Source organism: Hymenobacter sp. HD11105 (assembly GCF_054051685.1).
On the sequence record NZ_JBSWBR010000007.1, the window covers coordinates 1 to 115,343 of the forward strand.

Annotated in this window: 102 protein-coding genes; 65 read left to right on the forward strand and 37 right to left on the reverse strand. The window is 53.7% G+C overall.

Annotation, left to right across the window (positions count from 1 at the left end):
* The 3 genes from ACW9KT_RS17835 to icd form a co-directional block, all read left to right on the forward strand.
* Positions 1-283: hypothetical protein (locus tag ACW9KT_RS17835; RefSeq protein ID WP_457082882.1), on the forward strand; the 283-nt coding region annotated here is incomplete at its 5' end.
* A gap of 256 nt (positions 284-539) precedes the next feature.
* A complete protein-coding gene (locus tag ACW9KT_RS17840) occupies positions 540-3,515 on the forward strand; it encodes a M16 family metallopeptidase (protein WP_457082884.1) in 2,976 nt (991 codons plus the stop codon).
* 160 nt (positions 3,516-3,675) lie between these two features.
* Complete coding sequence (gene icd / locus ACW9KT_RS17845; protein WP_457082886.1) at positions 3,676-4,941, forward strand: NADP-dependent isocitrate dehydrogenase; 1,266 nt, start codon at positions 3,676-3,678, stop codon at positions 4,939-4,941.
* Between the two features lie 344 nt (positions 4,942-5,285).
* Here icd and ACW9KT_RS17850 read toward each other — a convergent pair whose 3' ends face one another.
* Positions 5,286-6,116, reverse strand: a complete 831-nt coding sequence (locus ACW9KT_RS17850; protein WP_457082888.1) for a phosphatase PAP2 family protein — start codon at positions 6,114-6,116, stop codon at positions 5,286-5,288.
* Positions 6,117-6,350: 234 nt separating this feature from the next.
* Between ACW9KT_RS17850 and ACW9KT_RS17855 the strand changes: the two genes are divergently transcribed.
* Both ACW9KT_RS17855 and ACW9KT_RS17860 read left to right on the forward strand, forming a co-directional pair.
* Entirely contained in the window at positions 6,351-7,631 is a 1,281-nt protein-coding gene (locus tag ACW9KT_RS17855) for a PQQ-dependent sugar dehydrogenase (RefSeq protein WP_457082890.1), read from the forward strand.
* A gap of 7 nt (positions 7,632-7,638) precedes the next feature.
* Positions 7,639-8,112, forward strand: a complete 474-nt coding sequence (locus ACW9KT_RS17860) for a c-type cytochrome (RefSeq protein WP_457082892.1) — start codon at positions 7,639-7,641, stop codon at positions 8,110-8,112.
* 102 nt (positions 8,113-8,214) lie between these two features.
* Here the strand turns inward: ACW9KT_RS17860 and ACW9KT_RS17865 are convergent, their stop codons facing one another.
* Both ACW9KT_RS17865 and ACW9KT_RS17870 read right to left on the reverse strand, forming a co-directional pair.
* Positions 8,215-9,291 carry a chemotaxis protein CheB gene (locus ACW9KT_RS17865; RefSeq protein WP_457082894.1) on the reverse strand — a complete coding sequence of 359 codons (1,077 nt, stop codon included), beginning with the start codon at positions 9,289-9,291 and terminating at the stop codon, positions 8,215-8,217.
* A 184-nt stretch (positions 9,292-9,475) separates the two neighbouring features.
* The gene (locus tag ACW9KT_RS17870) at positions 9,476-10,003 is read right to left on the reverse strand and encodes a DinB family protein (protein ID WP_457082896.1); all 528 of its coding nucleotides are present in this window, start codon (positions 10,001-10,003) and stop codon (positions 9,476-9,478) included.
* Between the two features lie 65 nt (positions 10,004-10,068).
* On the opposite strand from ACW9KT_RS17870, the gene ACW9KT_RS17875 reads away from it, so the two are divergent.
* Both ACW9KT_RS17875 and ACW9KT_RS17880 read left to right on the forward strand, forming a co-directional pair.
* Positions 10,069-11,265 (forward strand): pyridoxal phosphate-dependent aminotransferase, encoded by a 1,197-nt coding sequence (locus tag ACW9KT_RS17875; RefSeq protein ID WP_457082898.1) that lies wholly within the window; start codon positions 10,069-10,071, stop codon positions 11,263-11,265.
* Positions 11,266-11,326: 61 nt separating this feature from the next.
* Entirely contained in the window at positions 11,327-11,623 is a 297-nt protein-coding gene (locus ACW9KT_RS17880; RefSeq protein WP_457082900.1) for a DUF3817 domain-containing protein, read from the forward strand.
* Between the two features lie 448 nt (positions 11,624-12,071).
* On the opposite strand, the gene ACW9KT_RS17885 is transcribed toward ACW9KT_RS17880, so the two are convergent.
* The 3 genes from ACW9KT_RS17885 to ACW9KT_RS17895 all read right to left on the reverse strand — a co-directional run bounded on the left by ACW9KT_RS17885 (position 12,072) and on the right by ACW9KT_RS17895 (position 14,473).
* Positions 12,072-13,115: an NAD(P)-dependent alcohol dehydrogenase gene (locus ACW9KT_RS17885; RefSeq protein WP_457082902.1), complete on the reverse strand. Its 1,044-nt coding sequence runs from the start codon at positions 13,113-13,115 to the stop codon at positions 12,072-12,074.
* A gap of 142 nt (positions 13,116-13,257) precedes the next feature.
* Positions 13,258-13,914: a DUF1990 domain-containing protein gene (locus ACW9KT_RS17890; protein ID WP_457082904.1), complete on the reverse strand. Its 657-nt coding sequence runs from the start codon at positions 13,912-13,914 to the stop codon at positions 13,258-13,260.
* A complete protein-coding gene (locus tag ACW9KT_RS17895) occupies positions 13,904-14,473 on the reverse strand; it encodes a DUF1990 family protein (protein WP_457082906.1) in 570 nt (189 codons plus the stop codon). The genes ACW9KT_RS17890 and ACW9KT_RS17895 overlap by 11 nt, the downstream gene beginning before the upstream one ends.
* A gap of 75 nt (positions 14,474-14,548) precedes the next feature.
* On the opposite strand from ACW9KT_RS17895, the gene nfi reads away from it, so the two are divergent.
* Positions 14,549-15,325, forward strand: a complete 777-nt coding sequence (nfi, locus tag ACW9KT_RS17900) for a deoxyribonuclease V (RefSeq protein WP_457082908.1) — start codon at positions 14,549-14,551, stop codon at positions 15,323-15,325.
* A gap of 137 nt (positions 15,326-15,462) precedes the next feature.
* Here nfi and ACW9KT_RS17905 read toward each other — a convergent pair whose 3' ends face one another.
* The gene (locus ACW9KT_RS17905) at positions 15,463-16,386 is read right to left on the reverse strand and encodes a glutamate--tRNA ligase family protein (RefSeq protein WP_457082910.1); all 924 of its coding nucleotides are present in this window, start codon (positions 16,384-16,386) and stop codon (positions 15,463-15,465) included.
* A gap of 200 nt (positions 16,387-16,586) precedes the next feature.
* On the opposite strand from ACW9KT_RS17905, the gene ACW9KT_RS17910 reads away from it, so the two are divergent.
* The 9 genes from ACW9KT_RS17910 (at position 16,587) to ACW9KT_RS17950 (ending at position 28,951) form a co-directional block, all read left to right on the forward strand.
* The gene (locus tag ACW9KT_RS17910; RefSeq protein ID WP_457082912.1) at positions 16,587-17,642 is read left to right on the forward strand and encodes an MBL fold metallo-hydrolase; all 1,056 of its coding nucleotides are present in this window, start codon (positions 16,587-16,589) and stop codon (positions 17,640-17,642) included.
* 89 nt (positions 17,643-17,731) lie between these two features.
* On the forward strand, positions 17,732-19,246 hold the full coding sequence (locus tag ACW9KT_RS17915; protein WP_457082914.1) for an OmpA family protein: 1,515 nt from the start codon (positions 17,732-17,734) through the stop codon (positions 19,244-19,246).
* Between the two features lie 444 nt (positions 19,247-19,690).
* Positions 19,691-20,938: an efflux RND transporter periplasmic adaptor subunit gene (locus ACW9KT_RS17920; protein ID WP_457082916.1), complete on the forward strand. Its 1,248-nt coding sequence runs from the start codon at positions 19,691-19,693 to the stop codon at positions 20,936-20,938.
* A gap of 6 nt (positions 20,939-20,944) precedes the next feature.
* Positions 20,945-22,429, forward strand: coding sequence for a TolC family protein (locus tag ACW9KT_RS17925; RefSeq protein WP_457082918.1), 1,485 nt, complete (start codon positions 20,945-20,947; stop codon positions 22,427-22,429).
* Positions 22,430-22,530: 101 nt separating this feature from the next.
* The gene (locus tag ACW9KT_RS17930) at positions 22,531-23,199 is read left to right on the forward strand and encodes an ABC transporter ATP-binding protein (RefSeq protein ID WP_457083167.1); all 669 of its coding nucleotides are present in this window, start codon (positions 22,531-22,533) and stop codon (positions 23,197-23,199) included.
* Between the two features lie 150 nt (positions 23,200-23,349).
* The gene (locus ACW9KT_RS17935; RefSeq protein WP_457082920.1) at positions 23,350-24,597 is read left to right on the forward strand and encodes an ABC transporter permease; all 1,248 of its coding nucleotides are present in this window, start codon (positions 23,350-23,352) and stop codon (positions 24,595-24,597) included.
* Between the two features lie 26 nt (positions 24,598-24,623).
* A complete protein-coding gene (locus tag ACW9KT_RS17940; RefSeq protein ID WP_457082922.1) occupies positions 24,624-25,820 on the forward strand; it encodes an ABC transporter permease in 1,197 nt (398 codons plus the stop codon).
* A gap of 104 nt (positions 25,821-25,924) precedes the next feature.
* Positions 25,925-27,307, forward strand: coding sequence for a sigma-54-dependent transcriptional regulator (locus ACW9KT_RS17945; protein WP_457082924.1), 1,383 nt, complete (start codon positions 25,925-25,927; stop codon positions 27,305-27,307).
* Positions 27,308-27,652: 345 nt separating this feature from the next.
* Positions 27,653-28,951, forward strand: a complete 1,299-nt coding sequence (locus tag ACW9KT_RS17950; protein WP_457082926.1) for a sensor histidine kinase — start codon at positions 27,653-27,655, stop codon at positions 28,949-28,951.
* Between the two features lie 27 nt (positions 28,952-28,978).
* Here ACW9KT_RS17950 and ACW9KT_RS17955 read toward each other — a convergent pair whose 3' ends face one another.
* Positions 28,979-31,945, reverse strand: coding sequence for a glycosyltransferase family 117 protein (locus ACW9KT_RS17955; protein WP_457082928.1), 2,967 nt, complete (start codon positions 31,943-31,945; stop codon positions 28,979-28,981).
* Positions 31,946-32,097: 152 nt separating this feature from the next.
* On the opposite strand from ACW9KT_RS17955, the gene ACW9KT_RS17960 reads away from it, so the two are divergent.
* From ACW9KT_RS17960 to ACW9KT_RS17970, 3 genes are all read left to right on the forward strand, one after another.
* Complete coding sequence (locus ACW9KT_RS17960; protein ID WP_457082930.1) at positions 32,098-34,542, forward strand: prolyl oligopeptidase family serine peptidase; 2,445 nt, start codon at positions 32,098-32,100, stop codon at positions 34,540-34,542.
* Positions 34,543-34,989: 447 nt separating this feature from the next.
* Positions 34,990-36,303 carry an LVIVD repeat-containing protein gene (locus tag ACW9KT_RS17965; protein WP_457082932.1) on the forward strand — a complete coding sequence of 438 codons (1,314 nt, stop codon included), beginning with the start codon at positions 34,990-34,992 and terminating at the stop codon, positions 36,301-36,303.
* A complete protein-coding gene (locus ACW9KT_RS17970) occupies positions 36,303-37,037 on the forward strand; it encodes a hypothetical protein (RefSeq protein WP_457082934.1) in 735 nt (244 codons plus the stop codon). Before ACW9KT_RS17965 ends, ACW9KT_RS17970 begins: the two co-directional genes overlap by 1 nt.
* Here ACW9KT_RS17970 and ACW9KT_RS17975 read toward each other — a convergent pair.
* From ACW9KT_RS17975 to ACW9KT_RS17985, 3 genes are all read right to left on the reverse strand, one after another.
* Complete coding sequence (locus ACW9KT_RS17975) at positions 37,000-37,731, reverse strand: DUF72 domain-containing protein (RefSeq protein ID WP_457082936.1); 732 nt, start codon at positions 37,729-37,731, stop codon at positions 37,000-37,002. The genes ACW9KT_RS17970 and ACW9KT_RS17975 overlap by 38 nt on opposite strands.
* 181 nt (positions 37,732-37,912) lie before the next feature.
* Positions 37,913-38,413, reverse strand: coding sequence for a DUF2243 domain-containing protein (locus tag ACW9KT_RS17980; RefSeq protein WP_457082938.1), 501 nt, complete (start codon positions 38,411-38,413; stop codon positions 37,913-37,915).
* Positions 38,406-38,678 carry a hypothetical protein gene (locus tag ACW9KT_RS17985; protein ID WP_457082940.1) on the reverse strand — a complete coding sequence of 91 codons (273 nt, stop codon included), beginning with the start codon at positions 38,676-38,678 and terminating at the stop codon, positions 38,406-38,408. Before ACW9KT_RS17985 ends, ACW9KT_RS17980 begins: the two co-directional genes overlap by 8 nt.
* Positions 38,679-38,772: 94 nt before the next feature.
* On the opposite strand from ACW9KT_RS17985, the gene ACW9KT_RS17990 reads away from it, so the two are divergent.
* The 4 genes from ACW9KT_RS17990 (at position 38,773) to ACW9KT_RS18005 (ending at position 43,524) form a co-directional block, all read left to right on the forward strand.
* Complete coding sequence (locus ACW9KT_RS17990) at positions 38,773-39,543, forward strand: PPK2 family polyphosphate kinase (RefSeq protein WP_457082942.1); 771 nt, start codon at positions 38,773-38,775, stop codon at positions 39,541-39,543.
* 156 nt (positions 39,544-39,699) lie between these two features.
* Positions 39,700-40,662, forward strand: coding sequence for a 1-phosphofructokinase family hexose kinase (locus ACW9KT_RS17995; RefSeq protein WP_457082944.1), 963 nt, complete (start codon positions 39,700-39,702; stop codon positions 40,660-40,662).
* A 26-nt stretch (positions 40,663-40,688) separates the two neighbouring features.
* Positions 40,689-41,090, forward strand: coding sequence for an NUDIX hydrolase (locus ACW9KT_RS18000; protein ID WP_457082946.1), 402 nt, complete (start codon positions 40,689-40,691; stop codon positions 41,088-41,090).
* 307 nt (positions 41,091-41,397) lie between these two features.
* Positions 41,398-43,524 (forward strand): prolyl oligopeptidase family serine peptidase, encoded by a 2,127-nt coding sequence (locus ACW9KT_RS18005; RefSeq protein WP_457082948.1) that lies wholly within the window; start codon positions 41,398-41,400, stop codon positions 43,522-43,524.
* A 73-nt stretch (positions 43,525-43,597) separates the two neighbouring features.
* Here the strand turns inward: ACW9KT_RS18005 and ACW9KT_RS18010 are convergent, their stop codons facing one another.
* The 7 genes from ACW9KT_RS18010 to ACW9KT_RS18040 form a co-directional block, all read right to left on the reverse strand.
* The gene (locus ACW9KT_RS18010) at positions 43,598-44,098 is read right to left on the reverse strand and encodes an ExbD/TolR family protein (protein WP_457082950.1); all 501 of its coding nucleotides are present in this window, start codon (positions 44,096-44,098) and stop codon (positions 43,598-43,600) included.
* Between the two features lie 133 nt (positions 44,099-44,231).
* A complete protein-coding gene (locus tag ACW9KT_RS18015; protein ID WP_457082952.1) occupies positions 44,232-46,637 on the reverse strand; it encodes a hypothetical protein in 2,406 nt (801 codons plus the stop codon).
* A gap of 63 nt (positions 46,638-46,700) precedes the next feature.
* Positions 46,701-47,846 carry a DUF4249 family protein gene (locus ACW9KT_RS18020; protein WP_457082954.1) on the reverse strand — a complete coding sequence of 382 codons (1,146 nt, stop codon included), beginning with the start codon at positions 47,844-47,846 and terminating at the stop codon, positions 46,701-46,703.
* A complete protein-coding gene (locus ACW9KT_RS18025; RefSeq protein WP_457082956.1) occupies positions 47,847-50,624 on the reverse strand; it encodes a carboxypeptidase-like regulatory domain-containing protein in 2,778 nt (925 codons plus the stop codon). It lies immediately after the preceding gene.
* 69 nt (positions 50,625-50,693) lie between these two features.
* A complete protein-coding gene (locus ACW9KT_RS18030; RefSeq protein WP_457082958.1) occupies positions 50,694-51,404 on the reverse strand; it encodes a hypothetical protein in 711 nt (236 codons plus the stop codon).
* A 345-nt stretch (positions 51,405-51,749) separates the two neighbouring features.
* Positions 51,750-53,483: a tetratricopeptide repeat protein gene (locus ACW9KT_RS18035; protein ID WP_457082960.1), complete on the reverse strand. Its 1,734-nt coding sequence runs from the start codon at positions 53,481-53,483 to the stop codon at positions 51,750-51,752.
* A gap of 358 nt (positions 53,484-53,841) precedes the next feature.
* The gene (locus ACW9KT_RS18040; protein WP_457083177.1) at positions 53,842-54,009 is read right to left on the reverse strand and encodes a hypothetical protein; all 168 of its coding nucleotides are present in this window, start codon (positions 54,007-54,009) and stop codon (positions 53,842-53,844) included.
* On the opposite strand from ACW9KT_RS18040, the gene ACW9KT_RS18045 reads away from it, so the two are divergent.
* From ACW9KT_RS18045 to ACW9KT_RS18060, 4 genes are all read left to right on the forward strand, one after another.
* The gene (locus ACW9KT_RS18045; protein WP_457083169.1) at positions 53,962-54,696 is read left to right on the forward strand and encodes a DUF3891 family protein; all 735 of its coding nucleotides are present in this window, start codon (positions 53,962-53,964) and stop codon (positions 54,694-54,696) included. The genes ACW9KT_RS18040 and ACW9KT_RS18045 overlap by 48 nt on opposite strands.
* 317 nt (positions 54,697-55,013) lie before the next feature.
* Entirely contained in the window at positions 55,014-55,805 is a 792-nt protein-coding gene (locus ACW9KT_RS18050) for an SDR family NAD(P)-dependent oxidoreductase (protein ID WP_457082962.1), read from the forward strand.
* Positions 55,806-55,909: 104 nt separating this feature from the next.
* Positions 55,910-56,509 carry a hypothetical protein gene (locus ACW9KT_RS18055; protein ID WP_457082964.1) on the forward strand — a complete coding sequence of 200 codons (600 nt, stop codon included), beginning with the start codon at positions 55,910-55,912 and terminating at the stop codon, positions 56,507-56,509.
* A 146-nt stretch (positions 56,510-56,655) separates the two neighbouring features.
* Complete coding sequence (locus ACW9KT_RS18060; protein WP_457082966.1) at positions 56,656-57,705, forward strand: DUF2268 domain-containing putative Zn-dependent protease; 1,050 nt, start codon at positions 56,656-56,658, stop codon at positions 57,703-57,705.
* 17 nt (positions 57,706-57,722) lie between these two features.
* Here the strand turns inward: ACW9KT_RS18060 and ACW9KT_RS18065 are convergent, their stop codons facing one another.
* On the reverse strand, positions 57,723-58,493 hold the full coding sequence (locus ACW9KT_RS18065; RefSeq protein WP_457082968.1) for a DUF72 domain-containing protein: 771 nt from the start codon (positions 58,491-58,493) through the stop codon (positions 57,723-57,725).
* 411 nt (positions 58,494-58,904) lie between these two features.
* Here ACW9KT_RS18065 and ACW9KT_RS18070 point away from each other — a divergent pair, with 411 nt between their 5' ends.
* The 3 genes from ACW9KT_RS18070 to ACW9KT_RS18080 are packed head-to-tail and all read left to right on the forward strand — an operon-like array spanning position 58,905 to position 62,793.
* Entirely contained in the window at positions 58,905-59,549 is a 645-nt protein-coding gene (locus ACW9KT_RS18070) for a (2Fe-2S)-binding protein (protein ID WP_457082970.1), read from the forward strand.
* A 10-nt stretch (positions 59,550-59,559) separates the two neighbouring features.
* Entirely contained in the window at positions 59,560-60,540 is a 981-nt protein-coding gene (locus ACW9KT_RS18075) for an FAD binding domain-containing protein (protein ID WP_457082971.1), read from the forward strand.
* Between the two features lie 12 nt (positions 60,541-60,552).
* On the forward strand, positions 60,553-62,793 hold the full coding sequence (locus tag ACW9KT_RS18080) for a xanthine dehydrogenase family protein molybdopterin-binding subunit (protein WP_457082973.1): 2,241 nt from the start codon (positions 60,553-60,555) through the stop codon (positions 62,791-62,793).
* A 70-nt stretch (positions 62,794-62,863) separates the two neighbouring features.
* Here ACW9KT_RS18080 and ACW9KT_RS18085 read toward each other — a convergent pair whose 3' ends face one another.
* From ACW9KT_RS18085 to ACW9KT_RS18100, 4 genes are all read right to left on the reverse strand, one after another.
* Entirely contained in the window at positions 62,864-62,998 is a 135-nt protein-coding gene (locus tag ACW9KT_RS18085) for a hypothetical protein (protein ID WP_457082975.1), read from the reverse strand.
* 190 nt (positions 62,999-63,188) lie between these two features.
* Positions 63,189-63,563 carry a hypothetical protein gene (locus ACW9KT_RS18090; protein WP_457082977.1) on the reverse strand — a complete coding sequence of 125 codons (375 nt, stop codon included), beginning with the start codon at positions 63,561-63,563 and terminating at the stop codon, positions 63,189-63,191.
* A gap of 168 nt (positions 63,564-63,731) precedes the next feature.
* Positions 63,732-64,166, reverse strand: coding sequence for a carboxymuconolactone decarboxylase family protein (locus ACW9KT_RS18095; RefSeq protein WP_457082979.1), 435 nt, complete (start codon positions 64,164-64,166; stop codon positions 63,732-63,734).
* 92 nt (positions 64,167-64,258) lie between these two features.
* Entirely contained in the window at positions 64,259-64,834 is a 576-nt protein-coding gene (locus tag ACW9KT_RS18100) for a Crp/Fnr family transcriptional regulator (protein WP_457082980.1), read from the reverse strand.
* 367 nt (positions 64,835-65,201) lie between these two features.
* Between ACW9KT_RS18100 and ACW9KT_RS18105 the strand changes: the two genes are divergently transcribed.
* The 3 genes from ACW9KT_RS18105 (at position 65,202) to ACW9KT_RS18115 (ending at position 67,955) form a co-directional block, all read left to right on the forward strand.
* A complete protein-coding gene (locus ACW9KT_RS18105; RefSeq protein ID WP_457082982.1) occupies positions 65,202-65,777 on the forward strand; it encodes a hypothetical protein in 576 nt (191 codons plus the stop codon).
* Between the two features lie 342 nt (positions 65,778-66,119).
* Positions 66,120-67,043, forward strand: coding sequence for a DUF808 domain-containing protein (locus ACW9KT_RS18110; protein ID WP_457082984.1), 924 nt, complete (start codon positions 66,120-66,122; stop codon positions 67,041-67,043).
* 189 nt (positions 67,044-67,232) lie between these two features.
* Complete coding sequence (locus ACW9KT_RS18115; RefSeq protein WP_457082986.1) at positions 67,233-67,955, forward strand: NADPH-dependent F420 reductase; 723 nt, start codon at positions 67,233-67,235, stop codon at positions 67,953-67,955.
* 675 nt (positions 67,956-68,630) lie between these two features.
* Here ACW9KT_RS18115 and ACW9KT_RS18120 read toward each other — a convergent pair.
* The gene (locus ACW9KT_RS18120; RefSeq protein ID WP_457082988.1) at positions 68,631-69,347 is read right to left on the reverse strand and encodes a hypothetical protein; all 717 of its coding nucleotides are present in this window, start codon (positions 69,345-69,347) and stop codon (positions 68,631-68,633) included.
* 178 nt (positions 69,348-69,525) lie between these two features.
* Between ACW9KT_RS18120 and clpB the strand changes: the two genes are divergently transcribed.
* Positions 69,526-72,141: an ATP-dependent chaperone ClpB gene (gene clpB, locus ACW9KT_RS18125; RefSeq protein ID WP_457082990.1), complete on the forward strand. Its 2,616-nt coding sequence runs from the start codon at positions 69,526-69,528 to the stop codon at positions 72,139-72,141.
* Between the two features lie 50 nt (positions 72,142-72,191).
* Here the strand turns inward: clpB and ACW9KT_RS18130 are convergent, their stop codons facing one another.
* The 5 genes from ACW9KT_RS18130 to ACW9KT_RS18150 form a co-directional block, all read right to left on the reverse strand.
* Positions 72,192-72,497, reverse strand: a complete 306-nt coding sequence (locus ACW9KT_RS18130) for a hypothetical protein (protein ID WP_457082992.1) — start codon at positions 72,495-72,497, stop codon at positions 72,192-72,194.
* A gap of 385 nt (positions 72,498-72,882) precedes the next feature.
* Entirely contained in the window at positions 72,883-73,395 is a 513-nt protein-coding gene (locus ACW9KT_RS18135; RefSeq protein WP_457082994.1) for a hypothetical protein, read from the reverse strand.
* Positions 73,396-73,671: 276 nt separating this feature from the next.
* Positions 73,672-74,010 carry a DoxX family protein gene (locus ACW9KT_RS18140; RefSeq protein WP_457082996.1) on the reverse strand — a complete coding sequence of 113 codons (339 nt, stop codon included), beginning with the start codon at positions 74,008-74,010 and terminating at the stop codon, positions 73,672-73,674.
* Between the two features lie 5 nt (positions 74,011-74,015).
* Complete coding sequence (locus ACW9KT_RS18145) at positions 74,016-74,366, reverse strand: DoxX family protein (protein ID WP_457082998.1); 351 nt, start codon at positions 74,364-74,366, stop codon at positions 74,016-74,018.
* A gap of 332 nt (positions 74,367-74,698) precedes the next feature.
* The gene (locus tag ACW9KT_RS18150) at positions 74,699-75,157 is read right to left on the reverse strand and encodes a hypothetical protein (protein ID WP_457083000.1); all 459 of its coding nucleotides are present in this window, start codon (positions 75,155-75,157) and stop codon (positions 74,699-74,701) included.
* A gap of 336 nt (positions 75,158-75,493) precedes the next feature.
* Here ACW9KT_RS18150 and ACW9KT_RS18155 point away from each other — a divergent pair, with 336 nt between their 5' ends.
* The gene (locus ACW9KT_RS18155) at positions 75,494-76,510 is read left to right on the forward strand and encodes a hypothetical protein (RefSeq protein ID WP_457083002.1); all 1,017 of its coding nucleotides are present in this window, start codon (positions 75,494-75,496) and stop codon (positions 76,508-76,510) included.
* Positions 76,511-76,611: 101 nt separating this feature from the next.
* Here ACW9KT_RS18155 and ACW9KT_RS18160 read toward each other — a convergent pair whose 3' ends face one another.
* Positions 76,612-77,190, reverse strand: coding sequence for a hypothetical protein (locus ACW9KT_RS18160; protein WP_457083004.1), 579 nt, complete (start codon positions 77,188-77,190; stop codon positions 76,612-76,614).
* Positions 77,191-77,339: 149 nt separating this feature from the next.
* Here ACW9KT_RS18160 and ACW9KT_RS18165 point away from each other — a divergent pair, with 149 nt between their 5' ends.
* From ACW9KT_RS18165 to ACW9KT_RS18180, 4 genes are all read left to right on the forward strand, one after another.
* A complete protein-coding gene (locus ACW9KT_RS18165; protein WP_457083006.1) occupies positions 77,340-77,933 on the forward strand; it encodes a HupE/UreJ family protein in 594 nt (197 codons plus the stop codon).
* Between the two features lie 190 nt (positions 77,934-78,123).
* Positions 78,124-80,502 carry a M1 family metallopeptidase gene (locus ACW9KT_RS18170; protein WP_457083008.1) on the forward strand — a complete coding sequence of 793 codons (2,379 nt, stop codon included), beginning with the start codon at positions 78,124-78,126 and terminating at the stop codon, positions 80,500-80,502.
* 466 nt (positions 80,503-80,968) lie between these two features.
* Entirely contained in the window at positions 80,969-81,205 is a 237-nt protein-coding gene (locus ACW9KT_RS18175) for a hypothetical protein (RefSeq protein ID WP_457083010.1), read from the forward strand.
* Between the two features lie 115 nt (positions 81,206-81,320).
* Positions 81,321-81,695 (forward strand): PH domain-containing protein, encoded by a 375-nt coding sequence (locus ACW9KT_RS18180; RefSeq protein ID WP_457083012.1) that lies wholly within the window; start codon positions 81,321-81,323, stop codon positions 81,693-81,695.
* Between the two features lie 77 nt (positions 81,696-81,772).
* Here ACW9KT_RS18180 and ACW9KT_RS18185 read toward each other — a convergent pair whose 3' ends face one another.
* Together ACW9KT_RS18185 and ACW9KT_RS18190 are read right to left on the reverse strand one after the other, a co-directional pair.
* A complete protein-coding gene (locus ACW9KT_RS18185) occupies positions 81,773-83,152 on the reverse strand; it encodes an NAD(P)/FAD-dependent oxidoreductase (RefSeq protein WP_457083014.1) in 1,380 nt (459 codons plus the stop codon).
* A gap of 226 nt (positions 83,153-83,378) precedes the next feature.
* Positions 83,379-84,065, reverse strand: a complete 687-nt coding sequence (locus tag ACW9KT_RS18190; RefSeq protein WP_457083016.1) for a carboxypeptidase-like regulatory domain-containing protein — start codon at positions 84,063-84,065, stop codon at positions 83,379-83,381.
* A 113-nt stretch (positions 84,066-84,178) separates the two neighbouring features.
* Here ACW9KT_RS18190 and ACW9KT_RS18195 point away from each other — a divergent pair, with 113 nt between their 5' ends.
* The 21 genes from ACW9KT_RS18195 to ACW9KT_RS18295 all read left to right on the forward strand — a co-directional run bounded on the left by ACW9KT_RS18195 (position 84,179) and on the right by ACW9KT_RS18295 (position 104,873).
* Positions 84,179-84,574, forward strand: a complete 396-nt coding sequence (locus ACW9KT_RS18195) for an ArsR/SmtB family transcription factor (RefSeq protein WP_457083018.1) — start codon at positions 84,179-84,181, stop codon at positions 84,572-84,574.
* A gap of 43 nt (positions 84,575-84,617) precedes the next feature.
* Positions 84,618-84,914 carry a (2Fe-2S) ferredoxin domain-containing protein gene (locus tag ACW9KT_RS18200; RefSeq protein WP_457083020.1) on the forward strand — a complete coding sequence of 99 codons (297 nt, stop codon included), beginning with the start codon at positions 84,618-84,620 and terminating at the stop codon, positions 84,912-84,914.
* A gap of 2 nt (positions 84,915-84,916) precedes the next feature.
* Entirely contained in the window at positions 84,917-85,639 is a 723-nt protein-coding gene (locus ACW9KT_RS18205) for a YjjG family noncanonical pyrimidine nucleotidase (protein ID WP_457083022.1), read from the forward strand.
* 39 nt (positions 85,640-85,678) lie between these two features.
* Entirely contained in the window at positions 85,679-86,227 is a 549-nt protein-coding gene (locus ACW9KT_RS18210) for a hypothetical protein (protein ID WP_457083024.1), read from the forward strand.
* A gap of 147 nt (positions 86,228-86,374) precedes the next feature.
* On the forward strand, positions 86,375-88,045 hold the full coding sequence (pruA, locus tag ACW9KT_RS18215; protein WP_457083026.1) for an L-glutamate gamma-semialdehyde dehydrogenase: 1,671 nt from the start codon (positions 86,375-86,377) through the stop codon (positions 88,043-88,045).
* A 243-nt stretch (positions 88,046-88,288) separates the two neighbouring features.
* A complete protein-coding gene (locus ACW9KT_RS18220) occupies positions 88,289-88,681 on the forward strand; it encodes an NADH-quinone oxidoreductase subunit A (RefSeq protein ID WP_457083028.1) in 393 nt (130 codons plus the stop codon).
* A 71-nt stretch (positions 88,682-88,752) separates the two neighbouring features.
* Entirely contained in the window at positions 88,753-89,310 is a 558-nt protein-coding gene (locus ACW9KT_RS18225; protein ID WP_457083030.1) for an NADH-quinone oxidoreductase subunit B, read from the forward strand.
* Positions 89,311-89,376: 66 nt separating this feature from the next.
* A complete protein-coding gene (locus tag ACW9KT_RS18230; RefSeq protein ID WP_457083032.1) occupies positions 89,377-89,943 on the forward strand; it encodes an NADH-quinone oxidoreductase subunit C in 567 nt (188 codons plus the stop codon).
* Between the two features lie 18 nt (positions 89,944-89,961).
* A complete protein-coding gene (locus tag ACW9KT_RS18235) occupies positions 89,962-91,224 on the forward strand; it encodes an NADH-quinone oxidoreductase subunit D (protein ID WP_457083034.1) in 1,263 nt (420 codons plus the stop codon).
* 22 nt (positions 91,225-91,246) lie between these two features.
* On the forward strand, positions 91,247-91,804 hold the full coding sequence (locus tag ACW9KT_RS18240; RefSeq protein ID WP_457083036.1) for an NADH-quinone oxidoreductase subunit NuoE family protein: 558 nt from the start codon (positions 91,247-91,249) through the stop codon (positions 91,802-91,804).
* Positions 91,805-91,877: 73 nt separating this feature from the next.
* Positions 91,878-93,218 (forward strand): NADH-quinone oxidoreductase subunit NuoF, encoded by a 1,341-nt coding sequence (gene nuoF / locus ACW9KT_RS18245; protein ID WP_457083038.1) that lies wholly within the window; start codon positions 91,878-91,880, stop codon positions 93,216-93,218.
* A 115-nt stretch (positions 93,219-93,333) separates the two neighbouring features.
* A complete protein-coding gene (locus ACW9KT_RS18250; RefSeq protein ID WP_457083040.1) occupies positions 93,334-94,335 on the forward strand; it encodes a 2Fe-2S iron-sulfur cluster-binding protein in 1,002 nt (333 codons plus the stop codon).
* 80 nt (positions 94,336-94,415) lie between these two features.
* The gene (gene nuoH / locus ACW9KT_RS18255) at positions 94,416-95,516 is read left to right on the forward strand and encodes an NADH-quinone oxidoreductase subunit NuoH (protein ID WP_457083042.1); all 1,101 of its coding nucleotides are present in this window, start codon (positions 94,416-94,418) and stop codon (positions 95,514-95,516) included.
* Positions 95,517-95,582: 66 nt separating this feature from the next.
* Positions 95,583-96,161: a NuoI/complex I 23 kDa subunit family protein gene (locus tag ACW9KT_RS18260; RefSeq protein WP_457083043.1), complete on the forward strand. Its 579-nt coding sequence runs from the start codon at positions 95,583-95,585 to the stop codon at positions 96,159-96,161.
* A gap of 442 nt (positions 96,162-96,603) precedes the next feature.
* Positions 96,604-97,383 (forward strand): WecB/TagA/CpsF family glycosyltransferase, encoded by a 780-nt coding sequence (locus ACW9KT_RS18265; protein WP_457083045.1) that lies wholly within the window; start codon positions 96,604-96,606, stop codon positions 97,381-97,383.
* The gene (locus ACW9KT_RS18270) at positions 97,380-98,357 is read left to right on the forward strand and encodes an NAD-dependent epimerase/dehydratase family protein (RefSeq protein ID WP_457083047.1); all 978 of its coding nucleotides are present in this window, start codon (positions 97,380-97,382) and stop codon (positions 98,355-98,357) included. The genes ACW9KT_RS18265 and ACW9KT_RS18270 overlap by 4 nt, the downstream gene beginning before the upstream one ends.
* Positions 98,358-98,551: 194 nt before the next feature.
* Positions 98,552-99,061, forward strand: a complete 510-nt coding sequence (locus ACW9KT_RS18275) for an NADH-quinone oxidoreductase subunit J family protein (protein ID WP_457083049.1) — start codon at positions 98,552-98,554, stop codon at positions 99,059-99,061.
* Positions 99,062-99,385: 324 nt separating this feature from the next.
* Positions 99,386-100,063, forward strand: coding sequence for a TetR/AcrR family transcriptional regulator (locus ACW9KT_RS18280; RefSeq protein ID WP_457083051.1), 678 nt, complete (start codon positions 99,386-99,388; stop codon positions 100,061-100,063).
* Positions 100,064-100,085: 22 nt separating this feature from the next.
* Positions 100,086-101,819 carry an ATP-binding cassette domain-containing protein gene (locus ACW9KT_RS18285; RefSeq protein ID WP_457083053.1) on the forward strand — a complete coding sequence of 578 codons (1,734 nt, stop codon included), beginning with the start codon at positions 100,086-100,088 and terminating at the stop codon, positions 101,817-101,819.
* A gap of 122 nt (positions 101,820-101,941) precedes the next feature.
* A complete protein-coding gene (locus ACW9KT_RS18290) occupies positions 101,942-103,339 on the forward strand; it encodes an HlyD family secretion protein (protein WP_457083054.1) in 1,398 nt (465 codons plus the stop codon).
* Between the two features lie 70 nt (positions 103,340-103,409).
* A complete protein-coding gene (locus ACW9KT_RS18295) occupies positions 103,410-104,873 on the forward strand; it encodes a TolC family protein (protein ID WP_457083056.1) in 1,464 nt (487 codons plus the stop codon).
* A gap of 81 nt (positions 104,874-104,954) precedes the next feature.
* Here ACW9KT_RS18295 and ACW9KT_RS18300 read toward each other — a convergent pair whose 3' ends face one another.
* Positions 104,955-105,350: a hypothetical protein gene (locus ACW9KT_RS18300; RefSeq protein WP_457083058.1), complete on the reverse strand. Its 396-nt coding sequence runs from the start codon at positions 105,348-105,350 to the stop codon at positions 104,955-104,957.
* Between the two features lie 79 nt (positions 105,351-105,429).
* Positions 105,430-106,035 (reverse strand): RNA polymerase sigma factor, encoded by a 606-nt coding sequence (locus ACW9KT_RS18305; protein ID WP_457083060.1) that lies wholly within the window; start codon positions 106,033-106,035, stop codon positions 105,430-105,432.
* Positions 106,036-106,300: 265 nt separating this feature from the next.
* Here ACW9KT_RS18305 and nuoK point away from each other — a divergent pair, with 265 nt between their 5' ends.
* From nuoK to ACW9KT_RS18325, 4 genes are all read left to right on the forward strand, one after another.
* Positions 106,301-106,633: an NADH-quinone oxidoreductase subunit NuoK gene (gene nuoK, locus ACW9KT_RS18310; protein WP_084444120.1), complete on the forward strand. Its 333-nt coding sequence runs from the start codon at positions 106,301-106,303 to the stop codon at positions 106,631-106,633.
* 142 nt (positions 106,634-106,775) lie between these two features.
* Positions 106,776-108,728 carry an NADH-quinone oxidoreductase subunit L gene (nuoL, locus tag ACW9KT_RS18315; RefSeq protein ID WP_457083062.1) on the forward strand — a complete coding sequence of 651 codons (1,953 nt, stop codon included), beginning with the start codon at positions 106,776-106,778 and terminating at the stop codon, positions 108,726-108,728.
* Positions 108,729-108,755: 27 nt separating this feature from the next.
* Positions 108,756-110,222 carry a complex I subunit 4 family protein gene (locus ACW9KT_RS18320; RefSeq protein WP_457083064.1) on the forward strand — a complete coding sequence of 489 codons (1,467 nt, stop codon included), beginning with the start codon at positions 108,756-108,758 and terminating at the stop codon, positions 110,220-110,222.
* Positions 110,223-110,395: 173 nt separating this feature from the next.
* Entirely contained in the window at positions 110,396-111,799 is a 1,404-nt protein-coding gene (locus ACW9KT_RS18325; protein WP_457083066.1) for an NADH-quinone oxidoreductase subunit N, read from the forward strand.
* A gap of 132 nt (positions 111,800-111,931) precedes the next feature.
* Here the strand turns inward: ACW9KT_RS18325 and ACW9KT_RS18330 are convergent, their stop codons facing one another.
* The 3 genes from ACW9KT_RS18330 to ACW9KT_RS18340 form a co-directional block, all read right to left on the reverse strand.
* The gene (locus ACW9KT_RS18330) at positions 111,932-112,579 is read right to left on the reverse strand and encodes a hypothetical protein (protein ID WP_457083068.1); all 648 of its coding nucleotides are present in this window, start codon (positions 112,577-112,579) and stop codon (positions 111,932-111,934) included.
* A 180-nt stretch (positions 112,580-112,759) separates the two neighbouring features.
* Positions 112,760-114,163 carry an OmpA family protein gene (locus ACW9KT_RS18335; RefSeq protein ID WP_457083070.1) on the reverse strand — a complete coding sequence of 468 codons (1,404 nt, stop codon included), beginning with the start codon at positions 114,161-114,163 and terminating at the stop codon, positions 112,760-112,762.
* Between the two features lie 263 nt (positions 114,164-114,426).
* Complete coding sequence (locus tag ACW9KT_RS18340) at positions 114,427-115,224, reverse strand: 3'-5' exonuclease (RefSeq protein ID WP_457083072.1); 798 nt, start codon at positions 115,222-115,224, stop codon at positions 114,427-114,429.
* Between the last annotated feature and the right edge of the window lie 119 nt (positions 115,225-115,343).

Here is a 115,343-nt window from a genome sequence, read left to right on the forward strand (position 1 = left end):
TCTGGAGTGGATTCTCGCCCACGACTCCAGTCCCAAGATTACTTATTACGGGGATCCTACTCTCCTCTACTGTGGCGGTTTGCTGCTGGCGCCGGAGCAAAAGGCCCGCCTACAGTACATCTGGAAAGATAACCAATCTGAAGCCCGCTACTTTCTGACAAATTACCGGCCGCCTCATTATTCGCATTCGTCCCCTGACAGCTTGGAGTTGTGGCGCGAGGTGCACACAATCGAGGCCGATGGCCTTCCCATCCTCTCCATCTATAGGCAAAAGAAACGTTAGAAAAAGCCCCCCAGACTAGTTCTGGGGGGCTTTTTCTAACCTGTAATCATTCCCGCAAGGCGCCAACTAAAACGCTAACGTTCCCTAGGCTCTAGCCTGCTAAGCGATGCGGCAAATCAAGGACGGATGCAGGCGCCGGCTGCCGGGTTTGGTACAGCATAATCTTACCTAAATGCTGTATCGTTTTTAATTCCAGCCCTGACCAAGTATCTTTGATTTCTTATTGCTCTGCCCTGTTTTCTGCCCCGGAAATTCTGTGAAAAAACCCTTTCTGCTCCTATTTCCGGCCATCGCTGCGCTTGGCTTGGCCACTCAATGCCAATCGACTAAAACGGCCGCACCTGGCAGCAGCAGCACGGGGGCCTCGGCCCAAACTACTGCCCCAGCCACCAAAGAGTACAAATACGAAACCGTAGAAGGCGACCCGCTCAAGGCGCGTATTTACACTCTTGATAACGGTCTGACAGTCTATTTGTCGGATTATGACGATGCCCCGCGCATTCAGACTTACCTAGCCGTGCGGGCAGGGTCCAAAAACGACCCGAGCACTGCCACCGGCCTGGCCCACTACCTCGAACACATGGTGTTCAAAGGCACCTCGCGCCTGGGCACCCAAAACTGGGAAGCGGAGAAGACGGAACTAGCTAAGATTGAGGCCCTCTACGAGCAGTACCGCAGCACTCGCGACGTAGCTCAGCGCAAGAAGCTCTATCATCAAATCGACTCTATATCGGGGGTGGCGGCCAAGTATGCCGTGGCTAACGAGTACGACAAGGTCATGGGCGCCATCGGCTCCAAGGGCTCCAATGCTTATACCTCGGTGGAGCAGACGGTGTATCAGGAGGATATCCCGAGCAACCAGTTGGAGAAGTGGGCCGCTATTCAGGCCGAGCGCTTAGGTGAGATGGTGCCACGCCTGTTTCACACGGAATTGGAGGCCGTGTATGAGGAGAAGAACCGTACTCTGGACAATGATTTCAGCAAGGAGTTTCAGGCCCTGAACGCCAGCCTCTACCAAAAGCACCAGTACGGCACTCAGACCACCATCGGTACCATTGAGCACTTGCAAAACCCCTCTATCACGGAGATTAAGGCCTACTTTGACAAGTACTACGTGCCGAACAACGTAGCCTTGGCCCTAAGCGGCGACCTGGATTACGACCAGACCATCCGCATCATTGACCAGTACTTCGGCAAGCTACCCCGCAAGGCCGAGCCAACGTTTACCGTTGCGCAGGAAGCCCCGATTACGGCGCCCATTGTGAAGGAAATAGTAGGCCCCGACGCTGAGAACGTCATGCTGGGCTTCCGTTTTCCGGGTACTACTACGCCGGACGCGGTAGTGCTGCGCATGATTGATAAGATCCTAACCAACGGGCAAGCCGGCCTGATTGACTTGAATCTGAACCAGCAGCAGAAGGTATTGCAGGCGGCTTCGTTCACGGATATCAACAACGATTACTCTTCCCACATCCTTTACGCGACGCCTCGCCAGGGTCAGAGCCTGAACCAGGTGCGCGATTTGCTGCTAGCTCAGTTGGATAAGGTGAAGAAGGGCGACTTCCCAGAGTGGCTGATTCCGGCCATTATCAACAACGAAAAGCTCCAGCGCACCAAGAGCTACGAAAGCAACGAGTCGCGTGCCGGTGCTTTTGTGGCCGCTTTCGTGGCGCGCATGCCTTGGCAGGATTACCTAAAGCAATACGACGAGTTCGCTGCCGTAACGAAGGAGGATGTGATGCGCGTGGCCAATCAGTACTATGGTCCTGGCTACGCTCTCATCTACAAGCGTACGGGCAGAGACACGAGCACGCCCAAAGTGGTAAAGCCCGCTATTACGCCAGTGCCAGTGAACCGGGAGGTAGCCTCGACTTTCTACAAGGAAGTAGTAGACAAGCCGACTCCGGAGTTGCAGCCTGTATTCGTTGATTTCAAGAAAGATATCCAAGAACTGAAGCTGGCTTCGGGCGTGCCGGTGTTTTACACCAAAAACACGGAGAACGAGCTATTTAATCTGTATTATATCCTCGACCTTGGCACCAATAACGACCCGAAGCTGGGTCTGGCGGCCGACTATCTGCAATACCTCGGCACCGATAAATACTCGGCAGCGCAACTGCAGCAAGAGTTCTATAAGTTGGGCTGCTCGTTCAGTGTGAGTAGTGGCCAAGACCGCGTATACGTGAGCCTGGCGGGTCTCGACACCAACTTTGAGCCAGCCTTACAGCTATTCGAAAGCCTGCTGGCTAACCCTAAGCCGGATGCCAAAGCGCTCAACGACATGGCAGCCGGTGTACTCAAAGCCCGCAAGGATGCCAAGCTGAACAAGCAGGTAATTCTGAGCCAGGCGATGGTGAACTACGCCAAATACGGCCCTAAGAACCCCTTTACCAGCCAGCTTTCTGAGAAGGAGCTAAAGGCGCTGAAGCCTCAGGATCTGACGGCTCTGACCAAGAAGCTGACGTCGTACCAGCACCGCGCGCTGTACTACGGGCCACGGCCAGCCGACGGGTTGGTAGCAGTGCTGAACACGGCCCACAAAACGCCCCCCACGCTCACGCCCGTGCCCGCCAACAAGGATTTCGCCGAGCAGCCTATGAAGGACCGCAAGGTGTACTGGGTGGACTACAACATGGTGCAGGCCGAAATCCTATTCCTGACTAAGGGCGACGTGTACGACAAAACCTTAGTGCCCACGGTGAGCTTGTACAACGAGTACTTCGGCGGTGGCATGGGCAGCATCGTATTTCAGGAATTGCGCGAATCTAAGGCACTGGCTTACTCGGCTTCCTCGCGCTACTCCAACGCCGACAAGCAGGGCCGCTCCAACTACGTGATGAGCTACATCGGTACCCAGAGCGACAAGTTGCCCGAGGCTATGACCGGCATGGCCACCTTACTTAACGATATGCCCGTAGCCGAAGCTAACCTGCAAATCGCCAAGAACTCTATCCGCAACAGCATTGCCACTGAGCGCATCACCAAGTCGGACATCCTCTTCAGCTACGAGCGCGCCAAGCGCCTCGGCCTCGACTACGACCTGCGCCGCGACGTGTACGAGCAGACGTACAACATGAGCTTCGATAACCTTAAAAAATTCCAGGAAGCTAAAGTGAAGAATCAGGCCCAAACTATTCTAGTTATTGGCTCGAAAGACCGCCTTAACTTCAAAGAGCTGGCTAAGTATGGCAAAGTGGAGCAGCTTACCCTAAAAGAGATATTTGGGTATTAAGTAAAGCTCAGTAGTTGGTGCTTCGTTGTCTGGCAAGAATCTGAGAGCAAGCATTACCAACAAAGCTTTACTAGCCAAGAACCAAAATTGCCCCCAGCACCAAGAAATTAACTCCAATCTCCACTAATAACTGTCAACTAACCACTGACAACTCTTAACAATGGCAGAACAGAAGATCACCATCAAAAACGGCAAGCTGAATGTACCTGACAAGCCTACCATTCCCTTCATCGAGGGTGATGGTACGGGGCCAGACATTTGGGCTGCTTCCCGGAGAGTGCTTGATGCGGCCGTGGAGAAGGCCTACGGTGGCAAGCGCCAATTGATGTGGAAAGAGGTGATGGCCGGCGAAAAGTCATTTAAGCAAACCGGCAACTGGCTGCCCAACGAGACCCTCGACGCTTTTCGTGAATATCTGGTAGGTATAAAAGGCCCCCTGACCACCCCCGTGGGTGGGGGCATTCGTTCCCTGAATGTGGCTTTGCGCCAAGAGTTGGACCTGTACGCGTGCGTGCGTCCCGTTCGCTGGTTTGATGGTGTGCCCTCGCCCGTGAAGCAGCCTGAGCTGACCGACATGGTTATCTTCCGCGAAAACACCGAGGATATCTACGCCGGCATCGAATACATGAACGGCACGCCCCAGGCCCAGAAGATGTTGGAGTTTCTGCAAGACGAGATGGGCGTAAAGAAGATTCGCTTTCCCGAAACGTCGTCGTTTGGCATCAAGCCGGTGTCGAAAGAAGGCACGGAGCGACTGGTACGCGCGGCTATTCAGTACGCCATCGAGCACAAGAAGCCTTCTGTGACCATCGTGCACAAGGGCAACATCATGAAGTTCACCGAAGGCGCGTTCAAGACTTGGGGTTATGAGCTAGCCGAGCGCGAGTTCAGCGACAAAGTGTATACCTGGGCCCAGTACGACCGCGTGGCGGCTAAGCAGGGCCAGGAAGTAGCCAACGCCCAGCAGAAAGCCGCTCTCGACGGTGGCAAAATCCTGATTAAGGATAGCATTGCCGACGCCTTCCTCCAACAGATCCTGCTCCGCCCGGCCGACTACTCGGTGGTAGCTACCCTGAACCTGAATGGTGACTATATCTCCGACGCGCTGGCCGCCATCGTGGGCGGTATCGGCATCGCGCCGGGGGCCAATATCAATTACCTCACCGGCCACGCCATCTTCGAAGCGACCCACGGTACGGCCCCAAAGTACGCCGGCCAGGACAAAGTAAACCCCGGCTCGGTAATTCTGTCCGGCGCCCTGATGCTGGAGCACCTGGGCTGGCAGGAAGCCGCCGACCTGATCTACAAAGGACTCGAAACCGCCATCGCCTCCAAGCGCGTCACCTACGACTTCGAGCGCTTGATGGAAGGCGCCACGCTGTTGAAATGCAGCGAGTTTGGCGACGAGATTATTAAGGATATGTAGTGGATTGGTCTCCGCCAATTTACCAAATAGAAAACCCCGCGTTGGCTTTGGCTGGCGCGGGGTTTTTAGTTAATTATTATGATAAAAGAAATTACATTCTCACTTTCAGAAATTCGTGTCCCTCAATGGCGCGAGCTTGTAGCTCGTGACAAGCCTTGAAGTGGAGGTTGTACCTCCACTGTCGCGCTAGCGGCAAAATGAAACCGCGCCGCCTAGTTAACCTGGGCGGCGCGGTCGTTCTGGTGGGGAGGCGCACCCTCCCGGCATGATTGGTCACGAGTTACGCTACGCTAAACTCGCGCCAGCTGCGTTTCGGGGGCGTGGGGGCTTTTTACGCTTTTACTCTACAGCTTCTTGGTGATCAGCAGGCCACCATACGAATACCCGTTCACGTTCACTCCCTGAATAGGAACCATAGAGAAGCCGTTGCGGCCGGCGGTTTTATGCAGCTGTGGCACCACAATACCAGCCGTGGCGCCCACGACGTAGCCAACGATGTTATCGGAGAGGAAATGTTTGCCGGCTTCCATACGGGAATAGGCTACTGCTGCCGGTACCAAGGCGGCGGCCCCCCACACGAAGGGTTCGGCAGGTGAATCCGGGTTGAAATCGTGGAATACTTTGGCCGCGAAGAAGGTAGCGGTGGCCGTGTGGGCCGTGTGGCCGGACATAAATGAGTTGGTAGAAATCTTGCTGTTGCGGTCGCCGCCCCCTTCCGAGCCGTACAGGAACGGGCGGTAGCGAGTAACAGTGCCCACCGTCATAGTGAAGATGGCAGCGGAAGAGGTCATGGCCTGGAGGTAGAGTCCAAGTATCTGGCCGTAGTGGCCGCGTACATCTTGATCGAGGGCCAGCAGGCCAGGAGCCGCCACCAAGGAGCCGTAGGTGAGGTAGTCGCCCACGGTTTGGGCCCGGTTGCTGTAATTGCCGGCCGTGAAACGGTCGAACTTGGGAATATCGTTTTTGTCGAGAGCGGCCAGTTCAGCGTCGCTCAGGCCACTTTTCTGCTGTACTAGGTAGAGGCCCAAGCCACCAACGGCACCCAGACCCAGGGTAATGGGCGCATCGACGGCAAATCGGGTACGATAAGGGGAAGATGACTGCTGAGCTGTAGCTGCGGGCTTAGGTGCCAGCAAGAGGGTGACGGAGATCAGGAGAGAGGAGAAGTATTTCATAGAGGGGAAAGTGGATTGAGGCTGAAACGGCGAACTCAACAGGAAGGTTGATGCGGCCGACACGACTCCTGGGGAGCAAATTCTGGCTGTAATGTGGGAGAGGTTTAGTTGCGCCCAAGGGAGCGAACGCTCCCTGCGGCGCCCGTGTTGTCGGGTGCTGTTACCTTCTTGGCGGCAAATGCTTTATTTGCCAGCGCAACCCGTATACTCCGCTTTACAGAACCAACTCTACCCATGAAGAACTTATCTCGCTATCTACTGCTCTCCACGGCTCTCGTCGGGAGTTTGTCGTTAGTGGCCCTCAAAAACGAAAATAAGGTAGTAGCCGACCCCGACAACGCCGGCCTCAAACTACCTGCCGGCTTTGGCGCTCTGAAAGTGGCAGAAACTGGGGCCCGCACCCGTCACATCACTGTCACGCCCCAGGGCACTATTTATGTGAAGCTGAACCGGCCAAACAAGGAGGGCAAAGGCATTTTGATGCTGCGCGAAACCAGCGGCGGCAAGGCTGAAGTGATAAATGGCTTCAGCAACTACGGTGGCACGGGCATTTACAGTGTACCCGACTTTCTGTACGCGTCTTCGGATCAGGAAGTATTTCGCTACAAGCTCAACGCCAAAGGCGAAGTGACCAACCCGACTCAGCCCGAAAAAATCGTTACGGGCCTCATCAACCGGCGCCAGCACGAGAGCAAGTCTATTGCTCAGGATAAGGAAGGCAATCTGTACGTCAATATTGGGGCATATTCCAACGCCTGTCAGGTGAAGGACCGGCAGAAAGGCTCTTTGGGCATTCCTAATTGCCCCATTCTGGATTCGGCCGGGGGCATCTGGCAGTTCAGAGCCGATAAGCTCAACCAAACCTACAGCAATGGCACCCGCTACGCCACCGGCCTGCGCAACGTAGTGGGCCTCGATTGGAACACCCAAACCAACCAACTCTTCGTGATGCAGCACGGCCGCGACCAGTTGCACGACAACTTCCCGGAGCTCTACGACACAAAGCAGTCGGCGGAGCTGCCGGCCGAGTGCATGTACGCCCTGAAGAAAGGTGATAACGCCGGCTGGCCCTACGTGTACTACGACAACACCCAGCGCAAAAAGATGATGGCCCCCGAGTACGGCGGCGACGGCAAGAAAGAAGCCACCGGTAATTTCCTGGAGCCCACCGCGGCCTACCCCGCCCACACGGCGCCCAATGCCCTGCTGTTCTACACCGGCACTATGTTCCCCGAGAAATACCGCAACGGCGCCTTCATTGCCTTCCACGGCTCCTGGAACCGGGCTCCTGAGCCTCAGAAAGGGTATTACATTGCCTTCCAGCCCTTCAAAGATGGGAAGCCCTCAGGCGACTGGGAAGTATTCGCCGACAACTTTGCCGGCACGCCCGACAAAGCCGCTGCTGGTCGGCCCGACCACAAGCCTTGCGGCCTGGCGCAAGGTCCCGATGGCTCGCTCTACGTTACCGACGACAAGCAGGGCACGATTTACCGCATTGTTTACGCTAAAAAATAAGTTTTTAATGAAGTATCTCCTCGCTGTGGTGTGCGCACTGGTGTGGCATAGTCAGTCGGCCATTGCCCAACAAAAAACGCCCCCCAAAGCCAAACCCGCCGCTACTAAAGCAGCTGCAGCGGCACCTAAAACTGCTGCTGTATCGGCGGCTACCATTGCGGCGGGCAAAGCGGTGTACACCCAAAACTGCCTGACCTGCCACCTGGCCGATGGTGGCGGCGTAGAGAGAATGAACCCGCCCCTAAACGGCACCACTTGGGTGCTGGGCGACAAAACCCGCTTGGTTAAAGTAATACTCAATGGACTAGAGGACGAAGACATTGATGGCGAGCCTTACGGCAATGTAATGCCCGCCTTCAATGCCCTCTCCGACCAGCAGATTGCCGATGTGCTGACTTATGTGCGCAATAGCTTCGGCAACAAAGCCAGCGTCGTGGCTCCCGCTGAGGTGAAAGCTATTCGGGCCACGAACAAAAAGTAACTACAAACTTACCCCAACTTAAAAAAGCCGCTCCTATCTTTGGATAAGAGCGGCCTTTTTGGGTTACAATGGGAAGTGGCAGACGAAAGCTGTGTTTTGTACTTACTCTTCCTTCGCTTTACCCCTCTTTTTCCGAAACTGTAAGTCGCCGCTGAGCGATTCGTGCTTTAGAATTGAGTCGTGAACTAAGCGTGCTTGTTTGCCCGCTTGGTCTGCTTTGCGTTGAAATAGGGCGGCTATTGTGGACTGTTTCTCATCACTGAAATGCCTGCTTAGATTCTCCAGCAGCATTTTAGTTTCTTCCAGCCCGCGCATAGATTGATAGAGCATACTTTCCACTGACTCGGTTACCTCTGATAGCAGGGCGCTGATGGTGTAGGCATGTCCCGTATGGCAGCGGAAGCGGATCAGCTTGCCTTCGATCAGCTTAGTCATCACGCCGTGGCAATCCGGGCAGGTAAACTGGGTTGGCTCGCCTCGCTCAATAATGCCCATTTCGTAGGCGTTGCCATGCTTGGCAATGGTTATCTCTACTTCCAGCAGATCCAGCTCTTGCTTGGTCATGCGGGATTTGGCAGGTGCCGGCTGCATGGTCAATTGCACTAGCAACGCTCCTAACTCGGCCAGGGACACGACATGGTCGGCTTTCACAAACTCCAAGGCATTGGACGGCATGGCCGGCGACTGGGCATCGCGTGGGTTTTGTACTACAGCCAGCCCACCCAGCCGTTGCAAGCAGTATAGTCCCGAGGTACCATCGTCGAGGTAGCCCGTCAGCACGACGCCTATAACCCGTGAGCCGTAGGAATACGCCGCCGAGCGAAACAGGGCATCGATGGAAGGTCGGAACCGATTCTCCTTGGGCCCGCGCTTGACAAGCACTTTATCGTCTTCGACCAACAGGTGATGATCGGGCGGAGCTACATAGATAGTACCGGCCTCCACCGGCTCGCCATCCTCGGGGTGCTTGGCCTTTAGCGACGATACCGAGTTCATAAGCTGCGGCAGAAAGCTGTGCGAGTCGGCTGGCACGTGCTGTACTACAAAAATGGGAGCCGGAAAATCAGCCGGCAAGGTTTTTACCAGCTCCAGCAACGCTGAAACGCCCCCCGACGATGCGCCAATGACCACAATATCGCGCTGCTGTTTTTGACTTTTTCCGTTCTTAGGCTGCTTCATAGCTATAATAATAATAATAATAGCTGAAGGAGGCATAAATGCAAATGAAACAATTGCACTAAGCTGAAAAGGGCTTTCTTATAGAAGAAGCATAAACTGGCAGTGCTGCGGAGGAGCCGCTTATGTTGCCGACGGCTCCCAGCCTCTTCAGGCAGCCATAGCGCAACCTGCTACTTAGCAGCAATCAGCTGTTTGCTTGTGTATTGCGTAATACGCGCACCGTTACCGAAAGCTGCCCCACGTGGCGCATGGTATGCTCGGCGGCGTGCACCAGCAGCCCCAGCACCGTAGATGGCAGTTGGGCCCGTCCTACGCCGCGGGTTTCCGTCAGGGTGGGTTCGGCGGTTGCGCGGAGCTGAACGAGGGCGCGTTCTACCTGCTCATGGAAAGCTTGCACCAGAGCGGGCCCTGAACTGCCAACTGGGGGGCTTTTTCCTTCTGTAGCCAGCGCCGCTAGCTGCTCGGAGGTGAGCTGCTGACCTTGGGCGTAAGTGAAAAGGCGGCTGAGTACGCCAGTGAGATGCTGGAGGTGAAAGCCGACTGAGGCTACACCCGCTGGCTTCTGCCAAAGCAGATCGTCCGGAAAATCGCGCAGCAGCTCGGCTACTTCTTCGCGGGCCTGGAGCAGGGCGTGCGCTACGGGCTGGAGCAAGGGTGGCACATCGGGCAGGGGGCCGCGCAGCCAAACTTCGCGGGTGTCGGTGGGGGGCATTTTTTATGGGGAAGAAGTGAGGAGACAATACATGAGCAATTCTCCATACGGCCGTATCTTTGGGCATGTTGGAAGTATCGAAGCGAGGCCACGCCATGCCGGTGTCGCCTTTTAGGAAGTTGTTGCCCCACGCCGATGCGGCCCGGAAACGCGGCCTCCAGGTGTATTACTTAAATATCGGTCAGCCCGATATAGAAACGCCCCCCGCGGTGCTAGCAGCGGTGCAGAAAGCCGATATTCGGGTGCTGGAGTACAGCGCCAGCGCCGGCCACGAGAGCTACCGTCAGAAGCTGGCCGCCTACTACGAGCGTGTCGGCATCCAGGTAAGCGCCGACGAAATCATCGTCACGGCCGGGGGCTCGGAGGCTATTCTCTTTGCCATGCTGAGCTGCCTAAACCCGGGCGACGAGGTCATTATGTCGGAGCCTTTTTATGGCGCCTACACGGCTTTCACCGTGGCGGCCGGCGTGCATATTGTGCCGGTATTGGCTCACATAGAAAATGGCTTTGCGCTGCCGCCCATCGAGGAGTTTGAGCGCGTTATTACCCCGCGTACCAAGGCTATTCTGATTTGCAACCCGAATAACCCAACGGGCCACGTATACCGGCGCGAGGAGCTAGAGCAGCTGCGCGACATCTGCCTGCGCCACCATCTGTATTTGTTTTCCGACGAAGCCTACCGCGAATTCTGCTACGATTCGCCCTACGTAAGCGCCCTGCACCTCTCGGGCGTAGACGAGCACGTGGTCTTGCTCGATACCATTTCGAAGCGCTACAGTGCGTGCGGAGCCCGTTTGGGAGCTTTTGTTACGAAAAACAAAGAGCTGTATGCCGTGGCCCTGAAGTTTGCCCAGATGCGGATTAGCCCGCCCGGCTTGGCGCAACTACTAGGTGAGGCCGCCACCGATTTGCCCCCCACCTACTTCGACGCCACTAAAACCGAGTATCTGGCTCGCCGCGACCTGATGGTGAGCCGCCTACGCGCCATGCCCGGCGTAGAATGCCCCCTACCGGGCGGCGCTTTCTACGTGATGGCCCAGCTGCCCGTCGACGATTGCCAGCGCTTCGGGCAATGGCTGCTGGAGTCGTTTTCGTACGAGAATCAGACGGTGATGATTACGCCCGCGGCGGGCTTTTACGCCACCCCCGGCCGTGGCCACAACGAAGTGCGCCTGGCCTACGTGCTCAACTTCGATAAGCTAAATGCTGCGTTAACCTGCCTGGAACAAGCCTTAGCAGTTTATCCAGGCCGGACATTGTAACTCCTTAGCGCTCCGGCGTGTTGTCAGGTCGTACTTTTGCCCCCCAGATACTTTATTTCCTATGCTCGCTTTATTAAGCTCCACCCTCGGTCGCCTGCGCATCGTTGGTTTTCTCGAAGGCCTTTCTTTTCTCGTACTCCTCGGCATTGCCATGCCCCTGAAATACCTAGCCGGCCAGCCCGAAGCGGTACGTATGGTGGGTATGGCCCACGGCCTGCTGTTTGTGCTGTATGTGCTGCTGGTAATTATGGCGGCTATTGAGCGGAGTTGGTCCTTTAAGAAAACGGTGCTGGCTTTTCTGGCCTCGCTGGTGCCATTCGGTCCTTTTTACGCCGACAAAAAGCTGTTTCGAGAGTAGCCTATTTTTCCTGGACTGCATCGCATCAACACCTCAATAAAAAGGGTAACAGTGCTGCTTGCCCTTGTTCAAAACTCAAAAGCTCTCCTGGCTACGTTACAGCTAAGAGAGCTTTTTTTGGCTAATCAAGACAGGTACTTAACTGTCAATCCGGCTAGAGCAGTGAGCGTAAAAAGCAGCAAAGCGAAGCGGTTGGCTCGTTTTCGCTGTTTTGGAGACTGGCTACATTCATCTGTAAAGATTGGGAAGGCATAAATCATGGCGCACCGGGTTGACTAAGTGAGTGATTGTAGGTGATATATCGCCTAACCGGGCAGCGCATTACAAGTGGGCCACGCCTTATCTATGTAAGGCGAAGTTTGCCAACTACCTTTTCTTTACTGGCAACTTCCAAAACAAAAAAAAGCCGTCATTGCTGACGGCCTTTTTTGTTTTGGAAGTTGGCTTTTTACAACGTTGCCATATCAATCACGAAGCGGTACTTCACGTCGCTTTTTACCATGCGGTCATAGGCTTCGTTGATGTTGTCCATCGGGATGATTTCGACGTCCGACATGATGTTGTGCTCGGCGCAGAAGTCCAGCATCTCCTGCGTTTCGGCAATGCCACCGATAAGCGAGCCGGCGAGGCGGCGACGCTTGGCAATGAGGTTGAAGGCGTGAACCTGTGGTGCTTCTGGCGGTACGCCAAGCAACACCATCGTGCCATCCAGGCGCAGCGTGGCGATGTACTGATTCAGATCCAGCGGGGCTGATACGGTGTTGATGATAATGTCGAAGTAGTTCTGGACGCTCTTCATGGCGTCCTTGTCCTTGGTTACCACAAATTTGTGGGCACCCAGAGCTTTGGCATCTTCCTCCTTGTTGGGCGAGGTGCTGAGTACGGTTACCTCGGCGCCCATCGCAGCGGCCAGCTTTACGGCCATGTGGCCCAGTCCGCCGAGGCCCATCACGCCTACCCGGTCGCCTTCCTTTACCTTCCACTGCCGCAGGGGCGAATAGGTAGTAATACCTGCACACAGCAGCGGCGCTACCCGTGCCAAATCCAGCTTGTCCGATACCCGTAGCACGAAGTTTTCGTCTACGACTACCTGGTTGGAATAGCCACCGTAGGTTGGCTCTTGGGTTTTGTATTCGCGGCCGTTATACGTGCCCACAAAGCCCACTTCGCAGTACTGCTCCAGTTGCTGCTCACAGCTTGAACACGTGCGGCAAGAATCGACCATACAGCCGACCCCAGCCAGGTCACCTTCTTTGAAGTTTTTGACGTGCTGACCCACCTGCGTGACGCGGCCTACGATTTCGTGGCCGGGTACCATTGGGAAGATAGAGCCACCCCACTCGTCGCGCACCTGATGCACATCGGAGTGACACACGCCACAGAACAGAATCTCTATTTGCACATCGTGCGGGCCTACTTCGCGGCGCTCAAAGTTGAAGGGAGTGAGGAGCGCGTTGGCCGTTTCGGCTGCGTAGCCTTTTACTTGGGTCATGGTGTTGGTTTTGGAGAGTAGGAAAAAGAGCGAAAATCATTAACTCACTGCCGAGTGGGAAGTTTACCAACTCGACCGCTCAATCTACGTTAAACGGCGTTTTGCTTTAGTTATCAACAGGTTATAAACATTTTGTGGAAAGCTAAGTAAGCACGCCCGTGGCTAGCGCTTCTTCCACCTGTGCGCGCATTCGCCGCAGCGACTCGCGACCGAAGCGCCGCTGCAACATGCGGCCAAATAACTTAAAGCCCAGCCAGTAAAACGGATTACGAATCCTTCCGAGCTGTGAGTACGCATGGATACGAAACTCAACCCGACCGGTTTCTAAGTTTTTGTGCACGGTGAAGTTGATTTCACCGCGCTCAAAATGGCCTTCCAGCGTGCGGTAGTTGTAGCCCCACACCTGCTCGGGGCCAGCTGGGGTGTCGCGGGTTTCGTCGAAAACGCCCCCCACCCGCACCCCAAACCAGAAACTGAAGCCCAGGAACTGCCCGCGCAGCAGCAGCGTGCGCTTTTCCAAAGGCGCATCCGGCACGAAGATGCCGGTAATCAGGTCGGGCGGCGGGAAGGTGTAGTTGAGCAGCACTTGACGGGCCGCCGCCCAAGAGCCGTGTTCGGCGGGCGGGCCAGGCACCTCGGGGGGCAAATCAGTCGCGTAATCATCTACGTTCCAGCCAGTGGCGGTGGTGTACTCGTGGGCGTGCTCGGGGTCGAAGTTGTATTTAGCCTCATTGAAGGCGGAGAGGCGGTCGTGGTACCGCTCCCACAGTGGTGGCGCAGTGGCAGACTTAGGCCTCATGCTTTACCTCCGTTCCGGCTTCGTGCTGCTTTATTGTTTCAACCGATACGGGCCCTAGCGGCAGCCCGCCGCAGTAGTCGGCAACCCGCTCGCAGAACGTGCGCCACGTTTGCTCCTGTACTTTCTTGCCAATGCCCAGCGTGTCGTAAGTAAAGGCTACCAGACCATCGCGGGAGCGCGCCCAAGAATGAATTTCAAACTGCAAGGTATCTGGCAACAGTGGATGTTTGCGCAGAGAAAACCGGATACGGCCCGCCTCAGGATGGTTTTCAAGTGTCACCATCTCGAAGTAATCGTCTCCCATTTCGGTCACGCGCACACTGCCGTTCCAGGGCCCTAGAATGCGAATCTTGAACTCGTCGCCTACGGCCAGGCAATGGCCGGCGCCTTTTGTTTTCTCAAAATTAGCCAATAGATCGGGCGAGAAACGCTCTACTTCGCAGGTGATGGTGTGGAACAGCTCGGCGGCCGACTGGTTGGAGTGCTGAAAGGAAACCTGATAACAGCGCTCAAAAAAGGGCCCGGTGCCCGTACTGGCTGGTTGTTCGGGTTTGCTCATGGGGTTCGGGGCTAAAGCGTCCGTAGGGTTTACTTAACGCAGGCAAGCACATAGGGTTGATTTTTATGATGGGTGGTGCCCCGCTTCTTTTGGCGCATTGCATCAAACTTCTTCCAGCTTTTCGACAAACCGGCCGTAGAAGGAAAATTTGCCCCCCAGCCCCGCTCCCACCCTATGTACCGCCCCTACCACCCGCCCGCCGACCCCATTGTAGTTCGCGACCTGACCCAACAGCAGGAAGAAATGCGCACCCGCGTTCGGCTGGAGCCGCTCCGTGCCGAGCCCACCTTCATTGCCGGCTGCGACTCCTCTTTCCCGACGCCCGAAACAATTCTGTCAGTGTTCGTGCTACTGCATTACCCATCCCTGGAGCTGTTGGAAAAGGTTTATAACGTGGGTCCCGTGACGGTGCCGTATGTGCCCGGCTTTCTAGCTTTTCGAGAAGCGCCGAACTTGCTGGAAGCCTACAAAAAGCTTCAACAGAAGCCCGACGTGATAATGGTAGACGGCCACGGCATTGCGCACAAGCGTCGTATGGGCATTGCCGCTCACTTGGGCGTACTGCTCGATGTACCTACCTTCGGCGTTGCCAAAAGCCTGCTCACCGGCAAGTTTGAGGAACCCGCACCCGCTGCCGGCAGCCGCTCGCCCTTGCTCGACAAAGGAGAGCTCATTGGGGAAGTGTTGCGCACCAAAGACAAGGTACTACCCGTGTTTGTGAGCCCCGGCCACCGCTGCGACCAAATTACTGCAACTCGCTTGGCCATAGCCTGCACCCGCGGCTATAAGCTGCCAGAGCCCACGCGACTAGCAGATCATTGGGCTGAGCAGTTTAAAAAGGAGATTCGCTGAGCTGAATTTTCCTTGCTAGGCGGTCATGCAGAGCGCAGCGAGGCATCTCGCGTGCGGTCGTTGATTAGTAGTCCTGCTAAACACGCGAGATCCTTCGCTGCGCTTTGCATGACGGTGTGAGTAAGTTATTCTAATCATCAAACTACCCTACCGACTCCAGAATCCACAAACGCCTGCTGTAAAGCGGTTAATGATTCTGAAGCAGCTTTAGGCAGCTCCAGCAGCTCAGCTACGGCAGCGTACACAGGGCGAGGAGAGTTGGCTGCGCCTATTATGCCCCGATCCAGCGGTTGCTGCTGCGACTTAGATAACTTTTGCCCCCCAGGGCCGGGAAGCAAGGCGTGATGCACAAATTTGGTTGCTGCAAAACCGGCCGTAGCAGGTAATTGAGCTGCCAGGAAAAGCTGGGCTGCCGTGCTGGGCAGCAAATCCTCTCCGCGCACGATGAGGGTAGTACCCAGGCGCAGATCGTCGGCGAGGGAGGCTAGCTGGTATGCGGGGAGGCCGTCTTTTTTACGCACCACGAAGTCGCCCATGGTATCGACCAGCGCTACTTGTAAAGGTCCGCGCCAGGTATCAATTACAGCCAACGGCGTGGCGGGAACGCGCACGCGCCAGGCGGTGCTGGGGGTAGCAAAAGTAGCGTGGCATCCAGGGCAGCCGATTTCCTTGCCGGTATCGAGTTGGGGGGGCAAATTGGAGGTGCGCGAGCAAGTGCAAGCATACACTAGTCCCAGCTGCTGGCGCAGAGCATCGAGCACGGCCTGGTATTCAGCCAAGTGATGCAGCTGGGAATATTCCTGCTCAAACTCGGCGGGGTCGCGGGGGCCCGTGTCGTAGTCGAGGCCGAGCCAGCGGATGGTGTGGAAAATGTTTTCCAGGTAAGCAGGACGTAGGCGGGCGCGGTCGAGGTCGTCGATGCGCAGGTGTAGGGTGCCGCCAGCCCGGCGCACGAGCAGCCAGGTCAGCACAAAGTTCACGGCATTGCCCAGGTGCAAGTAGCCGCTGGGCGTAGGCGCCAAGCGGCCGCGAATAGGGCTAGTGAAAACTGGGTGGACCATGCTGGGGGGCAAATTACGCACAGTCGGTCCGCAACGCACGGCCTGCATTCGAGCCGTTCTTTACTTCTTTGCCTTCATCAATAAAAGCGGTTTAAATGCGGCGCTGCTAGCTGATTAACGGCCGCAGTTCAGACCGCCCTAGCCTGAGGAAAACCTTTGCCGGGCAAGCCGGTAAAACGAGAAGTCATTTCAACCTCTCTATGCGTCGCTATTTATTCTGGGCCTTCGGTTTATTGGTGCTGCTGGCTGCTGGCGGCTTTGTCGTCAGTTGTACGATTTCCGCGCCCAAGTACCGTGGACCAGTTTCCGACCACTTTGATGGCAAGACCTTCCAGAATGCGGGTGGAGTAAAAGCCCAGGAAGGCATGAGTCCTCTGCTAAAATGGATGCTCAACCGCGACAAAGGCGAGTGGCCCGAGCAGCCCAATCTACAGCCCGGACCCAAGCCACCGACCCGCGTAGGCCGCGGCCAGGTGCGCGTCACGTTCGTTAATCATGGCACTTTTCTGTTGCAATTCGACAGTTTGAACGTGCTGACTGACCCCATCTGGAGCGAGCGCACCAGCCCCTACCAATGGATTGGCCCTAAGCGCCTGCGCCCCCCGGGCCTGCGCTTCGACGACTTGCCCCCCATCGATGCCATTGTCATCAGTCACAACCACTACGACCACCTCGACGTGAATACCCTGCGGCGGCTGGCTGCCCGCGACCAGCCCCGCATCTTCGTCGGGCTGGGCATCAAAGCGTTTCTGGATGAGAAGAAAATCAGCAATGTAACGGAGCTGGATTGGTGGCAGGCCTTGCCGCTGAGCGCCACCGTGCAGCTTATGGCCACGCCCGCTCAGCACTTTTCCGGCCGTGGCCTGCGCGACCGCGACGCGACGCTGTGGGCTGGCTGGGTGATGGGCACGAGCCGCGGCAACCTCTACTATGCCGGCGACACGGGCTATGGAGCTTTTTTCAAAGAAATTGGTCAGCGGCTGGGACCCATTGCGTTGGCCATTCTGCCTATTGGCGCCTACAAGCCCGAGTGGTTTATGTCGCCGATCCACATATCCCCCGCTGAGGCCGTGCAAGCCCACCAAGATTTGGGCGCCCGGCGCAGCATTGCTACTCATTTCGGCACTTTCCAGCTTGCCGATGATGGTCTCGAAGAGCCCATAATTGACCTGCGAAAGGCATTGCGAGCTAACAACTTGGCCGACAGTGCTTTCCTAGTCTTACCGGAGGGAGCCGGATGGACTATGCAAGATTAAGCTCAACAATGCTGAGCCTAAAGAAACCATTTTCACAATTCTCAGTATATAGCTCAAATCCAATAAAATTCTTCTCCTTACCCATTCTCGTGAAACTACTCTCTACTATATCCAAATCTTTCCTTTTGGGAGCAGCGCTGCTGACGGCGGCTCCCGAGGGGCACGCGCAGAGCGCGGACCGCAAGACCGGCATTAGCCTTTATGGCAGCACTCTCCAGTACAAGGGCGACTTGGGCTCGGAGTGGTTCAAGTCCAACAAGATCGAGTACGGCGGCGGTATTACCCTCTCGCGCTATATCACGCCGGGCCTGGACATCGGCATCTCGGCCAACTACGGGGACATGAAGTTCTCAACCAAGACGCTCAAGGCCATTGATAACCTGCCCGCCGCCATCCGTCGCTTCGACGCGAACGTGACTACCATTGGGGTGCCGGTCAAGTTCAAGCTCAACAACGGCTGGGCCCTGAAAGAGGACGCCGTGTTTGCTCCTTACCTGAGCCTGGCGCCGGGCTTGATGATTGCCTCCTCGGATAAGTTCAGCAACGTAGGCGCGGGTGAGCAGTTCCTAGGCAACAAGGACCATTACGCCGCTTACCTGCAAGGCGCCGCCGGTATTGCCCTGAACTTCTCCCCTTCTTTCGGCATCTTCGTGCAGACAGGCCAGATCTATGCCCTGACTAACACGATTGACAACGTCGACGCTGGCGATCTGAATGACCGCTACCTGCAGCATTCAGCCGGTATCACCGTTAATGTTGGCCGGGCTAAAGATGAAGATGGCGACGGCGTACCCGACCGCAAAGACAAGTGCCCCGGCACCCCCGCCGGCGTAGCTGTGGATGCCAATGGCTGCCCACTTGATGGCGACGGTGATGGTGTACCAGACTACCAGGATAAGTGCCCTACTGAAGCTGGTTTGGCCGCTTTGGAAGGCTGCCCCGACCGCGACGGTGACGGCATACGCGACGGTGACGACAAATGCCCCGACACGCCCGGCAAAGCCGAACTACAAGGTTGCCCCGACGCCGATAATGACGGCGTAACGGATGCTGACGACAAGTGCCCCGATACCCCAGCCGGCGTAAAAGTAGACGCTACTGGCTGCCCTATTGACACCGATGGCGACGGCGTGCCCGACTTCCAGGACCGCTGCCCCAACTCGGCTGGTCCCGCTTCCAACCGCGGCTGCCCCGAGATTAAAGTAGAGACGAAAAAACGTCTAGAGGCTGCTACCAAGTTCATTCAGTTTGAGTTGAACAAAGCAGTACTCAAGCCGAGCTCTTACCCCACGCTCGAAGATCTAGCGAAAGTGCTCAATGAGTATCCCGACTACAACCTGAGCATCGCCGGCCACACCGACAGCCAAGGCAGCGACGCCTACAACCTGAAGCTGTCCGATGACCGCGCCGCTGCTGCCCGCACCTACATGCTCAGCAAAGGCATTCCTGCCGAACGCATTGAGTCGCGCGGCTACGGTGAAACTAAACCCATCACGACCAACGCCACTGCCGCCGGTCGCGCCCTTAACCGCCGCGTCGAGTTCGACCTCTTCCTGCCCGAAGAAGCCAACGAAACGCCCAAGCCCGAAGGCGAGCAGAAATAGCTCCCAGGCTATAGCACCAGCTAAAAAAGCGGCAAGCCACTATGGCTTGCCGCTTTTTTGTTGTCAAGAACTTTCATGATAAAACGACAACTCCCCTCCTCATCTGAGGAGGGGACGCCACCGCGCAGCGAGGGCTGGGGTGGTTGAGGTCGTTGCTGATGTTGTTTAATCGTTAAACACCTGATTCAAGATCCTCATTACAGGCTAGCTTCAACCAAACGGCGCAGACGTCAAGACGCAAATATGCGTCTCTACACTGTTCAAGCAAGTTGTTCAGACTTGTTCATTTCGACTTTCAATACTGGACACACTGTCCAAAAATGGACACTTTTTTCAGCCCACTGATACCATATCTAACTCACAAAACACTCATTATTAACTATTTACACGATTGGCATAGCGCTTGGCTATCTAGGATAGAAACCATCTACTTTCAACCTAAAAATGGACAGAGCTATTTCTCCCGCCACCCACCTCCAGCGCCGCCGTCGTACGTGGCTGCTTGCCGGCTTGGTAGTGCTGGGAGCCGTTGCGGTGCTGGTGGCTTTTCGAAGCGTGCTACAACCCAGCATTAAGCGTCAGAATATTCTCACTACAACGGCCGAAATTGGCGACCTTGAGGCTTCTTTGACGGCCACGGGCTTCGTGATTCCAGGCCGGGAAGCGGTAATTACCAGCCCTATCCAATCGACGGTGCGGCGGGTAGCGCTGGCGGTGGGCGCGGCGGTGCAGCCGGGGCAAACCATTCTGGAACTTGATAAAGATTTAACTAGCAGCGAGCTGGCCAAGCTTCAGGACGCGCAGCTGCAAAACCGTAACAAAAGCACTCAGCTTAACCTGACTCTGGAGCGCACGCTAAATGATCTGCGGAGCCAGGAGCAAGTGCAGCAAGTGAAAATCCGCAGTTTGGAATCAACCTTGCGCGACGAGGAGTATCTGCTGAAAATAGGCAGCGGCACGGCCGAAAATGTGCGTCAGGCCGAGCTAAACCTACGCCTAGCCAAGCTGGAGCTTCAACGCCTACAAGACCAGATTCGCAACCAGCGCCAAGCCAACGCCGCCGACGCCCGCGAGTTGGGCTTCACCATGCAGATTCAGGACCGAAGCATTACCGAATTGGCCCGTAAGCTAGGGCAAGCCGACATCAGCGCCCAGCAGCCCGGTGTGCTCACGTGGGTAAACGAAGACATCGGCGCGACCGTGAACCAAGGGGACGTGCTGGCCCGCGTGGCCGACCTAAGCAGCTTCCGGGTGCGAGCCACCATTTCCGATGCCTACGCCGACGCGCTGCATGTGGGCGACCCGGTGATAGTCAGAATAAACGACACCGACTTGCGCGGCACCATCAGCACCGTGAGCCCGGCGGCGGATAAGGGCGTGGTTACGTTTTACGCTAAGCTCGACGAGGACCATCACCCCGCTTTGCGCTCCAATCTGCGCGTGGATGTGTACGTGGTGACGAAGGCGCATAAAGGCGTACTGCGGGTCAAAAACGGTCCTTTCTACCAAGGTGGCAATGAGCAGGCAGTGTTTGTGGTAGAAGGCGACAAAGCCGTGCGCCGCACTGTGCGCTTCGGCGACAGCAACTTCGATTTCGTGCAGATAACCGACGGCCTGCGCCCCGGCGACGAAATCATCCTGACCGACACCAAAGATTTTATTGATACCCCCGAGCTAACCATAAAGCCCTAACGCGCCATGCTACGCTCTAAAATGCCCCCCAGAACCCTTTTCAACGGCGCGCGATTCGCTTGCATCGGCTTGCTGCTTGCTTTGACTTTTCCTATTCAGGCCCAACAGCCGCTGAGCTTAGCGGAAGTAATTGAGCTGGCGCTTGGTCAGTCGGCCATAGCCCAGCAGGCCCAGACCACCCGCGAAACCAGCTACTGGCGGTGGCGCACGTACCGGGCTACGTTTATGCCTCAGCTTGGTTTACAAGGCGTTGTTCCGGAGTTTAGTCGCAATATCGCGCCCGTTGTGCAGCCCGATGGCACCACTGATTTTCGGGCTGTGCGCATCAACAATTCCAACCTAGCCGTGACCCTGAGTCAGAACATTGGGCTTACTGGGGGGCAAATTTTCGTTGGCTCGGAGGTGCAGCGCTTCGACGACTTCGACCGCGGGCAGCGCCGCTATAACACCACGCCAGCCATCATCGGTCTCACTCAACAAATCGGCGGCTACAACTCCTTGTACTGGGCGCGGCGCATCGAGCCGCTTCGCTACGAGGAGTCGCAGCGGCAGTTCGTGGCCCAGCGCGAAAGCATCGCTCAGCGCGTCACGGAGCTGTATTTTGATGTATTGCAACAGCAAGTAAACGCCGAGGTAGCCGGCCAGAACGTGCGCGCCAACGAAGAGATGCTGCGCACGGGTAAGGAGCGTTACCAACTCGGCCGGCTGTCTCAGAACGACTTATTACAGCTAGAAGTAAATGTGCTCACCGCCCGCCGCAATCAGGGACAAGCCGTGCTGGATGCTCAGAACGCCGCTTTAGAATTGCAGAACTACACCAGCGTTGGAGGCGCAGCCGTGGCCCTGCTGGTACCGCCGCCCCCGGCCCAGCTGGTGGTAGCGCCCGAGCAAGCCCTGAGCCTAGCCCGCCAAAACCGCAGCGAAATGCTCACCTATCAACGCCAGCTGCTGCAAGCCGATAGCAGTGTGGCCGGTGCTAAAGGAACCACCGGCCTGCGTGCGAGTTTGACCGCCAACCTGGGCTACGTAAACCGCTCCGACCGCTTCGTGGAAAGCTACCAGGACCCGCAGAATCAGCAGCAGGTGCGTCTGGCATTTTCGATGCCTTTGGTTGATTGGGGCCGGCAAAAGTCCATCATCAAAACTGCCGAGCTGACGCGCCAGCAGATTCAGCGCAACGTGCAGCAAAACCAAGCCACCTTCGAGCAAACGGTACTGGCCCAAGCCTCCCAGCTGAGCACCCTAAGCGAGCAACTGGCCCTGGCCGCCCGCGCCGACACGCTGGCCCAGCGCCGCTACGATATTGCTCGCGCCACCTACCAAGTCGGCCGCTACAGCCTGACTGATTTGAACATTGCTTTAGCCGAGAAAGACCAAGCCAAACGTGCCTACATTCTGGCTCTGCGCGCTGGCTGGATAGCCTACTACCGCTTGCGGGCCCTTACGCTTTACGACTTCGAACGCCAACGCCCCCTGATTGCCAGCAAGTAATTATTCTTCCAGAAAGACACTTCATTTCTCCAGCCATGAACTCGACTACCATTCAGCCTCGGCCCACCTCTCCTTCGTCCATAATTGCTACCGCGCCGCCCATGATTAAGCTCACTGATATCGAGAAAGTCTACCAAACGAAAACCATCGAGACGGTGGCGCTGAACCGGGTAAACCTGACCATCAACAAAGGTGAGTTTGTGTCGGTGATGGGGCCTTCGGGCTGCGGCAAGTCGACGCTACTCAGCATAATTGGACTGCTGGATGAGCCCACGGCGGGCACGCTGGAGCTCGATGGCCGGCCGGTGAAGTCGTACTCCGATAAGGAACTAGCGCACTTGCGCAACCAAAAAATCGGCTTCGTCTTTCAGAGTTATCATTTGATTAATGACCTCTCAGTGCTCGACAACGTGGAGCTGCCCTTGCTCTACCGCGCCGGTGTGGGGGGCAAAGAGCGGCGGCAGCGAGCCCACGAAGCGCTAGATAAAGTAGGTCTTAGTGCCCGTACTACACACTTTCCCAGTCAGCTTTCCGGTGGTCAGCGTCAGCGCGTCGCTATTGCCCGCGCCCTAGCCGGCCGCCCCGAAATCATTCTGGCCGATGAGCCCACCGGCAACCTCGACTCGGTGATGGGCGAGGAAATCATGGAGCTGCTGCTCGGCCTGAACCGGCAAGATGGCACCACCATCGTGATGGTGACCCACGACGAGCAGCAAGCCCTGAAAACGGAGCGCCTCATTCGCTTTTTCGATGGCAGCCAGGTTAGCTAAACCCATGTAGTTCTTTCTGTGAACTGGCCATTTGGTGATCTGCGCTCTGGTAGTGGGCACGGTCACCTCCGGCTCGGGTGGCCCGAATCTGCCGGGCCGCCCGCAGCCACTGCCGCTTCTATTTGATGCTCATTCTCACTTCGAATTCCCATGCTTCTCTCCTATCTCAAAATCGCTTGGAAGGTCTTGCTGCGACGCAAGTTCTTCACCTTCATCAGCCTGTTTGGCATCAGCTTTACACTTATGGTGCTGCTGGTGATTGTGGCCATGACTGACCACTTTCAGGGCGCCCACGCGCCGGAGTCGCGCATCAAGCGCATGGCGTTTGTCTCGTTTATAAGCCAGCGCTTCAAGGATGGGGGGCAAATGAATACCCCGCCCAGCCCCTACTTTCTCGAGAAGTACGTGCGCACCATGAAGACGCCCGAGAAGGTGGCCATTTACTCGGTGTTCCATGCCACGCCCAGCTACGTGGGCAACAAGAAGCTAGAACTCGACCTGCGCTTCACCGACAACGTGTTCTGGGAAATATTTGACTTTCATTTTCTCGAAGGCAAGCCCTACAACGCCACGGACCTGCGCAATGCCAACCGCGTAGCGGTGATTTCGGAAACCACGGCTCGCGACTATTTCGGCCAGGCTCAGGGCGTAGTAGGCCGCACCATCGAGGTAGACCAAAGCACATTTCGGGTGATTGGCGTGGTAAGCGATGTGCCATTGCTGCGCTTCAATTCTTACGCCGAAGTGTGGGCTCCTATGACCACTACCAAGGCCGATATTCGCAACCCCGTGCTGGAGGGCGATTATTTCGCCGTGATGCTCGCCCCGGAAGGCACTCACCTAGACGCCATTGAGGCCGAGTTTCAGCAAGTAGTGCAGCGCGTGGCCATCCCGAATCCCGATATAAAAGAGATACATACTCACGCCGATGGCCTGATGGCTTCTATCACGCGCCAGATCGTAGGTCGGGGTGAGTCAGAATCGAACCACTTGGTGACCTTTTACTTTATCATTTTTGGCTTGGCCATGCTCTTCATGTCGCTGCCGGCGCTAAATCTGGTAAATATCAACCTGAGCCGCATCATGGAGCGTAGCTCCGAAATCGGGGTGCGTAAGGCCTTTGGGGCTACTAGCGCCACGCTGGTAGGGCAGTTCCTGATTGAAAATATCTTTCTAACGCTACTCGGTGCGCTACTGGGACTCTTGATGGCCTACGGCGCTCTGGAGTTAATCAGCGACTCCAACTTTATTCCCTACGCCCAATTCACGCTCAATCTGCGCGTGTTTGTCTGGGCCCTTCTAGCTACCGTGTTTTTTGGGGTGCTGTCGGGCGTGTATCCAGCCTTCAAAATGTCCAGGGTGCAGCCCATTCAGGCCCTGAAAGGCGGCACGAACTAATCGTATTTCCCTAGCCTCTTCCTCCCATGATACGTCATCTGTTTACCCTGATCTGGAACCGCAAGCGGTCTAATATGCTGCTGATTGTGGAAATCGTGCTGTCCTTTTTCGTGCTCTTTGTGGTCAGCAGCCTGCTGGTATATAATGTAAACAACTACCGCAAGCCTATGGGCTTCGAGTACCAGAATGTGTGGGAAATGAACCTCAATCCTGGAGCGGATACCGTTGCTTTGAGACAGAAAATTCAGCTCGTTATGCAGCGCCTGAAGGCGACGAAAGGCGTGGTGGCCCTCACCAAGACTAATTCCAATACGCCCTTCTCCTTCAGCAACATGAACGGCCACTTGCACTACAAAGGCAAGCAAAGTCCCATCACCGAGAACTACGATGCCGATGACGACTTTGAGGATGTGTTAAAGCTCAATCTGGTAGAAGGCCGCTGGTTTGATCGGCGCGATGCGGCCAGCACACGCAATCCTATTATCGTTAATCAGGCCTTCGTAAACGCGATGTTCCCCGGCGAGAAAGCTGTGGGCAAAATCCTGACCGACGCGAAAGGCGCGAATGAGTCGCAGGTAATTGGCGTAGTGGACTACTACCGCTCGGGCAACGATTTTGCCGACGACGAACCCGCCAATTTTCGCCGCCGCGTAGCTGAGACCGACACTACTTCAAAAAGGTTTGCGTACGAGATACCCAATTTTTTGGTGCGCGTGCAGCCGGGCAGTGGAGCTATGTTGGAACAGCAGTTAATTAAGGAAATCACCAACGTAGCCAAAGGCTGGTCGGTAACAGTAAACTCCTTGGAACAAAACCGCGTGTCGAAGCTGAAAGTGGTAGTGACGCCGCTCGTGGTACTAGGCATGATTTGCGGATTCTTGGTGCTGAATGTGGCGTTGGGGCTGTTTGGAGTGTTGTGGTATAGCATCAATCAGCGCAGAGCCGAGATTGGCGTGCGCCGGGCCATGGGCGCCACCAGCGTAGGCATTGGGGGGCAATTTTTGGGTGAGATGCTGGTTGTCACTACGCTGGGTGTGGCGCTGGGTATATTGCTGGCGGTGCAGTTTCCGTTGCTGGGCGTGTTCAACGTGGCTCTTTCCGTGTATGTGCAGGCTATTGCGCTGGCTACGGTGCTTATTTTTGCCCTCACCGCTATCTGTGCCTGGCAGCCCAGCCGGATTGCCGCCGGTATTCAGCCCGCCGTCTCCTTGCGGGAGGAATAAAAACCCATTTCTTGAGCTTGACGCGTGTCCTCTTCACGCAATAGCTTTAGGGCTACACTCTTTTCAAATTCCTGCCCGAACCTCGTTCTTCGCCTCTCTGAGCTATGATTCTGATTATTGACGACGATGTGGCGGTGCGCACCTCCCTGAGCTTGCTGCTCAAGCAGGCCGGCTACCAGGCCAAGGGGGTAGCCACGCCCACCGACGCCCTCCAGGTGCTGCGGGAAACGCCGCCCCAGCTCATGCTCATGGACATGAACTTCTCGCTCGACACCAGCGGACAGGATGGGTTGGCATTGCTGGCGCAAGTCAAGAAAATTGCCCCCCAGGTGCCCGTTATCCTCATTACGGGCTGGGGCTCAATCACGCTGGCGGTGGAAGGCATTAAGGCTGGGGCCGCCGAGTTCGTGACCAAACCCTGGAACAACGACGCCCTGCTCCAGACGATTCGCACGATTCTGAGCTTGCAGGAAAACTCGGCCAAGGACGACACGCTGAACCGCCGGGACCTTGACAAGCGCTACAACTTCGGCAACATTGTGGGTCAAGACCCGCAGCTGCTGCACCTGCTGCGCAGTGTGGGCCAGGTGGCCGCCACCGATGCTTCAGTCCTGATTGAGGGCGAAAGCGGCACGGGCAAAGAGCTCATCGCCGAGGCCATTCACCAAAACAGCCACCGCCGCGATAAACCCTTTGTGAAGGTGAACCTGGGAGGCATTTCGGCGTCATTGTTTGAAAGCGAGATGTTTGGGCACCGCCGGGGGGCATTTACCGACGCCAAAACCGACCGTGTGGGCCGCTTCGAGTTGGCTAACAAGGGCACAATATTCCTAGACGAAATCGGCGAGCTGGACCTGAGCAGCCAAGTGAAGCTTCTGCGCGTACTCCAAGACCGCACCTACGAAGTGCTCGGCGACAGCCGCCCCCGCACCCTCGATATCCGCGTAATCTGCGCCACCAACCGCAACCTGGCCGAGCTAGTGCGCGATGGCCGCTTCCGCGAAGACCTATTTTACCGTATCAACCTCATAACGGTGCGCCTCCCCGCCCTGCGCGAGCGCCCCGATGATATCCCGCTGCTGGTCAACTTCTTCGTACAAAATCTGCGCACCACCTACCACCGCCCCGCTCTCCGCGTGAGCACCGCGGCCCAGCACTGGCTGCGTACGTTGCCGCTGGCCGGCAACATCCGGGAGTTGAAAAACCTGGTGGAACGGGCCGTACTAGTAAGCGGCAAAGACGAGCTGGGGCCCGAGGATTTCCAAGCTCACTTCCAAAAAATGCCCCCCAGAGCCCCAGAAGCGTCGGAATTGCCCCCCGTCGGTACTATGACTCTCGAAGAGCTGGAAGCCCAAATGATTCGCAAGTCGATGGAGCACTACAGCGGCAACGTGAGCCGCGTAGCCAAAGCCCTCGGCCTCAGCCGCGGTGCGCTGTATCGGCGCCTAGAGAAGTTCGGAATACCCTTTGATGCGGCGGAAAAGTAAAAAGTCAGAACGACCAACTCTCCTCCTCATCTGAGGAGGGGATGCCGTGCCGAAGGCGCGGCTGGGGTGGTTGACCTCGTTACTGATGTTGTTTAGTTGAACGTCATGCAGAGCAGAGCGAAGCATCTCGCTTGCTGACGTTGCCAAGCTAATCCAGACGACTGCACGCGAGATGCTTCGCTCTGCTCTGCATGACCGCCTTCTCTGTCCTTCACGCTAAACAACTAAACAACGCCCTCAACCACCCCAGCGTCGGCTGGGCCGCCGCGTCCCCTCCTCATCTGAGAAGGGAAGCTTCGATCTCTTTCCCTAGCTTAGCTTGCCCTTCAACTTCCCGCTCTCTCTATGACCCTGCGCGTCAAATTCCTGCTTTTTGTCGTCATCATTCACGGGGTTTTGATTGCGCTGGCCGCGCAGCTTATGCGCACGAATACCGCCCTGTTCTTAGGAACGGAAGTGCTGCTGCTGGTTTCTATCATTCTTACTACTCAGCTCTACCGCGGGTTTGTGCGGCCTTTTCAGCTGATTGCGGCGGGCACGGAGGCTATTCGAGCAAAGGATTTTTCCATGAAGTTTGTGCCCGTGGGGCAGCGCGAAATGGACCAGCTCATCGACGTATACAACCACATGATTGATGAGTTGCGGCAGGAACGAGTGGCTCAGCACGAGAAAAGTTTCTTGTTGGAGCGTCTGATTCAGGCCTCGCCGGCGGGAATTCTCCTAATGGATTTCGATGGTAAAATCGAAGCTGCTAACCCCGCCGCCGAACGATTTCTAGGTCTTGCCACAACCGATATAGTAGGCCAGCGCCCCGCCGATATGCCCGGCGACTGGGGGGCTTTTTTAAGTCAATTAAAGCCCAATGAGCCCCAGGTTATTCAGCTCTCGGGTATGCAGACCTACCGCGCTTCCACGGCCCATTTTCTGGATAGAGGATTTACGCGCTACTTTATTCTGCTGGAAGAGTTGACGCAGGCTCTCATTCGCCAAGAGAAACAAGCCTACGAAAAGCTGATTCGGATGATGAGTCATGAGATTAACAACTCCATCGGCGCCATCAACTCCATTCTGCAAAGCTTTCACTATTACGCTCCCCAGCTAGCTCCCACCGACCGACCCGATTTTACCGAAGCGCTGGATGTGTCCATTGCCCGCAACACCCATCTGGCCAACTTCATAGCCAGCTTCGCCAACCTCGTGCGCCTGCCCGTGCCCAACCGGCGCGCCTGCGAGCTGCACGAGCTGCTCCACGATATTCACCGCCTTATGCAAGTGCCCAGTCATCGGCGCCACGTAACCTGGCACTGGGACTTGGCCCCCGAACCTTTCTGGGCCGACGTAGACGCACAACAGCTGGAACAGGTGCTGATCAACATCACCAAAAACGCCCTCGAATCTATCGGCGAAAACGGCACCATCACCGTCCGTACCCGCCTGAATCCCCCGCTCCTGCAAATTGAGGATGATGGCCCCGGCATCGCGCCGGAGGTGCAGCGACGCCTGTTCACGCCCTTCTTTAGTACCAAGCGCGACGGCCAAGGCATCGGCCTGACCATGATTCGGGACATTCTCTTGCAGCACGGCTTCCGCTTTAGCTTGGAGACTGTTGCGGAGCGACGGACGGTGTTTAGTGTGTGGCTTTGAGGCCCTCGTTGAACTAGCCCGGGGACTCTACCGCCCGTACTGCTCTGCCAATGCTATTACCCGCGCGGCACGCACTTGGTCGCCGGTGTCGGTGGCGGCTTGGTAGAGGCGCTGAAGGGTCATGAGGTTGGTGGCAATCTCTTGCTCGAATAAGGCCTGCTCGTCGTGGGTGCTATAGTAGGCCAGCGACTGTTGGGTGCGGCTCAGGAGCGTATCCATGATTTCGTTGGCGCGGGGCTTTTCGCCAGCGGCGGCTAGGGGTGCTACCAGCTCGGGCGTGTAAAGGTCGTAGGGAATGGCGGCGTCGGGCATTACCTGGAGGCAGCGCAAGGCGACTTCTTTGGCCTTCAGGGGCTCGCCAGCTTGCAAATAGGCTTGGGCCAGCTGGCCGAATTTGTCGCGGTATTGAGCCAGCGTGCGGCGATTGATTTCGTCGTAGTACACCTTGGGGTTGTCTAGGTTTCGGTACGCGAATTTGTTCATCAGCGAATCGTAGGTAAGCTGGCGGGCCACATAACCTACGCGCTGGGGCTGAGGATCAGGGTTGCGGCAGGGCAGGATGCGATAGGCCATGCCTTCAAGCTGCAGGTAAGGCTCCAGACCCATGCCTTCCTGCTGAGCCACGGCATTAGCAAAATACACCGGCCGCTGCCAGTCGTTGGATGCCAGAATATCCAGAATAACCAGCTTGCTTTTATCCAGATACTGCTTGCCCATACTCCATTCCATGCGGTCTACGAGCTGGCCCTCGCGCTCTTTAGGGATAATGCCTAAGCGCTTGATTTTGTCGGTATCGACTGGCAGATAGAATTTATCGGATGGGTAAGAAAGCAGGGCCTGACCGCTTTGAGTTTGCACTTGCAGCAGGGGGCTATTTTCCCGCACCAGCTGCATAAACTCCTGCACATTCACGGCCGGCACGGCGGGGTTGGCTACGTAGGGCAAGTAGTCGTTGGTGCCCGATTGGTAGCTAGAGGTCGGCAAGGTCAAGGCCACCGGGGCCGACTCGTAGCTGCGCCGGCGCAACTGCTCGATGTGCCAATCGGTGGGCAGGTACTGGAGCACGGCAATGCGCACGTCGCGGCGGATGCCCTCTACCTCCTGGGCGTACCAGAGAGGGAAGGTGTCGTTGTCGGCGTAGGTGATGAGAATGGAGTTCAGGGCGCAGGAGTTGAGCAGGTTATGAGCCGAGTCGGCGGCCGAGTAGCGGCCGGAGCGGTCGTGGTCGTCCCAGCCTTCCACGGCCATGATGCCGGGCACCAGCAAGCCCATCACCATAGCGGTTGCCACCCGCAAATTGGGCGTGCGCAGCAGATACCGTAGCACCTCGTGCAGCCCCAAAACGCCCAAGCCAATCCAGATGGCGAAGGCATAAAACGAGCCGACAAACGTATAGTCCCGCTCCCGAGGCTCCATCGGCGGCTGATTCAGATACAGCACCAGCGCCACGCTCGTTAGCCCAAACAACAAACCCAGCACCAACGCCTTGCGCCCATCACGCCGCGCCTGATATACTAGGCCCAGTCCGCCCAGCAGCAAGGGCAGGAGCAGGAAGTTATTGCGGGCTTTATTGTCAGCTAATAGCTGAGGCAAGCCGTTTTTGCTCGCTCCAGGCAACAAAGTACCCGCTTGCTGCACGTCGCTTTCGCGGCCCACGAAGTTCCAGAGAAAGTAGCGCCAGTACATATGGCCCACCTGGTAGCTCCAAAAGAAGCTCAGGTTTTGGCTCATCGTGGGCTTCGCGTCTTCGCGCACATCGACCCACTTCTGGTACTCGCGCACGTGGCCGGGGCGGTTGCTGTAGAGGCGAGGCAGCAGAGTTTTGTCTTCGGCAGCGTACTCGTTTTCTATGCGCCGCTCGTTGATAATGTACTTGTCGCCCTGACGGATGTAGCGCGGGGCACCTTCAATCTGAGCTACGGGCTGAGCGTTGAACTGCGGACCGTAGAGCAAGGGTCGGTCGCCGTACTGCTCACGCTTAAGGTAGCTCACGAAAGAGAGCACATCGTCGGGCTTGTTCTCGTCAATGGTCGGATTGAAGCCGGAGCGAATCGGGACAATCAGGTAGGACGAATAGCCGATCAGTATAAACACAAAGGCCAGCAAGCCAGTGTTCAGGAGTTGGTTTTGCGTACGGTTTGCGTAGCGGAATCCAAAGACAATCAGCCCCAGAAACAGCGCCAAAAAGACCAGCACGCCGGAGTTGAAAGGCAAACCCACGGAGTTCACGAAAAACACTTCGAACGTGCCCGCCAGCGTAGGCAGGCCAGGGATAATTCCAACCAAAATGCCCCCCAACAGCGCCCCGCTAACTGCTAGCGTCAGAATGCCCCCCAGCCAAGTGGGCCGGGCGTTGCGGCGGAAATAATAGATAAAGCCCAGCGCCGGCAGCGCCAAAAGATTAAGCAGATGCACGCCGATAGACAAGCCCACGGCGTAGGCAATCAAAATCAGCCACCGGTCGGAGCCGGGCTCGTGGGCGCGGTTTTCCCACTTCAGCATAGCCCACACCACGAAGGCCGTGCAGAGCGTGGACATGGCGTACACCTCGGCTTCCACGGCGTTAAACCAAAACGAATCGGAGAAGGCAAAGGCGGAGGCGCCCACGGAGCCCGCGCCCAGAATCAGGGCCGTTTCGGTAAGTGAAGGCTCAGTAGTCTTTGAAGGGGCGCGGCCTTGCACTAGTTTGCGGGCCAGCAAGGTGATGGTCCAGAACAGAAACAGCACCGTAAAGGCGCTGCTCAGAGCCGAAACCCCATTGATCAGGCCCGCCACCAGACTCGCATCACCAAAAGAAAACAACGAAAACACCCGGCCCAGCAGCAAAAACAGCGGCGCGCCCGGCGGGTGCGGTACTAGCAAATGATGCGACGTAGCAATGAACTCAGCGCAATCCCAGAAGCTGGCCGTGGGCTCCAACGTGAGCACATACACCGTGAGGGCGCCGGCAAAAAGCAGCCAGCCAAGCAGGTTATTCGTCCGTTGGTAATTCATAGGCCGTGGGGGGCTTTTGTGAGTGAAGGTTTGGGAAAGATGCGGGGCGTGGGCTTGGGGTTGCCTGGGGGTTAGTCCTTCGTTGGTCCGACGCGCAGGTGAGGCCCACCAAACCTTCTTATCTTACGACTACCAATCCAACCCCTCAATCCATGAAAAAACTCTTCTTTTTAGGCATCCTAGTCCTAAGCCACTGGGCGGCGCCGGCGCAGGATGTGACTTACCAAACGCCCCCGAAGGCCATTGCCGATCTAGTAGATGCGCCCATTACGCCCCGCGTGAGCATCGCGGCCGATGGCAAGTGGATGCTGCTGCTCGACGTGCAGGATTTGCCCAGCATAGCCGACCTCTCGCAGCCCGAACTGCGCATTGCCGGCCTGCGCTTGAACCCACGCACCAACGGGCCTAGTCGCGTAAGCTACTCCACGGCGCTGCGGCTGAAGCGCCTGGCGGGCGGCGCGGAAATTCCGGTAAAAGGCTTGCCCTCGCCAGCCAAGATTAGCGAGGTGAGCTGGTCGCCGGACGATAGCAAGATTGCCTTTGCGCTTACCACCGAGGCCACGGCCGCGGCTGGGGGGCAAATTCAGCTGTGGGTGCTGGACGTAGCCACCGCCACGGCTCGTCAGATTCCGGGCGTGCAGCTCAACAGCGTATTCGGCACCGCTTACCAGTGGATGCCCGACAATCAGACCCTTATTGCCCGCACGGTACTAGCCAATCGGGGCCAAGTGCCGGATGCCACAGCCGCGCCCACGGGCCCCATTGTGCAGGAAAATGTGGGCCGCACCGCCGCTGCCCGCACCTACCAGGACTTGCTGAAAAACCCTGCCGACGAGAAGATTTTTGACTACTACGCCACTACTCAGCTGATGAAAGTGAGCCTGGATGGCAAAACCCAGCCTATCGGGCAGCCAGGCGTGATTCAGCAGGCTTCGCCCTCGCCCGATGGCAAGTATATTCTGGTCAAAACCCGCCACCGGCCTTATTCCTACCAACTCACGGTGGGTAGCTTTCCGGTGAAGGTGGACGTGCTGGATGCCTCGGGCAATCTGGTCAAATCTATTGCCGATCTGCCCCTGGCCGATAACGTGCCCACCAGCTTCGATGCCGTGCCCACCGGCCCACGCAACCACGACTGGCGCGACGATGCCCCCGCCACCATTTATTGGGTAGAAGCCCAGGACGGCGGCGACCCCAAAAAAGTAGCTACCGTGCGCGATAAAGTGCTCACCCAAGCCGCGCCCTTCGCCGCCGCTCCCATGGAGCTGGTCGATTTGCCTCTGCGCTTCCGTGGTATTACCTGGGGCAACAATACCACGGCCCTCGTGAACGGCTACCGCTGGTCTGACCGCAAAGTGATGACTTGGGTAGTAAACCCAACCACCAAAATGCCCCCCACGGTCCTCTTCGACCGCTCTTCCCAAGATACCTACAACGACCCCGGCACCCCCTACCAAAAGCCCAACGCCACCGGCCGCGACGTGCTGGCCCTCGGAGGTCCCGACCAGCAGACAATCTACCTGCTCGGCGAAGGTGCCTCACCCGAAGGCAACCGGCCTTTTGTGGATCAGTTGAACTTAAAAACCCGCAAAACCGAGCGCTGGTGGCGTTCCGAGGCTCCTTACTATGAAGCTCCGGTAGCCATTCTGGACACGGACAAGCGCACGTTCGTGACGCGCCGCGAGTCGGTAGAGCAAGCACCTAACTACTTCCTGCGCGACGCAAAAAAGAAGAACAAGCTGACCGCACTGACCAAATTCCCGAATCCTTATCCGGCTCTGGGCACCCTCAAAAAGCAAGTACTTCAGTACAAGCGCGCCGACGGCCTACCGCTCACGGCCAATCTGTATTTGCCCCCCAACTACAAAAAAACCGACGGCCCGCTCCCCACCTTGCTGGAAGCCTACCCCGCTGAGTACAAAGACAAAAGCACCGCCGGCCAGGTAAAAGGCTCGCCCTACACCTTCACCCGCATCACCTGGGGATCGCCAATTTTCTGGGTAACGCAAGGCTACGCCGTGCTCCAAAACACCTCCATTCCCATCGTAGGCGAAGGCGATGCAGAACCCAACGACACCTATATTGAACAGCTAGTGGCCGGCGCCAAAGCTGCTATCGAAGAAGGCCAGCGCCTGGGCGTAGTTGACCCCAAACGCGTAGGCGTGATGGGCCACTCCTATGGCGCCTTTATGACGGCGAATCTGTTAGCGCACAGCAACTTGTTTAAGGCCGGTATTGCCCGCAGCGGCGCCTACAACCGTACGCTGACACCTTTCGGCTTCCAGGCCGAGGAGCGCACGTATTGGGAGGCCCCGCAGGTCTACGACAAGATGTCGCCCTTCACCGCGGCCAACAAAATCAAGACCCCAATTCTGCTCATCCACGGCGAGGCCGATAACAACTCCGGTACTTTCCCTATCCAGAGTGAGCGGTTTTATAACGCCCTCAAAGGCCACGGCGCCACGGCCCGCTACGTAGTGCTGCCCTTCGAGTCGCACGGGTACGCGGCGCGGGAATCCATTATGCACATGCTGTGGGAAATGGATTCGTGGCTGAATAAATACGTGAAAGAAGCGCCTGCTGCGCCGGTAAATTAAGCACGAGCTAAACTCACTTTCAATCATTAGAACCGCGTCAATGGCGCGGTTCTTTTTTTGGCTACTATGTCAAAACAAGTCTCGATAGACTGTCATGCAGAGCGGAGCGAAGCATCTCGCGTGTTTAGTTGCTCCGGTCATTATACAAAGCTGTCATCAAAAGCCGTCCGTCATTTTGAACTTGCGAAGGACCTTATCACGCTCGCACGAGTCGTTGTTGCACTAGTCATTCATCGGGCATAAGGTCCTTCCTTCGTCAGGATGACGGATAGTTGGGCAACCTCAGCACGCGAGATGCTTCAGCTGCGGCTCTGCATAGCATTCAAATTTCATAAAACACATTGCAACCTTTCGAGCACTCCATGTCTCACAGAAAAGAAGCCACGGCGCAGCCGCTGCTGCTTCGTACCGCGACTTCTTCCTTTCACTTCAAGCTACCTTATTGCTATGGCCAGATTTTACAATTACTTGCTCAGTTGCGCCTTGCTGCTGGGCCTGGGCGCTTGCTCCGACGACTCTGTGGAGCCCCAACCGCAACCGGGCTTAATAGATGCTCGCTTTGGCAGCGGCACCTACGTTCAAACCGCGTATTGCCCTATGCTTATGTCGCGGTCGGTGCTGGAGCAGTCGGTAGCAGCGCGGCCGCCCCAGGCGATGCACAACACCGGCAAAATTTATCTTAAAGACCAATACGTGTATGTGAATGAGCGCTTTGAAGGCGTACACGTAATTGACAACCAAGATCCTAAAAACCCGCGCATTGTAAGCTTTCTGCGTATTCCAGGCAACGTCGATATTGCTATCAAGGGCAACCTGCTCTACGCCGACAATGGCCCTGACCTAGTTACCCTAGACATCAGCAACCCGTTGGCGGTGCGTGTAACCAGCCGCGTGCGCGAGGCCTTCCGCGAGTTGCCCATGCCCGAGCCTTTGCCTTTACACTCCGATTGTGCCGCCACCAATCGACCCGATAATACTGTGGTAGTTGGCTGGCAGAAAAAAACGGATACCCTTACTTATTCCTCGTTTCCGATATGGAACTCGGGATTCCGGACCGCGGCTGATGGCGGTAATACGGCTTTCAATTCGGCGCCCGGTGGGGGCACCACGGGCAAAGCCGGCTCCCTGGCCCGCTTTGCTATCCTCGACAACACCCTCTACAGCGTAGATGAGCAAAGCCTGCGTCTCTTCAGCCTAAGTAACCCTACTACGCCCGCGCCCGGCCCCAAAGTGCAACTGCAAATCGGCGTTGAAACCATTTTCCCCAAAGACCACTACCTTTTCCTGGGCACCCAGCGCGGCATGTATATTTTCGACGTAGCCACGCCCCAGTCGCCCCGCCAAGTATCCTATTATGAGCACGTGGTAAGCTGCGACCCAGTGGTAGTCGACGACCGCTACGCCTACGTGACCTTGCGCAGCGGCCGGTTCTGCGGTGGTGGCCCCAACCAGCTTCAAGTTATCGACTTAACTAATCTGAGTAAGCCAACCCTGGCTCGCTCCTATCCTATGACTGGTCCGCAAGGTTTGGGCGTAGATGCCAACCAGCTCTTTGTCTGCGACTTCGATGGCCTCAAAACATTCGACACGAGTAAGGCGCCATTGCTCACCCAGAAGCAGCACTTTAAAGTATCGGTAACCGATGTGATACCTAATGACGGCAATCTGCTGGCTATCGGGCCCGACGGCCTCTATCAGTACAGCTACACCGGCAACCAGTTACAGCAGTTAAGTCTGTTACCCATTACGCCCAAGCTCTAATGGCTATACAGCTTAAAAATTGCCCCCCAGCATTAAGCTGGAATGGCTTTTTGCTAGTGTTGGTGCTAGTGGGCCTGAGTTACAAGGCTGGGGGGCAAAATTTGCCCCCCAGCCGCTCGCTGGCCCTTAAAGTTATGCCCCAGCACCTAATTATGAGCGGTTATTGGGTGGAGGCGGAGCTGCAGCGTCTGCGTCACTCCCGGCAGAGCTTTACGCTCACGCCCCAACTGTACGCCGGCCCCGCCGGCAGCCCTAACGACGGCCCGCCTCCTCGGAGTCAGGTAGTTGATGTGCGCGGCTTTGGTGTACAGGCCCAGCACCGCTTTTATCTGCTTGCAGGCAAAGCAGCTTACCCAAGCGGCTTATATGTAAGCTACGGACCGCAGCTGCAGTATTTCCAGATGCAGTTTAGCGGCCAAGGCTGGCGGGAAGTAATCGGCCCCGGCGACCTGCCATACCTGGAGTACGGCCCCGTGCGCTCCAAGGACAGGATAACCCGCTACGGCGCATCGGTGCAGGCAGGCTACCAAGCACCCCTGCCCCCTGGCTCCGTTTTCGTAGATGTATTTGTGGGCCTGGGCTGGCGCCAAACCCATACCAATCCGGGGGTTGCCGCTAGCCGCTACCGCTCCGGCACCTCCGATTATGCTCATCGAGGCTTCTACATTCCGGCGGGCATCAAGGTTGGCTTTGCCCTTAGCGCACTTCGGCCACGTACGCCTGCAGCCATCTAGCATCGGCAATGGCCGAGCCGCCGATGTCGTTGTTGAAATACAGATACGCCTCCTGCACATGCGTGGCCGCTGCTACCTCGGCGGCCACGCGCCGCAAAGCGTCCTCCCCATAGGGCGAGTGATACAGCGCAGGCACCCCGTGCAGACGGTAGTACAGCACGGGCGTGTTAGCTACCATCTCATCGGGCAGCAGCGGGTGACTTTGCCCGCAAAAGCTGATGCCGCGGCGCGCTAGTGTCTGGTACACCTCGCCCATCCACCAACTCGGGTGCCGAAACTCCAGCACATTGGTAAACTCGGGGTGCAGGCTTTCCACAATGCGGTGCAGGCGCTCCTCGGAATACGCCAGGCGAGGCGGCAGCTGAAATAGAATTGGGCCTAGCTTTTCGCGCAGTCCTTCCTGGGCGGTGCCGTAGAAGTCGGCCAGCAGCTGCTCGGTTTGGTTGAACTGTTTGTAGTGGGTAATGAGGCGGGGGGCTTTTACGGCAAAGCGGAAATCACTAGGGCTGCTTTGGTACCAGTTTTCCAGAAAAGAGAGCTGCGGAAAACGGTAAAACGTCACATTCAATTCTAGGGTCCGAAAGTGTTGGCTGTAATAGTCAAACCAACGCTTCATCGGCAGCTTTTCCGGATAGAAAACGCCCCGCCAATGGCGGTAATGGTAGCCAGAGCAGCCGATGTGCCATGCAGGCATAGCGCGGTAGTTTAGTATTGAAAGGCTAAGTATTTGACAGGCTGATCTTAATCCTAATAAGAAGGTCATGCAGAGCGGAGCATCTCGCGCGTTTAGTTATTTAGCTGGGCAACATCAGCACGCGAGATGCTTCGCTTTGCTCTGCATGACGTTCCAGTTTTATATGACCTTACTGTTTTATCTAACTATTCAACCGCTGTCTACGCACGGCCGAATCTGCTTTTCCAGCCCGAATCAACATCCAGCCAACAAGCAGCTGCAACGCACCAAAGGCCAGAAAGCTCAGGTCCCAGGGCAACTTATTATCGACGTACTCGTGCACGTGGTGCAGGCCCAGTATCTGGTGGTCGATGATGCCTTCGATTACATTGAACAAGCCCCAACCCAGTATCAGCGCGCCCAAAAACGTGCGGCCCGACCACGGCACATCAGTACGGCACCCAGCGGCCCAAAGCATACGTAGCCCCACGGCCGTCATGATCCAGACGGCGGCGTGAAACATGCCGTCCCAATACATATTGGCTTTGGCGGCCACTAGCGTGTCGGGGGGCATTTTGGCCGAAAGCATGTTGTGCCACTGCAAAATCTGGTGCAGCACAATGCCATCGACGAAGCCGCCCAGGCCAGCGCCCATAAGCACGCCGGCGGCAATCAGAGGAGTTCGGTGTAATGGTTCAGCCATGCTTGGGGGCGATGAAGTAGCGTTTGATTTCGGCAGCGAAATATAGCCCCACACCACCCGCCAGCAGCACAGCTATGGGTAGCAGCAACACCAGCAGATTGCCAGTATAATCGGGCGTGTGAATGGTGGCCTGCACGCGAGGCCGACAGACGCGGCAGGCCCAGGCCAGCGAGGAAATCAGTGAAAGCGTTACCGTAAGCAGTCCAACGAGCAGGTTTTTCATGCGGGGGGCTTTTCTGACTTCTTTCGCTACGGGAGTGGCCATAAAGTACGGTGGGCTAAAAGCCGGAGTTGCTAGGGATGAGCTTAACCACCCGGCCTGTCGCACGTACCTAAGAAGGAATCTATTCGTCCTGCTTATGAAAACGCCCGCTGCGTACAACTTGCTCAAGCTTTCCGCTAGGGCTCCCAAACACTTTCAGAAGGAGGACACGAAGCACGCGCTAAAAGACTTACAAGAGGAAATAGCTGATCTGCAATACCGCCTTTACGCCGAAAATAAGCGCAGCATTCTGGTGGTGCTACAAGGCATGGACGCCAGCGGCAAAGACGGCCTAATACGGCGCGTTTTCAGCGGCATCAATCCGCAGGGCGTGCACGTGCGCTCCTTTAAGGCTCCCACGGAGCAGGAGCTGGCCCACGATTTTCTGTGGCGCATTCACCTGCACTCCCCGCGCGCGGGCATGATTCAGGTATTCAACCGCTCCCACTACGAAGATGTGCTGATTACCCGTGTAGTGGGCCTTATTGATGACAAGCGAGCTGAGCAACGCTTCGAGGCCATTAATGCCTTCGAGAAGCTGTTGCAGCAGTCGGGCACTACCATTCTGAAGTTTTACCTGCACGTGTCGGAGGACAAACAGCGCGAACGACTAGATGCGCGTATTCATGACCCCAACAAGCGCTGGAAGTACGAGGCCGCCGACGAGAAAAGCGCCAAGAAGTGGCCCGAATATCGCGCCGTGTATGAAGACGTTTTTCGCCATTGCAGCCCTAAGTCGTGCCCCTGGATAGTGGTGCCTTCCGATCAGAACTGGTATAAAGCTCACGTGGTAGCCACCGCGCTGCGCGACGCCCTGCGGGAAATGGATCCGCAATTTCCAGCTCCCAAGGCTGAAAAACACAAGTAGAAATCTGCGTTATCAGCCCCACTTTGCACTCGGGTACAGGGCTGCAAAAGTCACTTTCTTGCGGCCAATTGGCAACCCCAACTCCCGGTGTGAGTACACGGAGGGTAAGGTAGCGCAAGCTAGTTTTGGCCAATTAAATATCTCGACCCGTACTCCATGAAACCTGTCGTAACACTTACGCTCAACCCCACGGTAGATAAAAGTACCATTGTTGATAAAATCGTACCTGAGCACAAGCTGCGCTGTGCCACTCCCAAATTTGAGCCGGGCGGCGGCGGCATCAACGTGTCGCGTGCACTGAAGCGGTTGGGGGGCAATTCCTTGGCGGTATTTCCATCGAGCGGCCCCACGGGCAGCTTGCTGCAATACCTGCTCACGGAGGAAGGTATTGAGCAAGAGCCCATCGAGACGGCCAGCTGGACCCGCGAAAACTTTATTGTGGTCGACTCTTCTTCCAACCAACAGTACCGCTTTGGTATGCCCGGCCCGGAGCTGACGGTGGCTGAGCAAGCCCGCGTTTTGGATTCCCTGAAGGCCATTAAGCCGCTGCCGGAATTTCTGGTTATCAGTGGCAGCTTGCCGCCCGGTGTCGAGCCCGAATTCTTAATTAACATCGTGCGGGCCGCCAACCAACTTGGAGTAAAAGTGGTACTGGATACCTCGGGCGTAGCTCTGCACGAAATAGTAAACGCGGGGGGCATTTATTTGATAAAGCCCAACCTAGGTGAGCTGTGCAAGCTGGTAGGCGTAACGGAGCTAGATAGCGCCTGCGTGGCCGAAGCTGCCCGCGAGCTAATCGGCGACGGCAAATGCGCTCTGGTGGCGGCTTCTATGGGTCCACAGGGTGCCTGCTTTATCTCGCCGGAGATAGTCGATTTCGTACCCGCGCCTGCGGTGCGCAAGCGTAGCACCGTAGGCGCCGGCGACAGTATGGTTGCCGGTATGGTGTACGCCCTGGCCGCCGGGTTGCCCCTACGCGAAGTTATTCGGATGGGTGTGGCCTGCGGCACGGCGGCTACCATGAACCCCGGCACTGAGCTCTTCCGCAAACACGACGTGGATAAGCTTTACAGCTGGCTTCTGCGTACCATGCAGCCCATGGAAAGCGCCGTAAGCTAGGGCGGCGCAGCAGAAAAGCCCTCCACATGCCACTGATCGACAAAATAGCCTGGCTGTACCTTCAGGATGGCCAGCTTTTGAGCACGCGCAGCCGAGGCAAGGACCGCTACTACATTCCGGGCGGCAAGCGCGAGGCCGGCGAAACCGACGAACAAACCTTAGTGCGCGAAATTCGGGAAGAATTGACGGTAGAGCTGTTGGTAGAAAGCGTCGTATACCGTGGCACCTTTGAGGCCCCGGCCCACGGCCACGCTTCAGATGTACTGGTGCGAATGACCTGCTACGGTGCCCACTACGCAGGTCACATCCAACCAGCAGCCGAAATTGAAGAGGTAGTCTGGCTTACCTACCAGCACCGCCCCCTCGTTTCGGCCGTCGACCAGCTGATTTTTGATTGGCTCAAGGACCAACAACTATTGGCTGATTAACCATTTTTCTTCTCGCTATGCTCAAGAACTCCAAAGGCCCCGAATTGCCCGCCTGGGTATTCCTAGCCATCCGTTTTGGCTCCCTTCTATTGGTGGCAATTGTGGCCTATTTTGTTTTTCGCTGCGACAGTTAGCACAGAAATACAGACGACTTTTCGAGCGCATTTTGCCCCCGTAAAGACGCATATTTGCGTCTTTACGGGGGCTGCTTTGTGGAGTCAATTAGTCTTAGAAGAGGGGCTAAAAAGCTAAACTGATTTACTTCTGGTATTTTACCGGAAGTATTTGTTCATCTAGCCCCCACCAAATGAAAATTCTTCTTCCGTCTTTAGCTGCGCTGCTGCTTGGCGGTCAGGCCTATGCCCAAGGCAACCTTAAAACCCTGCCCTACCCGCAAACCAAAAAGGTAGACACCGTCACGACTTACTTCAGCACCAAAGTAGCCGACCCTTACCGCTGGCTTGAAGACGACCAGGCTCCTGATACCAAAGCCTGGGTGCAGGAGCAGAACAAGGTAACCCAGAACTATCTGGCCCAGATTCCTTACCGCGACGCTATTCGCAAGCGCTTGGAAACGCTGTGGAACTACGAGAAATTCGGCATTCCCCAGAAGGAGGGCAAATACACGTATTTCTCCAAGAATACTGGCTTGCAGAGCCAGTCGGTACTGTACCGGCAGGTGGGCGCGGGCGCCCCGGAGGTGTTCCTCGACCCCAATACGTTCGCCAAAGACGGAACCACCTCGCTGGCCGGCCTGAGCTTTACCAAAGACGGCAGCCTAGTCGCCTACTCGATTTCGGAGGGTGGCTCCGACTGGCGCAAGGTGATTCTGATGAAGACGGCGGACAAGTCCCGCGTGGACGACACCCTCCAAAACGTGAAATCCTCGGGCCTGGCCTGGAAGGGCAACGAAGGCCTCTACTACAGCTCCTACGACAAGCCAAAAACCGGGAGCATGCTGGCCGGCCAAAACCAGTTGCACCGCCTGATGTACCACAAGCTTGGCACGCCGCAAAGCGCCGACGTGCTGGTGTTTGGCGGGGAGAAACTGCCGCGCAGCTTCGTTAGGGGCTACCTAACCGAAGACCAACGCTTCCTGGTGATTACGGCCAGCAACGGCGGCAACAACAATGAGCTCTACATCCAGGATTTGAGCAAGCCCGGCAGCCCTATCGTAACCGTGGTCGACAACATGAATTCTGCCAACGAGCTGGTTGAGAACGTGGGTAGCAAGCTCTACATCGACACCAACCTCAACGCCCCCAACAGCCGCTTGGTGACCGTGGACGCCGCCAATCCCAAGCCGGCCAATTGGAAAGACCTGATCCCGGAATCTAAAAACGTGCTGATCGTGAGCACGGCCGGCGGCAAAATCTTCGCCCGCTACCTCAAGGACGCCACTTCGCTGGTGGAGCAGTACAGCATGGCCGGCAAAAAGGAGCGGTCCATCGCCCTGCCCGGCCTCGGCACGGCCGGCGGCTTCAATGGCAAGATGGAGGAAAAGGAAATCTACTACACATTCACCTCCTACATCTACCCACCTACCATCTTCAAGTACGACATTGCCACCGGCAAGTCGACGGAATTCAAGAAAGCCGGCGTGCAGTTCGACCCCACCAAGTTTGAGTCGAAGCAGGTGTTCTATACTTCGAAAGACGGCACGCGGGTGCCGATGATTATTACCCACAAAAAAGGGTTAGTGCTGAACGGTAAAAACCCCACGCTGCTCTATGCCTACGGTGGGTTCAATATTAGCCAAACGCCAAGCTTCAGCACGTCCAATATTGTATTGCTCGAGAACGGTGGCATCTACGCTGTAGCCAACCTGCGCGGCGGTGGTGAATACGGCGAGAAGTGGCACCTAGCCGGCACCAAAATGCAGAAGCAAAATGTGTTCGACGACTTCATTGCGGCCGCCAAGTACCTTAAAGCAAACAAATACACTGATACCGACCACCTCGCCATCGCAGGCGGCTCCAACGGTGGCCTGCTGGTAGGTGCTGTTATGACGCAGCGCCCTGACTTAGTGAAAGTAGCGTTCCCCGCAGTAGGTGTAATGGACATGCTGCGCTACGACCGATTCACAGTTGGGGCAGGCTGGGCCCCTGACTACGGTACCGCCCAAGACAGCAAGGAGATGTTTGACTACCTCTACAAATACTCGCCCTATCACGCTCTGAAGCCTGCCTCCTATCCCGCCACCATGGTCACCACCGCCGACCACGACGACCGGGTAGTGCCCGCCCACTCCTTCAAATTTGCTTCTCGCTTGCAGGAAATGCAGAAAGGCAGCGCCCCCGTCCTCATCCGCATCGAGACCAAAGCCGGCCACGGCGCTGGCCGCTCCACAGCTCAGGTTATCAGCGAGCAGACCGACAAATGGGCCTTCATGTTCCAGAACATGGGCGTACCGTATACGGCCGCTACGAACTAAACCAGCTTGATTTAAAGGCACTAAAAAAGCCCCCCAGAATCAATTCGGGGGGCTTTTTTGACTGTAAGGAGTTCTACAAAGCATTCATCTTTAGCAGTTCCATATCTTCTGGATATATATTAACCATAGCGTACTTCCGCTGATTGGTAATATTCATCTCATCCAAAGCATCTACCATATCCTTGTATTTGGCATCAGCTGTCATTTTGATAAGGACCACATCGAAGGAATTCTGCCGTTGTTGGTTCAGCAATATTTGTCGCAGTCCTGTTGGGCTAAAGTTGGTGTTATGTAGAGCTGGTCGCTCGTTATAGGCGCTGTTTTCCCCGAAGTAATAATATATCTGATGATCCTTACCTAGAATAAGGGTTACTACTTTCCTGTAAGACATAGGATTGAAGGAATCATAGGTGCACGTCGGGCGTACAGGCATTGTCATTGCCATTACCATGGGCTTCGTGAAATTGCCCGCCATAATAAAAAACGTTACCAGCAAGAAGCCTAATCCTACCATCGACGTCATGTCAGGCGCAAGTCGGCTTGCTGACACCCGGATGCCTTTCCGGCGATTCATAGAGGAATTAAAGTTTAGATCAACCATACCCGGGGAGTTATATAGGAAAACTTTAATGCAGAAACGTCGCTAGCTTCGAACTTATTATTGATTGCTCATTTATAATTTGACTTATCGAGTGGTAGATAAATAGCTAAAACGGTTGTTTTACCTCCAATATAAATCGGCGTGTGCCAGCCAAGCCACTCGAGGCAATTCCTTGCACCACGACCATGTATTTTCCTGGCTGATCAGAGGTGTAGAATTCCAGAGTTTTGCTGCCAGTGGCGGTAGTATTCACACTGGGATTCCAGTATAGCAGGTTTCTAGCATCAGGCAGCCGGCTTTGTTTTTCTGCTACTGTCTCGTAGCGCGGCGAGTAAAACTCTCGCTGCCATTGCGGCCCCTCATATTCCTGCACTAGCACATTGGCATTCGGTTGAAAGCCTCCTAAATCGCCTTTATATGTAGTGTAGCTTACCAGGCCTTCATATAGCAGAGAGCCCTGCATATATCGACTGGTGTACACTTCTAGCTTTTGGATAGTAAGTGGATCAAGCGCCATTATTTTATTGATGTCGAACACCGGAAATCCATCCAATAGCACCATTGGGTTTTTATTAAAAACCCCTCCATTTACATTGTCTACTACTATAAAATGAAAGCCGTCATTTCGGCGCCTAACTAGCACACCCGGCACGTACTCTCGCATAACTTCTTCCAGGACTTTAAACCGAGTATAATCGTCCAGTTTGTATACCTCGTTGGCCTTACCATAAAATGGCACACTATCAGTGGCGGGTATTTTATAAGTAGAAAGTTGCTTGCGGAAGTATGCGTTCTGCACCTGCATCTGCAGGCTGCGCTTACTTAAGTCATTCCCATAAGCTTCCGACAAAACTAGTGCTGACGCCGTAGATGCGCGGTATTGTGTCGAAAACGGGTTCAAGAGTTCAACCCGATACACACTGTCGGTCTGGGTGTTGGTTTGCACCATTAATTCCTTGGGGCCATGCAAATTTTGCGTTTCAAATAAGACACGGCCATTCTCGTCGCTGGTGGCAGTATACACCCGAGCAAGTCGGCTGGGGCTCGCCAGGTAAGCCACTATTTTCTGCCCTGGCTTTCCCGTATATCTGTGTACTACTCTGCCCTCAACCAAATGTCCAGTCAATTCAGGTAAGTAGTTCAGCTTTGGTGTGCTATTCGAGAATACATCGGTCCAAAGAAAGCGGCTCCAGCCATGGGTCAACATCAAATTATCTGTCGCCTCGGCTGTTTCGGCCCCTGTGCTGGTGAAGTAATAGTTTGGGTTTTCAATAGTTCCTTTTAAATCTGAGCTTAACCATAAAACGCTGTTGATATCCGGCCCCGAATTCGTTGATAATGAATCTAGCCGATAAATAGAAAGCGACAGATCTGCAGGCAAAATTTGCCCCCCAGACGTAGCCGTGGACAACTGTAACGCTACTTTTTCCCGCGTGCCATACTGTGGCTTATCGGCTGCGGCTGCAATTACTAATTGCTGTTTAGGCCGTTGAAAATATAAGCGTTCAACGAGTGGTTGTTTCTGGTTATTAAATACAGTAAAGTGTGTGATGCCATCAGCTAGGCCTAGTTTATTCACCACAAATTCCCCTTGTCCGTTGGAAAGGTGTGCAGTTTCTGAAACAGAGATTTTCTGGGCCGCATGACCTATCAGAAACAGGTTTCCCCCCGGCTTATTTGCAACATTAGATGCTACCGTTATCTTGAGTTGTCCCTGACCTTTCTCTTCTAGTCGCAGCACATAGCCTTGCGCCTGCACAGTAGGTAGTTTTTGAGTAATGCTTGGTCTATCTGGAAACCTGAGTATGGCCGCATACCCCGAGCCGTCTTGCGTTGGTGTGAGTATGAATCTTCCCATACCAAATTTTAGCGTTTTGAATCGAGTAAGCACGGTCCCTTGTGCATCCACTATGGTACCCTCAGCATCTACTCCTCTGCCTGCTTTGTCAACAACTTTGAAGGCTACTTGGCTCGTTAGTCCTTTAACTAAGTTGCCGCCCTCCGGGAAGAACTGAACGTCTAAAGCCGCTGAATCTTTACTTGCTTTGAGCCCGGAATTTTTCTGCGTATTAGCTATAGTTATGGATGTATAGGAATAGAAATCGGGGCTAAAGTTTTTCATCCAACTCGTGTAAGCTCGCACCACATAGTTGCCGGAGGGCAGCGAAGCTGGTAATGAAAAGGAGCCGCTGCCGGCGGCGTTTTGCAAACTCACTTTTGCTTGCAGCACCGGTTTTTGCTCTTTATCAAGCACTTCTACATACGCGATTTTACTAAGTGATAGAGGCTTGTGATACGTGCCATCTACGGCATTAATCTTAAACCATACTATCTCCCCACTCACGTAAAAAGGGCGGTCTACGTGTACGTACAATTTCTCCTGCAGTGTCTGTTTGCTGTATGCTTCAAACCGCCTCTGTATACTTTTCAGTGAGTCCGATTGGCCGTAAGTTCTACTACTGCCTAATAAACATAGGAGAGCAGTAAACAGTATAATCAGGGGCGTTTTCATGTAGGGCAATGGCAGAATGCAGGCAGATTTACGCTGGGACTAGTTGGTGGTGTTGGCAAATGCCTATTCCCAAAAGGACGGTCTCACATTGGTGCCACGCTTGCGGCAATCCACACACTCGGCACTAGAATAGAGAAGCCCGCCACCTTCAACTCTATCAATAGGAATAGCTCTGCCGCTCCTAAAAACCTCTAACGCTGGTCCAGTAGCCGGCCTAAGGGTGTCGGGGGCGGGGCAATTTTGCTCATATCCCGTGAGCGCCCTCCAACTTCGAGGAAGCTCATCTCGCTTAATAAAAATACGCTTCTCTGCCACAGATTGAACGCCTACATAACCGATGACTGGCTCGGCTGCGTCGGAAAGGCTGTGCACATTACCGGTGAGTTGGCTGGGCTGCGGATCGAATATTGTCCCAATATTCTCTGTATTCTTTTGCAGCAATTCCCAATAAGCAAACTCCTCGGCACTAAGTGAATATTGCTTGACTAAGATGCTGTATTTGTACCGCAGCTTAGTAGAATTCGGGGGCATTAGTGTGAGTGGATAGTTCGACACCACATTTTGACTAAGTGCTAAAGTGCTACCAAGTTTAATAGCCGATGATAGTTCGTTTGCCCAACAGTAATATATGTCTCCATCAGGGCGAAATTCGAGCTGCCCATTTCGGTAATCCAAATAGGACCGAAATGCTGAAGTAAACTCCCACGTTTCAGCATAATCCCAGCGGTAGAAGCGGCTAGCATCGTTAGCGTCACGCGTATTCACATACACTTGCAAACCCTGCGGGCTGTCTTTCCACGTCACCGAGTCGATGGGTGGAGTTGTTTTGGCGAACACATAGTCAGAAGCATAATCTCGACGTGCTTGGGTCTGAAAAAATAGTCGGTACCGCTTAGCAGGCGTTAATATCAGGGAGGCAGAAGTATAAGTACCAGGTTCCGTTTCCTTTAAAGCGTATCGAGAACCCTCTTCTTCTTCAATAAAGACGGAGGCTTTCACCTCAGCGGGCGGAGGCGCTGTACTAGTTAAATTGTCCGTGCGTGAAAGTCGAATAGTTGTAACGCCAGCGCTGTTTATAGCTCCGTCTACTACCAAGTAATTAGTAGAAGTGATTATAACCTTAGGCTCGAATTTGTCGATGCAGCCTGCAAGGGTCAGGAGTATTACTCCAAGCCCGATTCGGTGCAGCAGGTGAAGAGAGCAGCGCATCTAGAATTTAAAGTTATAAGTAATGGTAGGAATGGGTTGACCGAAAATAGCCAGTTGATACCCATTGATTTGTCCATTCTCAGATTTGAAATAAATGGAATAGGGATTTTTACGACCCGTCAAATTATAGATCGATAGAGTCCAAGAGCTATGAGCCAGCTTTTTCACTTTATGATTTCCCTCAATATTTAAGGCGAAGTCGGCGCGATAATAATCAGGCACCCGATACTCATTTCTCTCGGAATAAAATACTCGTGTCGAGCCAGCCGCTACGTACTTAGCTAGTGGCAACGTAATAGGACGGCCAGTGCTGTAATTGAAGTTTAAAGAAGCACTGAAGCGCTTACTAAAGCGATAATTACCCACTAATGTGGCATCGTGTGGCTTGTCAAAATTGCTGGGGTAAAAACGCCCCCCATTAATCATATCGCTGGTGGTACCTAGATTTACCTGTACCAGTGAGCGGGAATAGGTATAGCTAACCCAGCCGTTTACTTTACCGGTCAGCTTTCTTACCATTACTTCCACACCATACGCCTTGCCTTCTGCATTTACCACATCTGTTTCAATATTCGGATTGAGCAGCAACGTGGCGCCGCTTTTATAGTCCAAGAAGTCCTGCATTACCCGATAATAGGTTTCCACAGAGGTTTCGATGGTGTTGTTCTTAAAGTTGCGGTAGTAGCCAAGTGATGCCTGATCACCGACTTGAGGCCGAATGTTAGCGTCGCTTAGCTTCCAACTATCCGTGGGTGACATAGAAGCCGTGTTTGATAACATGTGAATGTATTGGCGCATCCGATTGAAACTCAGTTTCACTGATGAATTATCGGAGAGAGCATACTTAGCCGAGAAGCGATATTCGGGCCCATGATAGGTGGCCAGCACGCTGCCTTTGCCATACTGAAGCGTATCAGCGATTGTATTCACCGATTTGGACATGTTCGGCAAGTACTTATATACTTCTCTGGGTCCTAAGGCATTATAGAGAGAGTAGCGCAGGCCTATAGAAACGGATAGCCGCGGAGAGAGGGTAATCAGATCAGAAATATAGACGGCGCTTTCCAATGCTTTTTCACGGGCCAACGTGTTAGGAAGTATTAACGATTCGCCCCCCACGGGGGAAAAACTGCCTGGCAACACGTTATACAGAATAGTATTAGCGCCAAAATCGATGGTGTGCTTGGCACTAGGCAAATAGCTGAAATCAGCCTGCGTATTTACTTGTCTTATATTGTATCGCAGGCGCGCATTGGTAACAGGATTATCCTGACTCGAGATATTGTATTGGTACTGGCTGTAAGCGCTAGTAAGCACGCCATTCAGCCGGTTGTTAAATGTATGTCGCCACTTCAGACTGGCAGCCGTGTTCTCATACTGATACACACTATCGCTCGCCAATTGAAATTCGTCCCGGCTCCGATACCCACTGAGATAAAGCGAGTTGTTATCGTTTATTTCGTGGCTTATGTGGGCATTCAAATCATAGAATGCCGCCGAGCTTTGCTTTAGCTTGCTGTTCTCGAGTCTTTTCAAAATCCAGTCAGAATAACTGGTGCGTCCGCTGACCAAGAAAGCGCTTTTATCTTTTACTATTGGCCCTTCGAAGGCCAAACGACTGGTCAGCAAGCCGATGCCGCCAGAGCCTGAAAACTTCTTTTTATTGCCATCTCGGGTAGCTATATCCAACACAGACGACAAGCGTCCACCATATTTCGCCGGAATAGTGCCTTTGTATAGCTCAACTGTTTTTAAAATATCGGGATTGAAAGCCGAGAAAAAACCGAATAAGTGCGCAGGGTTATAAATAGTAGCGTCGTTAAATAGAATTAAGTTTTGGTCGGTAGAGCCGCCACGCACATTCAAACCAGTGTTTCCCTCTCCTACTGATTTTACTCCTGGTAGCGTGAGCACGATACGCAGGATATCCGTTTCGCCAAACGCCGTGGGAACCTGCCGCATAGTTTTGATATCAAGTCGCTCGAGGCCCATCTGGGTACCGGCCACGTTCTTATCTTTCTCTGCTTCTACTACTACCTCTCTGAGCGTGGTTATGTCCTCTTCTACCTCAATATCAAGCTTGCCGTCAGCTCTGAGAACTATTTGCCGTTTGGTATTTTTTACACCTACCCCTCTGATTTTCAATTCATGCCGGCCTACGGGCAGCGTTAGGGAATAATAGCCAAACTGGTCGGTGGCAGCGCCAATAGAAGGCGACTCAATAAACACAGACGCGCCAATTACTGGCTCACCAGATTTGATGTCGCGCACGTGCCCGGCTAGTGTAGCGTTGCCCTTCGTGGTCGCGCCACCACTCCTCCCGATTTCATACACCTTCAATTGCAACGTTGCCACCGACACAGGCTTCTTACGCCCAGCATCTTCATCTGTATTATCACTGTCAGTGGTAGCTAAATTGTCGGCAGGCTCCGTGTTGAAATAGCCGGGGGGCAATTCTGTAGCTAGCGGTGAGCCAGTGGTGATATACACACGCTTCTCAGAGTCGATGGCATAATGCAGATTGGTACCCTTAAGCACTATATCCAGCACCTCTTGTAAGGGTCGGTCCTGTATTTGAGCCGTGACGACCACGCTGTCTACTGTAGCCGGGTTGAAGTAGAATCGATACGGTGTCTTTGCTTCAACTGATTTGGCAAAAGTTTCAAAACTCGTCTTCTCAAAATTGCCGCTAATCAACAGCCCTGGTTCCTGTGCATAACTCGCTCTGCCAGCAAATACAATAAGACAAATCAGAATAATTCGGCTAAGTAATTTCATCTAAAATCAATTAATTAGCACGTTTTGACAGGGTAGAGTATTTTTTCACCGGTTCTTCGTTTGACTTGATTAATTATTTAGTGAATTATAGTATGTAACCAGCTTAATAATGGACGCTTCTTGAGTGGCTTTCTTAAATTTTAATTTGTGTTGCCGAGCGTAGCTTTCCAGGGCCGTTTTCTTGTCACTTAACACTCGTAGCACCGACTGTTTGGACGTCGCAATGTGAAACTCATTGTTCTTTTGCAGATAAAACTTAGTGTCTTCTGAGTAGTTTCCCTCTAAACCGTAGAGCCCCATCCGACTTTGCGTTTTTTTAGTCCGCTTAGCTAGCACTTTAGCTGCACCATCTACCATTAAATCATAGTAGCCAGTTGGCACTGAGTAACGTGCTGAATCATTTTTTATAATGCGAATGAAAGTGTGCCCCTCGATCACTACATACTTCACATTCTCATCTACCAATTTGAATTGCAGGGGATTTATAGCCGGTTGGATCACTATCTGATCAAGCTTTATATCATAGAGTAGAGGAACTTCAGTAAAGACTATTCCATAGTAATGAACGGTACCATTTTGCAGTTTTCCACTGCCGAAAAATTGGTTGCCATTCATGTAAGGCTTATTATAATCGAGGTACTCAGGCCCAGTAAAGAGAAGTGAGTTTTCGCCTATTGTCTTCGTATACTGTTTGTTTATAGCGTCAACCGCCATCGCCAACGAACTGGTATCTTGGCTACTCACCTGACTGAAAGCAGGTAATTGATAAAGTAGTAGCATGATACTACTCAAGACTAGTCGGTGCATTGTAATCATCTTTTACACGAGCTATTATATGATATAATAGCTTACTCTACTTCGCTCGACAGCGTGGTACGAGTAAGGTATTAAATGTATAATATTTTTATAAAAACGTTCTACAATAAGCTACATCCGTTGCATATACTGAATCAGTTGAACAGGCTTTTAACAACTCATTTGCTTTACACTAGCTAGATCAGACAAGATGTAGCTGTATGAAAACTCAAATAACGCGTTCGCAGCTCATCAAGACTTATTGCTATGCGAATCCCTAATGCCTAGAATAATTGGGCAGCCCCCCTACATCCAGGCAGCACAACTCACCTACTGCGCAACTGAGGCCACCAACTTTGTATCGGCCCAGTGCCAGGCCAAATCCAGCTCTTGCTTGGTCTGCTGGGCCTGCTTCTTGTTGCCAGCACCCAGATAAGCCTGATGCAGCCCCGACAACGCCCAGCCATTATGCGGCAGCCGCTCCAGATCCTGCTGATAAACGGCAATGGCCTCATCATAGCGCTTGGCGTCGAGTAGCACGGCACCGAGTTGGTGCCGTACCGAGAAAAACCAGTCGGGCGGCTCATTGTACTTCAGCGCATCTTCCAGCTCTACGGCTTCGCGGAGCACGGCAATGCTTTGCGCGTGCTTGCCTTCCCGGTGCAGAATTGCCCCCTCTAGCTCGCGTTGGGCAATATCGGTGATGGCGCGCATGGAGTTGATGCCAAACAGAATACCCGTGAGCGTACTGTCCTGGCCGAGCACGCGCAGCTTGGCAAGCTCTTGCCGCGCATTGGTCGTGTTCTTTTTGGCTACCCACGCCATGCCCCGGGCATAGTGCCGGATGGCCTGCGGATACACCATCGTGGTGTCGAAGTTTTTCATGGCCAGCACATCATCCCAGCGGCCAAACTTGACGGCCACGTTGTAGGGAATTGTGTAGAAATGCTGCAATGATGGCCCCATTACCGGATTTTTCATCAGCGGTTTGCTTACGTGAGTGGCCAGTTTGTAGGCTCCGCGCAGCGCCAACCGACTATTGCCCTCCAGCGTGGCCGTGGCCGTCAGAAAGTGATAGTTGTGCGGATGATACGCCAGCGGATAAGCACCTTGGGCATGGCAGGCGGCTGTGTAGCTGCTATCGGCTTCCAGAGCCTCCAGGTTGGCAAGCGTGCCTTGGTGGTAAGCCCCAGTCCGGATATAAGTGTGGGAAGGCATATGCAGCAGATGCCCCGCGCCGGGAACCAGATTGGTCAGCACATCGGCACTTTTGTTGGCGGCATCGGGTCGGGTAGAAGCTTCTGTGGCGTGAATGTAGAAATGGTTGGCGCCCGCGTGGTTTGGGTGGCGCTTTAATACTTGCTCCAATGTGCCCACAATTTCGGCGGTCCAGGGCTGAGGCTGCCCGTTTTTCTGCCAGATGTCCCACGGGTGCAGGTTCATCACCGCCTCAGCGTACATAGCCCCAATATCCGGGTCATCAGGGAATTGTTGGTACACGGTTTTGAGGGCTGCAGCGTAGGCCTGGTCGTAGCTAGATCGGTCGGCGACCGGGGCCGGTGGGTAACGCTTAACCAGCGCCCCGATGAGCGCCCGCTCCTTCGGACTAGCGTTGGCCGCCAGCCGCTGAGCTGTTTGTACTGCTTGATAGGCCCGGCTGAAATTATCGGCCTCCATGCCCGCGTTATAATTTGGGCCGAGCACGTAGCTGTAGCCCCAGTAAGCCATGGCGCAGGTTGAGTCCTGGCGGGTGGCCTCGTGAAAGGAGCGCGCCGCCTCGGCATGGTTGAACCCGTAGGCCAGCATGAGCCCTTGGTTGAAGTACCTGATGGCTTCCGGATTTTTGGAGCTAATGGGAAAGTTAATACCCTCCAGGCCCGGTAGTAGGGGGGCTTTTTTCCCCGACGCATACCAGGCCGTATCCACAACTACGGGCGCCGCGCACATCGTCACTGTAACGGGCTGGGAGGCAGGTGAAGTACGGCGAGCCGTTTGCTCCTTGGTGGTACAGGCCGCCACTACTACCAGAGCGACGAGGCCGAGGTGAACGGTATATCTCAACATACAATTACTTGTTAAAATGAGACATGCCCGAAGGCTACACTACCACGCGCGCCGCTGGGGGGCTTTTTGCGGAATACTCCACGGGCGCGTTCCTGAAATCAGCGCTATATCGAACTTTTCAGCAGCAGAGAATGGCGTACTAGTAAAGTACGAAAAGCCGTAATCATCTGCAATAGAGGAATCTGTAACTCTTGTCGCCTCTATGTAGCACTAGAAGAAGGTTCATGTTTATCCAAGCGCATGAGCATAGAACAACCAGTAAATATTAGCGTCCGATTACTGCTGCCCTCTCACGGAGGAGCTTGCATCTGCCTCATTTCTTCTCTAGCTTACTATTGCGTCCAAGCACGCCGCCTGCCTACCAGCGGCCTTGCTCTGGCTGCGCTTGTGCAGCGCCGGCTAGCTCCTCGATCTCATCCACCGCTAATGCTTTCTGTTGGCCATGATTGTCCGAGAAACGCCCCCCAGCTTCACCTGCATCAGCCAGCACGACCACGCGCATGTTTCCGGGGTCATGGCGGATCATTGGCTGGGCGTGTATTTCGGGGATGCCGCGCGCCGCGACGATGTGATGCTGGCCGTGTATGAGCACGATCGGGCCTGGATTCCGCTGGATGAAAAGCCGCTGTGGAATGAACAAACCCAGGCACCCTATTCCTTCCGCGACTTCCCGCCAGTGCCTCGCCTCCGGCACTATGTACAGGGCATCACGGAGCTAGAAAACCGTACGCCTTACGCGGGCTTGCTGGCTAGTCTGCACTACACTGGTTTTCCCGAAATGGCCAAACTAGAGGAAGGCCGAGAATTTATGCGGCGGGAGGAGAATCGGCAGCAGCGGCTGAAGCGGCAGCTCGGCCTCACCGCCCCTTCGCAGCCCACGCTCGATTTCCACCTGCAGTTGCTAAAGTTTCTCGACCGATTGTCGTTGTATTTGTGCCTAAATGAGCCGGGCGCGGACAAAGAACACGAGCACCCCTGGTACAAAGGCGGTATTCCCTTCTCCGACTATTTCGACTTCACCGACCACCAGCTGATTCAGGCTAACTGGGTTTCCAGAAGCCGGATAAAGGTGACGCCTTTCCCCTTTGATGAAGCCTTTTGTGTGACGCTGCCCTACAAAGAGCTGCCCAAAGAGCAGCTCTCAGCCGCGAGCCTAGCCGCGTGTTATCAGCACGCACCAATCCAGAAAATGCAGATCTGGATTACAGAATAATGAATGCCCTGCGGCCCAAGCCAGCGTCAGGCAGCTAGCATTCTTCCCAGCTTATTCATTCATCGGCATCCGGCGGCTGGGGGCATTTTTAACGTTCCACCGATTGTCGGCCAAGGCCAGTCACACTTTCAAAGTTCAACACTCTGCTTTCCGTACAAACCTGACCTTGCAGAAGCCAGAAAAAGCGGCATAAAAGCCAAAATTCTATTCATCAAACCATCTCAAATTCAGCCCATAATAAGCCACCCTTCTCGAATTAGTTTGTCTGTTTATCAGTACCTTATACGTCTAACCATTCACCCTAAACTCCTTGTGTTATGAATGACCAAACTGCTTTGATCACTGGTGCCTCCAGCGGCATTGGTTTCGAGCTGGCCCGGTGCTTTGCCCGCGATGATTACCGCGTGGTGCTTGTGGCCCGCCACCTCGATGATTTGAAGGAAGCTGCCCGCTTGCTACATCAAGAATTTGAGGGCGTCGATATTGTGCTGCTGCCCTTCGATCTGAGCCGGCCAGAAACACCCGAGCAGATCTACGCCGAAACAAACCAGCGGGGTCTGCAAATTGATGCGCTGGTGAATGATGCGGGCTTTGGTGAAACCGGCTACTTCACCGATACCGACATGGATACGGAGCTGAATATGATTCAAGTAAATGCGGCTTCACTGGTGCACCTCACCAAGCTGTATCTGCGCGATATGGTGGCGCGCAACTCCGGCCGGATTCTTCAGCTGGGCTCCATTGCTTCATTCTCGCCCAGCCCCTGCCAGGCCGTGTATGCCGCCACCAAAGCCTTTGTGCTCAGCTTTACCGAAGCCGTGCAGCACGAATTAAAGCAGCAGAAGTCGGCCGTCACGATGACTATTCTTTGCCCACCGCCCACCGATACCAACTTCTTCTACGTGGCCCACGCCGAGCACACCCGCGCGGCCCACAACCCGGCATCGGCCCGCACCGTAGCCGAAGAAGGCTACGACGACATGATGGAAGGCGAGGCCCGCTCTCTGCCCACCGTTAGTGCCAAGTTCAATTTCTTTTCCAGCCTCGTCCTCCCCGACTCTATGCTGGCCACTCTGATGAACACGCAGTTACAAAATGCCAAACGTTAATCATCTCCTCTCCTGACAACGCCTCCCAACCATCTGTGGCCGGGGGGCGTTTTCATTTATACCCGTAGCTCAATCATCTTTTCATCACCTATTTTTCTGTTTTTATGGAGTCAATGGATACTGTCCGCACTTTTTCCGCCGATACCGAGGATGCCTTGTGGCAGCAGGTAGAGGCCGATATGAACCAGCAACAAGACCTGTTTGAGTATACCGCCGACCTGGCTCAGGGCGGCTACCTGGTGCGGTTGTCCATCGAGATTGACTTGGGGGGCGGTTTTGAAGGTGGCTTCGAAACGACCTCTTTTAATTGCTTAGTCCCTACCCAGACGCCCCTGCGCTTCGCCATGCACGAGCAGGACTGGGTACACGAGATTGGCAAGCTGCTCGGCCTCACCGACATCGAGCTGGGCGACCCCGAGCTGGATGCCGCTTTCATCATCACCACCAACAGCCCTGACGCCCTACGCGAACTGCTGCTCTCCGACCCTACGCTGCGCCAAACCATGCTGCGGCATTCCAAAGGGCGCCTAGCCCTCGCTCCCGCAACCGAAGAGCCCGATGCGGCCGTTTATTTGATGTTTACCAAAGACGCGGCCATCATAGATCCAGCTGAACTGCGGGAGGTATATCATCTGCTAATTAGCATCTTACAAAAGGTAGCGCCCTTGCCCACTTCCGCTCCAACCTCGCCGAGCTTATTATAAGTAATCATGTTTTGCGGCGCCTTTTTATTCCCCCACCGGGAAGTGGGCGGAGCATGCCTCGCTATGCGGGAGCTAGGTACAGAAAGACTCATCTTTTTTAGCAAAAGTGGACTGAAAGCATAATTTCGTGCTGTAATCCCTCTCCTATGCTTTTTTTTCTTCCCACCTCAGCTCTTACCACTATTATAGCGGCAGGTTTCGGCCTGCTGCTTGAGTTACCTCATTCAGCCGCACGTCTCGGCATAAGCCCCAGCCATGTACCCGAGGTTTCGGCGCCGGCAGGCAATACTGTCCCCAAGCCAGCACCATCCTATACGGTCATTGATCTGATGCCGGACTTCTGGAAATTCTGGCGGCAAGCCCAGGGCAAAGACGAGCAAACGCAGATACAGCTCTTTAAGCAGCTGGTTTCGAAGCCTCACCCCGAAGTGTACAACAACGATGTATTAGGTGGCAGCCCAGGCAAGACATTTGACGAAGATCTTCCACAGCGCTACCCGAAGATACAGGCCATGGTGCAGCCTAAAATGGCCATTGTAGAGCGCCTTTCGAGGCAAATTGGCAAAGACCTACCGCGCTACGAGAGCCGCTTCCGCAAGACCTTCCCCGACCTGAATTACAACGGCCGCATTTACTTCATGTACTCGCTGGGGGCCTTTGATGGCGGCACGCGCACCATCGAAGGCAAGCAGGCTCTGCTATTTGGTCTCGATATGATGGCCTACGTGTACGGCGACGAAGCCGACCCCGAGCCCTTCTTCGACCACGAGCTATTTCACGTGTATCACTCGCAGTTTATGGGCGAGGATAACCAGCTCATTGCGGCTTTGTGGCGCGAGGGCCTTGCTACCTACGTGGCGCACGCATTGAATCCCAAAGCCGCAGGAGTAGGCTTGTTTGGACTGCCGCGCAACACGCCCGAACGCACCCAAGCCGATTTGCCCCGCTATGCTCGGGAGCTACACGCCGTGCTAAGCTCTACCTCAAGCGACGACTACGCGCGCTACTTTTTGGGTGGCCGCGACGAGCAAGCGCCCACGCCGGCCCGCTCGGGCTACTATATCGGTTATCTGGTAGCCGAGAAGCTGGCTAAAAAGCACTCGTTGCAGGAGTTGGCTCATGCTCCGTTGTCCAAACTCCGCCCCGAAATAGAGCAGGCGCTGACTGAGTTGGAAAACCAGTCAGCGGCCAGATAATGCCTCACAACGGCCTTCTAGCTTGTTTCTACTATCAGGTTTGTGCTAGTTGCAGGCTGCGCGCCCAGTAGCTTCTGCAACTGTTGGGCGTTTAGCACGCCGGCTCCACCAATGCCGTTGTTGAAGTAGATATACGCTTCTTTCACAGTAGGCTCAGCCTGGATTTCCTGGGTTACGCGCTGCAAAAAAGCTTCGTTATAGGGTGAGGTATACAGCACGGGCACGCCATGAAAGCGGTAGTACACCTGGGGCGTGTTTACTATCACTTCATCGGGCAGGGCGGCCGGGTAGCTTTGCCCACAGAAGGTAATGCCGCGCCGCCCCAGTTCCCGCAAAATCTCGCCTTCCCACCAGCTCGGGTGCCGAAACTCTACCACGTTCTGAAACGCCGGATCGAGCTGCTCCAGCATGCGGCCCAGCAGCTCTTCGGTATAAGCAGCTTTGGGGGGCAATTGAAACAGAATGGGCCCTAGTTTCTCACCTAGACCTTCGCGCACCGTGCCGTAGAAATCGGCCAGCACGGGCGCGGCTTCAGCGTTGAACTTCTTGTAGTGCGTGACGATGCGGGGGGCTTTTACGGCGAACCGAAAATCGGCGGGGCTTTGCGCGTACCACGTCTCGAACACCTTTAGCTCGGGCATGCGATAGAAAGTCACGTTTACCTCCAGCGTATTAAACTGGGTGCAGTAGTAGGCAAACCACTTGCGCGGGGGCAATCCTTCGGGATAAAAAACGCCTTTCCAGTCGCGGTATGAAAAGCCAGAACAGCCGATGTAGTACGTAGGCATAGCAAACGAAACAGATGAGATAGGCTTGTACGCAGTTTTTCGATTCCCATAAATGGCGGCAGACAAATCGACCATTGACTGCTTATTTATCCGTTGCTAACTTGTTCTTAGAGTTGTGCACGTGTTCCGCTTTACCGCTTAGCTCAACGTGGGGGGGGCATTTTACCTGAAATAATGCTCAGCCTTTTATCAACGCATCTCGTAAAACTCACGACTGAATAAAGCTACTAGCCCACTACTCCTATAAATCTGCTATAACTGCTTTCTGCTATCTTGAAATAGTGGACGGAGTTGAAACTTAAGCAGATCTTTCATCCGGAGTCTCACAATCTGGATTGCTACCCAAGCACAAAGCACTTGTTAAAGCCCTGCCCGGCTGACTTTCCGGGCTGATCTATCATCCTGACTATCATGGCAGACGAAGAATTAGACACGAAGAGCCCCGAATCGAACGGCGGCCATAATGAGGCGCGGCGCACTTTCCTCAAACAGTCGTCTTTACTTACGGCTATGGCGTTCACGCCCGGCCCCATTGTGCAGGCCGCCGCGGCTCAGTTTGATGAAAAAGTAGCCGCCGCATTCGAGAAAGTGCCATTGAAGTTGGAAGTGAACGGTGTGAAGCACAAGCTTTCTGTGGAGCCGCGCACTACCCTACTCGACCTCCTGCGCGAGCAGTTGCACCTCACCGGCACCAAAAAGGGCTGCGACTACGGCCAATGCGGCGCCTGCACGGTGCACGTGGATGGAAACCGCATCAACTCTTGTCTGACGCTAGCCGTGATGCAGGAAGGCCGCAAAATAACAACTATTGAGGGCTTAGCCAACGGCGACAATCTGCATCCTATGCAGGAGGCTTTCGTGAAGCACGATGGCTTTCAGTGCGGCTACTGTACACCCGGCCAGATCATGTCCGCGGTGGCTTGTATCCGCGAGGGCCACGCCAATTCGGAGGGCGAAATTCGGGAGTTTATGAGTGGCAACATCTGCCGCTGCGGCGCCTACTCCAACATTGTGGCGGCTATTCAGGAAGTGAAAAACGGCGGCCAAAAGGTTTAACAGCGCAGCAATGAACCAGTTTCAATACGTACGGCCGAGCAAGCAGAAAGCCGCCATCGACGCCCTGGCCAAGGACGCCAACGCCCAGTTTATCGCCGGCGGCACCAACCTCATCGATTTGATGAAGCGCGGTGTAATGGCCCCCCAGAAGCTCATCGATATCAACCGGCTGCCGCTGACTAAAATCGAGAGTCAGAACGGCAGCATCCGCATTGGCGCGCTGGCCCTCAATGGCCCCGTAGCTGAGGACAAGTTGGTGCTTGAGCGTCAGCCGCTGTTAGCTCAGGCCCTGAGTGCCGGCGCTTCGGCCCAATTGCGCAACATGGCGACCGTGGGGGGCAATATGTTGCAGCGCACCCGCTGCCCCTACTTCTACGACACGGCCATGCCTTGTAATAAGCGCGCGCCTGGCACCGGCTGCGGGGCACTTGAAGGTTTCAACCGCATGCATGCCATCTTTGGCTTCTCGGACAAGTGCATCGCCGTGCATCCATCTGATATGAGCGTGGCCCTCGTAGCCTTGGATGCCACGGTGCTAGTAAGTGGCCCCAAAGGCGACCGACGCATTCCCTTCAACGACTTCCACCGCCTGCCTGGCGACACGCCCCAACGCGACACCAACCTCGAACAAGGCGAGCTGATTACAGCCGTGGAGGTGCCCGATGGACCCTTCACCAAGCATGTGCATTACCAGAAAGTGCGCGAGCGCGCCTCTTACGCCTTCGCCCTGGTATCCGTGGCGGCGGCTTTAAGTCTGGACGGTAACACCATTAAGGATGCGCGCCTAGCCATGGGCGGCGTAGCTCATAAGCCCTGGCGGCTGGCCGCAGCCGAAAAAGCTCTCATCGGTCAGCCCGCGACGAAGGAAACTTTCCGCCAGGCGGCGACGGTGGCCATGCAGGGCGCCAAGGCATTTGAGCACAACGCTTACAAGCTAAAAATGGCCCCCAACGCTATTATTCAAGCCCTAAAAACCGCCACGGCCGCTTAACCCCGAGTGACTATGAAAACGCCAGAAAAGCAAATCGGAGCGCGGATGAACCGGGTGGATGGCCGCCAGAAAGTAACTGGTGCCGCTACCTACTCGGCCGAATACCAGCTGCCGGGCATGACCTACGCCGTCTTAGTAGGTAGTACCATCACCAAGGGCCGTATTACATCCATTGACACCAAGGCGGCCGAACGCGCGCCGGGGGTCCTAGCCGTTATCACCCACTTCAATTCCCCAAAGGTACCGGGCTTCGACACGGCGGGCAAAGACCCCTCGCAGCCGGCCACGGTGGGCGGACCCATCAAAGTGTTCAAGGACGACAAAATCCGCTTCAACGACCAGCCCATTGCTGTTGTGGTGGCCGATTCGTGGGAGCGGGCGCGCTTCGCCGCGGGCCTGGTAAAGGGGCAATACGCCCAGGAAAAGCACCAGACCAGTCTCGAAGCCAATAAGCCGCAGGCTTTCCTGCCCACCGCAGCCAAGAAGAACCCGAAGCACCCCATGAACGACTACCAGCGCGGTCAGGTGGATGCCTACAAAACCGGCGCCATCAAGCTGGAAAGCGAATATGTGGTGCCCACCGAGGTGCACCACCCCATAGAGCTGCAAGCCATCACGGCTCACTGGGAAGCCCCGGACCGCCTCACGATTTACGACAAGACCCAGGGCACAATGGCCACACGCCGCGACTTTGCCCGCGAGTGGGGCTTGCCCGAAGAAAACGTGAAGGTGATTGCCACGTATGTGGGCGGCGCCTTTGGCAACGCCCTGCATAGCTGGCAGCACGAGTCGGCCGCTATCATTGCAGCTCGGGTGGTGAATCGGCCGGTGAAGCTCATGCTTACTCGCGAGCAGATGTTTACCATGGTGGGTTATCGGCCTTATACTTGGCAGAAGCTAGGTATGAGCGCCACACCTGACGGCAAAATCACGGCCATCACCCACGAAGCCATCGGTCAGACTTCTACCTTTGAGGAGTTCACGGAGTCGACGCTGGCCCAGACGCGCATGATGTATGAGTCGCCCAACCTGACCACGCGTTACCGCATTGCCTCCCTGGACGTGAATTCGCCCATCTGGATGCGCGGCCCGGGCGAGGCGACCGGGGCGTTTGCCCTGGAGTCGGCCATGGATGAAATGGCCCACCTGCTCAACATCGATCCGTTGGAGTTCCGCCTGCGCAACTACACCGAGCAGGACCCGGAGAAAAACCGGCCCTGGTCAAGCAAGTTTCTGAAGGAGTGCTACCAGCTCGGTGCTGAGCGCATCGGTTGGAACAAACGGCAACTCAAGCCCGGCTCGTTGCGCGACGGTGATTGGCTCGTCGGCTACGGTATGGGCGTGGGCACCTTCGGGGCCCACCGCGGCTCTTCCAAAGCCAACATTCGCCTGCTGCCCAACGGCACGGTGCTGCTACAGAGCGCCGTCACCGACATTGGTCCCGGCACGGCCACGGCCATGACCCAGATTGCCGCCGACACGCTAGGGCTAGCGCCTGAGAAAATCAAGTTTGAGCTGGGCAACTCAAACTTTGCGCAAGCACCCACGCAGGGCGGCTCGGCCATTGTGAACACGGTGGGCCCGGCCGTGCAGGAAGCCTGCCTAGCCTTGAAGGAGAAGCTGCGCACGATGGCGGCTACCAGCAACGCGGCCTTTGCCTCGGCCAGGAAGGAAGATGTTGTCTTTGCCGACGGCTACCTCACGCTGACCGGTAACCCCACTGCCCGCGTCCCCTTCGCCGACATGCTCAAACAGGCTGATGAGGGCTTTGTCACGGTAGAGTCGAGGCCCCAGGGCGATGCTTCTAAGAACTTCTCTATGTACTCTTTTTCGGTACACTTTGCCGAGGTGCGGGTTCATGTTCTCACTGGTGAGGTGCGCGTGAGCAAGCTGGTCTCCTGCGCGGATGCCGGGACCATTGTGAATGAGAAAACCGCCGGCAACCAGATGAAAGGCGGCGCCGTGGGCGGCATTGGTATGGCCCTGATGGAGCACGCCGTTATCGACGACCGGTTTGGCCGCTACATTACCAAGGACTTAGCTGACTATCACGTGCCAGTGCATGCCGACTCACCCGACGTGCAGGTGGCGTTCGTGAACAAGCCCGACCCACACGTGAATGCCCTGGGCACGAAAGGCATTGGCGAAATCGCCATTATCGGGGTGGCTCCGGCCATTACTAACGCCATTTTCAACGCCACAGGCAAACGCCTTCGCGAGCTGCCCATCACGCCGGATAAGCTGCTAGTATAGATTCAGCGCAGAACGCGACTGGGGGGCTTTTTTACTAGCGTATACACTAGTAAAAAAGCCCCCCAGTCTTTCACCTCGACACCCCCGCTACTACAATCAGCCAGTACAGAAAATAGGCCAGGGGAATGAGCATCATGTACACCCACCAGGTGGGGTGAGTCAGCCGGTATTTCCAGCTCTTGTGGTCTTGTTCGTGCGTAGTCATGATCGTAACTACCGTTGGAAAATTCTACCCTACCGAAACATATCGTCTGCTCTATTACCGCCGGTTTTCGCAACAAATGCTCGCGTGAAAGCCATGCTCCAAGCAGCATACGCATGTTATCAGCAGACTTACCAATCACTGCATCGGCCACTCTACCGGCCGGTGCTTACTCCCGATTCGGCGGCGTCGCTTAGCCCCGTTTCAGGCCCATGCGCTCCACTGTTTCGCCCTCAAAGTCAAACTGAATTAGTACCGCTGGCTCCTCCCCTACTACCCAGCCATCGTGGCCCGGCGCAATAGCTACCACTTGGGGGGCAATATATTCTTCCATTTCACCATCCCGGTACTGAATAACGAGCCGGCCCGCTGCCAGAAACCCCACGTGTGCATGCTCGCATAACTCGGTATTCACTAGTGGCTTTATATCCCTCGACCACCGAAAGCCCGCCGGGTACACCAGGCGCTTCACGCGCGAGTTGCCGGTGCGTACTACGTCAACTTGCACACCACCTACATCATGACGCTCAGCGTCTTTCAAAGGGTTCAAAAGGGTTTCAATATTCATGTGTAGGGGTTAAAAGCGGCGAAAGTATAAACGCGAGTACTTTCCTGAATATAGCAAATTGTCGGCATACTTTGATGCCCTTCTCTATTAGCACCTTTGCTTTTTACCGCCCGCTTTTTTATCCCCAGTTCATCGTGTACTGCTACCGCATAAATCAACGCGACATTACTACGCCTCTACCGGTAACTCTGTGCTGATAGCAATGCGGTTCCAGGCATTAATCGTGATGATGGCCATGATGGCTTGGGCTAAATAGTGCTCATCAAAGAAAGCCGTTGCCTGCTGGTAACTAGCATTCGAAACACCTCCTTGGCTAATGAGCGTAACTTCCTCCGTGAGGGCCAACAGCGCTTTTTCCTCGGGAGTAAATAAGGTGGTTTCGCGCCAAGCGGAGAGCAGGTACAGGCGCTGCTCGGTTTCGCCATCTTTTCGCGCTTCCTTGGTGTGCATATTGATGCAGTAGGCACAGCCGTTTATCTGGGAAGCGCGCACTTTTATCAGGTGCTTGTGCGAGGCACTGAGCCCAGAAGCACTGAGGTATTTTTCGAGGCCGAACATGGCTTTGTAGGCATCGGGCTCGGTTTGTTGCATGTTTAATCGCATGACTAACAGTTAGTTAGATGGAAGTATGCGACAAAGATCCGCGTCCGCCCGCCAGATCTACTTAATCTAGATTAAGAAATGACAGCCGCCTACTAATGCCCAACTTTCGCCCTGATCTTGCTCAAGAACTCGGGGGTAAAACCCAGGTAAGACGCCAGCATGTACTGTGGCACTCGTTGCACAAACCCCGGGAACGCATTATTAAAATGGTGATAGCGCTCATCCCCCGACATACTGAACAGAAACTTAATTCGAAATAGCGCCGCCGCGGTTGCCCGTTGCAGCACCAACCGAAAGTAGCGCTCCAGTTGCGGCAAACGCCGAAATGCCTCCTCCTGCGCATCTTGCCCAAATACTGCTACCTCCGTCGTCTCGACCGCCTGAATATTGAATTGGGAAGGCGCCTGCGCATCGAGGCTGGCGTAGTCGGTCAGCCACCAGTTTTCGATGGCGAACAGAATGGTTTGCTCGGTGCCTTTCTCACTGACCAAGAAGGTACGCAAGCATCCTTTCAGCACAAAATAGTTAGCCGGACACACGCGGCCTTCGGTCAGCAGCAGCTCTTTGCGGGCAATGGTTTGGTGGCTCAGATACGTTTGCAGCAGCATAGCCTCGGCATCGGTGAGAGGCACGTACCGGGCAATATGGGCTAGCAGAGATGCGTACATGGCATTAGCTAAACAGTCAGCAGAAAGGTCGCTTAAGTTCACTACCGATGCAAAGCCACTGGAGCTGTGCTCCTGTCACGCTGTGGCTTATAGGTTCTGAATGTCTTGAATGGGCTGCTATTCTTTTAGCGCCACATACCTAAAACACGACCTACAAAGGACTTACAATAAAGATGTAAGCCGCAACTCGAACAAAATAAGTTACGTTTACTTTGAAATGCAAAGTTCTTTTTCATCCTTTGTGTCGTCGCAGTTTACGCTCCTTTGCTAGATGCCTCTGGCTACGGCTTATACCGCAATCTACTTGCTACTCTATTACTCATTTTAGAAATTCTTCTCACTCATCGTAACCCAAAGCAATACCGTCATGACACTTTCAAAAAGTATTTCGCTTGTTGCGCTGGCTACCGGGCTCCTGTTGCTCATCCCCCTGACGGCCAAGCTGGTTATGCCTGATATGCTCTGGACCGGTGAGGATTTCGTTGCTGCCGGAGTTCTGCTGTTCGGCTCGGGTCTCACCTTTGTGCTGATCGCGCGGATGGGAAACAGTATCATGTATAAGTTGGCTACCGCCGTGGCAGTAGCCGCAGGTCTCCTCCTCGTTTGGGCGCAACTGGCGGGGGGGCTCGTCGGGAGTGAAGGCAACCCTGTCAACCTGCTATTTGGTGTTGTGCTGGCCGTTGCGATCATCGGGGCTATAGCCGCGCGCTTCCAACCACTAGGGATGTCCAACGCCATGTTTGCTGCCTCGCTGACGTATGTGGTGGCCACTCTAATAGCACTATTTATCTGGCCGCCCTCCCCTGCCACCGCAGAACCCCAGGCGCACATGGTGAATGTGCTGGGAGCGAATGGGGCTTTTGCTGCGCTGTGGGCTGTTTCGGGTTGGCTATTTCGCCGCGCTAACACCACCCGTTCGAATCAGCACCGACAGTTGGCGTAGTGGTGGAGCAACACAACATCAGCTTCGCCATAAAACGGCTGACCTTTTTATAAACTATAGAATTACGTTCTAAGAATCGATAGCCAAGTAAGAATTAAAAGTTTATAGCTACTTAAAAACGAGCAGCGCCCCGCAACCATATAAGTTGCGGGGCGTTGTTGCTTGCTACACGACTAGTCACGAGCTATATGCTCGTGCTAGTTGGGGGCATGTGCACCGTAGTGCCGCAGCGAGAGCAAGTCATACGGCGTTAGTGAAATCGCTATAACTTGCTGGCAAGCTGAACAAAGCACAAACGGATAATCATCTAACAACGAGTATCAAGTAACAAACACATAGAATATGGCCTCAGGTTTTTTTGCGCTACTAGATGATATTTCCGCTTTGGTAAAGGTAAGCGCGGCTAGTTTAGATGACGTGCCTGCCCAGGTAGCCAAAACCACCGGCAAAGTTTCAGGCATCGTAATCGACGATACGGCGGTTACGCCCAAGTATGTCGTGGGCCTCGACCCATCCCGTGAGCTTTCTATTATCTTCCAGATAGCGAAAAAGTCACTGATCAATAAGTTATTGATTCTGAGTCCGGCGGCCTTGCTGCTGGGGTATTTCGCGCCTTGGGCCATCACGCCCATCCTAATGCTGGGGGGAGCTTATTTGTGCTTCGAAGGGTACGAAAAGGTGCACTCCATGTTTAGCAAGAGCCACGACGTAGACGTTGAAAGCGAGCAGGTAAAAGTGATTACACCGGAGGAGTTGGAAAAGGAGCGAGTGGCCGGAGCCGTACGCACCGATATCATCCTGTCGGCCGAAATCATGGCCATTGCTTACAGCCAGGTAACCGACCAGCCGATTATAAATCAGATTGCCGTAATGGCTGCCGTGGCCATTTTTATTACCATAGCGGTCTATGGCTTTGTGGGCTTTATCGTGAAAGCCGACGATATGGGGGTACACTTGGCCCAGGAAAAATTCAGCACCACTACTCGAAAATTCGGGCGCAGCATCGTAAAGTTTATGCCGCACTTTTTGAGTATTCTAAGCTATGTGGGCACTGCCGCCATGCTGTGGGTAGGAGCCGAAATCATAGCCCACGGCATTCCGTTTACCGCTCATTTGCTACATGATCTGGAAGAGGCTTTAGCTCATATCCCGATTGTAGGGTGGCTTGCCAAGGCGCTGGCCTGTGCTATTGGCGGGTTAATGATTGGTTTTGTGGTTGAAAAAATAGTGCATCTGGGTAAGAAGGTATTCAGCAAGCAAAAATGAGCCACGCCTAGCACTGGCTCGCACGAAAGCGCCTGAGCGAAACAGGGTCTTCTCAGCTTCATTCGGGAAGCCATGCCCCACTCAGCTAGCTCATGCCGGAAAGGCCCCCCAGCAAAACAATCCTGCCAGGCTGGTTGTCTTAAAACGCGTCGTTTTAATCAATAAGCGGCCCACATACTAATTCTGCTTATGAACATTGGAATCATCGGCGCCGGCCACATCGGCAGCGCCCTGGCCGTGCGGCTCACCAGCCTCGGCCACTCGGTTTACATTGCCAACTCCCGTGGCCCTGAAACGCTGACGGACTTAGCTGAAAAAACCGGTGCTACCCCCGTTACCGCCCAAGAAGCGGCCCGCCACGGCGAAATCATTGTGGTAACCATTCCGCTGAAAAACATTCCCGACCTACCTAAGGACTTGTTCGAGGGCGTGCCCGTCGACGTGCCGGTCATTGACACCAGCAACTATTACCCCTTGCTGCGCGACGGCCAAGTTCAGGAGTTGGAGAGCGGCGACCTGACCGAGAGCGAATGGGTGCAGCAGCACCTGGGCCGCCCGGTGCTGAAGGTCTTCAACAACATCTTCGCCGCAAACCTCGAAAACAACGGTCAGCCTGCTGGCACGCCCGGCCGCATCGCGCTAGCGGTAGCCGGCGACGATACGGCCGCCAAGCAAAAAGCAATGGCCTTAGTCGATGAATTGGGTTTCGACGCCGTAGACGGCGGCAGCCTGCACGAGTCGTGGCGGCAGCAGCCGGGCTCGCCGCTATACTGCACCGATTTGCCAGCTGCCGAAGTGCAGCAGCATTTAGCTAGCCTGGGCACCACGCGCACGGCCGAGCAGCACGCCGAATTCGCGGCCAATCAAGCCGCGTCAGAAAAACAATTGGAGGCACAAGGCGTCCGGCTGTAAGAGCCGCCACCTAAGTCCACTTTGGCCGACCAACCGCTAGCCGGTTGCCTCAAGCCCCACTGAACGAGTTCCGTTAAATGTCGGAACTCGTTCAGTGGGGCTTGTTCGATAAAGGGGCGTTGCCAAGTGCCGTTTCGAGCGCTGCGTAACCGGAGCCAGCGCTTCAGCCTATTATCAGTAGTTCGGAAAATATCCTTGGGCCTCTGATGACAAAGCAGCCTTCCCGTCCCCATGTCACCCGCAATAGTAGCCTTTAAGAAACGCAGCAACTAACAAACTCAACAGATGTTCCAGGCTCTCTGCCCTCATTTCTCAAACGCCCTCAACGACACGCTACAACCCGTAGTGCAGCAAATTCGGATTGCGTAAGATTCCGACTTTATGGCTATTCACAAGCTGCCAGTTCGAGCCAGTTTAGGGTTCCCTGCAAGCTAAAAAAGCCCCCCAGTGTCCGCTAAACTTGCGGCTGAAGGTGCTCGGAGAAAATAGAAGTGCTGGCGCGAGTTTAGCGCAGCGTAACTCCTGACAGTCTTTGCCGGGAGGCTGCGCCTCCTGCCATTCGCGCAGCTTGCAGCCAGGCTTGTTCTTATGTAGCTTGTCGCTACGCGCCAGTGGAGGTGCAACCTCCACCACATGATTGGTCACGAGCTATAAGCTCGCGCCAGTTGGGGCTTACTATTTTGTTTGATAAATACGATACACTTTTTCAATCCAAGCTAAATCATACAGTTCTCTAGCAATAATAAGAGCATCATTATTGAGCGTAAATTCAAACTTATGCTTTAAGGGAGTTTCTTGTCCTGTCGTCCTTTTATTTACGTATTGCTCCCTTAAATCTGGCAATAATTTAGAAGAGGTAAGTCCTACACGATTCAAGCTATTTGATAAGTCTGTACTTAAATAGTAAGTGGCCTGCCCAGGAGTAAAACAATTGCCTAAGGCCTTAATATCGCTCAAAAATGCATTGCTAATAATATGTGATAATCTTAAAAACACTTCAAAGGAAAACTTTCCTTGGATACAAGCTTTAAAGAGTTTTCCAACTAATGATGCTTTATCTGAGTCATCTAATCTATCAAGGATGACTATTATTTTTTCGCCGGCCTTATTCCTATAATCGCTATTCTCAAGCTTATTTATAAATACCTCGCGTTCATTTAATGGAATGTCTTTCAATTCTAATAAGAACTTGAGAAGCATATTAATAAATATTTTTTCACGAATGCTTGATCCTACTTTGAATATGGAATGTATCGTATTTATAACAGGAATATCTTTAATAAGCCCATCACTAACAACAGAATCAAAAGTGGCCTCAACTAAATCTTTAGTGATATCAGTTAAGTTGGAAGCTGCAGCAGATAGTACAGACCTATTCAGCCCTTTATCCATATAGGTCTTTGGATTTATTTAACATAAGCAACAAGCAATAATACGACAACTTGGCTTAATGACAATCATTAAAATCATTTACAACAGCCAAAAAGTCAGTAAAAGCTCTTCTGCACCCCGTTTGCTAAGCCTCTCGTAGAACTTCTTACCTAGAAGCACCTATTAGAACTTAGCAGCCATGAACTTTAATAATTATACTATCAAGGCACAGGAGGCCGTGCAGAAGGCCACTGAAATTGCCGGGGGCAATCAGCAGCAGGCCATCGAGACGGGCCACCTGCTGAAGGGCCTCTTCCAGAGCGACGAGAACGTACTGTCGTTTCTAGCCAAAAAGCTGGGTGTGAACCTGAATATCCTCACGCCTCGCCTCGACTCTATTGTAGCTGCTTATCCGAAAGTAAGCGGCGGTTCGCCTTATCTATCGAATGACGCTAACGCGGCCTTGCAGCGGGCTACCGGCTTCCTCAAGGAGTTTGAGGATGAGTATGTGTCGGTGGAACACCTGCTGCTGGGGCTGCTGGGGGGCAAAGATGCCGTAGCTACCCTGATGAAGGATGCCGGCTTTGCTGAAAAGGACCTGAAAGCTGCCATCAAGGAGCTGCGCGGGGGCCGCAAAGTAACCAGCCAGACCGCCGAGGACCAGTACCAGAGCCTCAACCGCTATTCCCGCAACCTGAACGAGCTGGTACGCACCGGCAACATGGACCCAGTGATTGGCCGCGACGAGGAAATCCGTCGGGTGCTCCAGATTCTGTCGCGCCGCACCAAGAACAACCCCGTGTTGCTGGGTGAGCCCGGCGTAGGTAAAACCGCCATTGTGGAGGGCCTGGCCCAGCGCATCGTGGCCGGCGACGTGCCCGAAAACCTCAAGGACAAAATCATCATGTCCTTGGACATGGGCTTGCTCATTGCGGGGGCCAAATACAAGGGCGAATTTGAGGAGCGCCTCAAGTCCGTTATCAAAGAAGTAACCGACTCCGAAGGCCAGATCATCCTGTTCATTGACGAGATGCACACGCTGATTGGGGCCGGCGCGGGCGGCGAGGGCGCCATGGACGCGGCCAACCTGCTCAAGCCTGCTTTGGCGCGGGGCGAGCTGCACTCCATTGGTGCTACCACGCTCAAGGAGTATCAGAAATACATCGAGAAGGATAAGGCGCTGGAGCGTCGTTTCCAGGCGGTGATGGTGGATGAGCCTAGCATTGAGGACGCCATCAGCATCATGCGCGGTATCAAGGAGAAGTACGAGCTGCACCACGGCGTACGCATCACCGACGATGCCGTAATTGCCGCCGTGGAGCTGAGCAGCCGCTACATCACCGACCGTTTCCTGCCCGACAAAGCCATCGACCTGATGGACGAAGCGGCCGCCAAGCTGCGCATCGAGCTGAACTCTATGCCCGTAGAGCTGGACGAAGTGCAGCGCCGTATTATGCAGCTGGAAATTGAGCGCGAAGCCATCCGTCGGGAAGAAAACCATGAGCGCGAGAACGTACTCAACAAGGAGCTAAGCGAGCTAACCGCCAAGCGCGACTCCCTGAAAGCGCAGTGGGAAAACGAGAAATCGGTGCTCACCAACATTCAGGAGCAGAAGGAGGCCATTGAGCGCTTCAAGGTAGAAGCCGAGCAAGCCGAGCGCCAAGGCGACTACGGCCGCGTGGCAGAGCTGCGCTACGGCAAGATTCAGGAAGCCGAAGCCAAGCTCAAAACCTTGCAGGATGAAGCCAACGCCAATAAAGACGGCGGCTCCATGCTCCAGGAAGTAGTGACCCACGAGGACATTGCCGAGGTAGTAGCCAAGTGGACCGGCATTCCGGTGAGCAAGATGCTGCAATCGGACCGCGAGAAGCTGCTAAATCTGGAGCAAGAGCTAGGCAAGCGCGTGGCGGGACAATCGGAAGCCATTTCGGCTATTTCCGATGCCGTGCGCCGTTCGCGGGCTGGCTTGCAGGACCCCAAGCGACCAATCGGTTCGTTTATCTTCCTGGGTACGACTGGTGTAGGTAAAACTGAGTTGGCGAAGGCCTTGGCGGAGTACCTGTTCAACGACGAGAACTCGATGGTGCGCATTGATATGAGTGAATATCAAGAGCGCCATGCCGTGTCGCGCCTCATTGGTGCGCCTCCCGGCTACGTGGGCTACGACGAAGGTGGTCAGCTAACGGAAGCCGTGCGCCGCAAGCCGTACTCGGTGATTCTGCTCGACGAGATTGAGAAGGCGCACGCCGATGTGTTCAATATCTTGCTGCAAGTGCTAGATGATGGTCGCCTCACCGACAACAAAGGCCGGGTAGCGAACTTCAAGAACACCATCATCATCATGACCTCCAACACGGGCGCCGACATCATTCAGCGCAATTTCAAGGAGCTGAATGAGTACAATCACGATGAAGTGGTGGACCGCACCCGCGAGGAAGTAATCGAGCGTTTGCGCCAGCACATGCGCCCCGAGTTCCTGAACCGCATCGACGAAATCGTGATGTTCCAGCCGCTGAAGCGCCGCGAAATTCGTCGCATCGTGGATATCCAGTTCCACCAGATTCAGCAGCGCCTGGAAGAAGCCGGCATCCGCTTGGAAGCCACTGACGAGGTGCTCAACTTCCTCGGCGAGCAAGGCTTCGATCCGCAGTTCGGCGCTCGTCCGCTGAAGCGCGTGTTGCAGCGCTTGGTACTGAATGAGCTGTCGAAAGACATTCTGTCGGGCCGCGTGAGCAAAGACGCAGTGGTGGAAGCTGTGCTGGAAGACGGGCACATTCATTTCAACAATGTGAACGTGGAAATCCCGGGCGTGTAATTGATGATTAAGTAAAAAAAGCCCCCCAGCGTACTATTGGGGGGCTTTTTTTACTTAATACTCTCTTGAGCGAAGTATTTTCGCTTTAACCGCTTCTTGACATAAGGCGGTAGAATGGCTGATCTTTCGTACAGCTGCACTGTTTGGTCCTCTTTAGCTTTGCTAAAGCGAGTTAGCTTGCCGATACCAATACCAGCCGGTACGCCGCCCAACAGCCCAACGCCAACTACGGTACCACCGGTTGTCCCAGTAAATCCATCGGTGCTGCTACTGGCCGCTACAGATACAATGCGCAGAGCGAACGCACCGCCCACGGCCGTCCAGATCCAGCCGCCGGTGCGGTGTTTTTGAAACACAGTGCGTACCGCTTGAATAGTATCTTGTTTAGATGAAGGAGTCGGGGTGGGTACTATTTGCGCTGAAGCCTTTGAGCTAAGACCACATAATAAAAGTGCTACAAGTAGTTGTTTGTGCATACGGTTCAGAATTGTGTGTTTACTATAACTAGTGCAATCTAGTATAAAAGTAAGGAGCTAAATCACTAGTAGAACACTAGCAACTCACGCGTTACTGACTTTAAAAAATGGAAAATAGCTTTTGCGTACTCATGAACTGTAACTACCCTACTTCGTGGGCGTGGCAATCCCCGGTATTTATACGCCTTTCTTAAACTAAAAAAAGCCCCCCAGCAGATTGCTGGGGGGCTTTTTTGTTAGGACCAAGAGTACTTCAGCTAGGGCATCATTTGTTTGAAGGCCGTTCAAAGAAGCGGGGCAATAATCTTCTGCGAACTGCATAGGGCAGTCTCTGTTTCGTTGTGTATTCGTCTACAACCCGTTTTTCACGTGCATGGGTGAAATAAAGCCGCTTACGAATACCAACTGCCGCAAGAGGTGCAGCAATCACACCGATCATAATTGCATGAGCTCCAAAGTTGAGCCTTAGGAAAGAATTCTGATTATCTTCTGATGCAGTAGCAATTCCAGCCAAAATCAAATCTCCTGCAATGGCGGATGTAGCCATTATTACCCCTCCGGTACGGCGCGACATAAATAAGTTATGTATTGCGCGGACAGTATCATCTCTAGTGAATTGCTGGGTATTAAGACTCGAAGAGGTTGTCTCAGCAGTAGCTGGCGTGGTTTGGGCTGAAGCTGCGACAGGTAGCAACAGAAGAATAGCTGAGATCAATAACGCACTAGTAAGCGAGGCCCCGATTAATAAGAATACATGGGTCGCAGCTCGAGTCATCATATGCAGCTTATCACGGTAGTTTACCGAAGCAAAATAACACTTGATATAGCGATTGCAATAGGGGTGGAATGAGCGCCCTCAGACAGCAATAATCTTTGGCTTAGAGACTTAATATAACACGCAATCGACCTTACCTTGACATCGGTATTCTATCAATGCCGTGCCTAACTTAATTACTTGCGATTTAAGCGCGGTGCTCCCTTTGCTACTAGGTGTAGCAGATGTCAGGCTGTTTCTCCTACTAGCTCGCTATAGCCTTGCTAATCTTGAAAGGGGCTAATTAATGTGCAGTGAATTATATAGGATATACCCATTCAGCAACACATACAAAAACGAAGGCAATGACAGCCAGAAGCCGTCTTTGATCTTGATTCTAACCCCGAACCCTAACAGCATCAGGAGTGCTAAGCCACCGGATGCAAGCGACAAGATCAGCGGAACCTTGAGCCCCACTAGCAAGCCCGCCGCCCCTAGGAGTTGGAGCGTTGCCGTTAGTGGACCAAACTTCTCCAGACCGTAGCGCTTGAATTCGTCTTTAAGGTATTGAGAGGTAAAATAGCTGATTCCAAAAAACAAGAAAGAGATACTTGACAGCCAAATAGAAATGATATCCATTGGGCCTAAACGGTAATAACACCTGCGTACGCACCGGCAATAAAGAGCGACAGCAGCAGCAGAAACAACGACGGCAGATACTTGTGCCAGGGGTTCTTTACTTTGATGTGGGCCACCTGCGCACAGAGCATCAAGAAGGCCATCAGCAAAGCGGGAATAACCACTAAGGACGGATACCAAATGCCCACAATCAGCAGGGTGGCTAGGGCTATTTTGGTTGCACCGACCATCGTGCGCACCAAGTCGGGCAGGCCGTACTGCTTGAATTCCTTGACGATATTATCGAAGCGAAACACCCACACAACGACAATCGAAAGGGCAATGATAATCTGGGCTATTATGACTACTGCGCTCATCCTCGAGTAAATTACGTTACGGGCTGCAAGTCATTTTATGTAGATAGCGTGCATGATCTTAACACACTCAGATCAGGCCACCGTCTATCATTATTAACCGCATTGGATAAAGCACAGGTGGGCTACTAATGTTCAGCCTTAGCAGTACTTACTAGTCGGCGGCGCACTCCTTAAAAGAGCCATAACAATTCATTAAGCGAATGACCTGATGTCTTGAGAGCACCGGTGTTGGTTTTGGCAATAGATAAATGGCCCCGCCGATTAGTTTCAGCGGGGCCTTTTCAATGAGTTTACAGCTTAGTAACGGGTAGCGCTTTACCAGGTAACTGTAGTTAGTTAAGGCGCTGCTTTTTCTTGCTCTTTGAAGGTATCAGCGGCATCCAATAGGTCACGTAAGGCGGCATTGGCTGGCCCTGTTCCAGAGCTTTCATTAGCTCCCTTTCACGACGACGGCTAAAGCGCACCATGCTGATGGAACCCATTGTCAAGGCGTTAGCGCCGAGGGCTAGGTTAACACCAGTACTCCAGTCGTCATCGTCTCTAGCGATGTAACCTATAGCACCAGCTACCATCAGGCCGCCGCTAACGGCTCCAATAGTGCCGTACAAACGGCTCCATTTGAACAGCCGATGCACTGCCTGCCGCAGACTATCCGATATGGGCTGAGTGGTAGCCGCCATAGCAGGCAAAGCAGAAGACTGCTCTGTGGCTATAAGGGGCATATTTTGTTGGGAGAAACTAGCACTGCTGGCAGCCAGCAGTACGCATACAATCAAGAATAATTTCTTCATAAAGTGAGGATAAAAGAGGTTAAGATTAGCAGACAATTATATAGTTAACTTACTGACTAGTTGACTTAGTATCTGCTGCAAAAAGTAAAGTTCAACAAGCTAGTTAAGTGAGGTCGCCAGTGAGGAGAGCAGGGCGGTGGCGAACAGGAACTGGCAGTGGAAGAAGGGTCAAAATTCGCCCCCAGAACACACTGCTCATCAGGCAACAGCCCCTCGCTTAGTTGAGACTTTGAGCATCTGTTTAGGTGGTGTATATAATCTTTGCCTTGCGTAGTCTCTTCAGCCTAGTGTGCGTATAGCCATTTTATTGATTCATTGGCTTTTAACCACCTTTCTATGCTCCACCCTTTCTCTTCTCATCAGGCGCGGCTAGTTGCCCTGCCTCGTTTTATTCGTCTAGCTGCGCTGGCCATTGGCATGACCAGTGTGCTACCCAGCTGCGTCAACGAAGACGGTACTATTCCTAATCCCTTTAACCCCGCTCGAGTTACTGTAGCCGAAGCGCGCGTGCATCCGGAAGGCGTGCAGTTCGACGAGCTCAATCAGCGCTTTCTGGTCAGCTCCCGCACGCAGGGACGTATCGGCGCGGTGCAGGACAACGGCACTTACCGCGTCTTCGCCGATGATCCACGCCTGGTATCAACTATTGGCTTGAATCTCGATGTGCCCCGGCAGCGCCTACTGGCGGCCGTATCGGATGGCGGCGGAAACACCAGCCGCTCTACGCCGGCCACGTTGCGGCAGTTGGCTGGACTGGCCATATTCAACTCCAACAATGGCAGCCTCCAGCGCTACGTGGATCTGGGTGCGTTGCGGCCCGGCCAGCAGCACTTTGCCAACGATATTACGGTTGACTTGCAGGGCAATGCTTATGTAACTGACAGCTTCTCTCCTATCATCTACAAAGTTGACTTACAAGGTAATGCGTCGGTGTTTCTGGAGAACCCGCAATTAAGCGGCGGCACGGGCTTTGGGCTCAATGGCATCGTGTTTCATCCCGGAGAAGGCGGCTTTTTGCTTGTAGCAAAAGCCAATGACGGGACACTATTTAAAGTGCCCATCAATAATCCCCAAAGCTTTACTACCGTGAGCAAAACCCAGAGCCTGGTTGGTGCCGATGGCTTGTTGCTGCTTACACCCGAAACCCTGCTAGTAGTATCCGGCAGCCAGCAAACTGCATTCCGCCTCAACAGCACGGACACCTGGGCTTCGGCCCGCGCTACAGGCAGCTTCGCGACGGGCGCCGTTGGCCCTACTACCATCACGCGCCGCAGCCTCACCGATGCTTACGTGCTGTATCCGTACCAGGCTACGTCGCCGCTGTTTGAGATTGTGAAGGTTAACTTTATGTAGCTTTCATTTATGCAGCCTAAAGCTTGCAGACAATCATTCCATACTTCATTAAAAAGCCCCCTGGACAAGTCTGGGGGGCTTTTTACTGTAGCTTCAACATTTCACCTCCTGCTACCTTGACATTCAGTTTGCTGAAAGAAAGCCTCTCTCATACAGGCAGCTTCATTAAAATGCTGCGGTCTCAGACGCCGCCGGTATTTGGCTGGAATGGGTTTTTCTGCCAAATATGCCTGGTCTATAGCTAACAAGTGTGCTTTGTTATAGGAGGTTGAGTGAACAATAAAACCCACAACTGTGGCGGCTATGACAGGAATACCAATTGGTGGTGAAATCGCCTTTTCGGCCGTCTGCGTGTAGCTGCCATGGTCGGTAGAAATAGGTATAGCTAAAAACATTCCCGTGATCAAGGGAATCACAAATGCGTAGCCCGCACGTCGCTGCTTCAGAAACAAAGCTAGCAATGCGCCAGTAGTGTCAGCTTCAGATCCGTTGGGTTGGTACGCGGGTAAATGCCAACCATTGACCTGCATTGCTCCGCCTTGCTCAGAAGTAGCTGACGAAGGCAGATGAGTGATTGTCTGGGCATGAAGCGCCGTGCTGTATAGAAGAACGACTAGCAATAGAAACGCTTTGCTGTAGCAACAAGGAGCACTAAGACAAAGTAGTAGTTTTACCCGCATGAGAAGAGAAAGTAAGAGGATGGAGTAGTTTCAGAAAAGTAGATGGTTGCGTTTGAATAAAATAATTGCTTCTGCATTCTGGACAATTGATGGTTCTTGCCTGCGATACCCCGAAAAGCCCACGTTAGAATAACTATTAGCTTTGCCGCATGTCCGTCTTCCAGACTTATCTACAGCTTGGCTTTTTCCACATCTTCAACCTACAGGCCTACGACCATCTAGTGTTTCTGCTGGCTTTGTGCGCGCCCTATGTTTTAAGTGATTGGCGCCGGGTGGTGGCCCTGGTAACGAGCTTCACAGTGGGTCACAGTATCACGCTGGCACTGGCTACGCTGGGCTTTGTGCAGTACAGCGCGGGCCTGATTGAGTTCCTGATTCCGATTACCATCCTGCTCACATGCGCAGTGAATATGAGCCGAGCCAGCCGCGACTTTAAGCGTAACCAGCCCATTATCCTGACCTTGCCGAATGCCCTGGCGGCCATTTTTGGTTTAATTCATGGCCTAGGGTTTTCCAGCTATCTGCGCGAATTATTGGGACAAAATGCGCGCCCGGTGCTGGAGCTATTGGCCTTCAACATTGGCGTCGAAATAGGTCAACTGCTCATTGTAGGGCTCATTCTGGTGCTAGGCTTTATCGTGCTGCGTGGCTTTCGGGCTGCCCGGCGCGACTGGCTACTGGTGGTCAGTGGGGCAGCTATGGGCATTGCGGTCATTCTGCTGCTCGGCGGCATGGCGGGTTAGCGCTTTAGGGGGCAATTTATCAGCAGCTCGTTTTTTGCTTTTCTGGATTTGACTTCCATTGCAGGACCAGACCTTTCTGGGGGACAAATTTGGCTTCCGACAACGGTATTTTATAAAGATTCGCTGTTACGGATTCGTTAGGCAGTTTTCCGTAAATTTGCTTTCCATCCTCCTCTTTTGCTTTCTAATTATGCTGAGAAATATTCTGCTGCTCGTCGGTGGCATTGGCTTGAGCGCCGGGCCGCTGTTGGCCCAGACGACGCCTTCTATACAAAACACCAACTCCGGCACCGATAAATTTGCCCAACTCGGTACGGAGCTGCCCACGCCCAACACGTTCCGCACGGCGTCGGGCGCGCCGGGCTCCCAGTACTGGCAGCAGCGGGCCGATTACGACATCAAAGTGCGGCTCGACGACGAGAAGCAGGCTATTTCGGGTAACGAGGACATCACCTACACCAACCTCTCGCCCGACGTGCTGACTTACCTCTGGGTGCAGCTCGATCAGAACATTTACGCCCAGAATTCCATGACCACCAGCACGCAGACGGCCGAGTTGCAGCCGCGTATGTCGTTTGGCGCTATGGATTACCTGGCCCGCGCCGATTTCGATGGCGGCTTCAAAATTGAGTCGGTGAAGCAGAAAGGTGGCAAGGCTCTGCCCTACGTGGTGAACCACACCATGATGCGCGTAGATCTGCCCCAGCCTTTGCAGCCCAAGCAGTCCTTTACGTTCAGCATTGCCTACCGCTACAACATCAACGACCAGCCTAAGCTAGGCGGCCGTTCGGGCTACGAGTATTTCCCAGAGGACAAGAACTACCTCTACGAAATTGCTCAGTTTTACCCTCGCATGGCCGTGTACGACGACGTGAACGGCTGGCAGCATAAGCAGTTTCTGGGCGCCGGCGAGTTTGCGCTGCCCTTCGGTAACTACAAAGTGAGCATTACCGCCCCCGCCGACCATGTGGTAGGCGCCACCGGCACCCTTCAAAACCCTGATCAAGTCCTGACCGCTACCCAGCGCAAGCGCTTGGCGCAGGCCACCGATGCCAAAAAGCCCGTAGTTATTGTAACGCAGGCTGAGGCTGAGCAAGCCGAGAAAGGCCGCGCCAAAGGCACCAAAACCTGGAATTTCGCCGCCAAAAACGTGCGCGACTTCGCTTTCGCTAGCTCCCGCAAGTTTATCTGGGATGCTATGGGCTTGAAGATCGAAGGCCGGCCGATTGTGGCGATGTCATACTACCCCAAAGAGGGCAACCCGCTGTGGGGCCAATACTCGACGGAGGCCGTAGCGCACACGCTCAAGACGTATTCTAAGCGCACCATTCCCTACCAGTATCCGGTGGCTATTTCGGTGCACGGCTCTATCGGCGGCATGGAATACCCTATGCTTTCCTTCAATGGCTACCGGCCCGAAAAAGATGGCACCTATTCGGCCAACACCAAATACGGTCTGATTTCGGTGATTATTCACGAAGTGGGGCACAACTTTTTCCCCATGATCGTGAACTCCGACGAGCGGCAGTGGACGTGGATGGATGAAGGTCTGAACACCTTTATGCAGTACCTCTCGGAGCAGGAATGGGAGCGAGATTACCCATCACGGCGCGGTGAGCCAGCCAAAATCGTGGACTATATGCGCATGGATAAGAGCCTGCAAACCCCGATTATGACCAACTCGGAGTCGGTACTGCAGCTCGGTAATAACGCCTATGGCAAGCCTGCCACCGGCCTGAATATCCTGCGCGAAACCATTATGGGCCGCGAGCTATTCGACTACGCCTTCCAGGAGTACGCTCGCCGCTGGGCCTACAAGCACCCCACTCCAGCCGACTTTTTCCGCACCATGGAAGACGCTTCGGGCGTTGACCTCGACTGGTTCTGGCGCGGCTGGTTCTACACCAACGATCACACCGACCTCGCTATCGAAGGCGTGAAGTGGTACACGGTCGATTCCAAAAACCCCGAAATTGAAAACGCCCGCAAGCGCCAAGAGTTGAATGCCGAGCCCAAAACGCTTTCTCAGCAGCGCAACCTCCAGGACATCAAGCGCACGCTCGTGGACGACAAGCCCGGCCTAAAGGATTTCTACAACTCCTACGACCCTATTGCTACTACCGAGGCTGATAAAAAGCGCTACCAAGAGTATGTAAAGACTTTGAAGCCCGAGCAGCAGAAGCGCCTCAACGAGGGTCTGCATTTCTACGAGGTTGGCCTGCGCAATATTGGCGGCTTGGTGATGCCAGTGGTTGTGCAGATGACTTATGAGGATGGTAAGCAGGAAGTAGTAAACATTCCGGCCGAAATCTGGCGCCGTAACAACGAGCAGGTAACGAAGGTGTTTGTGACTGATAAGCCGGTAGTAGCTTTCACCCTTGATCCGTTCCTACAAACCGCCGATACAGACCTAAGCAACAACGCCTATCCGCGCAAATTGGCCCCCAGCCGCTTCGAGCTGTTTGAGCAGCAGCAGCGTACTCAGCCAAACCCCATGCAGCAGCAACCCAGCGCTACGCAGCCAACTGTGCCAGCTAGCAGCGGCGCTACGGGCGGTGGCACCAACTAGTAGTTAGCTTTTAGTCATTAAGCAATAAGGTCAGGTGGTCTCACCTGACCTTATTTTTTGTGCTCTTTTCCCGGCTACGGTCTGCAGGTAAGGTGGCTCAGATCCTATTCACAGACCATTTTTAGTTTCCTCCTCTTCACTGCTTTTCCAACTGGATTTCAGATTAAAACTCTATTAATAGTTTTACTATCAATAAAAATAGCTTTACAAATTTGCTATAAAGTATTACTTCTACTTACTTTTAAACCGTTGAAACAATTGGACTAGTGGAGTTCAGGATATCGCCACACACAACCCCACCTAGTAAGAGAAATGCCCTGACAAAATATCATCATAGATTACCTAAAGCCCTTCTTTGAGTTTACAGTGTTGCTGATTCTAAACACTTCTTCAAAAGCAGCTTAATTCTGTCGTTACCTAACCGACCGCGTATATACTTATGATTAGCTACACAACTTTTTGTACGATGTCTGGGCTGGAGCAGGAGGCTCAGGTGAAGACTTATGGCATATTGCTGGCCCACCGCACCTCTGGTTGGTTCGACATTGAGCTATATTGCTTGGACCGCTTCTATTGTGAAATTTGGCGCCAGCAGCCTACAGGGCAAGTAACGTATGTAGAGCCGTTTGCAGAGCAGGATAAACTCTTACCTTACCTTAAGCGGGTTTCGTTGCCGCTAGGCTTAGTGACCAAGCTAGAATAAGATTACAGTACCAGCTTACTTTTAAGCAAGTTCACAGAGCTATGCTAGTGAGCTTAGCTTGCGCTAGTCATCGACTTTCGTTGTAGCTTCGTTTTCCACCAACTCTACACCGACTATGGGACTACTTGATGGCTTACTCGGCAATGCTTCGGAAAGTGACGCTCAAGAATTGCAACAAGAACTCAGCCGCCTGCTGGCTACCAATGAGCGGGTAGAAAAAGCGTTCGTTATCATTCGCGATCAGCTAATTTTTACCAATAAGCGCTTGATTCTGGTGGATAAGCAGGGCCTGACAGGCAAGAAAAAGGAGTTTCTGAGCGTGCCCTACCGCAGCATCGAGCAATTCTCGATGGAAACGACAGGTCATTTTGACTTAGATGCAGAACTGAAAATTTGGGTGCGCGGTCAGTCTGCGCCCATCAGCAAAACCTTCCGCAACGACCGCAACATCTACGACATCAGCAAGGCTCTGGCCGACTACGCGCTATAGCACAAGCTATTTTTAACCAACAAAAAGCCCCCCAGACGATATCTGGGGGGCTTTTGTGTAAATGCAGGCTGTTCAACTTACCGCGCCACCGAATCTTGAATTGCGGGAGGCGTGGGATTGTACTCCGGCGTCGAGTTGTTGTGCTCAGCTTTCCGCTTGCCCGGACTATCCTTCATATCGCGGCGGCTGAAGGGACGAATAATCAGGCGCAGCGCTTGGTCGGAGCTGAAGTAGCTGAAGGCCCAATCGACAAAGGCCACCACTTTGTTGCGGAAACCCACCAGCGTCATTAAGTGCACAAAGAGCCAGGTAGCCCAGCCCAGAATACCACTGAAATGTACGTTTTTGGGTAAATCAACAACGGCCTTGTTGCGGCTTACAATGGCCATCACACCTTTGTTAGTGTACTCGAAGTTCTTGGGGGCTTCGTTGCGCATGATGCGCTGCAAGTTTTCGGCTAGTACATCGGCTTGCTGCTGAGCTACGGGCGCCAGCATGGGTAAGCCGCGGGGCATATCCTCGGTCACCATATTGGCTACGTCGCCGATAGCGAAGACATTCTGGAAGCCCTCTACCTGATTCCAGCGGTTTACATTGATACGCTTGTTGCGGGTGACTACCTCTGTAGGCAAGCCGGGCACTTCGGCGCCATTTACCCCAGCAGCCCAAATGAGGTTTTCCGTTGGAATATATTCAGTATCGGAGTAATACGCTCGGCAGTTTTCAAACTTCTTAATGGAAGTATTCAGACGCACAATTACGCCTAGTTCTTCCAAGTAGCGCTTGGCTTCCTGCTGCGACTTTTCCGACATTGGCCCCAGTACAGCAGGGCCCGCTTCTACCAGAATCACCTGCATCTTGCGCAAGTCCAGCTCCGGGTAGTCTTTGGGCAGCACGTGCCGACGCATTTCAGCCAGCGAGCCGCTGATTTCTACGCCCGTAGGCCCACCGCCCACGACCACAATATTCATCAACGCCTGTTTGGCTTCAGCACCCTCTGTGAGGAGGGCTTTCTCGAAGTTTTGGAAGATAAAGCTGCGCAGATTTAAGGCATTCGGGATGCTCTTGATTTGCATGGCATTCTTCTCAATACTTTCGATGCCGAAGAAGTTGGTGAGCGAGCCAGTGGCTATTACCAGATAGTCGTAGCGAATCTCGCCTACAGCGGTGTGCACCAAGTTGCGCTCGGGCTCCACGCGCTGCACGTCGGTCATGCGGTAGAAAAAGTTTTTCTGCCCAACGAAAATCTTGCGAATCGGGTAGGCAATGCTACCGGCCTCCAAAGCACCCGTAGCTACTTGGTAGAGCAGGGGCTGAAAGTTGTGGTAGTTGTTGCGGTCGATGACGACCACTTGCACGGGCGCGTTGCGGAGCTTTTTAGCCAGCCGCAAGCCCGCAAATCCGCAGCCGATGATAACGACGCGCGGATGGGGAGAAACCGGAAGGTTCGTATCCATAATTCTGAAAAACAAGGAGTAAGGCGCGACCTGATGCACGCACTGGCCAGCAGCCATACGGCGCCAACCTTGGTTGTTTTACCGTAAAACCGCTTAGCTGGTTGTCCTGTTTTTATTACGCTTGAGCTTCGTATTGGTAGAGCAAACTCAATTAAGCAGGAACGCCCAACTGCGCATATCGCAATTGGGCGTTCCTGCTTACTCTTTGGCCAAGCTTAGGGGCGAGTTAATAGTCCTCGCCTTCTTTCTTCTTAAACTCGCCGTCCTTCACCTGCTGAATTAGCTTGAGCCAACTGAAGGGGTTGAGTAGCGGGTTGTTAGATTGGGGATTGGGGGCGACGCCCATGCGGCGGTCGCGGTCGTACTGTTGCTGCTGAAGCGTCTGGCGGTAGTTGCCAGCGCTGGTGACGGGGGCGTTGTTGAAAATCTGCCGGAGCACTTCGGGGCTCAGGTTTTTGGCGGCGGCACTACCACGTTCTTTCGGCAGCTTAAGGGCCAGAAACGCTTCCTTAAACTCCTTCTCCGTTGCGTAGGGAAACACTCGTACTTCAGGCAACACTGTTACGTCTTCTTGGAGCGAGACGATAACCGAGTAGCTCTGACGCGGATAATCGGGCGGAATAATAACGTACTGATTACGGTAACCGAGGGAGCGAATCACAATGCTGTCGCCGGTGAGTACGGGCAGCGAGAAGTAGCCGTAGAGATTGGTAGCCGTGCCCCGCCCTGCCGAAGGAACGAATACGGTAGCGCCCGGCACCCCCAGCAGGCTGTCGCCGGTGGCTACGATACCGGAGAACTGCACTACGCGCCGTTGCCCTTGGGCGTGACCAGCGGTAGGGGCCAGTACCAACAGCGCAAATAATAGCCCTAAGGTGGCTACAACTGCATAAATTCGACTTTTATCAGACATACTCAGGTGTGCTATACTGCAATAATACGGCTCTTTGGGAGGTGGAAGCCGGACGGAGCGTAAATTTGTTCAGTTCGAGGCGGGGGGCTTTTCCCTGCTTTGTTCGGTAAAGGATGCGCCTCAAACACTTCAGCGTTGCATTTGGGCAACAACTATTTAAGGCTCTCGGCGATGAGTCGCGGGTGCGGATGCTGCATTTGCTCTGGCGCAATCAGGAGATGTGCATCTCCGACCTTGAGCAGGTGCTAGACTTCACCCAAACCAAAACCTCCCGCCAATTATTGTATCTGAAGAATGCGGGCCTCGTCAGCTTCCGACGGCTTGACAACTGGGCCTTCTATTTTATAAAGGATGAAATGGCGGACCTGGTTCACCAGTTTTTGGGTTACATGGAAAAAGACCCCCAACTGGTACGCGACCAGCAGATTTATCAAACCCTCTGGTCGAATAGAGAGTTGGCCGCGTACAAGCTCCAAAACCGCCGCTGGACCGGTCAGCCTCAGACTTAAGGGCGCTGGCTTATAAGACGATGGAGCTTATCCAATGTAGTGTATGAAGTATGAACACCACCTGTACGTTTGCACCAACCAAAAAAGTGAGGTTGGCCGCGACGTAGTAAAGGCTCTAAAGAAAGAAATTAAAAAGCACGGCCTGAGCAAAAAGCTCAACCGCACCTTGCCTACCGGCTGCCTCGATGTATGTAAGCACTGCAAAAAAAGCTGCGGTGCGGCCGTCATTGTTTATCCCGAAGGCACCCTCTACGGCGACGTGGAGCCTGATGACGCGCCAGCCATTGTGCGTGAACATCTGCTCAATGGGCGCGTTGTATCTAAACTCCTACTTGATTAAAAATGCCCCCCAGCTCTTCTTTTCGCCCGACCAAAGCTTATCGTCATCTCTTTTTCGACCTAGATCATACTCTGTGGGACTTTGAAAAAAACGCCGATGAAACCCTGCGCACCCTCTTTGTACACTACGATTTAGGTCGTTTTGGTACGTTTACGGTAGAAGAATTCATTGACCGCTATCGCGACATCAACCATGCGCTGTGGCGCTTGTATCAGGGGGGCAAAATCACACAGCAGCAGTTGCGCAGCACCCGCTTCACGCGCACGCTGGTCCGGCTGGGCGTAGATGAAGCCGACGTACCAGAAGGAATTTCCCAGCACTTTACGGAGTTGCTGCCCACCAAGTCAGCGGTGTTTCCCTTCACCTATGACATGCTCCAGTATTTGCAAACCAAATACACGCTGCACTTGATAACGAACGGCTTTAAGGAGATTCAATATATCAAGCTCGACTCCTCGCAGCTCACCCCGTACTTTCAAGAGGTAATTACCTCCGAGTGTAGCGGTTGCCTTAAGCCCGACCGGCGCATGTTTCAGCACGCTCTGGAGCGCACCGGCGCTAGCGCTGCGGAAAGCCTTATGATTGGTGACAACCTGGAATGCGACGTACTAGGCGCATATAATGCAGGCATTGACCAAGTGTATTTCAACCCAGAAAAGCGGCGCCACTTCAACGAAGTGACTTACGAGATTAGCTGTCTGAGTGAGTTAAAGGAGATTTTGTAGGAAAAAAAGCCCCCCAATGCCCCCTACCTTTGCCTCGATATGATACACCTATTAGGAATTTCGGGGAAGCGAGGCAGCGGCAAGGATACGGTGGCGCGCCTGATTCAGCAGCTACAGCCCGAGCGCAACTGGCAGATTCTTTCCTTCGGCGACGCCATCAAAGCCGTGTGCGCCACCTTGGCCGGCGAGGCAATTGCCCCCTACTACTACCAAGACGGCAAAGCGCAGCTACTCCCCATCTTTGGACGTACCCGCGGCGAAATGCTCCAGCAAGTAGGCCACGCGTTACGAGCGTGGGAGCCGGAAATTTGGGTGAAAGCTTTCTTTGCTCGCCTGCCCGAGGATCAGTTCGTCATTGTGCCCGATGTACGTTTTGCCAACGAAGCCGACCCCATTCGGGAGCGTGGCGGCATAATGTTGCGTGTCGAAGGTGACCCGCTACAACAGCGTGGCGACGGCACCCGCGACGATAATCACCCCAGCGAGACAATGATGGACACTTATCCACATTTTGCGAGTGTTATTCACAACATAGGCTCACAGGAAGAATTAAAAGAGCAGGTGCTGGCGCTATTAGCGACCCTATAAAAGCATAGACCTATATAATTCCATAAGTATGATTCGCAGAACGGGGAGCCGACAATCGGCCAGCAACTGGGCTCATTAGTGGTTGTTCAACTCCCTGTTACCTTTGCCCGGTCCCCATCCATAAACCTACACCCAAAGACTATTTCTATGGCCAACGGCTTTTTCAACGTTCCGCTTCCCATCAATGAACCCGTCAAAGGCTACGCACCTGGCTCCAAGGAGCGCGCCGAGTTGCAGCAGGCTCTGAAAGAGCTCAAGCAACAGCAGGTAGATATTCCGATGTACATTGGCGGACAGGAAGTGCGCTCGGGCAACACCAAAACCATTTCGCCTCCTCACGACCATAAGCACGTGCTAGGGCAGTTTCACGAGGGCGACGGCACACACGTAACCCAGGCAATTGAAGCCGCTTTGACCGCTCGGCGCGACTGGGCTGAATTGCCTTGGGAGCACCGCGCCGCTATTTTCTTGAAAGCCGCCGAGTTGCTAGCTGGCCCTTACCGCGCCCGCCTGAACGCGGCCACGATGCTCGGCCAAAGCAAAAACGCCTACCAGGCTGAAATCGATGCCGCTTGCGAGCTGATCGACTTCTTCCGCTTCAACGTACACTTTCTGCAGGAAATATACAAGCAGCAGCCTGAGTCGGCGCCCGGCATGTGGAACCGCTTGGAGCACCGGCCGCTCGAAGGCTTCGTGTTTGCGCTTACCCCTTTCAACTTCACGTCTATTGCCGGCAACCTACCTACTTCGGCGGCGCTGATGGGTAACGTGGTGGTGTGGAAGCCCGCCAATACCCAGATTTATTCGGCCCATGTGCTGATGGAGCTGTTTCAGGAGGCAGGCGTACCGGCTGGTGTTATCAACCTCGTGTATGTTGATGGCCCCACGGCGGGTGACGTGATTTTTAATCACCCTGAGTTTGCAGGCATCCACTTTACTGGCTCCACAGGCGTCTTCCAAAACATTTGGAAGACGATTGGCCAGAACATTCACAAGTACAAGTCTTATCCACGCATTGTAGGCGAAACAGGTGGCAAAGACTTTATCATAGCTCACCATTCGGCCCACCCGCGCCAGGTAGCTACGGCTATTTCCCGGGGGGCTTTTGAGTACCAAGGTCAGAAGTGCTCGGCGGCGAGCCGTGTGTACATTCCTTCCAATCTCTACCCGGAGGTAAAAGCCTATTTGCAGGAAGATCTAAAGTCGATGAAAATGGGCGATGTGGAGGATTTCGGCAACTTCATCAACGCCGTTATCAGCGAAGCTTCCTTCGATAAACTAGCCAAATATATCGACGGCGCCAAGCAGGACCCAGAGGTAGAAATCATCGCGGGGGGCAAATATGACAAGTCGAAAGGCTACTTCGTAGAGCCTACGGTGCTAGTAGCCAAAGACCCCAAGTACGTAACCATGTGCGAGGAGCTATTCGGCCCCGTACTGACCATGCACGTCTACGATGCGGACCAGTTCGAAGAAACACTCGACTTGGTTGACAGCACTTCGCCTTACGCGCTGACCGGCGCCATTTTCGGCCAAGACCGCTACGCTATTGACTTGGCTTCGAAGCGCTTAGTAAACGCTGCGGGTAATTTCTACATCAACGATAAGCCCACCGGAGCCGTGGTTGGTCAGCAGCCCTTCGGCGGCGCGCGCGCCAGCGGCACCAACGACAAAGCTGGCTCTATGCTGAACTTGCTGCGCTGGGTGTCGCCACGCGCCATCAAGGAAACCTTCGTGACGCCCGTAGATTACCGCTATCCTTTCCTGGGCGTTGAAACGGGTGAGAACCTGAACGTGACGGGTCAAGGCGGTTTCTAAACTGCCAGCTCATGACGCAAAAAGCCCCCCAGATATGTTCTGGGGGGCTTTTTTTGTACTCTGCGTGTTTTATTTACCCCTTTGATACCTTTCTGCTTGGTGATTGTTCTACCATTGGCTGAAAAGAGAATTTGCCCTATGCTTGCTTTCTTGCCCAGGCTTAGGTTCACCTTTGTTCCCAATCGCCTACGCCTTACCTTTGCTCCTCAGTGCTGATTTTACTATAGTCCTAATCTAGCCGCTATGTTTCTTGCCCTTCCTGCCGCGCAATATCATCCTTCCGATTATCTACCCATCCTAGTTCAGCTTGGGTTTGCTTTAGCTTTTGTCGCTTTTGCAATGATTGTCTCCCATCTAGTTGGTCCAAACCGCAAGAGCGCCGTTAAGGACAGTTCTTTCGAGTGCGGCATCGAGTCGGTGGGCAATGCCCGCACGCCGATTTCGGTGAAATACTTCCTGACAGCCATTCTATTCGTGCTGTTCGATGTGGAAGTTATCTTCATGTATCCTTGGGCTGTTAACTTTCGCTCATTAGGCACAGAAGGTTTTGTTCAGATGATTGTATTCTTAACCCTGCTTATGGCTGGCTTCGTGTACGTCATCAAAAAGGGCGTACTACGCTGGTCGGAGCGCTAAAAGGCAAACTTTTGTTTCCTTACTAGTGTTCGTCAGATGGGTGTTCCCATTTCTGAAATAGACTCTTTCTTATGACTGATATACGAGTTCCTGAAATCAAAATGGCAGAGGCGCCGGAAGGCGTTGAGGGTGCCGGCTTTTTTGCTACTTCCCTGGAAAAGGTAGTCGGTATTGCTCGCGCTAACTCGCTCTGGCCTTTGCCCTTTGCCACATCTTGCTGCGGTATTGAGTTCATGGCTACCATGGGCTCGCACTACGACATTTCTCGCTTCGGTTCGGAGCGGCCGTCGTTTTCGCCTCGTCAGGCCGACTTGCTCATGGTAATGGGCACTATTGCCAAGAAAATGGCGCCCATCGTGAAGCAGGTATATGAGCAGATGGCTGAGCCTCGCTGGGTACTAGCTATGGGCGCCTGCGCCTGCTCGGGGGGCATTTTTGACTCTTATTCCGTGCTTCAGGGCATCGACCGTATCATCCCCGTTGATGTGTACGTGCCCGGTTGCCCACCCCGTCCTGAGCAAGTGCTCGACGGATTGATGCGGGTACAGGATCTGGCTAAAAACGAGTCTATTCGCCGCCGCAACTCGCCCGAATATCAGGCGTTGTTGGCCTCTTATAACATTAAGTAAGGAGCTGAGAGCAGCCAGATTTAACTTATGAATCCCGCTGCTCTCAACTTCTAGTTCCTCTCAAAAATGGCTGAATCGAACGAAGAATCCACTGTTGCTCAAACTACTGTAGCCGAAACCGACCCTAATAAGCTGACCAATGCTCGGGTGCTCACTACCCTTCAGCAGCTATTTGGCGAAGATGCTTTTACAGATGTAGAAGAGCCTTACGGCTTGCTTACGGCCACTACCACGCGCGAACGGATTCACGAAATCATTCAGACCCTGCACGGCGAGCCAACCATGCAGTTTAACTTTCTGACCACTATGTGCGGGATCCACTATCCCGAGAACGAAGGTCAGGAGTTGGGAGTGATTTATCATCTCCACAGTTTGGTGCACAATGTGCGCCTGCGGCTAAAAATCTTTTTCCCGATTACCGATCCGGCCGTCCCTACGCTCACCGACATCTACGCTACGGCGAACTGGATGGAGCGTGAAACTTTCGACTTCTTCGGCATCATCTTCACGGGCCATCCCAACCTCATCCGCATTCTGAATGTGGAGGATATGGACTACCACCCCATGCGGCGCGAATACGCACTGGAGGATGGCACCCGCGAGGACAAAACTGACCTGTTTTTCGGCCGCTAGGCCCCTGATACCTATATCATGGCAGTAAACGACACGCTGGAAGGCACCCATAAGATTCATCAAGAGGCCCGCGAGCAGCAGCATAACCAGCTCGTGCCTACTCTCAACGACTTCAGCCAGGAGCTGACGACGCTGAACTTGGGCCCGACGCACCCTGCTACACACGGCATTTTCCAGAATATCCTGCAAATGGACGGGGAGCGGATCATTTCCGGTGTCCCTACCATTGGCTACATTCACCGAGCTTTCGAAAAGATTGCCGAGCGGCGGCCGTTCTACCAGATTACGCCTCTCACCGATCGGATGAATTATTGCTCTAGCCCCATCAACAACATGGGCTGGCACATGACGGTGGAAAAGCTGCTCGGTATCACCGTTCCCAAGCGCGCGCAGTATATGCGTGTGATTATGATGGAGCTGGCCCGCATCACCGACCACCTGATCTGTAATTCAATTCTGGGAGTAGATACTGGTGCCTTTACCGGCTTCCTATACGTGTTCCAGGAGCGGGAAAAGGTTTACGAGATTTACGAGGAAGTATGCGGCGCGCGTCTCACGACCAATATGGGTCGGGTAGGCGGCATGGAGCGCGACTTTTCGCCGGTTGCTATAGAGAAGCTGCGCAAGTGGCTGAAGGAGTTTCCAGCTGTCATGCGCGAGTTTGAGAGCATGTTTACCCGCAACCGCATCTTCATGGATCGGGTGGTAAACGTGGGGCCAATAACGGCAGAGAAAGCTCTGAACTACGGCTTTACAGGTCCAAACCTGCGTGCTGCTGGCGTCGACTATGACGTGCGAGTAATGAATCCATATTCATCTTACGAGGACTTCGACTTCGAAATCCCAGTAGGCACGAACGGCGATACATACGACCGCTTCTTAGTACGCAACGAGGAGATTTGGCAGAGCTTGCGCATCATCAACCAAGCACTAGATAATCTGCCCGAGGGCCCGTACCACGCTGATGCACCGCACTATTATTTGCCCCCCAAGCAGGCCGTGTACAAAAACATGGAAGCGCTGATCTACCACTTCAAGATCATCATGGGTGAGATTGAAGCTCCAGTGGGTGAGGTGTATCACTCTGTGGAAGGCGGCAATGGCGAATTAGGCTTCTATCTGATTTCGGATGGTGGCCGCACACCATACCGCCTGCATTTCCGTCGCCCCTGCTTTATCTACTACCAAGCTTACTCCGAAATGGTAGTGGGCACCAGCCTCTCCGACGCTATCGTGATTCTAAGCTCGATGAACGTAATTGCTGGCGAGCTGGACGCGTAGTTTTTTGCTGAATTTGTTTCCTATGGAAGTTACGACTGCTCCTACTAAGCCTCAATTTTCGCCCGCCGCACAGGCAGAGATTAAACGTATTATCAAGCGATACCCTGAGGATCGCAAGAAGTCAGCTCTATTGCCCGTGTTACATATTGCCCAAGCGGAATTCGGCGGCTGGGTAAGTCCCGAAGTGCAAGACCTGGTGGCCGAAACGCTGGACCTCAAGCCAATTGAGGTGTACGAGGTGTCGTCGTTTTACACCATGTTCAACCTCAAGCCAGTTGGCAAGCATGTGCTTGAAATCTGCCGCACGGGTCCTTGCATGTTACGCGGATCGGATGAACTAACCGAGAACTTAGAGCGCATTACGGGAGCTAAAGTAGGCGAAACTTCACCCGACGGCATGTTTACCATTAAGATGGTAGAGTGTCTAGCAGCTTGTGGTTTTGCGCCGGTTGTGCAGGTGCGGGAGAAGTACTACGAGAGCTTGGAAACACCAGAAGCGGTAGATGCTATGCTCAACGAACTGCGCAGCATGGTGCATCGCCCGCTGTTGCCATGGGAAGAGCAGAATACGAACGCTTAGCCTTTAAGCCTATTACGCGCTTAAAGAACAAATCAATTAACCCTTCACTCCTACCCCTTACGCTGGAGAAATCATGGGACGCAAGCTATTAACTGAACATATAAACGTCGAGGGGATCGACACGTTCGAGGTCTACCGCAAACACGGTGGCTATCGCTCCGTGGAAAAGGCCATTAAGACGATGACGCCTGATGAGGTGGTAGAGGAAGTCAAGAAGTCGGGCCTACGTGGGCGCGGCGGCGCGGGCTTCCCAACGGGGTTGAAGTGGAGCTTTTTGGCTAAGCCAGAAGGTGTGCCACGCTACCTCGTCTGCAACGCCGACGAATCGGAGCCTGGCACCTTCAAGGACCGCCAACTGATGTCGAAGCTGCCACATTTGCTCATTGAGGGCATGATTACGAGCAGCTACGCTTTGGGCGCGCGCACCAGCTACATTTATATTCGTGGCGAGTTATTATACGTGCTACGTATTCTGGAAAAGGCTATTGCTGAAGCATATGCGGCTGGCTTCCTAGGCGAAAACATTCTCGGCTCGGGTTACTCCCTGGATTTGCATGTGCACCCTGGCGGTGGCGCTTATATCTGCGGTGAAGAAACCGCTCTGCTGGAATCTTTGGAGGGCAAGCGTGGTAACCCACGCAACAAGCCGCCGTTCCCGGCAGTTCAGGGCTTGTACGCCCGTCCTACTGTGGTAAATAACGTAGAATCCATTGCCGCGGTGCCAGTTATTGTAAACGAAGGCGGCGACGAGTACGCCAAAATCGGCATTGGCAAGAGCACGGGTACAAAGCTTATCTCCGCTTGCGGGCACTTAAATAAGCCAGGTATTTACGAAATTGAGCTAGGTGTTCCCGTCGAAGAATTCATTTATTCCGATGAGTACTGCGGCGGCATTTGGAAAGGCCGTGAGTTAAAAGCAGTAGTAGCTGGGGGTTCATCCGTGCCGATTCTGCCCACGGAGCTTATCTTGAAAACCGCTGCTGGCGAGCCTCGCCTGATGACGTACGAATCCTTGTCTGATGGTGGCTTCGTAACTGGCACTATGCTGGGCTCGGGGGGCTTTATTGCCATGGACGAGACGACCTGCATCGTGCGCAATACCTGGAACTTCTCGCGCTTCTACCATCACGAGTCGTGCGGGCAGTGCTCGCCCTGCCGTGAAGGCACGGGCTGGCTCGAAAAAGTACTACACCGTTTGGAGCATGGCCACGGTGCTATGCACGACATCGACTTATTAGTGAGCGTAGCTAAGCAAATTGAGGGCAATACAATTTGCCCCCTAGGCGAAGCAGCGGCCTGGCCCGTAGCAGCAGCCGTGCGCCACTTCCGCGACGAGTTTGAGTGGCACGTAAAGCATCCGCAGGAGGCCACTCGCCCCGGGGCGGTATATCCGGGCAAAGCCGTTTTGGCCTAGCACCGATTAATAATTGAGAATAAACATTCAAGATTTAACCACTGCTCACCTTAGCGTCCTTCTCCTCAAGAACTTGGTGCTATAGTAACTAAGGTTAATCTTCGCTGACTCTGAAATGGCTAAAATAACGTTTGATGGCATCGAGGTAGAAGTTCCAGACGGAACAACCATCCTCAACGCAGCCCGCACTATCGGTGGCGGTATTGTGCCGCCTGCCATGTGCTATTATACCCCACTGAAAGGCTCGGGGGGCAAATGCCGGGCTTGCCTGGTACGTGTAGCCGCTGGATCTGCAAAAGACCCGCGGCCGATGCCTAAGCTAGTGGCCTCGTGCATCACGCCCGTGCAAGACGGCATGGTAGTAGAAAATACAACCTCTGAGCAAGTACTCAACGTGCGCAAAGGCATTGTGGAGATGTTGCTCATAAATCACCCCCTGGATTGCCCCGTATGCGACCAGGCTGGCGAGTGTGATCTACAAAATTTCGCTTTCGAGCACGGTGTATCTACTACGCGCTACGAGGAAGAGCGCCGCACCTTCGAGAAGATCGACATCGGTCCGCTGATTCAGCTGCACATGACGCGCTGCATTCTGTGCTACCGTTGCGTATACACTGCCGACCAGCTCACCGAAAAGCGTGTGCACGGCGTGCTAGGCCGGGGCGATGCGGCTGAGATAGGCACTTATATCGAAAACATTATCGATAACGACTTTTCTGGTAATGTTATCGATGTGTGTCCCGTGGGGGCACTGACCGACAAAACTTGGCGCTTTAAGCAACGGGTATGGTTTACGAAACCCATGAACGCCCACCGCGACTGCCCTAAGTGCACCGGCAATGTGGTGCTTTGGTACAAAGGCAAAGATGTACTGCGCATTACGGCTCGCAAAAACGAGTATGGTGAAGTAAAAGAGTGGATTTGCAACGAGTGCCGGTTCGAGAAGAAAGAAACTGCCGATTGGACTCTCGAGGGCCCCGCGCATATTGATCGGGCCTCCGTTATTTCGGCTAATCACTATGAGTTACCCGTGGTTAATCCGCAGATAATTGCAGATTTACCCGAGAGTTCGGTACGTGACTTAGAGCAAAACCCTCCCCTGAAATTGGGTAATTAATTAGGTACTGGTTATTTCTGCTGATTTGCTAATTGGCTAAACGATAGGCATAACCAGTACTAAAACTGGTACTATACTACATGGAACTTACCGCACTGGGCTGGCAAGCCCTCGTTATTCTGGCAGTGTTCGGCATTTCGCTGCTCATCGCCACGTATTCTACTTATGCGGAGCGCGTAATTGCGGCTTTCCTGCAAGACCGCGTCGGTCCCGACCGTGCCGGCCCGTTCGGACTGCTCCAACCACTAGCCGATGCCGTAAAGCTCTTCACTAAAGAGGAGTTCTTTCCAGCAGGGTCTAACCGTGCTTTGTTTGTCTTCGGTCCCTGCTTGGCCATGGTCACGGCCCTGATGGCATCGGCGGTTATCCCGTTTGGCAACTATTTGCAGTTTGGAAGCACCATCATCTGGTTACAAGGGATTGAAGTCAATATTGGAATGCTGTACGTGTTTGGCGTGGTGTCGCTGGGCGTATACGGTATTATGATCGGTGGCTGGGCCTCCAACAACAAGTTCTCACTGCTGGGAGCCATCCGGGCTGCTTCGCAAAACATTAGCTACGAGCTAGCTATGGGCCTATCGTTGATTGCCGTACTGATGATTAGCGAGACCCTGTCGTTGCGCGAAATCACCTTGCAGCAATCGGTGCCCGGCGAGTGGCAGTTTTGGAATATTGTAAAGCAGCCGCTTGGCTTTCTTATCTTCCTAGTATGCGCATTCGCTGAAACCAACCGTACCCCTTTTGATTTGCCGGAGTGCGAAACGGAATTGGTGGGCGGATATCACACCGAGTACAGCTCCATGAAAATGGGCTTGTACCTGTTCGCTGAATACATCAACATATTTGTGGCTTCGGCCGTGATGAGCGTGCTGTATTTCGGTGGCTTCAACTTTCCGTTTCAGTATGAGCTACGGGCTTTCCTAGCGGAGTCGCAGGGCATGGTAACGGCTCATAACATTGTAACGGCCTTAGGAGTAGTGACCATCTTTGTTAAGATCTTCTCCTTTATCTTCTTCTTTATGTGGGTGCGCTGGACTTTGCCACGCTTCCGCTACGACCAGCTTATGCGTTTGGGCTGGACAATCCTGATTCCGCTGGCCATCTTCAATATTCTGCTCACTGGGGGGCTTATTATTTTTAATATCATCCCGCAGGTGCCGAAGTGGTGGCTGGTGCAATAAGCACTAGCACCTCCATAGATTATTAGGCTGCTCATCCGATTTACTCGGATTTAGAAACCAACCATCATGCAATCCTTAAGCAATAGAGCAAAGAAACTGGAAAAGAAGCCGATGACGCTCGCGGAGCGAGCATACTTGCCGGCTATCTTCCAGGGCCTGAGCATTACCATGCGGCACTTCTTTTCCAAGAAAGCTACCATTCGGTATCCGGAGGAGACGCGGCCGTTTTCCCCTATCTTCCGGGGCCTGCATGTGCTCAAGCGCGACGAGCAGGGCCGGGAACGGTGCACCGCCTGTGGACTTTGCGCAGTGGCCTGCCCGGCCGAAGCTATTACTATGGTAGCCGGTGAGCGTAAAAAAGGCGAGGAAGGTCTTTACCGCGAAGAGAAGTATGCTATCAGCTACGAAGTGAATATGCTGCGCTGCATCTTCTGCGGTTTATGCGAAGAAGCCTGTCCAAAAGCTGCCGTCTATTTGCAAGCCGACAAAATGGCTCCTCCACGCTTCGAACGCGACGAGTTTATCTATGGCAAAGACCGCTTGGTGGAACCGGTGTCCCCAGACGCCCGATCTCAGCGTGGTATTCAGCTGACGCCTGAGCAGGCAGAGGCACTTCGCAATAAAATGGCTCAGCAGCCTATATAATTACTAAATCTTGGCTTGGTAGTAAACCTTCTAAACTAAATGAGCCTTCTCAGCTGCAAAAACTTAGTTTTGCAGCTGAGAAGGCTCATTTAGTTTAGAAGGTTTACAAACTCATTTTAGCTTCATATAACTGCATTACACTCCGCTGTTGTGTTACTTTTAATACCTTATTCTACTCTGTAGATTTTTTCAAGATTTAGTTAACTATTAAGGCTCTTATCACGTAGGACAGCGCTTATCTGAGGAGCAAAGCTCATATTTCTCATCCTATCTAGTCACTTGTTAATCTTTAGTGAAGCACATTTAAATTCATCAGCGATTCAAGTGTAAATACTTATGAACTGCTGCTTTCATACAACTGCGGACTATTTTTTCAGAAATTATCATATTTACACGTCTTATTTTATGAGGTTTTCGTATGCGCTGCATATTCTACTAACCAATGGAAAAGATTAGATCAGTTCGGGTTCTAGATGTACCTCTCTTTGCCGGCGACATAAAGAAGGCTTCTAGCCTCTTAATTAATGAAATGCGCGGTGAGAACCGTCAAAATCATTGTATCAGTGCCACTGGCGCGCATGGATTAGTTACAGCTCATTCTGACGCACACCTTAAGAATATTCTAACTAACTTCTACATCAATTTGCCCGATGGGATGCCTGCTGTGTGGGTAGGGCGAATAAAAGGGGAAAAGGAAATGCAACGGTGCTACGGCCCAGATTTTTTTGCCGAAATGATGCAAGTGACAGCTCAAGAGGCAGTTAGGCACTTTTTCTGCGGTGGAAAAGAAGGAGTAGCTGATGAGTTAAAAGCTGCCTGCGAAAGTAAATTCAATAATCACGGCGTCGTAGGAACATTTTGTCCTCCATTTCGCGATCTGTCTGATCAAGAATTTAAAGATTTAGGAGACAAGATTAATGAGTTGAATATCAATGTAGTATGGGTTGGCATTAGTACTCCCAAACAAGAAAAATTCGCTTACAAACTAGCTCGCTACACCAATGTACACTTCCTAGTTACAGTAGGAGCAGCCTTCGATTTTCATATTGGTAGGGTTGTACAAGCGCCGAGTTTTATGCAGAAAATGGGCTTAGAATGGTTTTTTCGCTTATGCGTAGAGCCTAAGCGACTTTGGAAGCGATACTTGCAAATTGTCCCTCTGTTCCTTTATTACAACGCTTTAAATTTAACACACTCTAAAATTCAACATCGACAATTATGAGCAAAAATGTTCTCGTCTGTGGCGGCGGTGGTTTCATTGGTGGCCACTTAGTTAAAAGATTAAAAAGTGAAGGCTATTGGGTAAGAGTATGTGACCTGAAGCGTAACGAATTCAGTCCTTCACTCGCTGATGAGTTTATCGTAGGCGACCTGACTGATCCCGTAATTTGTCGGGAGGTGGTGAAGGATATAGAAGATGTCTACCAATTGGCCGCTGATATGGGAGGAGCAGGTTATATCTTCACTGGTAATAACGATGCAGCCGTGATGTATAACTCAGCTACTATCAACCTCAATGTTGCTGAAGCCAGTCGCTTGGCAGGAGTAAAGAAAATCTTCTACTCCTCATCGGCCTGTATGTATCCTGAATACAACCAATTAGATCCTGATAACCCCAAATGCTCCGAGGAGTCGGCTTACCCTGCTGCTCCTGATAGCGAGTATGGCTGGGAAAAATTGTTTAGCGAGCGTCTATACTTGGCCTACAATCGAAATCACGGTATCGAGGTGCGCATAGCACGCTTTCACAATATTTTTGGTGAAGAAGGAACTTGGACAGGTGGAAAAGAGAAGGCCCCTGCTGCAATGTGCCGAAAGGTAGCGTCTGCTGAAGAAGGTGGTACAATGGAAATATGGGGTGATGGTAAACAAACACGCTCTTTCCTTCATGTACAGGATTGCTGTGATGCCGTTCGACTACTCATGGACTCTGATTTCTCTGGTCCTGTTAACATTGGCTCAGAAGAGATGATCACTATCAACGATCTTGCTAAGATGGTAATGGAAATAGGAAATAAGCCTTTGAGTATCAAGAATATTCCTGGTCCTACTGGAGTACGGGGAAGAAATTCTGACAACGCTTTGATTCGGGAGAAACTTGGCTGGGAACCAAAACTTAATCTGCGTCAAGGGTTAGAAAGAACATATCCTTGGATTGCTGAGCAGGTAGCCAAGCAACTGGAAACTGTAGAATAAGTCTAGTCCACTACTTCTCAAATGCAAAAGGCAGCAATATGCTGCCTTTTGCATTTGAGAAGTAGTGGACTAGACTTATAGACTTTGAACTGGTAATTCTTATTGCTAAGAACTTTTGCCATGCGAACTAGTATCTTTATGGCGTTAATACTTTTTATTGATCTGCTAAGTATAAACTTAGTCTCGCGTTTTTTATGTCTCCTCTCTTTTTCTTCCTGTCGTTTGTAGCCCTGTTCAGTGCGCTGGGTGTGGTACTGGCCAAAAACCCAGTTCACAGTGTGCTGTTCCTGATTCTGACTTTCTTCACGATATCAGGGCACTACTTGCTGTTAAATGCGCAGTTTCTAGCAGCTGTGAACATCATCGTATATGCTGGCGCTATCATGGTGTTGTTTCTGTTCGTGATAATGTTCCTAAATCTGAACGCCGATACCGAGCCCCATAAGTCTGCTTTGTCTAAGATAGCAGCGGCAATAGCTGGCGGCTCTCTTCTACTGATTTTGGTAGCCGCATTACGCGACATTCAGCCAAGTGGGGCTAACGCTGACACCTTTGACTCACAAATCGGCATGGTAGACCGGCTGGGCATGGTGCTTTATCAGCAGTATATGCTGCCATTTGAGTTGGTTTCGGTGCTGTTTCTGGCCGCTATGGTGGGTGCGGTAATGCTAGGCAAGCGAGAAACAGGCGAGCGAAATTTCTAGAGTTTTCCAATCACAAAAAGCAAAAGCGACAACTAATGTATCAGTTGTCGCTTTTGCTTTTTAAAGCACTTTATTTTCACTGAGTAGAAATATCTAAGTCGACTCTCGAGTGCCAACTTGCAGCACAATCTAATATCAAGATTAAAAGTAGATTAATTATAGATGGTAGTAAAACTATTAACGAAGGAAGCGGTATATATTTGCACTCAGTTAGCAATGCTTGGGTAATTTATAAAGTCGCGGGTCGGCTGAGTATAAACAACAGGCGGCGCGACGCATATCAAGTACGTGTGCTACCTATGTACTGTAACTCTCCCTCCTCAAATGTTGACTACGCTACGTCCAGAGCTTAACGAGAAGCTTTTTTTGCGCGACCCTCAGGAAACTGATCTTGGCCGCAAAATCATAGCTACAAGCGTGCAGCTTATCGATGAACTTGGATTCGAGCTCTTCACTTTTAAAAAACTAGCCCATCAAATAGGCTCCACGGAAGCCTCACTGTATCGGTATTTTGAAAACAAGCACCGTTTGCTCGTTTACCTTATTTCGTGGCACTGGGCATGGCTGCGGTTTCAAATCCGATTCCACACCCACAACGTGAGCGACCCGCATGCTCGGCTCCGTCTTATCCTGGGAATCATTACTAATGCTCACCGCGACTATGCTGCAACGCCGGAGCTAGATGAAGCTGCGTTGTACCGTGTGGTAGTGGCAGAAGCCTCCAAGACTTACCTCACCCGCGAGGTTGACCAAGTGAATCATGATGGCTTTTACCGCGAATACAAGAGCTTATGTGCTGACATAACGGTCGTGGTGCAGGAAATTGCCCCCCACTACCCCTATCCACACGCCTTGGTCAGCACGCTGCTTGAGGCAGCTCGCAAGCAGCTGTTTTTCGCGCAGCACTTGCCCTCCCTGGCTGATGCTCCGACGCCCGAGACGGCCAAGCAAGACATTCTAGGCTTTCTGGAAAGCGTTGCTTTTTCAGTACTGAGTAAATAATTGACGATAAATAAGCTCTATCATGGCTGAATCTTCCTCCGGCCTTACGCCAGTTCAGCGTCTGTGGCGGCTTTTGCTGTCAGAACGCCGCGACATCACTTACCTCTATGTGTATGCCGCGCTGGCCGGATTTATAACTCTATCGCTGCCACTAGGGGTGCAAAGCGTCATTGGCTTTGTATCGAGTGGAGCTGTAAGCACGTCGCTGGTAGTGCTCATTATCTTTATTGTGCTGGGCACAGTACTGGTAGGCGGTTTGCAGATCATGCAGGTGTACCTAGTGGAGTTTCTGCAGCAGCGCTTGTTTGCGCGAGTAGCCTTCGGTATGGCAGTGCGAGTGCCGCGGGTGCGTACCGAGGCTTTGGGTGACGAGTATTTGCCCGAGTTGATGAATAGAATGCTCGATACTCCCACCCTTCAAAAAGGGTTGGCTATTCTACTAATCGACTTTTCGACGGCTGGCTTACAGATTCTGTTCGGCTTGCTCTTGCTCTCGTTTTATCACCCCGCCTTTATTGCTTTTGGCTTATTGCTAATCATAATTCTGAGCGTTTTGCTTCGCCTCACCTGGAGGCAGGGCTTAGAAACCAGCCTGACGGAATCGAAATACAAATACCGCGTTGTGTCTTGGCTCGAAGATGTAGCCCGGACCGTGCACACCTTCCGCCTGGCTCCGCGCCACGCGCTTGTACTCGACCGCACTGATGAACACGTCAACGGGTATATCAAGGCGCGGCGCGCCCACTTCCGGGTGCTTATAGTGCAGTATTTCGGCTTTGTAGGCTTCAAAACGTTGATCACAGGTGGTTTGCTTATTCTGGGCTGCTATCTACTGGTTAACGAACAAATTAATATTGGGCAGTTTGTGGCTTCCGAAATTGTTATCATTCTGACAATCGGAGCGGTAGAGAAAATCCTGATTAAGCTCGATGTGCTATATGATGCACTCACGTCGATTCATAAGATTGGTCACGTATTAGACTTGCCTTTAATCGCGGAGGCAGGGGGGGCAAATTTGTCGCTCTCGAGTGAGAATAATCAGGGCCTTGCCGTGGACCTCCGGTCTTTATCCTACCACTATCCTAGCAACAGCCGACTGGTGGTGGATAATGTATCGTTGCAATTGCAACCCAATGAGCACTTGGGCTTAGCGGGTTATGATGGCTCGGGCAGAACAACGCTGTTGCGCATCATGGGCAACCTGCTCGATGGCTACCAAGGCATCCTAACCTACGACAATACATCATTGCGCGACCTGTCACCCGAAACTATATCGCGCACTCTCGGCGAGAACTTCTCTCACCAGCATTTATTCAGCGGTACTGTACTCGAAAACCTAACACTCAACCAGCCGGATATAAAACCTGCCGACGTATCGTGGGCTCTTGACTTGGTAGGCCTACGCGACGAGATCTATGCTTGGGCGCAAGGCTTGGGCACCTATATAACTGCTGGAAGCCCTATGCCTGATAATGTAAAGCAAAAGCTACTGTTGGCTAGGGCCTTGGTTCGCCGCCCACGGTTGTTGCTGCTTGATCATTTCTTGCCCGCCGCAGAACCTGCAGACCAACAGCGGATTCTAAAGCGAATTTTGGCCCCCGAAATGCCTTGGACCTTGGTTGTGGCCTCCTGCGACCCGCGTATCCTAACCCTATGCACTCGTACCGCCGTGCTACGGGAGGGCCGCATCGTAGCAGATGGCACATATGAGGAGATTGCTCAGACACCTGAATTGCACGACCTATTGACGGTATAAAAACGCAGGAGCCATAAGCACTCTTATGTTATCAACTTGTTGGGACTACACTAAGTGTAGTGCCGATGCAGCGCAATAACAGCGCTATTATCTACAACCCGAACTCGTAAATCTTTCTTATCATGCCTTTCGCTGAGCATCCCTTCTCAGAAGCGCACCCCGAAACTAGGCGATTCAGCTCGCTCAGACAGGTGCAGACACCCCGGGCCGGGCGCGTTCTGGCCCGTTGGTGCGGCGGCCTGGGCTTGCTTGTGCTAGTATGCGGCTTCCTCCCCTGGACCCAGAATATTCGCTCTACGGGCTCACTTACTACGCTTCGTGCCCAAGATCGGCCTCAAACAGTGCCTAGCACCATTGCAGGACGCATTATGCGCTGGCGGGTGCAGGAGGGCCAGCTAGTACAGCGCGGAGATACCCTAGTGGAGATTGCCGAGATCAAGGACAAGTACTTCGATCCTGAGCTATTGAAGCGCACCCGCGAGCAGCTGATTGCCAAGGAAGGAGCCCTTCGGGAAAACAGCGCCAAAACCGTGGCTCTCGGCCAGCAACAAACTGCGCTAGGCCAAGGCTTGCGCGTAAGCCTCGATAAGGCTCGTAACAAAGTCCGGCAAGCTCGCCTCAAAGTATTGAGCGACAGCGCGGAGCTAGTGGCCGCGAATACAGACTTTGCCATTGCTCGTCAGCAGCTTGAGCGCCAAGAGAAGCTTTACCAGCAGGGTCTCAAATCCTTGACTGAAGTGGAGCAGCGCCGCCTCAAGTTCCAGGAATCGACAGCCAAGCAGCAGGCCGTAGAAAACAAGCTGGGTGTAAGCCAGCAGGAGTTGATAAACGCCCGATTGGAGCTGCTTTCGCTGAATGCTGAATACCAGGACAAAATCGCAAAGTCGGAAAGCGACCGACGCAGTGCCACGGCCTACCAGTTTGATACGGAGGGCCAGATTGCCAAAATGCGTAACGAATACGCCAATCTGAGCATCCGCAATGCCTTTTACCGCATCACGGCGCCGCAAGACGGCTACGTAGTGCGGGCCCTCAAGCAAGGCTTGGGCGAAATCGTAAAGGAAGGAGAGCCTATCGTGACGGTAATGCCCTCGGCGCCGCAACTAGCAGCCGAGCTGTACGTGCGCCCCATGGACATTCCACTGCTGTCGGTGGGCCGCAAGGTGCGCCTACAGTTTGATGGCTGGCCGGCGCTGGTGTTCTCGGGTTGGCCGGGCACGAGCTTCGGTACCTTCGGGGGCGTGGTAGCTGTTATCGACAACATTGATAGCCAGGGCCAATACCGGGTGCTTATTACGCCCGACCCCGATCAGGAGCCGTGGCCCAAGCCCCTGCGTGTGGGTAGTGGCGTGTACGGGTGGGCACTGCTTGATGATGTGCCCATCTGGTATGAGTTGTGGCGGCAGTTGAATGGCTTCCCACCCAACTTTGTGGGCCAGCCGAAAGAAGCTAAAGGCAAGACAGTTAAAGCAGATAACAAAGCACCCAAGAGTGATAAGTACGCAAGCGCAGAAGAGTAAGGCTTCTTGTGCTGTAGCTGATAAGCAGCCGTCCTCTACCCTTACTACAAAACCTGATCTTTTCGCTTTTATGCTCCGCTTTGCTTTTATGCTGGTTGTATGTCTTGCTGCCGGACCCGGACTGTGGCCCGGGAGCCAGGCAATGGGGCAATCATCGCCTAGCGACACACCAGACGGACCCGTATTCACGCTCACCGATTTGGTTACCCACGTTACGCTGCGTCACCCGGTGGCCCGCCAAGCGAACCTACTCCCTGAGCGCGCTCAGCAGGAAATCCGCTTCGCCCGAGGCATGCTCGACCCAACGGTGAGCAGCAAATACTATGGTAAGGCCTTGGGGGGCAAAGATTACTTCGATACTTGGGACAACACGCTTCGAGTACCTACCTGGTTTGGCGTTGATGTGAAAGCTGGCTTTGAGCGCAACGTGGGCACTTACGTAAACGAACAAATACAAACCCCAGAAAGCGGCTTAAGCTACTTGGGTATCTCGGTGCCGCTGGCGCAGGGCTTGCTCATTGATGAGCGGCGGGCAGCCATACGGCAGGCACAGGCATTGGCGGGTTTGGCCGAAGCGGAGCGCAGAGGGGCACTTAACAAACTGCTGCTTTCGGCCGCCAAAGACTACTGGGACTGGAGCCTGAACTATCAGCGACTGGAGATGCTGCGCTACAATAAGGACTTGGCTGATGTGCGCTTTCAAGCCGTGCGTGAGAGAGTACGGCAGGGCGACCTAGCGGCTATCGACTCCGTGGAAGCGCTTACGGAGCTGCAAAACCGTCAGGCTCAGCTTCTACAGGCCCGCGTACAGTGGCAAAATGCCACGCTCATGCTGAGCAATTACCTCTGGGACGAGCAAAACCAACCTCGCGAGCTGCCGGCCAACGTGCGCCCCCAGCCCCTACCCGCTCCTATCGCCTGGCGTTCCTTGCCTCAGGATTCGGTGGAAGCACTGGTAACTTTGGCTAGCCAGATTCACCCGGAGTTAGCCAAGACTCGCGCTAAGCTTAGTCAACTTGGGGTAGAGCGTCGCTTGTTGTCTAATAAGCTGCTGCCCAAACTCTCCGTTGACTACAACTTGTTGCGCACCGGCCAGCCTTTCAATCCAGAAGGCGATATGCAGTGGACGGGCACTTACTTGTCCAACAACTACAAGCTGGGCTTGAGCTTCCAGTACCCACTGCTCTTGCGCCAAGAGCGCAGCAAACTTCAGCTCAACCAACTTAAGCGCCGCGAAGCCGAACTCGACTTACAGCAAGATACCCGCGAGGTGCAAACGACGGTGCGGACTGTGGCCAACGACTGGGAAGCACTCCGTGAGCAGCTGCGCGTGCAGGAGCAGGTCGTCCAAAACGCTCAAACACTACGCAACGGCGAGCAAATACGCTTCGAGAACGGCGAAAGCTCTGTGTTCCTGCTCAATTCGCGGGAAGCGTCACTGGTTAGTGCACGGATAAAGCTTGCGGAGCTACAAGCTAAATATGCCCAAACGCAGGCTACGCTCCGTTGGGCGGCTGGAGGCACCTTGGAATAATGGAGGTAATCCTACCTAAAAAAAGCCCCCCGAAGCTTCGGGGGGCTTTTTTTTAGGCGCTTTGTTTGGTCACTAAATAACTTACACGTGTGACGTCGATTGCGCTGTGGCTGTTGGGATATCGTCTTCCTGTGGTCGCCGCATCCAAGCTGGGCCGCAGCTGCTGCGCATTTTCTGCCGAAACTTCTCCTGCTCCTCCGGGGTCAGATGGGCCATACGGGACTCCATCTTTTTGCGCCAGATTTCGCGGCGCCGGCTCCAGTCGCCGGGCCGACTGCCGCGGCCCCAGCCCCCGAATAGGATGCGCGTCAGCACCAGCAGACCGAGGGTTTGCCAGAAGCTGATGGCGGGGCCATTGAAAAGCACAGGCACCAGCCAGTTCCAAAGACTCATCGTAGCGTACCCGGCCACGACGATAAATAGGGAAACAAAAAAGAAAATCTTTAGGCCGCGTAGCAGCCAGAACTTACGATTCATGTTGGGTGGATTTTAGCTAGGTGTGATGCCCGCTGGTTTTGTGCTGCACCTGTCGATATAGCGGCAGTTGGGAGGCATTTTAGTCGGTGAACAATTCGGTGTACAGTTTCTGCAGGCGCTTACGCAGGTGTTGAACGGCGTAGTGCTTGCGCGAAATCAGGGTTTTGAGCGGGACGCCGGTTTCGGCCTCCATTTCGCGGAACGTTTTTTCTTCTAATTCGTGCCACACAAACACCTGGCGCTGATTGGGGGGCAATTCTTCCAGCGCTTCGGCTAAGGCTTCCATCAAAGTCTCGCGCAGCAAACGGTTTTCGGGCGAGTCATCAACCGCGGGCAGCACATCAGCCAGGAGCAGCGAGGAATCTTCGTCATCGAAGCCACCCACTAACTCATTTTCCAGCGAGACAGGCTTTTTACGGCGGTAGAGGTCTGTGATTTTGTTGCGCGCCACCCGGAAAAGCCAAGCCGCCGCTTGCTCTACTGGCTTGAGCAGGCGGTAGCTTTCTACGAGTTCGGCAAATACGTCCTGCAGAACATCTTCAGCCTCCGCCTCGTCCGGAATCCGGCGGCGGATGAACTGCAGCAAGCGGGCGCGCTGAGTGCGTACCGCTTCCTGTATCTGCTGGTCCTGGTGGCCTGCGGTCATGGCCAGCGTGGCGTCAAGCGTGAGGGGTAGCGTTTCCATTCTGCTGACACAGACGGATGAACCGGTAAAATACTTTATGCCCACTAAAGTATGTGTGCTAGCGTGCTTTTTGTTGAAAATGCCCCCCAGCTAGTGTCCTCTGCGGTGCATGTAAAGTAAGCGCTACTGTTATCTCCATTCGAGCCAGCGCGCGTAGTAACCTATTATAGAGTGTGCGTTTTCCGATTTTCAGGATACCTTTGCCAGCTAATTAGCCCCGGCCGAGCTTCGGGGGGCTTTTTGCTTTGTCGGCTAGCCCAACTGCATGGAACAGACCATCCCGGAAGTCATTCGCACCGTCCCGCTTCAGTATTACGTCTTCTTTGCCACGGCTTTGTTTGCCATTGGCGTAACTGGAGTACTCACGCGACGCAATGCCATTATTATTTTCATGTGCATAGAGCTGATGCTCAACGCTGTGAATGTCTTGCTTACCGCTTTCTCCGCGTATCGCGCTGACCCCAACGGGCAAGTTTTCGTGTTCTTCATCATGGCCGTGGCCGCTGCCGAAGTATCCGTTGGCCTGGGCATCATCGTGATGATTTACCGCAATTTTCAGAATACCGACGTCAATCTGCTTAGCCGTTTGAAGTGGTAATGATAGACCGCATGTCATTCTTGATCTAACGTACGGAACGAAGGACCTTATGACTTCAGAACAATTTGTTCAATGGTGATAAGGTCCTTCGTTCCGTACGTTAGATCAAGAATGACAGGTGTTTTCTTATAAGCATACCTCTATGCAAGAACTCGTTTTACCCAATTACGGCGCTCCTCATCCTACGCTGCTGTACGTCCTGATTCCGCTGTTGCCCTTCCTGGGCTTCCTGATCAATGGCTTGCTCAATAAGCGCTTGTCGGCCACCGTGGCGGGCGTGATTGGTAGCGCCATGGTGCTGGGCTCCTTCCTGATTTCGATCTACCTGTTCACCACCTTCGAGCGCCAGTACACCGTGCAGCTCTTCGACTGGATTACGGTAGGCTCCATGCGCATTCCCTTCCAGTATCAGATCGACCAGCTCAGCCTAATAATGCTGCTGCTGGTGACGGGCGTGGGCTTCCTGATTCACGTGTACAGCATCGGCTACATGTCCCACGATGAGAATGTGGGCAAGTTTTTCAGCTTCCTGAACCTGTTCATTTTCAGCATGCTGGTGCTGGTGCTGGGGGCCAATTTTGTGATTCTATTTATTGGTTGGGAGGGCGTGGGACTCTGCTCTTACCTACTCATCGGCTTCTGGAACAAAAACCACGACTACAACAACGCCGCTAAGAAAGCCTTCATTATCAACCGTATCGGTGACCTAGGCTTCCTGCTCGGCATCTTCCTCATCTACCTCACCTTCGACTCAGTTCAGTACGCCGAGGTGTTCCAGAAAGCCGCCCTCAGCCAGTTCGGTCCCTACACTGTCAGCATCCTGACGGCTATTACCCTGCTCCTCTTCGTAGGCGCGATGGGTAAATCGGCTCAGCTGCCGCTCTATACCTGGCTCCCCGACGCCATGGCCGGCCCCACGCCTGTATCGGCACTGATCCACGCCGCTACCATGGTAACGGCGGGTATCTATATGGTGCTGCGGGCCAATGTATTGTTCACCCTGGCTCCGGCTACGCTCGAGGTAGTGGGTATTATCGGTTTGGCCACGGCGCTGTTTGCGGCCACAATTGGTCTGGCCCAGAACGACATCAAGAAGGTGCTGGCGTACTCCACGGTTTCCCAGCTCGGCTATATGTTCCTGGCCTTGGGCGTGATGGGCTACACTTCCTCCCTGTTCCACGTCCTGACCCACGCCTTCTTTAAGGCGCTAATGTTCCTCGGCGCTGGTTCCGTGATTCACGCCATGAGCAACGAGCAGGATATTCGTCGTATGGGCGGCCTGCGCAAAGCCTTGCCGATCACCTTCCTCACATTCTTCATTGGCTGCCTAGCTATTTCGGGAATTCCGCCCTTCTCCGGCTTCTTCTCGAAAGATGAGATTCTGGCGCACACCTACGAGCACAGCAAGCTCATGTGGGCCGTGGGCTTGTTCACCGCCTTCCTGACGGCTTTCTACATGTTCCGCCTGCTTTTCCTTACTTTCTTCGGCGAGTTCCGGGGCACCGCGGAGCAGAAGCACCACCTGCACGAGTCGCCAGCTTCTATGACGCTGCCGCTGATTGTGCTGGCTGTTCTGGCTGCCGTGGGGGGCTTTATGGGTGCGCCCATGTTCCTGGGGGGCAAACATTACTTGGCTGATTTCCTGGCGCCCATCTTCACATATTCACGCCAGATCAATCCGGGCGCTTTCACCGGCGAAATTGATCACAGCACCGAGCTCATGCTCATTGGCGCTTCCGTAGCCGCCGGTGTACTCGGTATCATCTTCGCCTATGTGCAGTACGTTTCTCGCGGCGTGCGGCCTGTGGCGGATGAAGCGCAACGCTCGGCTCCCGAGAGCCTGGTGTACCACAAATACTACATCGATGAGCTATACAACGCCCTTTTCGTGCGCCCCATCATGGGCTTGTCGCGCGGGCTGTATCGCTTCGTGGAGCAAGGTATCATCGACCCAATTGTGAACGGCTTAGGCCGCTTGACTCTTGGCGGGGGGCAATTAATGCGTTTCGTGCAGACTGGTACTATTGGCGTGTATCTGATCCTTATGGTGATAGGTATCGTGCTTATTCTGGCGCTGAATTTTGGCAAGTTTTAGATCTCGACACGCACCATACAGTAGATAATGCTTACAGCTCTTCTCCTTTTCTTTCCTCTAGCTGCCGCGCTGCTGCTGCACTTTGTTAAAGGCAACGCCGGACGCGTGTTCGCCTTCGGAGCGGCGCTGCTGGAGTTTCTAGTCGCGGTGTATGCGGCGGTTACATTCAATGCCAACAATGCCGGCCAGCTAGAAGTGAACTTGCCTTGGATTGCCTCGGCGGGCATCAGCTTTCACGTTGGGATGGATGGGCTTAGTTTGCTGCTCGTGCTGCTCACCACCTTCCTGGTGCCGCTGATTCTGCTGGCTTCCTTCCGCCACGATTATAAGAATGAGTCGGCTTTCTACGCGCTGGTGCTGTTCATGGAAACTGGTCTGATTGGGGTATTCACCTCCATGGATGCGTTTCTGTTCTACTTCTTCTGGGAAGTGGCCCTCATTCCGATTTACTTCCTCGCTGGCATTTGGGGCGGCGAGCGGCGTGTGGCCGTCACATTCAAGTTTTTCCTGTACACTATTATTGGCTCGCTGTTTATGCTAGCCGGCTTCGTGTATCTCTACTACCAGACTGGTCCCGCCGCCAATGGCCTAGCCGCTCACTCCTCCGACCTTCAAGCCTTCTATAACCTGAGCCTGACCACGGCTGAGCAATCTTGGTTGTTCTGGTTAATCTTTATTGCCTTCGCGGTGAAGATGCCAATTTTCCCCTTCCACACCTGGCAGCCTGATACCTACACCGAAGCCCCGGCTCCGGCTACCATGTTGCTCTCGGGCATTATGCTGAAAATGGGTATCTACGGCTGCCTGCGCTGGTTGCTGCCGATTGTGCCGCGCGGCGTGAGTCAGTGGGGCTCGCTGGTGATGATTCTGGCTGTTATCGGCATTATCTACGGCGCCATCATCGCTATTCGACAGCGCGACATGAAGCGCCTGATTGCTTATTCTTCCCTTTCCCACGTCGGGCTGATGGCAGCGGGCGTGTTTTCGCTCACGCAAATGGGCTTACAGGGCGCCGTGGTGCAGATGCTGGCTCACGGCGTGAACGTGGTGGGCATGTTCTTCATTGCCGACATCATCCAGCGCCGCACTAACACCCGCCTGATTCCGGAGCTGGGCGGCCTGACTCAAACTACGCCCCTGCTATCTGTGAGCTTCTTAGTAGTGCTGCTGGCCACGGTGGCCTTGCCCCTGACCAGTGGGTTTGTGGGTGAATTTCTGCTGCTGGCCGGCGTGTTTCAGTACAACAACTGGCTGGGCGCCGTGGCTGGCGTTACCATCATTCTGGGGGCCGTTTATTTACTGCGCATGTTCCAGCGCGTAATGCTGGGCCCCTCCACCTCGTTTACGGCTGCCTTCCGCGACCTGAATGGGGCTGAGCTAGCCGTGCTCGTGCCCCTGATAGTTATGATCTTCTGGATTGGCTTGTTTCCAAATACCTTCCTGCAAATGTCGGAGCCGAGTGTAATTCAGATTCTGAATTTAATGCAGAAGTAAACACCATAAGCTCGTCGTTTGGTAAACTCTCAAACGACAAGTTCTGGGGGCATTTTTGACAACCATCGCAACAATACACGAAGTAGAAGTTCGCGCCATATCACGCTACTAACAACGATTCACCAACCGAAGGACAGCGCTGCTAAGCTGGAGTTTGGTGTTACATCCTGCCAATGGCTTCCATTATATTACTTTCTGTTCTGGGCATTGCCAATCTGTTCCTAGGCTTTCTGCGCTCCAACCGCATGCTGCTACCCGCAGCCATGGTTATCCTGTTGATCGTGTTTGGAGCCAATGCCTTCGATTGGAATGCACCCGCGCAGTCCTACTTCAACAACATGCTCACCATCGACCGCTTCTCGGTCGCCTTTACGGGCATTGTGGTGCTCACAACACTGTTGTTGCTGCCCTTCTCTCAAAAGTACGTGCGCGACAACGAGGCCAACCTCGCTGAGTATTACTCCTTGCTACTGTTCTCGCTCGTGGGGGCTATTATGATGGTCAGCTACGACAACATGCTTATGCTGTTTGTAGGTATCGAAATTCTAAGCATTTCCATGTACGTGGTAGCTGGCTCCGACAAGCGCAATGTGCGCTCCAATGAAGCAGCTCTCAAATACTTCCTGATGGGCTCGTTCGCTACCGGCATCTTGCTCTTCGGCATTGCCTTAGTATACGGTGCTACGGGCGCGTTCCAGCTTAGCGACATCGGTGTGGGCGTTACCAACCCAGCTAACGAGTCCTTGCGCCCAATGCTTTACATCGGCATCCTGCTGATCCTTATTGGTATTGGCTTTAAAGTATCAGCTGCACCTTTCCACTACTGGACACCCGACGTGTACGAAGGCACACCTACCTTCTTCGCGGCCTTTATGAGCACAGTAGTGAAGACTGCAGGCTTCGCGGCCTTCCTGAAGCTGCTGGTGCAAGCCTTCCCCGCTGCTCAGGCCTTCTGGATTCCTACCATCGTAGCTATGTGTGCGCTCACGTTGCTTATTGGCAACGTAGGGGCCGTGGCTCAGCAAAGCGTGAAGCGCATGCTGGCTTATTCCAGCATTTCCCACGCCGGCTATCTGCTTATTGGTCTAGTGGCTTTCAATGGTCAACTCAGTGGCCTGTCAGCCAACGGTATTTTCTTCTACTCGCTAGCTTACTCCATTGCCACGGTGGCGGCTTTTGGGGTGCTCAAATTGGTGCACGATCAGCGCCAGCGCGAGGACTATGATGGTCTGAATGGCTTGGCCCGTACTAATCCGCTTCTGGCTTTTGTAATGACAATTGCCATGCTTTCCCTAGCAGGCATTCCTCTTACGGGGGGCTTTTTTGGCAAGTTTTTCCTCTTCGGCGCCGCAGTCGACAACGGCTATATTGGCTTGGTTGTCTTTGCTGTCATCATGTCGATGGTTGGTATTTATTACTACTTGCGGCCTATTATTGCCATGTATATGAAGCCCGCTGACGATGCCGCGGCCGCACCAATTGCTGTGGGCGGCTTCCAGTCGGCCGTTCTAATTATTCTAGCTCTGCTCACTGTCGTATTGGGTGTATTACCCGGCTTAGCAAGCGGAATTTTATAGAATACGCGCATTTTGAAGCAAAAGAAAAGGGCGGTCCGATCAGGCCGCTCTTTTCTTTTGCTTCATGTTTTAAAGAGCAGGTGTCATACATCAGCTACTTCTTGAACATCGAAATCTGCTTGCCGCAAAGTGTCATTTAACGCCCAGTAGCTGCCGAAAATCCTTTTCAATGTTCTGCATGACTACGGGAATAGATTTTCGCACTATTTCAGAAGCTAACTGTGCCTTGGCAAAATCAGGGCGGAAATAATCATTGTCTACACTGAACCCTGACGCGCTGTATTTGTGCATACTATCAAAGTAACTATTGCGCAGCGCATCCAGCTGAGCACAGGATTCCAGAGAAAAGAAAATCTTATTTGCGGTGTAGTAAGATAAAAACGCTTCGTACGCTTGAGTGGCCGTTTTAATCCGCTCCTCTTCCTCTAAATCGGCATCCGCATGAATAAACTTCAATGTAGCGGTCATGTCTTTTAAGGCGGAATTAAGACTGACTATTCTCTGATACAGGTTCTCTAGCACCAGCATTCGCTTCTCATGCAGGCGCGTGTCCTTGGTATTGGCCAGCTGTAGCTCCGCCCGAAACTGCTCTAGGCTCCGGTCAAGCTGGGCTTTGAATTCAATGGACTTGCCCTCCAACTCCTTCTCATACGCCCGGAAACGCATCTTGAGAAACTGTTCGCCCAATGCCTTTGCCACCCACGATGCTGCCCCAATTAGCAGCGCATAAACGCTGACGTTTCCTAAAACTTCACCCCAATTCACGGCTATAGTTAGCATATTTATCCAAATCCAATATTGCTTCAATCGGCGCTATCATTACTCGTGGTATAGCGTATTGTTCGTTTAAACATCTGCTTATGATACCGGCTGGGGGGCATTTTAGTGCCTTATCTAACAAAAAAAGCCCCCTCACGAATGAAGGAGCTTTCTGTACAAATGAACTAGGACTGCTTACGCTTACTTCCGCGTTACGCGCAAGCTGATGCGCCGATTCAGGGCCCGGCCATCTTCGGTATCATTGCTGGCAATAGGAATTTTCTGGCCGTAACCTTTCGTCGTAATACGGCTAGCATCGATGCCCATATCTACTAACATAGCCATAGCCGCGTTGGCTCGGTCTTCGCTCATTTTCATGTTGCTGGCAAAGCTGCCACTATTATCAGTGTAGCCCCCAATACGCACCCGAGCACGTGGAAAGTTCTTTAGAATAGCAGCCACATTCCGCAGTTGCTGCCGCGACTCAGGAGTAAGGTTAGCGCTGGAAGGCGCAAAATAGACCCGATCAAAGCTGATCCAGCCCTTTGTTCTATTCACTGAATCTACCTGAACAGCATCATTCACCAAAAACTGATACAGGCGGTTTTCTGTTGAGTTAGCACCCACCATTTGCCGCGTCCCGTCGCGCAACTTAATCAGGGTAGGTAAGCCCGTATCATAAATGAAGTTGCCGGTTGCCTCGTCGTAGCGTCCCTGCGTAGTGCCCCCGTCGGAAGTAGTAATAACCGAAGTGGCACTGGCACCGGCAGTCACCGAATCCTTTTGCTCGTTACCAGCCAGGCGGTTCAACCCAACGTCAATTCTGTCTTGCCCCAGAAAGTAGCCCAAAGCAGCGGCCAAAGCTACGAGCAGTATGCCAAGGCCCAACCAGTTGGAAGTCCAGATGGAAGACTTGGTTGGCGCGGGTATTTCTGGCGGGTAATAGCTGCCGACTCCTACTGGCCGCCGCTGTTGTAGCCCCACAAGGTCTGGATTGTAGCCTATCCCATTGGGGCGCGGCTCAAAGCTCATCGGACCGGGCCGCGGTGCTGCGTGAGTTTGAGGCTGGGTAACTTGAGGCTGAGGCGAATACGGTCGGGCCATCTCGGGCTGAATAGCTCCCACCATGCGCCGCTGCTCCTGTAGCCAGTGGCTCAGGGCCGTGGCATCCAACTCATTTTCGGCCGCATATTGCCCTATCACCGCTAAAGTAACGGGCGTAGCCAGGCCCATTAAGTTGCTAACAGTAGCGGTTTGGCTACCAGCCCCATTTGCCACCGTCTCGACGGTGCTCGTGTACCGGTCGCTGAGCAGAGACTTCATTAGTTCGGCTCCTCTGCTTTGCCAGCCACCGCCGCCGATTAAGCGACCGGTAGAGGGTCGTAATACGCCTTGCTCGTGCGCTTCGCGGGCCATACCCCAGAGTACTTCGCCCCCACCAGCTTGTTCGGATAAGCCAGTAAGGCTATTGATTACCTGGGAAATAACCCTCGACAGCGTTTTTTCTATGCCGGCTTCGCTCTCTCCCACCGCAGCTGCTCCAGCTTGCCGGATGGCCTCAGTGGAGAAGTAGTTCTTTACGGTCTCCAGTAGGTTGTACGTCATGGCAATGAAAGGATATACGAACTAAAAGAGAACATAATAGTACTAGTTTTTAATGAATCTATACTATCATTTGTCAAGTAAATCGTTGTAACTCAACTGCCTGCGAAATGTCATCAGTTCTACTTGGTAATTAGCATGTTACCTTATACTTCCCGTATAGTCGGGCAACTCGCTATCTAAAGTTGAGGCGCTTTCCCTCAGCATTACGCGCCACCGGGCTACGAAAGCTAAGCTTGGTCGACCTTTTTGCGCGAAAGCGGCAGTTATTCAATACGCCGCATCACGGCGCTGGCGTCGTCGGCATATACTACTGCATCATCATGAAACGGCTCGTCGCCGCGGAATTTTTGCAGTACGCGGGCCGTAGTGATGATGTCTTTCTGGCAATACTTCACGATGCGGGGCAGGTCCTTCTCGTTATAGTACACGCGCGCCACATCGCCCCCGCTGATATCGTCTTTAGGCGTAGGAATACCGAACATGGCGGCCAGCAGCGGCAAGGACGTGTAAGACTTTCGGTCGCCAAACTTCCACAACTCCATGGTATCGAAATGAGCAACTTCCCAAGGCTTTTTGCCGGCAATATCCAGCTGCGGCGGCAGCGGCAGCCCGTTGATGAGCAGGCGACGGCCCAGATAAGGGAAGTCGAACTCTTTGCCGTTATGAGCGCAAAGCAAGTACTGGGGCTTGCGGGCCAGCAACGCCGAGAACTCGCGCAGCATTAGTTTCTCATCCTCATCAGCAAAAGATTTGACGCGAAAGCGCCAGGTTTCCTCTTGCTTATCAAAGTTGAAGCAGCCCACCGAAATGCACACGACTCGGCCAAACTCAGCGTAAATCCCCGCTTGGGCAAACAAGCTCGCTGCCTCCAAATGCGAGGGCATTGGCTCCACATCTTCGGGACCGGTGCGCCAGCCTTTGTCGCGGCGCAGGGCGTGGCACTTATGTTCCCAGAGCAGGCGCAGCATGTCATTTAGCTCGTCGTGGCACCCCACGCACGGCACCGTTTCAATGTCGAGGACAAAGATTTGGTCGAGCGGAGTTTTGCGCAGAATCTGCATGAGTAGGTGTGGCTAGCGGGCTATAGTGTCGAAGATAGCGTTTTTGGCCTCTGGGGGGCAAATTTTATCTTTTTACGAGTATTTAATAAAAATGAGAGTGGCCCCTACATCAGTGGGGG

Coding starts and splice junctions, on each gene's coding strand:
- icd (WP_457082886.1), top strand. CDS start 3,676: ATGGCAGAACAGAAGATCACCATCAAAAACGGCAAGCTGAATGTACCT.
- ACW9KT_RS17850 (WP_457082888.1), bottom strand. CDS start 6,116: ATGAAATACTTCTCCTCTCTCCTGATCTCCGTCACCCTCTTGCTGGCA.
- ACW9KT_RS17855 (WP_457082890.1), top strand. CDS start 6,351: ATGAAGAACTTATCTCGCTATCTACTGCTCTCCACGGCTCTCGTCGGG.
- ACW9KT_RS17860 (WP_457082892.1), top strand. CDS start 7,639: ATGAAGTATCTCCTCGCTGTGGTGTGCGCACTGGTGTGGCATAGTCAG.
- ACW9KT_RS17865 (WP_457082894.1), bottom strand. CDS start 9,291: ATGAAGCAGCCTAAGAACGGAAAAAGTCAAAAACAGCAGCGCGATATT.
- ACW9KT_RS17870 (WP_457082896.1), bottom strand. CDS start 10,003: ATGCCCCCCACCGACACCCGCGAAGTTTGGCTGCGCGGCCCCCTGCCC.
- ACW9KT_RS17875 (WP_457082898.1), top strand. CDS start 10,069: ATGTTGGAAGTATCGAAGCGAGGCCACGCCATGCCGGTGTCGCCTTTT.
- ACW9KT_RS17880 (WP_457082900.1), top strand. CDS start 11,327: ATGCTCGCTTTATTAAGCTCCACCCTCGGTCGCCTGCGCATCGTTGGT.
- ACW9KT_RS17885 (WP_457082902.1), bottom strand. CDS start 13,115: ATGACCCAAGTAAAAGGCTACGCAGCCGAAACGGCCAACGCGCTCCTC.
- ACW9KT_RS17890 (WP_457082904.1), bottom strand. CDS start 13,914: ATGAGGCCTAAGTCTGCCACTGCGCCACCACTGTGGGAGCGGTACCAC.
- ACW9KT_RS17895 (WP_457082906.1), bottom strand. CDS start 14,473: ATGAGCAAACCCGAACAACCAGCCAGTACGGGCACCGGGCCCTTTTTT.
- ACW9KT_RS17905 (WP_457082910.1), bottom strand. CDS start 16,386: ATGGTCCACCCAGTTTTCACTAGCCCTATTCGCGGCCGCTTGGCGCCT.
- ACW9KT_RS17910 (WP_457082912.1), top strand. CDS start 16,587: ATGCGTCGCTATTTATTCTGGGCCTTCGGTTTATTGGTGCTGCTGGCT.
- ACW9KT_RS17920 (WP_457082916.1), top strand. CDS start 19,691: ATGGACAGAGCTATTTCTCCCGCCACCCACCTCCAGCGCCGCCGTCGT.
- ACW9KT_RS17925 (WP_457082918.1), top strand. CDS start 20,945: ATGCTACGCTCTAAAATGCCCCCCAGAACCCTTTTCAACGGCGCGCGA.
- ACW9KT_RS17930 (WP_457083167.1), top strand. CDS start 22,531: ATGATTAAGCTCACTGATATCGAGAAAGTCTACCAAACGAAAACCATC.
- ACW9KT_RS17935 (WP_457082920.1), top strand. CDS start 23,350: ATGCTTCTCTCCTATCTCAAAATCGCTTGGAAGGTCTTGCTGCGACGC.
- ACW9KT_RS17940 (WP_457082922.1), top strand. CDS start 24,624: ATGATACGTCATCTGTTTACCCTGATCTGGAACCGCAAGCGGTCTAAT.
- ACW9KT_RS17945 (WP_457082924.1), top strand. CDS start 25,925: ATGATTCTGATTATTGACGACGATGTGGCGGTGCGCACCTCCCTGAGC.
- ACW9KT_RS17950 (WP_457082926.1), top strand. CDS start 27,653: ATGACCCTGCGCGTCAAATTCCTGCTTTTTGTCGTCATCATTCACGGG.
- ACW9KT_RS17955 (WP_457082928.1), bottom strand. CDS start 31,945: ATGAATTACCAACGGACGAATAACCTGCTTGGCTGGCTGCTTTTTGCC.
- ACW9KT_RS17960 (WP_457082930.1), top strand. CDS start 32,098: ATGAAAAAACTCTTCTTTTTAGGCATCCTAGTCCTAAGCCACTGGGCG.
- ACW9KT_RS17965 (WP_457082932.1), top strand. CDS start 34,990: ATGGCCAGATTTTACAATTACTTGCTCAGTTGCGCCTTGCTGCTGGGC.
- ACW9KT_RS17970 (WP_457082934.1), top strand. CDS start 36,303: ATGGCTATACAGCTTAAAAATTGCCCCCCAGCATTAAGCTGGAATGGC.
- ACW9KT_RS17975 (WP_457082936.1), bottom strand. CDS start 37,731: ATGCCTGCATGGCACATCGGCTGCTCTGGCTACCATTACCGCCATTGG.
- ACW9KT_RS17980 (WP_457082938.1), bottom strand. CDS start 38,413: ATGGCTGAACCATTACACCGAACTCCTCTGATTGCCGCCGGCGTGCTT.
- ACW9KT_RS17985 (WP_457082940.1), bottom strand. CDS start 38,678: ATGGCCACTCCCGTAGCGAAAGAAGTCAGAAAAGCCCCCCGCATGAAA.
- ACW9KT_RS17990 (WP_457082942.1), top strand. CDS start 38,773: ATGAAAACGCCCGCTGCGTACAACTTGCTCAAGCTTTCCGCTAGGGCT.
- ACW9KT_RS17995 (WP_457082944.1), top strand. CDS start 39,700: ATGAAACCTGTCGTAACACTTACGCTCAACCCCACGGTAGATAAAAGT.
- ACW9KT_RS18000 (WP_457082946.1), top strand. CDS start 40,689: ATGCCACTGATCGACAAAATAGCCTGGCTGTACCTTCAGGATGGCCAG.
- ACW9KT_RS18005 (WP_457082948.1), top strand. CDS start 41,398: ATGAAAATTCTTCTTCCGTCTTTAGCTGCGCTGCTGCTTGGCGGTCAG.
- ACW9KT_RS18010 (WP_457082950.1), bottom strand. CDS start 44,098: ATGAATCGCCGGAAAGGCATCCGGGTGTCAGCAAGCCGACTTGCGCCT.
- ACW9KT_RS18015 (WP_457082952.1), bottom strand. CDS start 46,637: ATGAAAACGCCCCTGATTATACTGTTTACTGCTCTCCTATGTTTATTA.
- ACW9KT_RS18020 (WP_457082954.1), bottom strand. CDS start 47,846: ATGCGCTGCTCTCTTCACCTGCTGCACCGAATCGGGCTTGGAGTAATA.
- ACW9KT_RS18025 (WP_457082956.1), bottom strand. CDS start 50,624: ATGAAATTACTTAGCCGAATTATTCTGATTTGTCTTATTGTATTTGCT.
- ACW9KT_RS18030 (WP_457082958.1), bottom strand. CDS start 51,404: ATGCTACTACTTTATCAATTACCTGCTTTCAGTCAGGTGAGTAGCCAA.
- ACW9KT_RS18035 (WP_457082960.1), bottom strand. CDS start 53,483: ATGTTGAGATATACCGTTCACCTCGGCCTCGTCGCTCTGGTAGTAGTG.
- ACW9KT_RS18040 (WP_457083177.1), bottom strand. CDS start 54,009: ATGATCCGCCATGACCCCGGAAACATGCGCGTGGTCGTGCTGGCTGAT.
- ACW9KT_RS18050 (WP_457082962.1), top strand. CDS start 55,014: ATGAATGACCAAACTGCTTTGATCACTGGTGCCTCCAGCGGCATTGGT.
- ACW9KT_RS18055 (WP_457082964.1), top strand. CDS start 55,910: ATGGAGTCAATGGATACTGTCCGCACTTTTTCCGCCGATACCGAGGAT.
- ACW9KT_RS18060 (WP_457082966.1), top strand. CDS start 56,656: ATGCTTTTTTTTCTTCCCACCTCAGCTCTTACCACTATTATAGCGGCA.
- ACW9KT_RS18065 (WP_457082968.1), bottom strand. CDS start 58,493: ATGCCTACGTACTACATCGGCTGTTCTGGCTTTTCATACCGCGACTGG.
- ACW9KT_RS18070 (WP_457082970.1), top strand. CDS start 58,905: ATGGCAGACGAAGAATTAGACACGAAGAGCCCCGAATCGAACGGCGGC.
- ACW9KT_RS18075 (WP_457082971.1), top strand. CDS start 59,560: ATGAACCAGTTTCAATACGTACGGCCGAGCAAGCAGAAAGCCGCCATC.
- ACW9KT_RS18080 (WP_457082973.1), top strand. CDS start 60,553: ATGAAAACGCCAGAAAAGCAAATCGGAGCGCGGATGAACCGGGTGGAT.
- ACW9KT_RS18085 (WP_457082975.1), bottom strand. CDS start 62,998: ATGACTACGCACGAACAAGACCACAAGAGCTGGAAATACCGGCTGACT.
- ACW9KT_RS18090 (WP_457082977.1), bottom strand. CDS start 63,563: ATGAATATTGAAACCCTTTTGAACCCTTTGAAAGACGCTGAGCGTCAT.
- ACW9KT_RS18095 (WP_457082979.1), bottom strand. CDS start 64,166: ATGCGATTAAACATGCAACAAACCGAGCCCGATGCCTACAAAGCCATG.
- ACW9KT_RS18100 (WP_457082980.1), bottom strand. CDS start 64,834: ATGTACGCATCTCTGCTAGCCCATATTGCCCGGTACGTGCCTCTCACC.
- ACW9KT_RS18105 (WP_457082982.1), top strand. CDS start 65,202: ATGACACTTTCAAAAAGTATTTCGCTTGTTGCGCTGGCTACCGGGCTC.
- ACW9KT_RS18110 (WP_457082984.1), top strand. CDS start 66,120: ATGGCCTCAGGTTTTTTTGCGCTACTAGATGATATTTCCGCTTTGGTA.
- ACW9KT_RS18115 (WP_457082986.1), top strand. CDS start 67,233: ATGAACATTGGAATCATCGGCGCCGGCCACATCGGCAGCGCCCTGGCC.
- ACW9KT_RS18120 (WP_457082988.1), bottom strand. CDS start 69,347: ATGGATAAAGGGCTGAATAGGTCTGTACTATCTGCTGCAGCTTCCAAC.
- clpB (WP_457082990.1), top strand. CDS start 69,526: ATGAACTTTAATAATTATACTATCAAGGCACAGGAGGCCGTGCAGAAG.
- ACW9KT_RS18135 (WP_457082994.1), bottom strand. CDS start 73,395: ATGATGACTCGAGCTGCGACCCATGTATTCTTATTAATCGGGGCCTCG.
- ACW9KT_RS18140 (WP_457082996.1), bottom strand. CDS start 74,010: ATGGATATCATTTCTATTTGGCTGTCAAGTATCTCTTTCTTGTTTTTT.
- ACW9KT_RS18145 (WP_457082998.1), bottom strand. CDS start 74,366: ATGAGCGCAGTAGTCATAATAGCCCAGATTATCATTGCCCTTTCGATT.
- ACW9KT_RS18150 (WP_457083000.1), bottom strand. CDS start 75,157: ATGAAGAAATTATTCTTGATTGTATGCGTACTGCTGGCTGCCAGCAGT.
- ACW9KT_RS18155 (WP_457083002.1), top strand. CDS start 75,494: ATGCTCCACCCTTTCTCTTCTCATCAGGCGCGGCTAGTTGCCCTGCCT.
- ACW9KT_RS18160 (WP_457083004.1), bottom strand. CDS start 77,190: ATGCGGGTAAAACTACTACTTTGTCTTAGTGCTCCTTGTTGCTACAGC.
- ACW9KT_RS18165 (WP_457083006.1), top strand. CDS start 77,340: ATGTCCGTCTTCCAGACTTATCTACAGCTTGGCTTTTTCCACATCTTC.
- ACW9KT_RS18170 (WP_457083008.1), top strand. CDS start 78,124: ATGCTGAGAAATATTCTGCTGCTCGTCGGTGGCATTGGCTTGAGCGCC.
- ACW9KT_RS18175 (WP_457083010.1), top strand. CDS start 80,969: ATGTCTGGGCTGGAGCAGGAGGCTCAGGTGAAGACTTATGGCATATTG.
- ACW9KT_RS18180 (WP_457083012.1), top strand. CDS start 81,321: ATGGGACTACTTGATGGCTTACTCGGCAATGCTTCGGAAAGTGACGCT.
- ACW9KT_RS18185 (WP_457083014.1), bottom strand. CDS start 83,152: ATGGATACGAACCTTCCGGTTTCTCCCCATCCGCGCGTCGTTATCATC.
- ACW9KT_RS18190 (WP_457083016.1), bottom strand. CDS start 84,065: ATGTCTGATAAAAGTCGAATTTATGCAGTTGTAGCCACCTTAGGGCTA.
- ACW9KT_RS18195 (WP_457083018.1), top strand. CDS start 84,179: ATGCGCCTCAAACACTTCAGCGTTGCATTTGGGCAACAACTATTTAAG.
- ACW9KT_RS18200 (WP_457083020.1), top strand. CDS start 84,618: ATGAAGTATGAACACCACCTGTACGTTTGCACCAACCAAAAAAGTGAG.
- ACW9KT_RS18205 (WP_457083022.1), top strand. CDS start 84,917: ATGCCCCCCAGCTCTTCTTTTCGCCCGACCAAAGCTTATCGTCATCTC.
- ACW9KT_RS18210 (WP_457083024.1), top strand. CDS start 85,679: ATGATACACCTATTAGGAATTTCGGGGAAGCGAGGCAGCGGCAAGGAT.
- pruA (WP_457083026.1), top strand. CDS start 86,375: ATGGCCAACGGCTTTTTCAACGTTCCGCTTCCCATCAATGAACCCGTC.
- ACW9KT_RS18220 (WP_457083028.1), top strand. CDS start 88,289: ATGTTTCTTGCCCTTCCTGCCGCGCAATATCATCCTTCCGATTATCTA.
- ACW9KT_RS18225 (WP_457083030.1), top strand. CDS start 88,753: ATGACTGATATACGAGTTCCTGAAATCAAAATGGCAGAGGCGCCGGAA.
- ACW9KT_RS18230 (WP_457083032.1), top strand. CDS start 89,377: ATGGCTGAATCGAACGAAGAATCCACTGTTGCTCAAACTACTGTAGCC.
- ACW9KT_RS18235 (WP_457083034.1), top strand. CDS start 89,962: ATGGCAGTAAACGACACGCTGGAAGGCACCCATAAGATTCATCAAGAG.
- ACW9KT_RS18240 (WP_457083036.1), top strand. CDS start 91,247: ATGGAAGTTACGACTGCTCCTACTAAGCCTCAATTTTCGCCCGCCGCA.
- nuoF (WP_457083038.1), top strand. CDS start 91,878: ATGGGACGCAAGCTATTAACTGAACATATAAACGTCGAGGGGATCGAC.
- ACW9KT_RS18250 (WP_457083040.1), top strand. CDS start 93,334: ATGGCTAAAATAACGTTTGATGGCATCGAGGTAGAAGTTCCAGACGGA.
- nuoH (WP_457083042.1), top strand. CDS start 94,416: ATGGAACTTACCGCACTGGGCTGGCAAGCCCTCGTTATTCTGGCAGTG.
- ACW9KT_RS18260 (WP_457083043.1), top strand. CDS start 95,583: ATGCAATCCTTAAGCAATAGAGCAAAGAAACTGGAAAAGAAGCCGATG.
- ACW9KT_RS18265 (WP_457083045.1), top strand. CDS start 96,604: ATGGAAAAGATTAGATCAGTTCGGGTTCTAGATGTACCTCTCTTTGCC.
- ACW9KT_RS18270 (WP_457083047.1), top strand. CDS start 97,380: ATGAGCAAAAATGTTCTCGTCTGTGGCGGCGGTGGTTTCATTGGTGGC.
- ACW9KT_RS18275 (WP_457083049.1), top strand. CDS start 98,552: ATGTCTCCTCTCTTTTTCTTCCTGTCGTTTGTAGCCCTGTTCAGTGCG.
- ACW9KT_RS18280 (WP_457083051.1), top strand. CDS start 99,386: ATGTTGACTACGCTACGTCCAGAGCTTAACGAGAAGCTTTTTTTGCGC.
- ACW9KT_RS18285 (WP_457083053.1), top strand. CDS start 100,086: ATGGCTGAATCTTCCTCCGGCCTTACGCCAGTTCAGCGTCTGTGGCGG.
- ACW9KT_RS18290 (WP_457083054.1), top strand. CDS start 101,942: ATGCCTTTCGCTGAGCATCCCTTCTCAGAAGCGCACCCCGAAACTAGG.
- ACW9KT_RS18295 (WP_457083056.1), top strand. CDS start 103,410: ATGCTCCGCTTTGCTTTTATGCTGGTTGTATGTCTTGCTGCCGGACCC.
- ACW9KT_RS18300 (WP_457083058.1), bottom strand. CDS start 105,350: ATGAATCGTAAGTTCTGGCTGCTACGCGGCCTAAAGATTTTCTTTTTT.
- ACW9KT_RS18305 (WP_457083060.1), bottom strand. CDS start 106,035: ATGGAAACGCTACCCCTCACGCTTGACGCCACGCTGGCCATGACCGCA.
- nuoK (WP_084444120.1), top strand. CDS start 106,301: ATGGAACAGACCATCCCGGAAGTCATTCGCACCGTCCCGCTTCAGTAT.
- nuoL (WP_457083062.1), top strand. CDS start 106,776: ATGCAAGAACTCGTTTTACCCAATTACGGCGCTCCTCATCCTACGCTG.
- ACW9KT_RS18320 (WP_457083064.1), top strand. CDS start 108,756: ATGCTTACAGCTCTTCTCCTTTTCTTTCCTCTAGCTGCCGCGCTGCTG.
- ACW9KT_RS18325 (WP_457083066.1), top strand. CDS start 110,396: ATGGCTTCCATTATATTACTTTCTGTTCTGGGCATTGCCAATCTGTTC.
- ACW9KT_RS18330 (WP_457083068.1), bottom strand. CDS start 112,579: ATGCTAACTATAGCCGTGAATTGGGGTGAAGTTTTAGGAAACGTCAGC.
- ACW9KT_RS18335 (WP_457083070.1), bottom strand. CDS start 114,163: ATGACGTACAACCTACTGGAGACCGTAAAGAACTACTTCTCCACTGAG.
- ACW9KT_RS18340 (WP_457083072.1), bottom strand. CDS start 115,224: ATGCAGATTCTGCGCAAAACTCCGCTCGACCAAATCTTTGTCCTCGAC.